Annotated in this window: 89 protein-coding genes, 2 tRNA genes, 2 rRNA genes and 3 pseudogenes (1 of these 96 only partly in view); 47 read left to right on the top strand and 49 right to left on the bottom strand. The window is 40.3% G+C overall.

The features are described 5' to 3' along the window. The 11 genes and pseudogenes from DTA23_RS16765 to DTA23_RS16715 all read right to left on the bottom strand — a co-directional run. Nucleotides 1–1,084, bottom strand: a 23S ribosomal RNA gene (locus DTA23_RS16765); the annotation flags it as partial. Nucleotides 1,085–1,311: 227 nt separating this feature from the next. After that, a tRNA-Ala gene (locus DTA23_RS16760) sits at nucleotides 1,312–1,385 on the bottom strand. An 11-nt stretch (nucleotides 1,386–1,396) separates the two neighbouring features. Further along, a tRNA-Ile gene (locus DTA23_RS16755) sits at nucleotides 1,397–1,470 on the bottom strand. A 121-nt stretch (nucleotides 1,471–1,591) separates the two neighbouring features. After that, nucleotides 1,592–3,120, bottom strand: a 16S ribosomal RNA gene (locus DTA23_RS16750). Between the two features lie 119 nt (nucleotides 3,121–3,239). Then, nucleotides 3,240–3,479: a hypothetical protein gene (locus DTA23_RS16745; protein WP_112375428.1), complete on the bottom strand. Its 240-nt coding sequence runs from the start codon at nucleotides 3,477–3,479 to the stop codon at nucleotides 3,240–3,242. A gap of 981 nt (nucleotides 3,480–4,460) precedes the next feature. Beyond that, nucleotides 4,461–5,366: pseudogene (locus DTA23_RS16740) on the bottom strand (M60 family metallopeptidase). Nucleotides 5,367–5,498: 132 nt separating this feature from the next. After that, nucleotides 5,499–7,076, bottom strand: a complete 1,578-nt coding sequence (gene lepB, locus DTA23_RS16735; RefSeq protein ID WP_112375459.1) for a signal peptidase I — start codon at nucleotides 7,074–7,076, stop codon at nucleotides 5,499–5,501. Between the two features lie 37 nt (nucleotides 7,077–7,113). Continuing rightward, nucleotides 7,114–7,848, bottom strand: a complete 735-nt coding sequence (locus DTA23_RS16730; RefSeq protein WP_146753107.1) for a hypothetical protein — start codon at nucleotides 7,846–7,848, stop codon at nucleotides 7,114–7,116. A gap of 291 nt (nucleotides 7,849–8,139) precedes the next feature. Further along, the gene (locus DTA23_RS16725) at nucleotides 8,140–8,613 is read right to left on the bottom strand and encodes an LIC11966 family surface protein (RefSeq protein WP_112375426.1); all 474 of its coding nucleotides are present in this window, start codon (nucleotides 8,611–8,613) and stop codon (nucleotides 8,140–8,142) included. Nucleotides 8,614–8,726: 113 nt separating this feature from the next. Next, nucleotides 8,727–9,116: a hypothetical protein gene (locus DTA23_RS16720; protein ID WP_112375425.1), complete on the bottom strand. Its 390-nt coding sequence runs from the start codon at nucleotides 9,114–9,116 to the stop codon at nucleotides 8,727–8,729. A gap of 151 nt (nucleotides 9,117–9,267) precedes the next feature. Further along, a complete protein-coding gene (locus tag DTA23_RS16715; protein ID WP_112375424.1) occupies nucleotides 9,268–12,333 on the bottom strand; it encodes a beta-L-arabinofuranosidase domain-containing protein in 3,066 nt (1,021 codons plus the stop codon). A gap of 454 nt (nucleotides 12,334–12,787) precedes the next feature. On the opposite strand from DTA23_RS16715, the gene DTA23_RS16710 reads away from it, so the two are divergent. The 4 genes from DTA23_RS16710 (at nucleotide 12,788) to DTA23_RS16705 (ending at nucleotide 15,158) form a co-directional block, all read left to right on the top strand. Beyond that, nucleotides 12,788–13,684 (top strand): helix-turn-helix domain-containing protein, encoded by an 897-nt coding sequence (locus tag DTA23_RS16710; protein ID WP_112375423.1) that lies wholly within the window; start codon nucleotides 12,788–12,790, stop codon nucleotides 13,682–13,684. 126 nt (nucleotides 13,685–13,810) lie between these two features. Next, the gene (locus tag DTA23_RS27185; RefSeq protein WP_172462441.1) at nucleotides 13,811–13,972 is read left to right on the top strand and encodes a hypothetical protein; all 162 of its coding nucleotides are present in this window, start codon (nucleotides 13,811–13,813) and stop codon (nucleotides 13,970–13,972) included. Continuing rightward, nucleotides 13,969–14,298 carry an amidohydrolase family protein gene (locus DTA23_RS29290; RefSeq protein WP_256604049.1) on the top strand — a complete coding sequence of 110 codons (330 nt, stop codon included), beginning with the start codon at nucleotides 13,969–13,971 and terminating at the stop codon, nucleotides 14,296–14,298. Before DTA23_RS27185 ends, DTA23_RS29290 begins: the two co-directional genes overlap by 4 nt. After that, the gene (locus DTA23_RS16705; RefSeq protein WP_256604047.1) at nucleotides 14,190–15,158 is read left to right on the top strand and encodes an amidohydrolase family protein; all 969 of its coding nucleotides are present in this window, start codon (nucleotides 14,190–14,192) and stop codon (nucleotides 15,156–15,158) included. Before DTA23_RS29290 ends, DTA23_RS16705 begins: the two co-directional genes overlap by 109 nt. 93 nt (nucleotides 15,159–15,251) lie before the next feature. On the opposite strand, the gene DTA23_RS16700 is transcribed toward DTA23_RS16705, so the two are convergent. Beyond that, a complete protein-coding gene (locus DTA23_RS16700; protein WP_112375422.1) occupies nucleotides 15,252–16,280 on the bottom strand; it encodes an acyltransferase family protein in 1,029 nt (342 codons plus the stop codon). A gap of 86 nt (nucleotides 16,281–16,366) precedes the next feature. After that, a complete protein-coding gene (locus tag DTA23_RS16695; RefSeq protein WP_112375421.1) occupies nucleotides 16,367–17,584 on the bottom strand; it encodes an OmpA family protein in 1,218 nt (405 codons plus the stop codon). A gap of 284 nt (nucleotides 17,585–17,868) precedes the next feature. Between DTA23_RS16695 and DTA23_RS27815 the strand changes: the two genes are divergently transcribed. The 4 genes and pseudogenes from DTA23_RS27815 to DTA23_RS16680 all read left to right on the top strand — a co-directional run bounded on the left by DTA23_RS27815 (nucleotide 17,869) and on the right by DTA23_RS16680 (nucleotide 20,683). Continuing rightward, nucleotides 17,869–18,348 carry a DUF4372 domain-containing protein gene (locus tag DTA23_RS27815; protein ID WP_218565401.1) on the top strand — a complete coding sequence of 160 codons (480 nt, stop codon included), beginning with the start codon at nucleotides 17,869–17,871 and terminating at the stop codon, nucleotides 18,346–18,348. 84 nt (nucleotides 18,349–18,432) lie between these two features. Next, nucleotides 18,433–19,044: pseudogene (locus tag DTA23_RS27810) on the top strand (IS4 family transposase); the annotation flags it as partial. Between the two features lie 248 nt (nucleotides 19,045–19,292). Next, the gene (locus DTA23_RS16685) at nucleotides 19,293–19,808 is read left to right on the top strand and encodes a PDZ domain-containing protein (RefSeq protein ID WP_112375420.1); all 516 of its coding nucleotides are present in this window, start codon (nucleotides 19,293–19,295) and stop codon (nucleotides 19,806–19,808) included. After that, nucleotides 19,709–20,683 (top strand): S41 family peptidase, encoded by a 975-nt coding sequence (locus tag DTA23_RS16680; protein ID WP_112375419.1) that lies wholly within the window; start codon nucleotides 19,709–19,711, stop codon nucleotides 20,681–20,683. The genes DTA23_RS16685 and DTA23_RS16680 overlap by 100 nt, the downstream gene beginning before the upstream one ends. Before the next feature lie 87 nt (nucleotides 20,684–20,770). Here the strand turns inward: DTA23_RS16680 and DTA23_RS16675 are convergent, their stop codons facing one another. Both DTA23_RS16675 and DTA23_RS27180 read right to left on the bottom strand, forming a co-directional pair. After that, entirely contained in the window at nucleotides 20,771–22,486 is a 1,716-nt protein-coding gene (locus DTA23_RS16675) for a fimbrillin family protein (RefSeq protein ID WP_112375418.1), read from the bottom strand. 35 nt (nucleotides 22,487–22,521) lie between these two features. Next, nucleotides 22,522–22,698 carry a hypothetical protein gene (locus DTA23_RS27180; RefSeq protein WP_172462440.1) on the bottom strand — a complete coding sequence of 59 codons (177 nt, stop codon included), beginning with the start codon at nucleotides 22,696–22,698 and terminating at the stop codon, nucleotides 22,522–22,524. A gap of 564 nt (nucleotides 22,699–23,262) precedes the next feature. Here DTA23_RS27180 and DTA23_RS16670 point away from each other — a divergent pair. The 26 genes from DTA23_RS16670 to DTA23_RS16545 all read left to right on the top strand — a co-directional run bounded on the left by DTA23_RS16670 (nucleotide 23,263) and on the right by DTA23_RS16545 (nucleotide 50,979). After that, a complete protein-coding gene (locus DTA23_RS16670) occupies nucleotides 23,263–24,165 on the top strand; it encodes a DUF5106 domain-containing protein (RefSeq protein WP_112375417.1) in 903 nt (300 codons plus the stop codon). Between the two features lie 175 nt (nucleotides 24,166–24,340). Beyond that, nucleotides 24,341–25,471, top strand: a complete 1,131-nt coding sequence (locus DTA23_RS16665) for an MraY family glycosyltransferase (protein ID WP_112375416.1) — start codon at nucleotides 24,341–24,343, stop codon at nucleotides 25,469–25,471. Between the two features lie 28 nt (nucleotides 25,472–25,499). Beyond that, on the top strand, nucleotides 25,500–26,459 hold the full coding sequence (locus DTA23_RS16660) for an NAD-dependent epimerase/dehydratase family protein (protein WP_112375415.1): 960 nt from the start codon (nucleotides 25,500–25,502) through the stop codon (nucleotides 26,457–26,459). Between the two features lie 14 nt (nucleotides 26,460–26,473). Further along, on the top strand, nucleotides 26,474–27,346 hold the full coding sequence (locus DTA23_RS16655; protein ID WP_112375414.1) for an ABC transporter permease: 873 nt from the start codon (nucleotides 26,474–26,476) through the stop codon (nucleotides 27,344–27,346). Between the two features lie 20 nt (nucleotides 27,347–27,366). Then, complete coding sequence (locus tag DTA23_RS27805; RefSeq protein ID WP_204990915.1) at nucleotides 27,367–28,620, top strand: ABC transporter ATP-binding protein; 1,254 nt, start codon at nucleotides 27,367–27,369, stop codon at nucleotides 28,618–28,620. Nucleotides 28,621–28,863: 243 nt separating this feature from the next. After that, nucleotides 28,864–29,658, top strand: a complete 795-nt coding sequence (locus DTA23_RS16645) for a glycosyltransferase family 2 protein (RefSeq protein WP_112375413.1) — start codon at nucleotides 28,864–28,866, stop codon at nucleotides 29,656–29,658. Continuing rightward, nucleotides 29,659–30,648: a glycosyltransferase family 2 protein gene (locus tag DTA23_RS16640; RefSeq protein ID WP_112375412.1), complete on the top strand. Its 990-nt coding sequence runs from the start codon at nucleotides 29,659–29,661 to the stop codon at nucleotides 30,646–30,648. A 6-nt stretch (nucleotides 30,649–30,654) separates the two neighbouring features. Next, complete coding sequence (locus DTA23_RS16635; RefSeq protein ID WP_146753106.1) at nucleotides 30,655–31,584, top strand: glycosyltransferase; 930 nt, start codon at nucleotides 30,655–30,657, stop codon at nucleotides 31,582–31,584. A 12-nt stretch (nucleotides 31,585–31,596) separates the two neighbouring features. After that, complete coding sequence (locus DTA23_RS16630; RefSeq protein ID WP_112375410.1) at nucleotides 31,597–32,577, top strand: glycosyltransferase family 2 protein; 981 nt, start codon at nucleotides 31,597–31,599, stop codon at nucleotides 32,575–32,577. 19 nt (nucleotides 32,578–32,596) lie between these two features. Beyond that, nucleotides 32,597–33,544 (top strand): glycosyltransferase family 2 protein, encoded by a 948-nt coding sequence (locus DTA23_RS16625; RefSeq protein ID WP_112375409.1) that lies wholly within the window; start codon nucleotides 32,597–32,599, stop codon nucleotides 33,542–33,544. 13 nt (nucleotides 33,545–33,557) lie between these two features. Continuing rightward, nucleotides 33,558–34,562: a hypothetical protein gene (locus DTA23_RS16620; RefSeq protein ID WP_112375408.1), complete on the top strand. Its 1,005-nt coding sequence runs from the start codon at nucleotides 33,558–33,560 to the stop codon at nucleotides 34,560–34,562. Nucleotides 34,563–34,590: 28 nt separating this feature from the next. Continuing rightward, nucleotides 34,591–35,412 carry a glycosyltransferase family 2 protein gene (locus tag DTA23_RS16615; RefSeq protein ID WP_112375407.1) on the top strand — a complete coding sequence of 274 codons (822 nt, stop codon included), beginning with the start codon at nucleotides 34,591–34,593 and terminating at the stop codon, nucleotides 35,410–35,412. A gap of 241 nt (nucleotides 35,413–35,653) precedes the next feature. Beyond that, nucleotides 35,654–36,661, top strand: a complete 1,008-nt coding sequence (locus DTA23_RS16610) for a glycosyltransferase family 2 protein (RefSeq protein WP_112375406.1) — start codon at nucleotides 35,654–35,656, stop codon at nucleotides 36,659–36,661. A gap of 5 nt (nucleotides 36,662–36,666) precedes the next feature. Further along, nucleotides 36,667–37,668 (top strand): hypothetical protein, encoded by a 1,002-nt coding sequence (locus DTA23_RS16605; protein ID WP_112375405.1) that lies wholly within the window; start codon nucleotides 36,667–36,669, stop codon nucleotides 37,666–37,668. Between the two features lie 35 nt (nucleotides 37,669–37,703). Then, nucleotides 37,704–38,981, top strand: a complete 1,278-nt coding sequence (locus tag DTA23_RS16600) for a hypothetical protein (protein ID WP_112375404.1) — start codon at nucleotides 37,704–37,706, stop codon at nucleotides 38,979–38,981. After that, a complete protein-coding gene (locus tag DTA23_RS16595) occupies nucleotides 38,978–40,102 on the top strand; it encodes a glycosyltransferase family 4 protein (RefSeq protein ID WP_112375403.1) in 1,125 nt (374 codons plus the stop codon). Before DTA23_RS16600 ends, DTA23_RS16595 begins: the two co-directional genes overlap by 4 nt. A gap of 8 nt (nucleotides 40,103–40,110) precedes the next feature. Then, nucleotides 40,111–41,190 carry a glycosyltransferase family 4 protein gene (locus DTA23_RS16590; RefSeq protein WP_112375402.1) on the top strand — a complete coding sequence of 360 codons (1,080 nt, stop codon included), beginning with the start codon at nucleotides 40,111–40,113 and terminating at the stop codon, nucleotides 41,188–41,190. 2 nt (nucleotides 41,191–41,192) lie between these two features. Continuing rightward, on the top strand, nucleotides 41,193–42,197 hold the full coding sequence (locus tag DTA23_RS16585; protein ID WP_112375401.1) for an acyltransferase family protein: 1,005 nt from the start codon (nucleotides 41,193–41,195) through the stop codon (nucleotides 42,195–42,197). A 12-nt stretch (nucleotides 42,198–42,209) separates the two neighbouring features. Further along, nucleotides 42,210–43,304 (top strand): glycosyltransferase, encoded by a 1,095-nt coding sequence (locus DTA23_RS16580; protein ID WP_218565398.1) that lies wholly within the window; start codon nucleotides 42,210–42,212, stop codon nucleotides 43,302–43,304. Between the two features lie 79 nt (nucleotides 43,305–43,383). Beyond that, a complete protein-coding gene (locus DTA23_RS16575; RefSeq protein WP_112375400.1) occupies nucleotides 43,384–43,854 on the top strand; it encodes a S24 family peptidase in 471 nt (156 codons plus the stop codon). Beyond that, the gene (locus DTA23_RS16570; protein WP_112375399.1) at nucleotides 43,838–44,104 is read left to right on the top strand and encodes a PqqD family protein; all 267 of its coding nucleotides are present in this window, start codon (nucleotides 43,838–43,840) and stop codon (nucleotides 44,102–44,104) included. Before DTA23_RS16575 ends, DTA23_RS16570 begins: the two co-directional genes overlap by 17 nt. Nucleotides 44,105–44,115: 11 nt before the next feature. Continuing rightward, nucleotides 44,116–45,201 (top strand): nucleotidyltransferase family protein, encoded by a 1,086-nt coding sequence (locus DTA23_RS16565; protein WP_112375398.1) that lies wholly within the window; start codon nucleotides 44,116–44,118, stop codon nucleotides 45,199–45,201. A 2-nt stretch (nucleotides 45,202–45,203) separates the two neighbouring features. Then, nucleotides 45,204–46,829: an ABC transporter ATP-binding protein gene (locus DTA23_RS16560; protein WP_112375397.1), complete on the top strand. Its 1,626-nt coding sequence runs from the start codon at nucleotides 45,204–45,206 to the stop codon at nucleotides 46,827–46,829. A 10-nt stretch (nucleotides 46,830–46,839) separates the two neighbouring features. Further along, nucleotides 46,840–47,796 (top strand): hypothetical protein, encoded by a 957-nt coding sequence (locus DTA23_RS16555; RefSeq protein ID WP_239468784.1) that lies wholly within the window; start codon nucleotides 46,840–46,842, stop codon nucleotides 47,794–47,796. Next, nucleotides 47,789–48,583 carry a polysaccharide biosynthesis/export family protein gene (locus DTA23_RS16550; protein ID WP_112375396.1) on the top strand — a complete coding sequence of 265 codons (795 nt, stop codon included), beginning with the start codon at nucleotides 47,789–47,791 and terminating at the stop codon, nucleotides 48,581–48,583. Before DTA23_RS16555 ends, DTA23_RS16550 begins: the two co-directional genes overlap by 8 nt. A 5-nt stretch (nucleotides 48,584–48,588) precedes the next feature. Beyond that, nucleotides 48,589–50,979, top strand: coding sequence for a GumC family protein (locus tag DTA23_RS16545; protein WP_112375395.1), 2,391 nt, complete (start codon nucleotides 48,589–48,591; stop codon nucleotides 50,977–50,979). 106 nt (nucleotides 50,980–51,085) lie between these two features. Here DTA23_RS16545 and DTA23_RS27800 read toward each other — a convergent pair whose 3' ends face one another. Then, nucleotides 51,086–51,499 (bottom strand): transposase, encoded by a 414-nt coding sequence (locus DTA23_RS27800; protein ID WP_256604074.1) that lies wholly within the window; start codon nucleotides 51,497–51,499, stop codon nucleotides 51,086–51,088. 344 nt (nucleotides 51,500–51,843) lie between these two features. Here DTA23_RS27800 and DTA23_RS27175 point away from each other — a divergent pair, with 344 nt between their 5' ends. Then, a complete protein-coding gene (locus tag DTA23_RS27175) occupies nucleotides 51,844–51,960 on the top strand; it encodes a winged helix-turn-helix domain-containing protein (RefSeq protein ID WP_172462439.1) in 117 nt (38 codons plus the stop codon). A 294-nt stretch (nucleotides 51,961–52,254) separates the two neighbouring features. Here the strand turns inward: DTA23_RS27175 and istB are convergent, their stop codons facing one another. The 3 genes and pseudogenes from istB to DTA23_RS16520 all read right to left on the bottom strand — a co-directional run. Next, nucleotides 52,255–53,079 carry an IS21-like element helper ATPase IstB gene (istB, locus tag DTA23_RS16530; protein ID WP_112375393.1) on the bottom strand — a complete coding sequence of 275 codons (825 nt, stop codon included), beginning with the start codon at nucleotides 53,077–53,079 and terminating at the stop codon, nucleotides 52,255–52,257. A gap of 10 nt (nucleotides 53,080–53,089) precedes the next feature. Continuing rightward, on the bottom strand, nucleotides 53,090–54,529 hold the full coding sequence (gene istA / locus DTA23_RS16525; RefSeq protein WP_112375392.1) for an IS21 family transposase: 1,440 nt from the start codon (nucleotides 54,527–54,529) through the stop codon (nucleotides 53,090–53,092). Between the two features lie 103 nt (nucleotides 54,530–54,632). After that, nucleotides 54,633–55,673: pseudogene (locus DTA23_RS16520) on the bottom strand (IS1182 family transposase); the annotation flags it as partial. A gap of 442 nt (nucleotides 55,674–56,115) precedes the next feature. Between DTA23_RS16520 and DTA23_RS16515 the strand changes: the two are divergent. Then, complete coding sequence (locus tag DTA23_RS16515) at nucleotides 56,116–57,786, top strand: FISUMP domain-containing protein (protein WP_172462438.1); 1,671 nt, start codon at nucleotides 56,116–56,118, stop codon at nucleotides 57,784–57,786. A 197-nt stretch (nucleotides 57,787–57,983) separates the two neighbouring features. Here DTA23_RS16515 and DTA23_RS16510 read toward each other — a convergent pair whose 3' ends face one another. Beyond that, nucleotides 57,984–58,583, bottom strand: a complete 600-nt coding sequence (locus DTA23_RS16510; protein WP_146753105.1) for a tyrosine-protein phosphatase — start codon at nucleotides 58,581–58,583, stop codon at nucleotides 57,984–57,986. A gap of 701 nt (nucleotides 58,584–59,284) precedes the next feature. Here DTA23_RS16510 and DTA23_RS16505 point away from each other — a divergent pair. After that, nucleotides 59,285–59,695, top strand: coding sequence for a hypothetical protein (locus tag DTA23_RS16505; protein ID WP_112375388.1), 411 nt, complete (start codon nucleotides 59,285–59,287; stop codon nucleotides 59,693–59,695). Between the two features lie 517 nt (nucleotides 59,696–60,212). On the opposite strand, the gene DTA23_RS16495 is transcribed toward DTA23_RS16505, so the two are convergent. The 10 genes from DTA23_RS16495 to DTA23_RS16455 all read right to left on the bottom strand — a co-directional run bounded on the left by DTA23_RS16495 (nucleotide 60,213) and on the right by DTA23_RS16455 (nucleotide 69,199). Further along, complete coding sequence (locus DTA23_RS16495; protein WP_112375386.1) at nucleotides 60,213–60,731, bottom strand: collagen binding domain-containing protein; 519 nt, start codon at nucleotides 60,729–60,731, stop codon at nucleotides 60,213–60,215. A 12-nt stretch (nucleotides 60,732–60,743) separates the two neighbouring features. Beyond that, nucleotides 60,744–62,942 carry a hypothetical protein gene (locus DTA23_RS16490; protein ID WP_146753104.1) on the bottom strand — a complete coding sequence of 733 codons (2,199 nt, stop codon included), beginning with the start codon at nucleotides 62,940–62,942 and terminating at the stop codon, nucleotides 60,744–60,746. A 108-nt stretch (nucleotides 62,943–63,050) separates the two neighbouring features. Beyond that, complete coding sequence (locus DTA23_RS16485; protein ID WP_112375384.1) at nucleotides 63,051–64,127, bottom strand: hypothetical protein; 1,077 nt, start codon at nucleotides 64,125–64,127, stop codon at nucleotides 63,051–63,053. Beyond that, nucleotides 64,111–64,926 (bottom strand): fimbrial biogenesis chaperone, encoded by an 816-nt coding sequence (locus DTA23_RS16480; protein ID WP_070570062.1) that lies wholly within the window; start codon nucleotides 64,924–64,926, stop codon nucleotides 64,111–64,113. The genes DTA23_RS16485 and DTA23_RS16480 overlap by 17 nt, the downstream gene beginning before the upstream one ends. Before the next feature lie 90 nt (nucleotides 64,927–65,016). Then, nucleotides 65,017–65,604 carry a hypothetical protein gene (locus DTA23_RS16475; protein ID WP_112375383.1) on the bottom strand — a complete coding sequence of 196 codons (588 nt, stop codon included), beginning with the start codon at nucleotides 65,602–65,604 and terminating at the stop codon, nucleotides 65,017–65,019. Between the two features lie 218 nt (nucleotides 65,605–65,822). Further along, entirely contained in the window at nucleotides 65,823–66,350 is a 528-nt protein-coding gene (locus DTA23_RS16470; protein ID WP_070570045.1) for a hypothetical protein, read from the bottom strand. 244 nt (nucleotides 66,351–66,594) lie between these two features. After that, entirely contained in the window at nucleotides 66,595–67,425 is an 831-nt protein-coding gene (locus DTA23_RS16465) for a helix-turn-helix domain-containing protein (RefSeq protein WP_070570043.1), read from the bottom strand. 202 nt (nucleotides 67,426–67,627) lie between these two features. Continuing rightward, nucleotides 67,628–67,780, bottom strand: a complete 153-nt coding sequence (locus DTA23_RS31100; RefSeq protein WP_491630822.1) for a hypothetical protein — start codon at nucleotides 67,778–67,780, stop codon at nucleotides 67,628–67,630. Beyond that, a complete protein-coding gene (locus DTA23_RS31095) occupies nucleotides 67,738–67,974 on the bottom strand; it encodes a hypothetical protein (protein WP_112375382.1) in 237 nt (78 codons plus the stop codon). The genes DTA23_RS31100 and DTA23_RS31095 overlap by 43 nt, the downstream gene beginning before the upstream one ends. 154 nt (nucleotides 67,975–68,128) lie before the next feature. Beyond that, a complete protein-coding gene (locus DTA23_RS16455) occupies nucleotides 68,129–69,199 on the bottom strand; it encodes an endonuclease/exonuclease/phosphatase family protein (protein WP_112375381.1) in 1,071 nt (356 codons plus the stop codon). A gap of 280 nt (nucleotides 69,200–69,479) precedes the next feature. Between DTA23_RS16455 and DTA23_RS16450 the strand changes: the two genes are divergently transcribed. Together DTA23_RS16450 and DTA23_RS16445 are read left to right on the top strand one after the other, a co-directional pair. Continuing rightward, a complete protein-coding gene (locus DTA23_RS16450; RefSeq protein ID WP_070570037.1) occupies nucleotides 69,480–69,770 on the top strand; it encodes a helix-turn-helix domain-containing protein in 291 nt (96 codons plus the stop codon). A 6-nt stretch (nucleotides 69,771–69,776) separates the two neighbouring features. Next, nucleotides 69,777–70,118 carry a HipA N-terminal domain-containing protein gene (locus DTA23_RS16445; protein ID WP_112375380.1) on the top strand — a complete coding sequence of 114 codons (342 nt, stop codon included), beginning with the start codon at nucleotides 69,777–69,779 and terminating at the stop codon, nucleotides 70,116–70,118. A gap of 124 nt (nucleotides 70,119–70,242) precedes the next feature. Here the strand turns inward: DTA23_RS16445 and DTA23_RS16440 are convergent, their stop codons facing one another. Continuing rightward, nucleotides 70,243–71,328, bottom strand: a complete 1,086-nt coding sequence (locus DTA23_RS16440) for a mechanosensitive ion channel family protein (RefSeq protein ID WP_232475655.1) — start codon at nucleotides 71,326–71,328, stop codon at nucleotides 70,243–70,245. Nucleotides 71,329–71,943: 615 nt separating this feature from the next. On the opposite strand from DTA23_RS16440, the gene porL reads away from it, so the two are divergent. Next, the gene (porL, locus tag DTA23_RS16430; RefSeq protein ID WP_394370146.1) at nucleotides 71,944–72,543 is read left to right on the top strand and encodes a type IX secretion system motor protein PorL/GldL; all 600 of its coding nucleotides are present in this window, start codon (nucleotides 71,944–71,946) and stop codon (nucleotides 72,541–72,543) included. A gap of 139 nt (nucleotides 72,544–72,682) precedes the next feature. Here porL and DTA23_RS29285 read toward each other — a convergent pair whose 3' ends face one another. The 11 genes from DTA23_RS29285 to DTA23_RS16380 all read right to left on the bottom strand — a co-directional run bounded on the left by DTA23_RS29285 (nucleotide 72,683) and on the right by DTA23_RS16380 (nucleotide 79,787). Beyond that, nucleotides 72,683–72,841, bottom strand: a complete 159-nt coding sequence (locus DTA23_RS29285; RefSeq protein ID WP_239468782.1) for a hypothetical protein — start codon at nucleotides 72,839–72,841, stop codon at nucleotides 72,683–72,685. A 51-nt stretch (nucleotides 72,842–72,892) separates the two neighbouring features. Continuing rightward, on the bottom strand, nucleotides 72,893–73,087 hold the full coding sequence (locus DTA23_RS29280) for a hypothetical protein (protein WP_239468781.1): 195 nt from the start codon (nucleotides 73,085–73,087) through the stop codon (nucleotides 72,893–72,895). A 139-nt stretch (nucleotides 73,088–73,226) separates the two neighbouring features. Next, nucleotides 73,227–73,634 (bottom strand): hypothetical protein, encoded by a 408-nt coding sequence (locus tag DTA23_RS16420; RefSeq protein ID WP_172462437.1) that lies wholly within the window; start codon nucleotides 73,632–73,634, stop codon nucleotides 73,227–73,229. A 64-nt stretch (nucleotides 73,635–73,698) separates the two neighbouring features. Next, nucleotides 73,699–74,565, bottom strand: a complete 867-nt coding sequence (locus DTA23_RS16415; protein ID WP_112375376.1) for a C40 family peptidase — start codon at nucleotides 74,563–74,565, stop codon at nucleotides 73,699–73,701. A gap of 28 nt (nucleotides 74,566–74,593) precedes the next feature. Then, the gene (locus tag DTA23_RS16410; RefSeq protein ID WP_112375375.1) at nucleotides 74,594–75,160 is read right to left on the bottom strand and encodes a DUF6266 family protein; all 567 of its coding nucleotides are present in this window, start codon (nucleotides 75,158–75,160) and stop codon (nucleotides 74,594–74,596) included. A 59-nt stretch (nucleotides 75,161–75,219) separates the two neighbouring features. Further along, on the bottom strand, nucleotides 75,220–75,864 hold the full coding sequence (locus tag DTA23_RS16405) for a DUF6266 family protein (RefSeq protein ID WP_088159904.1): 645 nt from the start codon (nucleotides 75,862–75,864) through the stop codon (nucleotides 75,220–75,222). A gap of 428 nt (nucleotides 75,865–76,292) precedes the next feature. Further along, a complete protein-coding gene (locus DTA23_RS16400; RefSeq protein ID WP_112375374.1) occupies nucleotides 76,293–76,598 on the bottom strand; it encodes a MerR family transcriptional regulator in 306 nt (101 codons plus the stop codon). A gap of 30 nt (nucleotides 76,599–76,628) precedes the next feature. After that, on the bottom strand, nucleotides 76,629–77,381 hold the full coding sequence (locus DTA23_RS16395; RefSeq protein WP_172462436.1) for a LytR/AlgR family response regulator transcription factor: 753 nt from the start codon (nucleotides 77,379–77,381) through the stop codon (nucleotides 76,629–76,631). A 27-nt stretch (nucleotides 77,382–77,408) separates the two neighbouring features. Next, nucleotides 77,409–78,467, bottom strand: coding sequence for a histidine kinase (locus tag DTA23_RS16390; protein ID WP_112375372.1), 1,059 nt, complete (start codon nucleotides 78,465–78,467; stop codon nucleotides 77,409–77,411). Between the two features lie 71 nt (nucleotides 78,468–78,538). Continuing rightward, entirely contained in the window at nucleotides 78,539–79,462 is a 924-nt protein-coding gene (locus tag DTA23_RS16385; protein ID WP_112375371.1) for a hypothetical protein, read from the bottom strand. An 82-nt stretch (nucleotides 79,463–79,544) separates the two neighbouring features. Further along, nucleotides 79,545–79,787: a hypothetical protein gene (locus tag DTA23_RS16380; protein ID WP_112375370.1), complete on the bottom strand. Its 243-nt coding sequence runs from the start codon at nucleotides 79,785–79,787 to the stop codon at nucleotides 79,545–79,547. Nucleotides 79,788–79,978: 191 nt separating this feature from the next. Here DTA23_RS16380 and DTA23_RS16375 point away from each other — a divergent pair, with 191 nt between their 5' ends. Beyond that, on the top strand, nucleotides 79,979–80,602 hold the full coding sequence (locus DTA23_RS16375) for a cyclic nucleotide-binding domain-containing protein (RefSeq protein ID WP_146753102.1): 624 nt from the start codon (nucleotides 79,979–79,981) through the stop codon (nucleotides 80,600–80,602). Nucleotides 80,603–80,710: 108 nt separating this feature from the next. After that, the gene (locus DTA23_RS16370) at nucleotides 80,711–81,100 is read left to right on the top strand and encodes a hypothetical protein (protein ID WP_112375368.1); all 390 of its coding nucleotides are present in this window, start codon (nucleotides 80,711–80,713) and stop codon (nucleotides 81,098–81,100) included. Nucleotides 81,101–81,143: 43 nt separating this feature from the next. Here DTA23_RS16370 and DTA23_RS16365 read toward each other — a convergent pair whose 3' ends face one another. From DTA23_RS16365 to DTA23_RS16350, 4 genes are read right to left on the bottom strand one after another with little or no spacing between them, the layout of a single operon-like run. Beyond that, nucleotides 81,144–82,487 carry a RagB/SusD family nutrient uptake outer membrane protein gene (locus DTA23_RS16365; RefSeq protein ID WP_172462435.1) on the bottom strand — a complete coding sequence of 448 codons (1,344 nt, stop codon included), beginning with the start codon at nucleotides 82,485–82,487 and terminating at the stop codon, nucleotides 81,144–81,146. Between the two features lie 28 nt (nucleotides 82,488–82,515). Further along, nucleotides 82,516–85,671 (bottom strand): SusC/RagA family TonB-linked outer membrane protein, encoded by a 3,156-nt coding sequence (locus DTA23_RS16360; RefSeq protein ID WP_218565397.1) that lies wholly within the window; start codon nucleotides 85,669–85,671, stop codon nucleotides 82,516–82,518. Between the two features lie 43 nt (nucleotides 85,672–85,714). Then, the gene (locus DTA23_RS16355; protein WP_172462434.1) at nucleotides 85,715–86,341 is read right to left on the bottom strand and encodes a TlpA family protein disulfide reductase; all 627 of its coding nucleotides are present in this window, start codon (nucleotides 86,339–86,341) and stop codon (nucleotides 85,715–85,717) included. A 1-nt stretch (nucleotide 86,342) separates the two neighbouring features. Next, on the bottom strand, nucleotides 86,343–86,720 hold the full coding sequence (locus DTA23_RS16350; RefSeq protein WP_112375364.1) for a hypothetical protein: 378 nt from the start codon (nucleotides 86,718–86,720) through the stop codon (nucleotides 86,343–86,345). Nucleotides 86,721–87,338: 618 nt separating this feature from the next. Between DTA23_RS16350 and DTA23_RS27795 the strand changes: the two genes are divergently transcribed. Together DTA23_RS27795 and DTA23_RS16335 are read left to right on the top strand one after the other, a co-directional pair. Next, on the top strand, nucleotides 87,339–87,485 hold the full coding sequence (locus tag DTA23_RS27795) for a hypothetical protein (protein ID WP_218565396.1): 147 nt from the start codon (nucleotides 87,339–87,341) through the stop codon (nucleotides 87,483–87,485). A gap of 840 nt (nucleotides 87,486–88,325) precedes the next feature. After that, nucleotides 88,326–88,709, top strand: coding sequence for a hypothetical protein (locus DTA23_RS16335; RefSeq protein ID WP_112375361.1), 384 nt, complete (start codon nucleotides 88,326–88,328; stop codon nucleotides 88,707–88,709). Nucleotides 88,710–89,459: 750 nt separating this feature from the next. On the opposite strand, the gene DTA23_RS29275 is transcribed toward DTA23_RS16335, so the two are convergent. Together DTA23_RS29275 and DTA23_RS29270 are read right to left on the bottom strand one after the other, a co-directional pair. Beyond that, a complete protein-coding gene (locus DTA23_RS29275) occupies nucleotides 89,460–89,966 on the bottom strand; it encodes an RpnC/YadD family protein (RefSeq protein WP_256604007.1) in 507 nt (168 codons plus the stop codon). A 13-nt stretch (nucleotides 89,967–89,979) separates the two neighbouring features. Beyond that, a complete protein-coding gene (locus DTA23_RS29270; RefSeq protein WP_256604005.1) occupies nucleotides 89,980–90,252 on the bottom strand; it encodes a hypothetical protein in 273 nt (90 codons plus the stop codon). Between the two features lie 393 nt (nucleotides 90,253–90,645). Between DTA23_RS29270 and DTA23_RS27170 the strand changes: the two genes are divergently transcribed. Then, nucleotides 90,646–90,795, top strand: coding sequence for a hypothetical protein (locus tag DTA23_RS27170; protein WP_172462433.1), 150 nt, complete (start codon nucleotides 90,646–90,648; stop codon nucleotides 90,793–90,795). 434 nt (nucleotides 90,796–91,229) lie between these two features. Here the strand turns inward: DTA23_RS27170 and DTA23_RS16325 are convergent, their stop codons facing one another. Next, nucleotides 91,230–91,502 carry an RpnC/YadD family protein gene (locus DTA23_RS16325; protein WP_239468780.1) on the bottom strand — a complete coding sequence of 91 codons (273 nt, stop codon included), beginning with the start codon at nucleotides 91,500–91,502 and terminating at the stop codon, nucleotides 91,230–91,232. A 161-nt stretch (nucleotides 91,503–91,663) separates the two neighbouring features. Here DTA23_RS16325 and DTA23_RS16320 point away from each other — a divergent pair, with 161 nt between their 5' ends. Together DTA23_RS16320 and DTA23_RS16315 are read left to right on the top strand one after the other, a co-directional pair. Then, nucleotides 91,664–92,083, top strand: a complete 420-nt coding sequence (locus DTA23_RS16320; RefSeq protein WP_112375360.1) for a DUF3347 domain-containing protein — start codon at nucleotides 91,664–91,666, stop codon at nucleotides 92,081–92,083. A gap of 87 nt (nucleotides 92,084–92,170) precedes the next feature. Further along, nucleotides 92,171–92,552, top strand: the start of a protein-coding gene (locus DTA23_RS16315; RefSeq protein ID WP_112375359.1) for a PAS domain S-box protein. 1,859 nt of this gene lie beyond the right edge of the window; only the first 382 of its 2,241 coding nucleotides appear in the window; the start codon lies at nucleotides 92,171–92,173; its stop codon lies beyond the right edge, outside the window.

Genomic DNA, 92,552 nt, shown 5'->3' with positions numbered 1-92,552 from the left:
CAACATCCTAGCTGTCTGGGCAACCGGACCTCGTTAGTTCAACTTAGAACGAATTTGGGGACCTTAGCTGATGGTCTGGGTTCTTTCCCTCTCGGCCTTGGACCTTAGCACCCAAAGCCTCACTGCCGGCTATATTTGATAGCATTCGGAGTTCGTCTGGATTTGGTAGGATTTGACTCCCCCGCACCCAATCGGTAGCTCTACCTCTATCAAACTCTACGCCGACGCTGTTCCTAAAAACATTTCGGGGAGTACGAGCTATTTCCCAGTTTGATTGGCCTTTCACCCCTACCCTCAGGTCATCCGGAAACTTTTCAACGTTTATCGGTTCGGTCCTCCATTACATGTTACTGCAACTTCAACCTGCCCAAGGGTAGATCACAAGGTTTCGCGTCTACCTCATCTGACTATGCGCCCTATTAAGACTCGCTTTCGCTTCGGCTGCGTCCCTGAAGGACTTAACCTTGCCAGACAAGAGTAACTCGTAGGCTCATTATGCAAAAGGCACGCTGTCACAGGACCTGCCTGCTCCAACCGCTTGTAAGCACACGGTTTCAGGTTCTTTTCACTCCCCTGTTCGGGGTTCTTTTCACCTTTCCCTCACGGTACTGGTTCACTATCGGTCTCTCAGGAGTATTTAGCCTTACCAGATGGTGCTGGTGGATTCCCACAGGATTTCTCCGGTCCCGCGGTACTCAGGATACCACTATGTCAACATTCTTTACCTGTACGGGGCTCTCACCCTTGTCGCGCAGTTTCCCACCTGCTTCCAGTTCATAGCGCTGTACAATGTCGTGGTCCTACAACCCCGTCTATGCCGTAACATAAACGGTTTGGGCTCTTTCCCGTTCGCTCGCCACTACTTGGGAAATCATTGTTATTTTCTTCTCCTACGCCTACTTAGATGTTTCAGTTCAGCGCGTTCGCGTTTTATACGACTATTCTTCAAATAGTCAGGTTGCCCCATTCGGAAATCTACGGATCGGTTCGCATTTGCCAATCCCCGTAGCTTATCGCAGCTTATCACGTCCTTCTTCGCCTCTGAGAGCCTAGGCATCCCCCGTGTGCCCTTATTTACTTTCTTCACCGGCATAGCCTTTTGCTACTATGCGGCTGCTTTTGATATATATACCCATATGCTACGCAGAGATTCGTTCGGCATTCACCGAGGGTCTCCTCTCTACATCAAACACATACACGTATTGTCTCTATACTGTTGTCTTCTCTTGTAATTTTTTTTCTCTTTCAATATGTCAAAGAACTCTTTTTCCGGTATCCTGAAGTATATCTTTATATACTTCACCGGAGATGTGGAGAATAACGGATTCGAACCGTTGACCCCCTGCGTGCAAGGCAGGTGCTCTAGCCAGCTGAGCTAATTCCCCTTAACTTTTCGTAGTCCCGAGCAGATTTGAACTGCTGACCCCTACATTATCAGTGTAGTGCTCTAACCAACTGAGCTACGGGACTAGCTATTTCCTGTTCATCTATCTCTCTCGGTCCTGCTCCTTTCGGGGCGGGCACTTTCTTCTGATGTTTTTCTTCTTGCAATCATATGTAACGTGACGAGCACCGATCTTCGATACTCTAGAAAGGAGGTATTCCAGCCGCACCTTCCGGTACGGCTACCTTGTTACGACTTAGCCCCAATTATCGGTTTTACCCTAACACGCTCCTTGCGGTAACATGCTTTAGGTACCCCCAACTTTCATGGCTTGACGGGCGGTGTGTACAAGGCCCGGGAACGTATTCACCGCGTCATTGCTGATACGCGATTACTAGCGAATCCAACTTCATGGGGTCGAGTTGCAGATCCCAATCCGAACTGTGAATGGCTTTTAGAGATTAGCATCATATTGCTATGTAGCTGCCCGCTGTACCATCCATTGTAGCACGTGTGTAGCCCCGGACGTAAGGGCCATGATGACTTGACGTCGTCCCCACCTTCCTCTCTGTTTGCACAGGCAGTCTGTTTAGAGTCCCCACCTTAAATGCTGGCAACTAAACATAGGGGTTGCGCTCGTTGCGGGACTTAACCCAACACCTCACGGCACGAGCTGACGACAGCCATGCAGCACCTAGTTTCGTGTCCCGAAGGACGAGTGCGTCTCTGCACTCTTCACTAACTTTCAAGCCCGGGTAAGGTTCCTCGCGTATCATCGAATTAAACCACATGCTCCTCCGCTTGTGCGGGCCCCCGTCAATTCCTTTGAGTTTCACCCTTGCGGGCGTACTCCCCAGGTGGATAACTTAACGCTTTCGCTGGGACGCTGGCTGTCTATCGCCAACATCGAGTTATCATCGTTTAGGGCGTGGACTACCAGGGTATCTAATCCTGTTCGATCCCCACGCTTTCGTGCATCAGCGTCAATACCAGCTTAGTGAGCTGCCTTCGCAATCGGAGTTCTAAGACATATCTATGCATTTCACCGCTACTTGTCTTATTCCGCCCACTTCAAATGGATTCAAGCCCATCAGTATCAAAGGCACTGCGATGGTTGAGCCACCGTATTTCACCCCTGACTTAATAGGCCGCCTACGCACCCTTTAAACCCAATAAATCCGGATAACGCTCGGATCCTCCGTATTACCGCGGCTGCTGGCACGGAGTTAGCCGATCCTTATTCTTCCAGTACATTCAGCTAAATACACGTATTTAGGTTTATTCCTGGACAAAAGCAGTTTACAACCCATAGGGCAGTCGTCCTGCACGCGGCATGGCTGGTTCAGGCTTCCGCCCATTGACCAATATTCCTTACTGCTGCCTCCCGTAGGAGTCTGGTCCGTGTCTCAGTACCAGTGTGGGGGATTCTCCTCTCAGAGCCCCTAGACATCGTCGCCTTGGTAGGCCGTTACCCTACCAACTAGCTAATGTCACGCGAGCCCATCTCTATCCTATAAATATTTAATCAACCGAACATGCGAACTGTTGATGTTATGCGGTGTTAATCTCTCTTTCGAGAGGCTATCCCCCTGATAGAGGTAGGTTGCTCACGCGTTACGCACCCGTGCGCCACTCTCACCATCTTCGAGCAAGCTCTCCGATGGATCCCGTCCGACTTGCATGTATTAGGCCTGCCGCTAGCGTTCATCCTGAGCCAGGATCAAACTCTCCATTGTAAAATGAAGTTTTTGATTCCAACTATTTATAATAATCAGAATTCTTTTTTTATATCTCTGATCTTGGATCGAATTGAACAATTACTTGAATTTGTTCATGACTTTCGACTTTCGTCTGTCTACTCGTCACGCTTACATGATTGTGTTTTCTTAAAGAACTTTGTCGCTTCAACTTCCGTATCCGCTATATTCCGAGGGCATTGCGCCGTCTTTATCTTTTTTGTTTTTCCCTTCGTTTCCGTTGGGACTGCAAAGGTAGAAATCTTTTTTGAACTTCCAAAAACTTTGTGAAGTTTTTTTTCTTTTCTCTTTTTCCGATTTCCGCGCTCAACTCTCGTTAAACCCTTCTTTTTTTTCATGGTTTCTTCCTGCGAAGTAACCGTCCCTCCCTTGCGGAGTGGTGCAAAGATAGGGAGTTTACTAACAAACTTCCAAGGCTTTTGTTCTTATTTATTTCATTTTCCCCTTAACTGCCTGTAAGGGTGCGAGATTCTTTTTGTAAAACAGGTGATCGGAAGGCTGGGAAGGCCGGATCCGGCAGCCCGGGCGGATGCGGGGAAGCCCAAGGCACCGTGAAAAAGGCTCCCCGGGGATTTCAGCACCGCCCGCAGCGGCAAACATAAGCAGCCAATACCGGGAACGAAATGCCGCGCGCAACTGATGGACGGAAGAATATCGGAAAAGCCGGAAAACTGTGCCACCGGAAAGATCGCATCGGAAAGAAACCGCAACGCAGGATATAACAGGGGACGGACGGATATCGGTAAGGTCTAAAAGGTGGCAGCACACAGGTTTTGGAATACGCTCTTTTGCAACTATACTTTCTTACCTGTTTACTTAGGTTTAGTTTAGGGTTTAGTTAGAGTTTGTTTAGGTATAGTATAGGTTAAAGCTAAACTAAACCTAACTTAATACTAAGCTAAATATAAACAAAAGCTAAACTAAAGAATAAAGCATCCTTAACTCTTCTTTATTTACTGGGGAAGCATGGCTCATTTAGGGAAAACTAGGGTTCCGCCTCGTGAAAATAACTCGGAAAAACACGCTATAAAGGCACAAAAGAATGCTAGGGCTCAGCAACGCATAAATACACACTTAGAACTCGCCTCTCCCCTAAAAGTTTATGTCCTATCATAAGGTAGGTATCAAGGTATAATTGAATCACAGCTAAAAACATCTTATTCACTTTAAAAGAGGATAGAAAGAATTTCTCACAGGAAGTTCATTCAGTTTTTAAAACGTCAAGACAATAACGAGATCCACAAGCTATACTCACTAAACACAGAAGCTCCGAATCATTCACTGCGATTCGGAGCTTCATTTGCGCCAGTTTACCTATCCTAGTCTCTTAATGCTGTAAGATCAGCCTTAGGCTTGGGTAGGTTCATGTTTTTAATTGCCAGACGACAGCCATCAACCATTTCCTGCGTCATGGCATAGGTATACTTTCCATAATCGTCGTATTCCAAGGTACCAACGAAAAAGAATCCGTATTTATCAAAGAAATCCGTCAAATCCAATTTGGCCACTTCGCAGGCTGTTTTAACAAAATTCAGCTGATGGACGGCAGGATTACGCTCACCCATCATGCGATCTGAACTCCAATCTGAACGCTGTCTTCTTGGTTTACTCATATTCTGCTGACGGAAAGCCTCAAATAGATCAGCATAAAAATCGGGGCGTTTTCCCTCACCCTCAAAATAGAGCTGTAACTGCCAAAAAGGAATCAAACGATCGAATACATCCGGATCGGACAAATAAGAAATTCGTTTTTCAATAATATTGGTCCTCGCTTTCTAAAAATTGTTCTGCTCTGAAACCCGAGTTTTATTACCAAACGAACGTGTTACATATAAGGAGAACAGGTTGTTGCTCACCTCACCCAAACCACCCCAATTAAACATTGGACGTGTCTGGTGTACGTGGCCCACCTCATGACTGAAACCCCAGCAAAGATCTCCTTTAATCACCGATTCCGGCGTTACCACCATCTTCATCGCGTAACCAACTTTATCGCCCATATAGGCAACCCCATCACCATCATGAAACATGTAATAATTATAGTTCACCCGCGCGAGAATACGATTCTTCGGTACTTTATTATACTTCTCCAATCCCATTAAGCGATGTTGTCTATACACCAGTGAATCGTAATTACGAATTAGCTCCACGCCTTTTCCATAAGCATACTGCTTCAATGCCTCTATTGGATAAGCCGTCTGAATATGCTCACCTTTTGCGTCCATAATTGGATAAATAACGTTTGCAATAAATAATCTGCGAGAGAACAACAGTCAACCGATTGCGCAAAAATAACACAATCGATTGAGTAAATTTTGTGATAGAATTCGGCTACATCTGCCAGCTGCAAAATATAGTTAATGGATACCTTTAAAAATTCTATTCCAACGTATTTTGGAAAGTCCATTACCATCTGCATTCCAGCTCATCCAGGTAAACAATGCTTTTCCGACAATATGATCTTCCGGAACAAATCCCCAGTCCCGCGCATCGAGCGAATTGTGCCTATTGTCGCCCATCATCCAATAATAATCCATTTTAAAGGTGTAGGAATCTGTTCGGTTTCCATTGATATAAATCCCATCCGATTTCTTTTCCAACTGGTTATTTTCATACACCCGGATAGCTCGTTCGTAGAGTGGAAAGGTCTGTGCATTTAGAGGAATAGTCATGCCTTTCTTAGGAATGACAAAGGGGCCAAAATTATCGTAGTTCCATTTGTATTGTGGATCGTTTGGAAAGGTGTTTGCTTGGGCAACTCCCGGTTTTTCCAAGTTCATTTGCATGGATTTGACATTGGACCAGGATTTCACCATTGCCGCCTGTTCTTGGGTTAAAAAGATGAGATAAGCGCCGGGCTGAATGGGAGAGACTTCTATTCCCATATCTTTCAAGCGCTGTTCGTCCAGACCAGTCTCATCGGTCATCACAATATAATCCATTTGACTTTCCGGAGCAACAAAACCTGGCTTGTCGTTCACAAACAATACCCCTTCTTTCATACCGATTTTATCTCCCGGCATTCCCACACATCGCTTAATCAAATGTTCACGTTTATCTACTGGGCGGGTCTGAATCGTAAATTGTTGGTGTACAGCTTCACGCCCCATGCTACGCACCAAATCATAATAGGGCAAGTCCTGATTTTCCACAGCAACGGTATCACCGGCAGGTGCATTAAAAACGATTACATCATTCCGCTTGATCTCTTGAAATCCGGGCAATCGTTTGTAAGGAATTTTAATGAGTTCAGAAAAGGCTTTCCCTCCTATTAATGGCATCGTATGATGTGCAAAAGGAAAGGCTATTGGTGTATTGGGAATGCGGGGACCATAATTTAGTTTACTCACAAAAAGATAATCGCCAATGAGTAGAGACTGCTGCATAGAACCCGATGGAATCATAAATGCTTCCAATAGAAATCCACGAATTAGCGTTGCTGCGACAGTTGCAAACACAATCGCGTCGGCCCATTCACGCACCATTGATTTTTTATAGGGATATTTCTTCTTATAATCCATATAAGATTGATGTGCGATCTCCAACTCAGCTTCCTTTGTCGCCCCGCGACCTTCGGCATGCGCTGCTTTCAGATTTTTGGCGTATAGCCCATTTAGAAATTGCACATTTTTATCTTTGCCCCAAAGCGGCAGAACGATGAAAGGGACCAGTACTGCGGCGCAGTTTTCCCAAAATCTTCTTTTACCAAAACAATGAATAAAATCGAGGTAGAGATTATAAAATACAAAAATATTGACGATCGGAACCAGCAAAAGGATCAGCTGCCAGGTCTTCTTGCCCAGGATACGTGATTGGATCCACTGACTATAGACGGGAACAACTCCCTCCCAGCCTTTGCGTCCTGCTTTTTCAAAGAGCAACCAAAAGCCGTAGGCTGCGATTATAGTCAGTACAATAAAGATTGTAAGTATCATAAATTCGTTTAATTGCAGAATCAGTAAAAAAAAAATATCAATAAATAATAAGTTTCTTTCTCTCCTCGGAAGAGGTTTTGGAAAGTTGAAGCTCATTGTAGCGCATAACGTACTTTATAAAAAGATCATAATCGTACTTCTTTTCATTTTCAAACTCAGCAAATAGCTCCGGTTCGTCATTGATCAAACGCCCCAAAGCAATTGTACGCTTCTTTTTGCTGTTGCTAAAAAGTCCATTCGTATTGCTATTTATTTCAATCACCTCACCGGTTGACTTTTTTAATGCATAGGCATATTTAGACTTACTTACTCCAATGGATAACATCGTACCTCCACCGCCTGTACCAAACATCATTCCGCCGCCACCACCGAGATTCAAATTAGACACATAATAAACCATTATTTCTCCATCAACCAGCACTTCAGCAAAAGTTGGCTCCTCTGTATAATATCGACCTATTTGAAATACTTGTGGAGAAGTTCCCTGAACAGGTTCCAAGCCATTTTCGACATAAGAGGGTGCATAGACTTTTCTTTTTGATTCCCAGTAAGCACGAAATACCTGATCTGGGGTAAAAGTTAGTTTCTCTTTCTGTTGATTTTCAAATTTGAGTTGGTGATCCTTGATGGAGGAGATTTTTCCATAAAGGGTATCTGCGTTCATAAGCACTACGTAATCCAATTTTTTCGCGGCTTCCTGGGCACTGGCTGTCATTAGTATACTGGCGCAGGAAGACAAAATCACAGCAGTTAAAATTGATATGGCTTTCATTGAAATCTGTTTTTGTCAATAGCTTTTGATCGCATAAACTCTTTGACTGTATTCACTTATACTTGGCACTCTCCGCCAAGCTTCACGTAAAACTACATAAAAATATGAAATTCAAGTTCAGCCTAAGGAGTTTTAACGTTTGTTAGCATTTTGTTTTGCTAGGTGCTTTCCTACGATACTGCGCAGAGATTTTAGGACCCCGTGTTTCTCAAGCAACAACAGTTGCACGGCAAAAAACAAAGCCACATCATTTTTGCTGATGTGGCTTACTGAACTGCGCATGCAATGATTTTAACTTTTATATTTACTTTCAAATGCTGTAGATGCTTTATTGACACCATTGCTCATATTTTCAAACGCTTTATTAATATTGTCAAGCAATGCAGACTCTTTGGTCGCATCTGGTGTTTTATTTTTTCGGAGCTCAATCAATTTGGGATAATCCTCCGTAACGATTTTCTTATACCCATTTAAGCCATCAAGCACTGCTTTTTGGAATGTCGCATCGCCTTTGAAATCTCCCAGATCTTCTACTTTCTTGATATCATCATTCAGAGATTTCTCCCAATCTGCACGTACCTTTTCGGCTTTCGTATAATCGGAACTATTCATTGCGGCATTCATCTCCGTCACATGTGTTTCACTACTGTTGATAACAGTAATGATCGAATTGTTGTATGCTGCAGGATCTTTTTCTCCCGTACTACAACTTGACATAGTCAATACCGCTACGGTCACCATGCCTGTAATAATTTGTTTAATCATTGTTGATCTATTTTTTCTTTATATTTCAGCATTAAATGCTCATTTACACAAAGATAGTCTTCAAATCATCGGGATTTCATCACGGAAATCAGGGATTTCCGGGGCCATTCAAGCTAAAGGGACATTAACTGATTTCGAAAGTTGTGATTGCCATTGCGTTGATCAAAACGGTCTGCAAGTTGATCCGCTAGTTTCCCATAATGGGTCGCCAGTTCACTTGCGGTGTAGGTATTTTTCCCTTGAAAAAGATTATGCTGATTGCCGAGCTCAAGTATAAAAGGTTCGTCGGGACCGAAGTTCTTCATGGCTTCGGCGATGTAGCAGGCCAATTGGAACATGGATCTATTTTCGGGACCATCGGCCCAAGGTAAAAAACGTTCGATCCATTCCTTGGCTTTACCACTATCGGCATAGGAAAAATAGGTTGCTAGTTTAATCGCCGAGATCAAAATTGCGGAATCCTTTTCTTTCTTAAAAACCTCCTTTTCTGCCAGCAGCGCCATTTTATCCGCTTCATCTTACCTTCTTTAACACAATGAGAACCTTTGTAAACAGCATCGATATGCCAACTCTAAATGACAATTTACACACACAATTGTTTCTGACAAAGATACCTTGAATTTGGGAAAGATTTAGGAATACACTGCTAGTCTCCTATTTTAAGCTGACATCCAGGTAAACCGAATGACGTCCGTAGGTATCATAAAACGGTTTATAAAGCACATCATCAATATAAAATTCCAATGTTTCGGGATTCCCTTTAATCGACGTAGCAATATCGTTGGCGTTTAAGGTTACTTTACGCCAGTCTTTTCTTGCTGCAGGTTCCTGGGCTGCCAATAAGATCGGCCCATAAAATAGGCTGGCAATATTGGGCTGATCCATAACTGGCTCCAGGTGAAACTGAAATGGCATTTTTAAGTTGATCACATCGCCATCTTTCCAGCTACGGTTTAAGGTCAGGTAAGTTCCGGGCTCAGCCTTGATTTTTTGATCGACACCATTGATTGCAACAAAAAATCCCTTTGTTGCCCAGCTTGGCACCCGCACATGAAGTTCAAATTTGCCATTCCCCTTTATCTTAAGCGATGTTTGATCCGCTTTCGGGAAACTTGTTTGTTGCTCGACGCTGATTCCGCGTTCCGTCCAATGTAAAGTAGAAGGAATATACAGATTGACATACAGCGCCTGATCATCCTTGCTCCTAAAATAGATCGTATTCTGCAATTTGGTACTGCTCTCAATAGCCGTACCATTACAGCAGGTAAAGCCTTTCATATCCGCATTTCCAAACTGCTTGATAGATCCCGCGCGTAAAGGCACATGATAGGTATTTGCCGGACTATTTTCTGCAACAGAAGCTAAGATGTGATTGTATAATCCACGTTCATAATAATCCATCAACTCTGCGCGCTGATCGAACATAAACAAGTCACTTGTCAATTTCAACATGTTATAGGTTGCGCAGGTTTCGTTCTGCCCACCTGCAGAAAATCCATTTTCATATAATGTCGCCGGCTCGCTAATAAAACATTCGGCATTGGCTGGATTTCTTGCCCCAGCCACACCACCGATACTATACATATAATCGTTGGTGGCCTTATACCAAAAGTTGTCCGCTATTTTATAATATTGAGGCTCATTGGACACCCGATATAGCTCCATGCTGCCCACAATTTGAGGTATATGCTGATTGGCATGTAGCCCTCTAAAAGTATCTACATTTTTGGCCAGTCCATGTGCATGCGCTGCATTGCCATAGAACATATCAATATTGTCAAATAAACGGGCGGTTTTTAAATAGTTCTCTTCACCCGTTATACGATATAACCTTGCCATCACTTCATTCATCCCACCAAATTCACCGGCGATATAGGTATTCCACATTTTGATCAGTGTGTCGGTCGGGACTTGATTTAAACGCGTATACACCCAGTTGCCCATTCCCTGAGCGATCTCTAATGCTTTTTTATTTCCACTTACCTCATAAACATCCAGCAGGCCGGCCAAGATCTTATGCAGGGTATAATAAGGAGCCCAAATTTGGTTCTTCTGTCCGCCATATTTTGCGCCATGCTCGAGCATAATAAACTGATCCGGGGGATAGGCACTGATAAAACCTAGCCCCCAGTTCCAATAATCTGTACGGATTCCTTCGTCACTCAAGTCAGAATCATAAGCCGATTTACCGGGGCCATAAGGTACCGCAGCAGGATCTGCGACATAGGCTTGCCCCGCTTCTTTCCCTTGTCTCGGTGCGCCCGACAACTTTGACAAGGCATAAAGCACGTTGACCATGGTATCCATCTTCCCCATAAATTTTGACTGGAGCGCTTTATCATACCCTGTGCTCGCATACGCCTGTGCAATTGCCGTCAGGTAATGTCCTGTAGCATGACCACGCAGTTTGATATCTTGACTGTCCCACACTTCCAAAGGCTGCGCACCTGCCGGTTGCTTCTGCCCAAACGCGTGACGAAACATATAGAGGAATGAATTAGGATCCGATTTTGCCAATGTATCAATGAATTTATTCCGATTTTCAATAAACTTCGTTTGATGATGCTTTACATCCGTATTAAGGGAAACCTGATCCAAATGAAATGCTTCCAATTTTAAGTTAGGCAAGTTGGACTTTGCCCGCCCTTTAACGGCAATGATTGCTTTGGGTTTCAGATCAGTCCCGGGAACACGCCCCGTGACGGTGTAAGCTGTTTGCTGCGCGACGGCACTATTGTCGGTTGGTGCAGGCCACAACACACGCACTTTTGGTCCCACCATACCGTCTTTATATGTACCGACGACATAACTCGGCAATCGAGGCAGCTCGCCTATCGCTGTTTCTACGGTGACATCTGCAACCCCTGTTAAGAACGCATTATAAAGCGCTGCTTTATTCATTGGAAATCGCGGTAGGTCATCCTCAGCCTTACCTTTAGAAGCAACATCTTCACGCACACCCTTCAACAAATTTCTATACACCATGCCGATCTGGTTTTGATTCAGTGGCACACGATAAATGCGAAAATCATGCAACAGTGCATTTAAACTTACATTGCCACCCGACAGGGATTTTCCGATGTATAGTGTCCTCTTGCTACCTGCCTGTCCAAAAACCTCGGTCAGCTCCTGTGGGATGTCGTTAACTTCTCCAGCGGGCATACCATCTAAATATGTTTGCATGGTCCCTGTAGCAATATCAACTACGATGGCCAAGTGCACCCATTTGTTTAAAGGCACAGCCGAAGAGACCGCATTTTTTACTTCGGCCTTCTTTTGCGCGATTATCCCTATATAGCCATTTTGTAGCGCTGTACCTGTTGGTGTCCCTGCAAAATGCCTGGTGATATCTTGTCCAAAATCGAATAAATACTGGCCAGACTGCGCTGCACGCAAATATATCCAACCTGTAATGCTGATCGACTCGAGATCAGCGAGTACTTTCGCTGGAAGTACGACAAAATCGTCCTTTCCTCCAGCGAGATAAAGCACCTTTGTAAATTGCTTATCTGATACAAATGAAGCTTTTGTGCCCTGGAATTTACCATGTAGCCCATTGCGCGACCAATCCTTAAAATCCCCATCAAAGACATAGCGGGCCACCATGCCTGTCTCCCCGATACCATCTAAGATCTGATCCCCACCCTGTGCCACAGCTACAGCGGTCATTTTGATAAAAATTGTGAGAATTGCTGCAAAATATATCGTATATCTTTTCATATCGCTATCTTTTATTCGCTAATGATTTATTGTTTAAAGATCACCCTCTAGCCCGGTGAAAGCTATTACCGTATCCTTTTCCTTGATTGTCTTCAACAGATGACGAACAAGAAGAAAAGCAATCCCTATTAATAAGCTTCCAAAATCGAAGAATATTTTCTGTATTGCTGTCTATTTGACATTTATAAAATTAATGACTCTACATCATTATACATAGGTTTATTTTAGCCAATATTCTCCAGATTTTAACTACTGTCCATCGAGTCTACTGTCGTCCACGGGCCCACAACTCCTCCTGTCCCCTAGCAGAGGTAACACCACCACTATACTATGCCCATACTAAGAGCAGGTACCAACACCACTATAACGATCCCCATACAAACCTATGGAAACTCAGCCCGCCATGACCGATTACTCCTCGGTATTTTGTATTTTAGATTCGATATGATCTACTTTGGATAAACGAAATTCAAAAATTTGGGCACCAGTGATCAGTCTGGATGGTTTCCGCAAGGAACAGACTGCAGGGCGCGACGAACTCCTATTTAATGAACTGCATGGCGAACGGCTCATCGACAAACCGCATAAACATGACTTCTTTATCATAAATCTGTTCGATAAAGCATCCGGCGTCCATACGATCGATTCGATTGACCATATCATCAAAGACCATCAGGTTCATGTGCTCTTTCCGGGGCAAATGCACAAATGGCATGTCTATGCGGGTACAATAGGCTATCAACTCATGATTGAACGATCTTTTTTTGAGCACTTCGCCCCTTTCTTTCGCTTTTCATTCACCAATTACCAAAACCATCCCGTCATTGATCTTACCGCAGATGCTTTTGCACAATTGCATTATGAATTTGAATCTATGAAGCAGGAGTTAAAAAGAGAAAATTCACTTATTCCATTGATAACTGCCCGAGCGGGAGTGATCGCAGCGATTGTAAGTCGAGAGGCCGAGTCTGCCTTCACCGAATTCAAAGTCTATCAGTCTGTTCCACGACTTGCAAAGTTCAATATGCTCATTGATGAATTTTTTAGGGAGCAAAAGCTCGTCGCCTTTTATGCCGAAAAGCTTCATATTTCGCCCAATTACCTGAATATACTGTGCAAAAAACATCTGAAAATATCAGCCACACAACTTATTCACCAACGGATCAGCATTGAAGCCAAACGTCTTTTGCAAAGCACAGAGCGATCCATTAAAGAAATTGCCTTTGAATTGGGTTTTGCAGATCAAGCTTATTTTTCAAATTTTTTTAAACAGCAAACGGGGGCAAGTCCAAGTGACTTTAGAGAAAATATTCATGTGGGGGAAACTCCAAGTCCTTTGAAAACAACTTGAAAAAAAGATAAATCACACAAAGAATGGCAGAAATCTCCCAGCAATAATAGGGTACCAGCTATGTAACTTTGTAAAAGACTGGTAGACTTTTTATTCCGGTCACAAAATAACATAATAGGAAATCAAATGAAATCAACGGCCCTTACACGCAAGGAGTTTATCAGAAACTCTGCTCTGGCTCTTGCGGGTGCAACATTTATCCCGGGAATGCTATTTGCAGAAAATCAACCTAATGTGGTTCATCAAGGACTTTTGAGCGGCTACCAAGGTAAAAAAGTTATACGTTGAAAAACGTGTTGTTGGAAACCGGATTTGAGTACGATGGTGATGGCAATGTAACCGCAACAAAGACCGGTCTTTTTTCCATTCAGATAGCAAACGGCAAAATCAAAAATATCAGTGCCAACAGCAACAGTGTTGATGCGATCGATGCAAAAGGACTTTTGATGCTGCCTTCTTTTAAAGATATGCATATCCATTTGGATAAGACCTATTATGGCGACAAATGGCAGGCAGTAAGACGTGGCCCCGGAGGTGTAAAGGGTATGATTGCTCTAGAACAGAAAATTTTGCCAGAACTGCTCAAAATTCTACCCATAAAGCAGAAAAACTAATTGAACTGTTACAATCCAAGGGAACTGCCTTTGCACGTAGCCATGTCAATATTGAACCGACATCCAAACTAGATTCTTTACATCATCTGCAACTGGCACTTGAAAACAAGAAAAATGGATTTGGAGCTGAATTGGTTGCTTTTCCACAACACGGTGTCTTCTATACCGATTCGGTTCCTTATCTCAAGGAAGCGGCTAAAACCAATATTGATTTTATCGGTGGGGTCGATCCTTTTTCCATCGATGGCGCTATTGAAAAGACAATGGATTTTACGGTTCAACTGGCATTGGATAACAACAAAGGACTTGACATTCACTTACACGAGTCTGGAGAATCCGGTTTGAAAACTGTAGAATACTTAATCAATAAAGTAAACGAGAACCCTGTTCTCAAAGGCAAAACCTACCTCAGCCATTGTTTTGTGCTTGGTCGACTGGAAAAACCCAAACAACAAGAAATGGCCGAAAAACTGGGCGCCGCACAAATCGGTATAGTTTCTACGATCCCATTTGGAGGGTTGATTATGCCTATTCCGACGCTCATGGAAAATAATGTTAAAGTCATGACGGGGAATGACAGTATTGTAGATCATTGGAATACTTTCGGAACAGGTAGCGTGCTACAAAAAGCCAATCTTGCAGCTCAGGTATACGGCCAGGCTACCGAATATGCACTATCCCGTATGCTGAAACTTGCTACTGCAGGCCCTACTCCATTGGATGACAAAGGCAATATGCAATGGCCAAAAGTCGGAGACAGTGCAGACATTGCATTCCTTGACGCAAGTTGCTCAGCGGAAGCTATTTCAAGAATATCGCCCGTAAAATCACTTATCTATCAAGGAAATCTTGTTTTTTAACCGTAAGACAAGCCAATAAACGATTCAGGCAAAAAAACATCTCCTATGAAAACCAGAAAAGTTCGGGGTAATCATTGCCTTCGGACCTTTTGTTTATGATTTAAAATACTTCATGATCCGCGGTTCAATCCGATCGCTCAGTAGATAAGCCAGGGCAAGCATAAGAATGATAACACCTGAAAGGAGCAGGTATTTATTCAGATACAGGTGATTAAAAATAATAAAGCCGATGTGTTGATGGATTAAATACAGCGGATAGGTCAACATGCCGATTTTAACAAATCCAGACGAATTGATCGCCTGCAGTTTTTTACAGGAAACCAGTAACATGAGCAGGTAAAACACAACGATGGTCGCACCAATAATATAAGGTGAAAAGTCACTGTGGAAGGTTCGTTCCAACCAATGAATACGTCCCACAGCACCATCGATGGAAATGTACAAACACCAAGGTAGGGCCACAAAATGCTGAACTTTTCCTCCATGCAAAAAGATCTGACAAAATATAATTCCAGCAATAAAGTATGCACTCCAATCGAGTAAAAAGAACTCATGGATTGCGTCATAAATTTCCGAAGGCCCAACAAAAAAGCGTAGGCTGGACAATAGCAGCCAAAAATACACCAGATAATCTAAACCTATTTTTTTAAATTGATTTAGAATTAGAAATAAAGCGATGATCAGGTAAAATTTCAACTCCACATAGAGTGACCAATAAGCGCCATCGACATCCCCCTGTCCCCATAGCTTTTGCACCATAGTCAGATTAGCTAATAGTTGGGTAAATGTGACATGATAACGCGGTGCGCCCCAAAAATAAGAAACGATAAAAGTCAACAGCAAACAAATCCAATACATCGGATACAAACGCTTGAAACGGGAATAGCAGAACTTACGCAACGAAAGATGCTTAATGGAAAAAGCGATCATAAAACCACTGATGATAAAAAATAAGTCTACGCCCAGGTAGCCATATTTAAAATATTCTCCGACTCCATCGAAACCCAATAGCGACATATTTCCGGCTGCATACCCCCGATATAAGTAATGGTATAATACAACGGCGGATGCTGCGATAAAGCGAAACAGATCAATTTGGTAAATTCTTTTGGACTCAGACATTGGCTACAAAAATAGCGGAAGTATTGAAATAAAAAAATCTCCTACAATTGCTATTGAGGAGATTTTATAGATCTGTTAAAAGGATTTTACAAGCCTTCCGCTATGGTAATTACAGCACGACTTAATCGAGGATCATCGTAGTACATATTATCCACACCACCTTTGTATATTGTTCTTAGTTGAGAAGGGTTCACATTAAATTCTTTCACCAATACATTATAGATTGCCTCTGCACGTTCTTTACTCAAACGCTCATTAGTTTTCGGAGAACCTGTACCACTATCTGCATAACCTGTAATCGTATAAACAACATTTGCATTTGTTTGCTTGATCACTTTAGCTAAAAATCCTAAGTTCACACGAGCCTCGTTGCTTACCGTGCTCTTATTAATTGGGAAGGTAAGTAATACAGGCGCAGCGATCACTCTATTTTCAACTTTGATATCAGTGATAACTTCCGTTTTAGCATTTGCCAATTGAGTTTTCAATGCTGCATTATCCGAAGCCAAAGCATTCACACGATCCACAAGTGATCTAAGTTGAGCCTCATCGTATCCGATAGTAACGGTTTCAGATTTTTTCCAGCTATTCTGTTTGAATTTATAAACCAATCCCAATGTAGCAGACAAAGGCCCTTCATTACGTCTCTCTCCCTCTTCACCATCAAATCTATCATTCACCATCGCACCACGTACGTCCAATGTAAGACCGAATGAATTGCTTAGACGAAATGTGTTATAAACCCCTATGTTTGCGCTCACTTCACGTTGTTGTGGATTTTTAGCATCAGATTTAGTCCACATCCAGCCTAAACCTGCATAAGGAATCAATTCGTAGAAACGGTTTTGCTTATAACCTCCAAAGATATTCATCAAATTAAACATCGCATCACCATGCACATGATTGTATTTAAATTCCTGGTTTGTCAACCAATACCCCTCCCAAGGAAGCTTGCTGTACGGAGTACCATCACTATGACTTCCATTTTGAGTAAGGCCTTTTACTTTAAACCCCGTATACCCCGCACGAACACCAATACCAGGCGTAAACCATTTACCAATATAAAAATTAAAGGCTGGTGTTATTCTATCACCAAATTTCATCTCGTCATTATGGTCTCCAAAATAAATTTGAGCACCGGCACCGGCACCGATAAACCAGTTACCAAAGAATTTATTTGTTTCGAATTTATAGCGATCAGTACTTTCCACAATAGTGGTATCTTTTCTCAATTGAAAAGATTGGGCTTTAGCCCCAATAAAAAGAGACACCGCGAAAATTAGTGTAAAAAATTTCTTAGTCATAGAGACGATTTAAGTTAATAAGTATTTTTTTAAAATATGACTTTTATAAAAAACGATTAATAATGATTAATAATATGATTTACTTTTCATTATCAAATTTACAAAATTCTGATTATCAATATCAATAACGCAAAAGTACTGAAATTGTTCTTAAATTGGAAAAAAATTTTTTTTAAAAAAAAATTGTAATGATACATCACTTGCGTCCTAAACGTTTAAAAAGTGGCGGTGTTTGGATATAGCAAAGTTGCTATATTTAAATTGCAAAATTATAACACACCGCCATGATAAATTTAAATGTTTTTAGTCAGATTTTATCTCTTATCGACCGCGAATTATTCAAAGATTTGGTTTCAAAGCACAAAAGTGACAAACATCAGAAAGGGATCAACAGCTGGACGCATCTAGTCAGTATGCTTTTCTGTCATTTTTCCTCGGCAGATTCGGTTCGTGATATTAGTAACGGCCTACGCAGTACCACTGGTAATCTGAACCACTTAGGTGTAGTAAGAGCTCCAAGTAAGTCTAATATATCCTATATCAACACACACCGTACCCATGAACTTTTCAAAGATCTTTACTATTCTGTTTTGGATAGGCTTTGGCAAAAGGACACCCATTTTCGCAAAGATCTTGGTCAGCTAAAGCGTAAAGTATATCTGATGGATGCAAGCATCATCCCCTTATGTCTATCTGTATTTGACTGGGCAAAGTTTCGCAGCACCAAAGGTGCCGTTAAAGCTGCACACTGTCTTGGATTATGATGGCTGCCTACCTGTTTTTATGCAGATTACCGATGGAAAAGTACATGAGACCAGCGGGCCGGTAGTTACAGTTTTTCCAAGGGAAGCGTGGTGGTAGTGGACCGTGGCTACGTGGATTACAGCTGGCTTGGGGATTTGGACAGCAGGGGGTGTTATTTCGTTACCAGGAGTAAAGTTAATATGAAGTACAAGGTTATCAAGTCCTATCAGAGTGAAGCACTCATGGAAAAGGGGATCCTTAAGGATGAGCTCATTGAGCTATCCGGTGCTGCCTGCAATAAATACAACGGCAAGCCGCTACGCCTAGTCCACTCTTGGGACAGCACCACTGGCAATGAGTACCACTTTTTGACCAATAATACGAAGTGGAAGGCTTCTTTGGTGGCAAACATCTATAAACAACGCTGGCATATCGAAGTCTTCTTCAAGCATCTAAAGCAGCGATTAAAAGTATCGACATTAATAGGGACTTCTGAAAATGCAGTGATGATCCAGATCTGGACTTCACTCATTGGCATATTACTGTTAAAATACTTACAAAAAAAGGCCAAATATGACTGGAACCTGTCCAATCTGGTCGCATTCATCAGAATGAATATCTTCGTGAAAATAAACATCTGGCAATGGATAGATGATCCCTTTCTCAGGCCGCCTATAAAAGGAAAAAAGGGACAGCTAAAGATCTTCGCAGATTGAAAAATAGGGGTCAATATCGAAATGATGAAAAAAGCTATGCCTGTACCACAGAAATCCAATCCTAAAATTTATTTAGGACACATATGATGATACATCTACAAGTCCATCTGTTATTATAGCTCCAAGAAAATGATTTCTTTTTACTATCTTAGTATTTATGTAGATTATACAATACCCACTATGTCCCGACCATATAATCGTACTATTAAATCAAGTCTTTATCTTGCCTTATTTTTAGGTTTCTATTCTTGCAAAAAAAGGAAGATATTCCGCCTTTAAAAAACCGCAATGAAGAACAGCTTTTAAAAGATAGTTTATACTATTATTATAATAAATATTCCTATTGGAGCGACGATTACATCCCAGATTATTCGGATATATCAATTTTTTCAGATCAATATAATTCCCCTCGAGAAGTTTTAGATGCTTTAAAATCAAAAACACCGTACGATCGCTATTCTTACTTTTATGACATTTCTACAAAGAGCAGTAACACTGCAAAATTAAAGGCTGATGCAAACAGCGGATATGGCATCCTTTATTGGAATTGGGGTATTCCTGACAGTAAAAATAAATATCCACTTTTATACATGGTAGAGCGAGGCTCACCAGCCTATGTGGCGGGCCTTAGACGGTCAGACCTTATCCTCGAAATCAACGGACAATCAGCAGAAGTCCCGTCAGCTTTAATAAAAGCACTCAAAGCTGGGACAGCGACCCCACCCGAAACAGTGCAGTATATAATCTTTGGCTGCAGGCGCTAAACGGATCTAATCTCGTATTAAAAGTAGCACACGAAGATGGAAATATAGAATCTGTCACAATAAACTATCAGCGTAGCTATGAAATTGACCCTCTGCTCAAAGAGCAGGTTTATGAATTTACGGACAACAATGTAGGATATTTAGCCTATAGCTCCTTTGAGGAGATTGAATCAAACAATCTGAATCAGCGACAAATTGACGCTGCATTTAACCATTTCGAAAATAAAAATATCAAATCGCTTATTGTAGATTTGCGCTACAATGGTGGAGGCTATGTGGATGCCGCAGCCTACTTAGCCGATAAGATTATCAATTCAGCTGGAGACGGCAAACTGATGTTCAAGTATGATCTAAACAAGTATCTGACTACCCAAAAGAACAATGGCAACCCAGACTTTCAAGACATCTACTACAGCAAAAGAAACAACCTCGAGCTAACATCAGTTTATTTTATTGTTTCAAAAAACACAGCCTCGGCAGCAGAGTTACTGATCAACGTATTACGTCCCTATCTAAACGTCAAATTAATTGCCGAACAAAGTGCTACTTACGGGAAACCTGTAGGTTTTTTCGAAAAGAAGATTCTGAATAAAATTTCTTTTTGGCCAGCCTCCTTTAAGCTGATCAACTCTGCCGGAATATCCGACTATTGGAATGGAATTGCCGCAGATAAAATAGGCGTAAATGACTATGGATTCAGTGATTTTGGCGATCCAACAGAATCGATGATTGCTACTGCACTGGATTATGCCGCTCCAAACAGAACACTTAAAGCTTCCGAAAAAACGGCAAAACACAAAATCAAGAAGATAACCATCCCAACAAACGAAAACAATATACCAGAACGGGGTATGATCAAATTACTAAATAAATAATTTACTGTTTGACACATTAAATAAAAAAGGGCCGCTATTACCCCAACAGCAGCCCATAATAATCACTTATTCAAACCTAACTATATATTAATTTCTTACACAGCGGACATTCATAAAATTTGATTTCACTACGTTCAGCCCTCCACCTAAGCCCGGCAACAGAGAGATATCAAGCAGAGCAGTTGTAAGACCAGCACTCGAATTTGACCCATCAAAATGAATTTGCCCCACATTTAAAAGAGGTGGAATATTCAGGAGCTTAGTACTTGTCCAATACTCCGCATTTTGCCCATAAAAACCCAGACTCAGATCAATCAATCCGGCTACGAGCGACAAACCGACAGCAGAACCATTTAAATTAAACCTCAAGTTATTTGTCGGATACGGGGCAGCTGTCCCAGTAGCCGTATACTGAATATACTGTCCATTAACGTAAGTTGGAGTTTTGGCAGTTAGGAGCAAACGCCCTACCAATCCTTCGTAATCGTTTTGTGTCGCCTGTCGCCAAACTCCAGCCGGATAAACCAACAGACAAGGATCAGCCTCAGAACCCGATGTCTGATAAATCTGTGGCCTAGTTGCACCAGCAGAGAAAAATGTATTTCCTGCCTGGGTCAATTGATTTAAGTGATGGAAGCGATAGGGATTATGATCTGAATCCCCTGCATAATACAGATTTGCACGCGCCCATCGTGTTGTAATTGGCGATCCTCCCAGAGGAGTATTGGACACGGTCGTTATCGGAGATTCCAACATATCTATCCTAAAAGTTCGACTCTGCCCCAATACCGGCGTAAAGTTCGGCGAACTAAACACCGTTGACAAGGTACCAAAGCTTCGAGTAGGTTGACCTTGCGAAACAGCGTATGCATCCAGATTGACAATCAGGCTGGTCAATGTTACATTTAAATTCGCTAATGTCGTCGGATCTGCTGTATAGAAATAAGCAACCTTCCTATCGTTAAATGCGTAACCATCTATACTATTTGTTGCAGAAGCCGTGGCCGTCGTCACAGTTGTCAATGTATTAGAAATATTCCCTGTCAACAGATCAATATTTCCTGTCTTTAGCTGGCCGGAATTGGTTAATGTGGCTTGATTCAAGTCTGCAAACATGCCCACCGTATTCACTTCTACCCCTATACGTGCCATTTTACGTTTAAATACAATCCCAAGCGGCGTAGTCTGTTGACCAGCAGGGGTAATGGTACCACTCGAATAGAGAAAATCACGATTATTACCCAAAGAAACAACAGGGGCAGCGTTATTCGCAATCGTTGGAAGATCAGCCGCACTAAAGGTATTATAAGAAAATGCAATCCATTTATATTGAACACCACCGTCGACAACGATACTTAATGGATTACCAGACGTCATATTTATACTTGTTACAAAAGAGTTATCTGATGCTTTATAGAGCAGCAAGCGATATACGATATCACTCGGAAGCGCTGCAGCACGCACAGCGGTTGATTCTTTGCTAGTACCATCATTTACCATAACCACATGCGCAGCACTTGTTTCTTCGGTTACCATTGAAAAACGAGTGTCGAAACCCGCCGATTGACTCACAATTTCAGTGGGTAATACTTTATTTTCAGCGACAATCACTCCCGGAGCCACCTTAGCCGTATTTCCTCCACCCGAATCTTCCGTTCCCAACACACTTACAACCAACTTTGTTTTTCCATCCGACTCTGTGCCCTTGTCTTTGTCTTTCGAGCAGCCGATATTCATACACACAACAAACAACAAGAAAAGAACAGCAAATATGCTATTATCCTTATAAAATAATATCTTCATAATTAATTAACATTGAAATGAACTTATAATTAGTTTTAGAAATCACCCGAAGAAGAGCCTCCAGGCAACTCAGCACCATAGGATTCGATATCGGGATTATACTGACCATTCACAGTACCACCTGTTACTAAGGCAGATCCAGCTGCGATACCTTCTTCTTTATTTACCAACTCCATTTCCAAAATGGGGGCGATATACTTTTCTCTTTTCATTTTTTTTCATTTTATAAGTGGATTAGTGAGCACCAATACTTATTAACAACTTGCAATTACGGCTTACATTTAAATACTTAGTTATAATATATTCCATTTTAACAACAATAAATGTACTATTAAAAATAATTTTTAACAAAACAACATCACTATACATTTAAAACATGTTACCACATCAGTTGCAAAAACAAATAACTAATAAGATAATAACGAAATAAAAAAAAAAACAACATAACAACTAATAATACAGCACATTATAAATACAACACAGAGCAAATAAGAGATTCCAAATTCCAAAACAAAATCGTGCAAAGGAATAATAAAGTCAAAAATTCAAAAAAAATATTTAAACTATTAGAACATTTTAAAACAAAAAAAAAATAACAGTAAAAATAAATTTCATATGCAACTACCTAAAAGTATAAATCATAAAAAAAAGTTACATTTTTTATTTAAAAAATATTTAATACAGTATAAGACACAGTTTTTACCCAACAATTCCTTATATTCGTCTATAACAAATGCGGATACCGATAGTAGCATATTAGTAATACAGATATAGAAATGACTTCTTTCAAGAAATACAGTACTATAATAACACAGCTCCTCTTATTGCTTACACTAGCTGGATGCCATCGAAAAGGTGCCAAACAAAGAGAGCATGATAAACCAGCAAACTCAACAGAATTTCAGACAAACAACACTAATCTCAATTCATACTGGAACGACTATCCTTTCACAGACACCATAGCCATTAAAAACCCCAATATTGCTGAACAACGATTTGTAAATTTTCTTGCCCAGCTTCCCAAACACCCCTTAAACGAAGTAAAAGACGGCATTGAATCGATGCTAAAGCAAGCCGAGCCGAATCAAAAAGTATTTGAGTTCTTTAAAGGTCAATATGAACACTACTTGGCAGACCCCAATTCCCCAGTACGCAACGACCAATACTACGAGTACGTCCTTTCCTATTTATCTCAGTCCAAAGCAAGTTCAGACACGGATCGGATACGCTATAAGTTACAATTGGAAATGATCAAGAAAAATCAAGTCGGCATGCAAATAACAGATTTTAGTTACCTTACTTCTCAAGGCCAAATCGAGCGATTATCCGACAAAGGAGGCAACGTAAACATGCTGCTTTTTTATGATCCGACATGTCCACACTGTAAAGAAATTCTCAATCAGCTCAATTCATCGGAGCTACTCAACAAGCTGATTTCTTCCAAGCATTTAAATGTTATTGCAATTGACCCCCTAGGGGATAAAAAACTGTGGAAGGAATATCAACGCTTTATCCCCTCCAACTGGACCAATGGTTTTGATCACGAGGATATATTGATAAAAAAACAATACTATAGCCTGCACGCGTATCCTACCATCTATTTACTGGACAAAGCGGGTAAAATCTTATTAAAAGATCCCGACTATCAGCTTGTTTTACAAATTTTAGAAAAAATGTAGCTATGACACTACAAATATATTTTTATATCTTTACTCAAACGATTGCATACATTATATTTGCATATCAATATGAGATTTAATAAATACTAGCCATATTTCATTAGAACTAAAAACAAATCAATCGGCCTATTGTTAAAATAGGGCGATGAAAAGTCAACTTACAAACTCAAATTAAATGGAATTCGATTATTTTATTAAGCTACTTATTGTATTTGTGCCGTCCTTTTTTGCCATGCTATTTAGCAATTTTGTAATTCCCTTTATCATATTTATCACCTACAAAAAGAAATTATTCGACCCTATTAATTCCCGCAAATTACACCAGCGCAGTATACCGAGACTCGGCGGCGTGGCCTTCGCCCCTATACAGGTGTTTACGCTAGCTTTGACACTTGTAATCGTATACAAATTGCGTCTTGTCGATTTTCAGATCAAAAGCTGGGAGCTTTTCCCCATGTTTTATGTACTGTTATGTGGGCTGTTAATGCTTTTTATTGTGGGTATCGCAGACGATCTTGTAGGCGTATTGGCCCGTTGGAAGCTGGTCGTACAAATTTTCGTAGGCTCCTTATTCCCACTATCTGGTCTTTGGATCAACGATTTGTACGGTGTCTTTTTTATTCAGGGGCCTTTACCCATGTGGATTGGCGCACCGCTGACCATTTTTGCCGTTGTCTTGGTTATTAATGCGATTAATCTGATTGATGGCATCGACGGATTATGTTCGGGGCTTGTCATGGTTTGCTGCATTGTACTGGGTACCTTATTTATTTACTACGGCTCTTGGCTACATGCACTATTTGCATCGATCTCCGTAGGTGTACTTGTACCATTTTTCTATTACAATGTATTTGGAACATATAAACGCAAGCGACGTATATTTATGGGCGACACAGGCAGCCTCACACTCGGTTTTACCGTTGCCTTTTTGGCGATCAGTTTTGCGATGAATAATTCAGCAATTAAGCCTTTTTCAGAAGGGGCCATTGTTGTCGCATTTTCAATACTTATCGTCCCTATTTTAGATGTTGCACGCGTCATGGCTATTCGTATCTATTCAAAAAAGCCACTATTCAGACCCGACCGCAACCATTTGCACCATAAATTTTTACGAACAGGGTTATCCCATCGGGCTACGCTGCTTTCAATCTTGGCACTCGCGTTGTTTTTCTGTTTTTTTAATATCATTGGTGTACAATATATCAGTAACAATGTCATTATTTTCTTTGACGTGCTTTTATGGATCGCGTTCCACTATATTTTTAATCAGATAGAACGAAAAAAATTAAATAAAGCACTAATTTAGTTACCGATTAACACCACACCATATTATAATGAAAATAGCAGTAATAGGTGGCTCTGGTTTTGTAGGTACAAAACTTATTCGTTTGTTACAACGATCACCAGAACTGAACCTGATCAACATAGACAAAAACCCCAGCGCCGATCATCCAACCATCAGTGTCATTGCCGACGTCATGAACGTTTCAGCATTGAAACAACATTTGGAAGGGGTAGATTTAGTCGTTCTTTTGGCTGCGGAGCATCGTGACGATGTGTCGCCAGTATCGCTCTATTACGATGTCAATGTACAAGGTATGCGTAATACGTTGGAAGCGATGGAGTCAAATGCAGTTAAACGACTTATTTTCACCAGCTCAGTAGCCGTATATGGTTTAGACAAAAACAACCCCGACGAGACCTTTCCTGCAGATCCATTCAACCACTATGGTAAGAGTAAATGGGAGGCCGAACAGGTACTCCAGCTATGGCATCAAAAACACGCTGATTGGAATATTAATATTGTACGTCCCACAGTGATTTTTGGAGAAGGCAATCGTGGTAATGTTTTCAATCTGCTCAATCAGATTGCAAATGGTAAATTTATGATGATCGGAGGTGGCAACAATCAAAAATCCATGAGCTATATCGGCAACATTATCGCCTTTATACACTATCTGATTTTGCATCAGCCTTCAGGCTATCAGGTTTTTAATTATGTAGACAAGCCCGATTTCACGACCAATGATCTCGTTTATCATACGGGAAATATTCTTGGTAAATCCATCCCCACCACCAGGATCCCCTATTGGCTGGGCATGATGGGCGGTTATTGCTTTGATGTATTAGCGTTTATAACACGCAAAAAACTAAACATCAGTTCAGTTCGTGTCAAAAAGTTTTGTGCAGTGACAAAGTATGATTCAACAAAAGCTATGAGCACAGGCTTTGTCCCACCTTTTACTTTAGAGGAGGGTTTGGGCCTCATGTTAAAAGAAGAATTTAAGAAGTAGCGTATCCTTTTCCGATGGAAGATATAAAACAAGAAGATCAAAAGATAGAACGCGGTTATTGGACCGAAATTATCGAACCTCAGAGTAGTTTGTTGAATTTAAACCTACGAGAAGTATGGCGTTACCGCGATCTGCTGATATTGCTGGTCAAGCGGGATTTTGTGACCTATTTCAAGCAAACCGTTTTGGGCCCTATTTGGTTTTTTGTTAATCCAATCTTTACCACGCTCATGTACACGTTAGTGTTTGGTAATATCGCGGGGCTCTCTACAGACGGATCACCACAGATTGCGTTTTATCTATCCGGTGTCGTACTATGGAATTACTTTTCCACTAGCCTCAATCAGACAGCGACCGTATTTACCGTCAATGCCACCATTTTCGGAAAAGTTTACTTTCCACGGTTGGTAATGCCCTTGGCCATTGTGACCTCAAACTTAATGCAATTTGGCGTACAATTCTCGTTATTTATCGCTATCGTGATCTATTACAGTTTTCTAGGTCAGCTGCATCCCAATATATGGATACTATTTACCCCAATATTAATAGTACTAATGGCATCCTTTGCCCTTGGTGTGGGTATGATTTTCTCCAGTATGACAACGAAATATAAGGATATGACCATGCTGTTAACATTTGGGGTACAATTATTTATGTATGCTACTCCCGTTATCTATCCTGTCTCCAGTATTTCAGCACAATACCGATCTTATATCGAGTTAAATCCACTTACTGCTATCGTCGAATGTTTTAGATATGCCTATTTAGGTGTAGGCGATTTCAACGGCTATATGATGCTTTATTCCGCTGTGGTTATCGCTATATTATTAGCCATTGGAACACTGGTATTCAACCGGGTACAAAAAGGATTTATGGACACCATTTAAAGAAGCTTGCTCAAAACAGAATGAAGAATATAGCACTTGAAGTAGACAATTTAGCAAAACAATACCGATTAGGGCAAGTAGGTACCGGCACCATCAGTCACGATCTCAATCGATGGTGGCACAAAGTTCGCGGCAAAGAAGATCCCTATTTAAAAATTGGCGAGTCCAATGACCGGACAAAATCGGGCGATTCCGATTACGTTTGGGCATTACGGGATATTAATTTTCAAATTGAGCAGGGAGATGCTGTAGGCATTATTGGCCGCAACGGTGCTGGCAAATCTACCTTATTGAAACTGCTATCTAAAGTCACAAAGCCCACACTTGGCGAAATTAAGGTAAAAGGTCGTATTGCTTCTTTATTGGAAGTGGGCACAGGTTTTCATCCAGAGATGACAGGTCGTGAAAACATCTATCTTAATGGTGCTATTTTAGGGATGACTAGACGGGAGATCAGGCGCAAGTTTGACGAAATTGTTGATTTTGCTGGAGTAGAGCGTTATATCGACACCCCTGTGAAGCGTTACTCGTCGGGTATGTATGTGAGGCTTGCTTTTGCAGTTGCCGCACATTTGGAGTCTGAGATTTTAATTGTGGATGAAGTACTTGCCGTTGGCGATGCCGAATTTCAGAAAAAATGCCTCGGAAAAATGGGCGATGTCTCTAAGGGTGAAGGAAGGACGGTCTTGTTTGTTAGTCATAATATGACAGCTGTGAAAAGTCTCTGCAAAACAGGTATTTTCATGGAAAATGGAACGCTTAACATGCAGGGAGATATTACCAAGGTAATCGAGCGTTACAATATCTCCAATTTATCAAATCAATCAGAAATATTCGTTTACAAACAAGACAATATAAATGGTGTCATTTTGAGAAGCATCACTTTTAACGGCTCCATTAAATCCCAGCTCGAAATTAAAGCTGGTGATTTTTTAGAAATTAAAATTGAGTTTGAAAATTTCGTTGAAAGACCTGTAGCACTCGAATTAAACCTCTTGGATCTCAACGAGAACCCTTTGGCATTTTATAGTCCTGCTCATTTAAAAGGAGAATTAAACACCTTTACTACGGGAATACAAGCGATTACGCACAACATCAAAATACCAGACAATCTCACCTCTGGACTATTTTTAGTTGAAATAGCACTAACGCATCCAAATGTTGAATACATTTATAAGTTTAGCTCAAAATTAGAATTAAATATTGCAGGCATAAACACCATAAATGGAAATCCATTAAATTACAAGGAAAGAGGATTGATTATCTTGGAATAACAACTCGAAGTTTAGAAAATTCACATATTTAACTGAAATATACTAAAAAACTTATACAAAACTAATTTAGAAAATATTATAAAGTAATATACGGAGCGTGAGATAAAGTAACCTTTTAAATTCATTATTTGTTTGAAAGAATGACCTTAAAATTTAATACTATTTAAGGATTCTAAAATTATTAAAATGCTTGCTATAGTAGCATTAAATCAACATAAAACTTACACAAGTTAATATTTTATCATGAAACCAAAGATTTCAATAATAACAATAAATTACAACAATAAAATAGGTTTGTTAGAGACAATTAAGAGTGTTATTGAACAATCTTACGACAATTATGAATTCATCATTATCGATGGTAATTCAAATGATGGTAGCAAAGATATCATAGCCGAACATAAAACTTATCTTACATATTCAGCAAGTGAACCAGACAATGGTATTTACCATGCAATGAACAAAGGCACAAGAATTTCCCAAGGTGATTTTTTACTTTTTTTAAACTCGGGAGATTCATTATTTTGTAAGGATACGCTTCAAGACGTTTCAACATACCTATCTTCTTCTTCAGATATTTTCTATGGTAATTTAAAATATATAAGTGACGACAATGAATGGGTAAGAGATTACACCAATGATATTATAGATTTCGAATATTTAATGAGAGATACACTGCCTCATCCGGCCTCTTTTATAAAAAGTACACTTTTAAAAAATAGACAATTCCCTTATGATGAGAATCTTAAAATTGTATCTGATTGGAAGTTTTTTATCAATTCTATAATAAAAGAAAATGCTAGAATAAAACATATACCTTTTGTAACAGCAAATTTTATTGAAAATGGTGTAAGTTCTAAACCCGAAAATAGAAATCTTATCACACTAGAAAGATTAAATGTACTTATACAGGACTTCACAGATCTTTTCGCAACAAGCTTCGATAAGCTACTTTCAATTGAGAGAGAGTATAGTAATATTATGAGATCTAGACCAATCAAAGCATTTCTAAAAATTAGAAGAAAATTTGAAAAATAAATGAGAAATCGTATTAGCGTCATTGTCCCTTTTTATAATGTGGAGCCTTATTTTGAGAACACAATAAAATCACTATTGTCGCAATCTATTACTAATTTTGAATTAATTCTCATCAATGACTCTTCTTCAGACAACTCTAGGGCTATAGCACATCGGCTACTAAGTGCCCAGCGTAAAATAGACTTTAAAATAATAGATAATGAGTCTAATAAAGGCATATCTTTTACCAGAAATGTTGGCATTGCCCATGCAAACGGAGAATTTATAGTATTTGTAGATGCCGATGATTTTGTGTCAGATGACTTTATTAAAAAACTATATCATCCATTCACAGATCAGAATATTGATATTTCCGTGTGCAAATTTGAAATTGTAGACCTCAAATCAAAAACCTCGCGCATTATTACAAACCAGAAAAATGCAAATTTTAACGGTAAAATTGATGCAAAAATTGCACTACAAAACCTTTTACAAGATAAAGAACGATCTTTTCTCTGTAAATGCATGTTTAAAAAGCAATTGTTTGAAAATATTCTCTTTCCGAAAGATTGTAATTTTATGGAAGACACCATTATACTTCCAAGATTATACGCAAGGGCAAATTCAATTTTCTTTATCCCATTTCCTGCACTTTATCTATACAAAATCAGAAAATCTTCCGCAACAACAGGAAAAGTTAGAACAAGTAATTTTCTAAATATGCCTAATGCAATAGCCGAAACCGTCGTCTTTATTAAAAATACACGAAAAGATATAGCAACCAAATACTTGACCAGATTTCAGTTTCTATCCACCTATAACATTGTTTCTAATGTATTACATTCAGATAATGTAGATTTTAATGCCGCAAAGCCACTTTATAAAAGCTTTAGAAATAGCCTGGCCAGAGATCAACTAATAAATATGATCTCGCAAAAAAGTATAAGGAGCCTTTTTTGGTTGTTAAAATTAAAGATCTCTCCCAAAATAATTTGGAAAAAAACTGTATAAAAGCATTTGAATCAAGAAAATATGCAAATCACTGTCGCAATTTGTACATACAATGGGGCTCAATACCTTGAAGAACAGTTATATTCTATTATGACTCAACAGCGTGCACCGGATCAAGTCGTAATAAGTGACGATAATTCCGATGATACAACCTGGTCAATTATTATGGAATTTCAAAGAAAATACCCTACGATCATTGAAGCCCATAGGCAACAAAAAAACATTGGTCTTAATAGTAACTTTGCCTTTGTATTGTCTAAAACTACAGGAGATTATATCGCTATCTGTGACCAGGACGATATTTGGTATTCAAATAAATTAGAAATAATTGAACAGTATATTACACATAACCCAACCTACAACATATTTCACCACGATGAAAATATTCTAGGGAAAAAAAAGAATGACACCATTATCAAAGAAAGGCGATTCTGGTTACCTTATCAAGAATCAGGAGTATCCATTGGATTTGTTTTCAATAGGCTCACAGGGCATAAAGTTGTACTCTCTAGAACTCTCCTACAATATATCTTGCCAATTCCTGAAGAGGTATTTTATGACTGGTGGATTTTTGTAGTTGCAGCAATAAAAGGAAAAACAAAATATATTGACATACCATTAATGGACTACCGTATGCACAGTAACAGTGCGTATTTCTCCGATGTGTCCAAACAATTAACGCATGTCACAGCGCCCATTAAAATAGCATTGAATGCATTTTCTAAAATAGATGGAATCAATGAATTAGATAAAAATAATTTAACCCAATTGATCGCATTGTATGAGAATCATACCGCTCAAAAGTTTGATTTCAAATTGTTTCTCTTCTTTCTGAGAAAAAGAAACTATCTTTTTAAAGATTTCCATACTGATGAGAAAGGATTAGTTAGACAATTATTTTTAGTTCGATTATGCCGCGCATTTTCAAAATGGTAAAATATAAACCATATGAATAAGACTCTTAGTTTAATAGTACCTGTTTATAATGTCGTAGATTACATAGAACGATGTGTAACGTCCCTGACTCAACAAACCTGCATTGATTTTGAACTCATCCTAGTTGACGATTGCGGTCAGGATGATTCAATTCAAAAAGCATTGGATATATTGGCCAACTCCACTTTGGATTATAAAGTCATTTATAGGAGTCAAAATGGTGGATTATCCGCAGCTCGAAATTCCGGCATTGAAAATGCCGTCAGCGACTATATCTTTTTTGTAGATAGTGATGACGCATTGCCCCTAGACGCCATTGAAAAAATCAAAAGTAAAATAGCAATTGATTCGTCTGATGTACTGTATTTCAATGCTTCCTACAGCGAATTCGGAAGTAAAGGTTTTAAGAGTATGCTCAACATTCAAAATCCTATTGCCAGCCGTTCATCTGATTTTTTAGCAGCACTTTATACAGGTACATATCTGGCTTATATATGGATGTATGTTTTTAAAAAAGAAATCTTTAATACAATAAAGTTCCCAAATGGAGCTGTATACGAAGACGCGCTTACGCTTCCTTATATATTAAAATCAGTTGAAAAGGTAAGTATTGATCTAAGCACTTCAATTTACCATTACTATGTGAGGGAAGGCTCAATAAGCCGATCTTTCCACCCTCAGCTTAAAGAGGTCATCCCTAACTTTAATGTAATGGAACAAAAGTTATACAGCAATTTTAAAGATTCATTATATCCCCTATTTGTGTATTTTAGAACTACATATCTGATGCGTATTAGTCGGGAAGCTTTTGTGCGATCCAAAAGTCAATATGAGGCCGTTGCATTACATCGTTATTGGAAGAAATGTATACCTGCGCGCAACATAAGCATTTTATGGCGTTATGGACACAAGCGAAGCGCTATTTTCTTAATTTTACTAAAAACAGATCCATTACTTTTAAGCCTATTCTATAAACTAAAATTATTGAAATAAAAATTTATAAACAGAGAATATGGCACCACAGATAAATTTAGAAAATTATCCATTAGTCTCAATTACAATGTCGACCTATAATGGTGAGCAGTTTTTGGAGGAACAGCTACAAACATTAATTGAGCAGGACTATCCGAATATAGAAATCATTGTCTGTGATGATCACAGTAGCGATCAGACATGGCAAATTTTACAGAAATGGCAAATAGCCTACCCTAAGCTAATCCAAATCTTTAGCAACCCTGAAAATATAGGCTGGAGTAGAAATTTTGGCGAAGCGATCTCGCATGCGAAGGGACAATTTATCGCTTGGTGTGATCAAGATGATAAATGGATGTCTGATAAGATATCCGCCATGGTCGAAACATTCAAAAAAAATCCCGACGCATCGTTGGTATATCACGATGCTATCCAATTTAGAGGAGATAACGAAACAATCGTTGAAAAAAAAGATTATTTTCACTGGGGAACATTCCAAGGTACTGATCCTGTTTCTTTATTTTGGCACTGCCGTATATTAGGACATCGGATGATGTTCAAAGGTGAACTGAAAAAATATATCCTACCAGCCATATCCACCTCTTATGACTGGTGGATACAGGTTCTTGCTGCCAGCATAGGTCGGGTATATTATATAGATAAAAAACTTGTCGCGCAAAGGAAACATGAAAATAACGCAACTGGAGCAAAAGATCCCAATATGATAGGCGATTGTTTGTTGGGTAGGCTCCAAATGTTAGAAAAATTTCAAATTTTCCGCCCCTTAATGAAAGAAAAAGATGGAATCTTATTAGATAAGATGACAGCTATCATGCGAAATCATAAGCGTGGAAAATTTGATTGGACACTCTTTTTCTTTGTACTTAAATATAGATATAGACTACACAATTTTTTAGAAGGCAGCAATGCATTAGGCCGCGAAATATTTCGCTGGCGCTTAGCGAGATCCTGGGCAAAAAATTGGTAATTTAATTATCGTTATGGATATATATATTAAATCATTCAATAGACCGTATCTGCTTGAACGCGTATTACAAAGTATTGTTCGCTACGTCAAAGGTTTTGATAAAGTCGTTATTTTGGAGGATGGCACTCCAAAGATTTACCTGGATCGTATTCAGAAAGACTTTCCATTTGTACAATTCAGGTATTCTCCCGATTACGAAAGAAAAGCGCAGGGAGAACGAGCCAAAATGGCCGCACCTACCGAATTTTGGCGGAAAGAAATTGAAAAAGCGACAGACTATTTCTTGTTAATTGAAGATGATATTTGGATATACCAGGAAATTGATTTAAAAAATGCCGAGCAACTATGCAAAGCAAATGAAATTTCTATATTAAAACTAAAATGGTGGGGAAATGAAAAACTAGTAAATGGTACCACCGTTACACTCGATGATAGCAATGAGCTACTGCTGCCAAAAATGAAGTTTGCTTCTGAAACCTTAGTTAAAAACAGGTATTTTCTCCATAGTCTGCTTATTCTACTAAAAATTATGCCCAAAAACTATTTCTTAGAGATGTATTCGATTTACGATGTTGCCGGTATCATTTTTTCAAGAGAATATTATCTTCATGTATGGCCCAAAAATCAAAATTTTATTCAAGAAATGATACAGCTGGGGAAAGCCGCCGAATGGTTCAGAACGCATAAAAACAAAAAAGTTGCCAAATCAAAAAATGAAGCATGTCTCACCACATTTGTTTCTTCGGCGACCGGCAATAAAGATAAGTTAGGCTTTGATATGGATCTTATAAATGATATATTAAACAAAGCTTGGTATGAACAAAAGCTAGATAGCATGCTGCAATTTCCAAAAGACATGCGCCTAGACTATGTTCAGTCCTTTTTGGAAGGGCATATTCATCCGCAGCAAATTGATGCTTGGCGAAATTGGAGCTATTCTTTCAGAAGAAATTTCACAAATATGGGAAGTTCCTTAATAGCCTATAACAACATGGATGAGGTTCCGCCTGAAAATTAATACGAACTAAAATACTAAAGCAGATCTTATGTTGCCCGCAATTTCAATACTCATGCCAATCTATAATGGAGAAAAATTTCTTCAAGAGACACTCGATAGCCTATGGAATCAAACATTTACTGATTTTGAGCTAGTCATTGTAGACGACGGCAGTACAGATCGCACAGCTGACATCATTCAATCACAGCAGGATGACCGTATAAGGTATTATAGAAATGAATACAACTTAAAGATTGTTGCTACATTAAACCACGGACTTAAACTATGTCGGGGAAAATACATCGCCCGTATGGATGCGGATGATATTTGTATGCCTGAAAGACTTCAAAGACAATGGGAGTATATGGAAGCAAATCCACAAATAGTGCTCTGTGGCACTAGTATCATCAAATTTTCAGAGTCATATACGTTTGAAGACAGACGCGGAGGTGATAATCTCATCACCCGTGCAAAGCTGGTATTCGATACCGCAATCAATCACCCGAGCGCCATATTTAGAAATGATATCGTCCAACAAAATCATTTGACTTATCCAAGTGAATACCCCCATGCTGAAGATTATGCCTTTTGGTATGAATTGACAAAGTATGGCGAGATTGCAAATCTCGATGAGATACTCTTAAAATATAGGATGCACGGAGATAACATATCCATGAAATTCAATACCGAACAATATAATAGTATGAATAAAATCAGAAAACTTATCCTCCAAGAATTTTGGGGAACCGAATCCCTTGAAGCAAAATCTTGGATACTAATGTTTGATAAGCTATTAGCCTTTCGGAATATTGGAATAGGCGAAATGATAGCGATGGATAAACTATTGATACAATTGGTCGAAAAAAAATAAGACAACAAAATCTTACCTCTCAAATGCCTTGTCAAAAAATGCCGCCTGGTTTTGGTATGTTGTATATGTGCACGAGAACTGTCTACGATATACGCCACTTATGTTAATAAAATTTATTTTTAATAAGAGAAGTATTGTACACTACTTGGATAAAGAGTATAAGAAAAAACTATTTATTAAGAGCTTACTTTTCTGGAAAAAAAAGTGAAATCATCTTCGAGTACTATTTTAGCAAACTGCCATGAGTTTATTAACCATCGTGATGCCTGCTTATAACGCAGCAAAATATATAAATGAAACTTTAAAGAGTTTTATTGATCAAACATTTACTGATTGGAAACTTATTATAATTAATGACGCCAGTACAGACAACACCCAGCAAATTGTTGAAGAATGGAAAAATAAAGATAGCCGCATACAACTGATCAACAATGAAATAAATCTTAGAATTACAAAAACCATGAATAAGGGAATTCAATTTGTCGAAAGCCCTTTTTTCGCTCGGGTTGATTCCGATGACATCTTACTTCCGCATCACTTTGAATATTTGATATCCTATTTAAACCAAAATGCCAATGTAGACATTTGTGGCAGCCAAGTGATTACGATTGACGGTCAAGGAAATTTTAGGCGAAAATGGAATTACGAAATTGAATCGGACTGGATCGAACAATCAGCTATATTTGCCTGCCCTTTTCTCCAATCATCTGTTGTAATGCGGACTGAAGTAATAAAAGGCTTAAACGGCTATAGGGAAGAAATGGAACTCATTGAAGATTATGAGCTATGGATTAGAAGTTTAAAGAGCTACAAAGCGGCATCACTTGATCTATATACAGTAAAGTATCGCATACATGATCATAACATTAGTGAAAATAATAAATCAAAAATGCTTCTACTACTGGAATCAATGTATCATGAAAATCAACAAAACTATCCGATCGACAAAACAAACCTTCATTTACATGCCCGCATGGAAATTGGAGAATGGTCAAATATATCGTTGAAACTTGTCAAACACCTTAGTAAATTTGAAAATAATTTGAGTGCGATCAATAGTGCTCAATCATTTTACAGCGCAAGGCAATATAAAGAAGTCTTAAGAAAATACTTCGCAAATGCCTATCTAAAAATTGCAACCCAAAATAAAGGATTTGTTCGATTTTATGCAATATCTCTTGCACTTATTAAATACCCAAAGTGGGTTGTCTTTATTATTAACCGCAAACGTGAAAATGCAAAAGCTTAAATAACATGCAAAGTTACAATGTTATATATCAAACAGAAAAAGGACCAAAAACTGAATTCGAGTTCAAGTTTAACGAATATGTATTGTTTGCTGGTTTTAATCATCAGAATATTTTCGATAATAAAACCCTGACACATGTAGGAGACAAATCTATTATTGTATATTCATCGAATAAGGCATTTATTGATAAAGATTTTGTCAATTATATCAGCAGAATAAAATATCCCGTGCTGTTACATTGCTCAAATGAAAGCCTAAATCACAATACATTCTATTATCGCCGAGCAAAGGCGGTTTTACGATCTGGCGGATGGGATCCAAATATTACAAAAACAAACGTATTTTCAGTCCCCCTTGCTTTCCAGTCCGAATTTTTTAATGCAGCAAACACCCATCCTGCATCATTCGGTGAACGGGAACTTATCTGGTGTTTTTTTGGAAGTTTAAAAGGTGACCGAAAAATCATGTACAATGAACTATCCAAACTTAAGCCCAATTTCCACTTTCAGTCCAAGGGATGGATGGATAAGGATAATAAAACACCTGCTCAAGTAATCGAATATTATAAAAACACATTATTTATACCGTCCCCAAAAGGAAATATCTATTTTGAATGTAATCGCACGATGGATGCACTCGAATGGGGCTGCATTCCCGTGTCAATTAAATTTCTGGGAGAGGACTGTTATAAATACTTATACGGTGACCATCCCTTTATTATAGCTGATACGTGGGCAGAAGTTGCTCTTCAGATACAAGAACTAATCAATGATCCGATTAAATTGAAAAACAAACAACGCGAGGTATGGAATTGGTATCAGCAATTTAAAGAAGAGCTAACACGAGATGTCCATCGAATCATTGAAGGAAAACAGCATACATTGGAAGGAAAACAATTTTTCTACCAGAAAGTGGCAAGAAAAAACTGGAAAATCAGATGGGCATTTTTCTTAAATTTTACACTCAAAGTCTATTTTAACCGCTTGACGAAGAAAACAGAATTATAACGCAAATTGATTTAACTTTGTTAAATTTAAATATTATGACCGCAATGGATTTTTCGAAAAGTAATGGCATTTCAATTTTCAGCATATTATTTCTGAGTATTATTGTTAGCTTATATTTTTTCCCTTTTGGATTTACTTTCCTACCCCAGAGTTTTAACACAAAAATTGGACTGGCTGTACTTGGTATTGCATTTGTCGGCATCCATTGTGCGATCAGACGTTCAGTCCAGATAGATGGAGAAGTGGCTATTGCCGCTTCTATTGCTTTTATTTTTGGATTGGTAGGCTTCATTGCATGTGATATAAACCATACCGCAGATTATGCCTATGCTTCTTACATCGCTTCCTTCGGAACATGGCTTAGTGCTGCTTACGCGACTTTTTGCTTCATCAGATTTTTCCACCCCAATGTCACCATAAAACTAATTATCAACTACCTGGCATTCGTTTGTGTAGTCCAATGTATACTTGCCCTCATTATAGACAACGTACCAGCTGTAAAGCAGGTTGTAGATGCCTATATTTCTCAGGATACTATCGCTGATGTCAAATTTCTCAATGATGTGAAACGGCTTTATGGCATTGGAGCTGCTTTAGACCCTGCAGGAACTCGTTTTTCAATCGTTCTTTTGGCGATGGGCTGTATTATGGGAAATAATATCAATGTCAAGAAAAGTGCGATAGAGTCTTATGGTTATTGGCTTGCCTTTATCATTATTAGTGTCGTTGGAAATATGATCTCTAGAACAACCCTAGTAGGGATGACAATGGGCTTGTTTTCTTTTTTTATACTGTCAGGCTTATTAAGAGTAGAAATCAATAAATTTTCCGTCTATATGATTGGGCGCTTCCTGTTGATGCTACTTGTTGGATCTCTGGTCGTTTATTATTTGTATCAAACCAATGACTATGTTTACAAACTTCTTCGCTATGGTTTTGAAGGATTTTTCAATTGGTACGAAACAGGTACCTTCAAGACAGACTCTACCGACAAATTAAATAACAATATGTGGGTATGGCCCGAAGATACCAAAACTTGGATTATCGGCAGGGGAAGCTGGGCTCACTTTGGCCCTGACCCGGGGTATGTACGTTTTATATTCTACAGCGGACTCGTAGGTATGGTCATCTTTTCGCTATTTTTTGTATACAACGCTATTGCCTGTACACTAAAATTCCCAAGTTATTCCTTTTTCTTCCTTATGCTGCTCTGCTTAACATTTGTGATTTGGTATAAAGTACCCACAGATTTATTCTTGATCTATGCCCTCTTTTACTGTTTAGACCCCGAGAAGAAGGAGATGCTCACATGAAAATAGTCTATTGTATCAATGGCACCTTCAACTCAGGGGGGATGGAGCGCGTCTTGGCCAACAAAGCTAATTTCTTGGTAGAGCATGGTTATGAAGTCTGTATTGTCACTTCAGACCAAATGGACAGACCACCTTTTTATCCCCTGGATCACCGTATTCAACAAATTGATCTAAAGATAAACTATCAACAAAATAACGATCAAAGCTTTATCAATAAAATAAGGCATTATCCCGCAAAACAAAGAAAACATCGTAACGCCCTCGAAGCTGTACTAATGCAGATTAAACCTGATATTACAATATCAATGTATGGCAATGATGTCTCTTTTTTATGGAAGTTAAAAGATCATAGTCGAAAGTTTCTCGAAATTCATTTTAGCCGATATAAAAGATTGCTCTATCAACGCAAAGGTCTGTTTAGACTCGCAGATCTCTGGTTAACTCACCTGGATTATAAACTTGTAAAACGCTATGATAAGTTTGTTGTTTTGACATCGGAAGATCGTGCCGACTGGGGAAATTTGCACAACATTGAGGTTATACCAAATGCCGTAACGCCTTTGCATACCTCCCCTAGCACGTTAAGTATCAAACGTGTCACTGCTATTGGTCGATATGATTTCCAAAAAGGCTTTGATCTCCTAATTTATGCCTGGCAAAAAGTCGCAGCAAAATATCCAGATTGGGAGCTCTTTATCTATGGTGATGGCGCACTCAAAGCAGCTTATCAAGCTCAGATTGATGACCTAAATCTACGGGATAAGATTAAACTCATGCCAGCCACAAAAGATATTGGTCAAGTCTATCAAAATACAACCATTTTGGCGTTGTCTTCCCGCTATGAAGGTTTACCGATGGTACTCCTGGAAGCTATGTCTATGGGGCTTCCCATTGTCGCATTTGCCTGCAAATGTGGCCCAAGAGATCTCATTGAGCATGGCAAAAATGGTTTCTTGGTAGCCCCGGGAGATGTCGACCAACTTGCTGAAAATTTACAGCTAGTAATAGCGCAGGAATCGCTACGAACGTCGATGAGTCGAGAAGCATTACACAAAGTCAAAGAATTTCAGCCTGATTTCGTAATGCATAAATGGATAAAACTTTTTGAATCAGAAAGCTAAAAAATAGAATGCAACCACAAAAAAAAGAAATTTTTATTAATGGACGATTTCTGTTGCAAGCCCCTACAGGGGTCAATCGCTTTGCTTATGAGTTATGCCAAGCATTGTTAACAGCAGGAATAGCATTTACCATAATATGCCCTAAAAAAAATATTCATAACGACTATGATATAAAAGATTGGAACATAAAATACTGGTCAAATGGGCCTTCTCATATCTGGGAACAGCTACTATTCCCCCTTTTCTTTATATTTCAAAAAAATCCTTACCTTTTAATCAACTTTACGGGAATCGGTCCTATCCTGATTTCTCAAAAAATAATGACAATTCATGATCTCGCATTCATGTACACCCCCAAATGGTACACAAAATCCTACCGTTGGCTTTACAATAGTTTAACTCCCTGGGCAGCCAAAACCTCAAAAGCAATACTCACGGTTAGTGAGTTCTCTAAAACTGAAATCCAGCGGTTATTGGGAATCGCCCCATCTCGTATCCATGTAATATACAACGCATTGCCTAGTATCTTTCTGCAATTACACAGAAATCTATACCCCAGACCACAGAGCACCCCCTATATTTTAGCGGTTTCGTCCATGGACCCTCGAAAAAATTTTGAAAAATTAATAGAAGCTTTTTTTCTCTTAAAGAATAAAAAAACAGATCTCTGCATAATAGGCGCACAGAATACAATTTATTCGTTTAAATATGTTCAAGAAACGACGAAAGGAGAAGCTCAGATTCGTTGGCTTGGAAGACTGACAGATCAGCAGCTTGCTCAATACTACCAGCATGCCGCTTGTTTTATCTATCCTTCTTTATATGAAGGCTTTGGAATTCCGCCCCTTGAAGCCATGCTTTTTGGTTGCTCTGTGATCGTATCAGATATACCTGTATTCAAAGAAATATATGCAAACACTGTATCTTATGCCAATCCCACGGATGCCTATGATATTGCCAGCAAAATCAATATAGCATTAGAAAATATTGATACAGAATTGATCGAAAAAGGTTACGATAGGGCAAATAGCTATTCATGGGAAAATAGTGGAAAAAAATTAATCCGTTTAATACAATATATCCGATAATCATGATTTCCTTTGCGCTCCTTATCATAATTCTTTATAGTCTTTCCCTGTTTACTTCGTTTTACAAAGAGGTGTACCAGCCTTTCAATAATGAAATTTCTCAAAAATTGAAAGGTATTTCCTGTCTTCTCATTATCTGCTATCACCTAAATTTTCACGTGTCAACTCCCATAGTCGCCTTTGCGAGCAATTGGGGCGCGCCTGTTGTTTCTATTTTCTTGTTTATTTCCGGATATGGTTTAATGGCTTCTTATTTAAAAAAAGGCGCCCAATACTTAAAAGGCTTTCTAAAAAAGAGACTTTGGCGGGTATGTGAGCCACTTTTTATTGTTACAATAATTTACCTCACTTTACAATATCTCGACACAGGTCGTGTGGAGACTGGCCAACTGTCCGGTCTGATCAATAAAGGCATTACGCCATTGCCATTTTCATGGTTCGCCTATTCAATTATTATCTTTTATACCTTCTTTTTTATTTCCTTTCGTTGGAAAAATCTTACGCTATCCTATAAGATACTGTTCATAAGCCTCCTCGCAATAGGTTATATGCTGATTATTTTAACAACTGATTACGAACGTGCATGGTGGGTTTCTTCTATGGCTTTTCTCTCGGGATTAATTTACCGATATAATGAACAGCACATCATTACTTTTACCCACAAAAAATGGATTCACTTTATACTTACCCCAATCGCTTGTGGTGTTATATATCTACTGGTCCAGACGAAAATTGAAATCTTATTTTCCATCGTTTACTTTATTATTCCGGCTTTAATCGTCAACCTGCTCAGTTTCTTAAATTGGAATGGGGGAAAGATCTTTACCTATCTGGGAAAAATTTCTTATGAAGTATACTTGCTCCACGGCCTTTGGATTTACTTGCTGAGAGGACAACATATTTACATAGGATCGGATTATATATACATTTTTGATATTTTCTTACTGACTATAATCAGTTCCGATCTTTTACATCGCCTTCTAAATCGTTCGCAAACCAAACTATGAAAATATTACAAATTGGAAAATTTTACCCGATCAGGGGTGGTGTCGAAAAAAGTCATGTTCGATCTGACAGTGGGCTTATCAGAACAGCACATACAGTGCGATATGCTATGCGCTTCAACAGAAAATCATCCTGCTGAAACAATTCAGTTGAATAATTTCGGCCGTGTAATCATCGTACCTACGAAAATAAAGGCTGCCGCAACAATGCTTGCACCAAGCATGATCACTAAGCTGCGCAAAATAGCCAAAAACTATGATATTATACATATTCATCATCCCGATCCTATGGCTGCACTGGCGCTCTTTCTATCGGGATACAAGGGAAAAGTTGTCTTACACTGGCATTCCGATATTGTCAAACAAAAACGATTGTTACAGCTTTATAGACCTTTGCAAAATTGGTTGATAAAACGTGCCGACAAAATTGTTGGAACAAGTCCCGTCTACGTTCAGGAATCTCCGTTCTTAACCAATGTAAACAATAAAATTGGTCATATCCCCATAGGAATAACGCCCATTGTATCTATTCCTGATAAAGTGGCAAAAATCAGACAACGCTACCCTAATAAAAAAATAATTCTTTCACAGGGACGGCTGGTCGAGTATAAAGGATATCAATATTTGATCAAAGCCATGGCACAATTAGCTGACGATTACCACCTCATCATTGGAGGCAAAGGCCCGCTTCATGATGAGCTCAGCATATTGATTACCACTTTAAAATTACAACATAAAGTATCCCTGATTGGTTATGTCGCGGACGATGATCTTCCAAACTACTTCGCGGCTTGTGATGTATTTTGTTTAAGCTCTGTGCTAAAAACTGAAGCTTTTGCAATTGTTCAGCTCGAGGCCATGTCTTGTCATAAACCTCTTATCTCCACAAAAATACCGGGGTCGGGCGTAAGCTGGGTAAATCAGCATGAAGAATCAGGTTTAACCATACCGATCACTGATGATCAAGCCATTGCAGCTGCTGTGAATAGACTCTTCAATGAAGAAGGCTTGTACGATAAATTAGCTGCGGGGAGCAAAAAACGCTTTGAGTCAAATTTTACAAGAACGATAATGGTAGATAAATGTTTACAGTTATACCATACAATTTGAAGAATACTTTTCTAATGGTTATTTTTGTCCTACGATAAGTGTTTTATTCTTTAGTTTATTGCTAAATCAAAAACTAAATATGGCCATTGATACAACAGGTTCCATACAGATTTCAAATAATCAGTTTTTTGACATCTTATTGCCATTTTTAGAAAAAGGTAAACCCATAAAGATCAATGTTGTGGGAAATAGTATGCGTCCATTTATATGTAATGGCGATCAGGTTATTCTTGCTACTTGTACAGTCGATGAGCTCAAAACAGGTCGGGTTGTTCTAGCAAATTACAGAAATAAATTTGTCCTACACCGAATAATCAGCATAAAAGGGAGAAAAATATGTTTAGCTGGGGATGGTAATACACATCAAATTGAGATCATATCTCCATCTGATGTAAAAGCAATAGCAATAGCAGCTTCACGCAATAGTAGAGATCTTCATTTAAACGCTAAAATAAATATAGGGTTAAGTATGCTATGGTATTATTTGAGACCATTGCGCAAAATATGGCGTAAATTAAACAAACAACGCAATTATGAAATTAAGAAATGATATTACGCTACGTAAAGTAGGTAAAGAATATATTATTGTAGATCCCAGTCAAGATATGGTCGATATGTCAAAAGTATTTACTTTAAATGAAACTGCAGCATTTTTATGGAATGAACTTCAGGGCATAGATTTCGAGCTTGAGGATATGATCAATTTGTTGCTTGACAACTATGAAACCGAACGTGAAGTTGCAGAAAAAGATAGTATTAAGCTGATCGAGATGCTACAAAATGGAAATCTGACGATCTAGTTACATGCTGGATTCCGAAAATTATACAAGCTTTTTTCTTTTTACTTCGAGCTGGTCTCTGGGAAAAGGAAAATGTTCCTGCATCTTTTCCCCCCTTATCAGATCAGGAATGGAAGCAGCTTTTTGATCTTTCGATTCAACAGACCGTGGATGGCATTGTATATTATGGCGTACAGAAATTACGGGATGAATGGCTACCTCCACGAAGTTTACACGTCCGCTGGACAATACGCATCAACCAGCTAGAGCAGCTTCACACAAAAATGAACAAAACGATAACCGAGCAGGCGATTTTATTTAAAGCGCATAAAATTGATGCAGTATTGCTCAAAGGGCAGGGGCTGGCGCAGTATTATCATCAGCCAACAAGTCGTTCTTGTGGCGACATCGATTGGTGTTTTAACGGAAAGCAGGACTTTGATCGTGCAAATAGCGTGATAAAAAACAGCATGATATCCCTTACAAGCCAAGCTGGAAGCAGTTGTTTTTATTTTTGGGAAGGTGTAGAAACAGAACACCATCGCCATATCTTTGACATCCATAATCCCTTAAAAAAAGCATATCTACGGAAACTGACTGATCGCTATCCGATCGAAAAGAAAGTACGCTTTAATGGAGAAGTTGTGCTAACATTATCACCGATCTTAAACATGCTACAGGTCAATAGCCATATTCTTAAGCATATGCTCTCTTTTGGAATTGGGATCAGACAATTGTGCGATGCAGCCAGGCTATATTTTAATGAGGCAAAGAATATCGACGGAACTCAGTTATTGAATATATACCGTGCACTGGGAATATTACCCTGGGTACATCTACTCCATCAACTATTACACGATTTCTTGGGCCTTCCAAAAGAAAACCTTCCAATCCAATTGGACAGATCCAATAATGCAAACTGGATGATGGAAGAAATTTTGTATGCCGGCAATTTCGGTTTTTATGACAACCGCTTCGGTACTTCTGATCAGAGCGGTTTGAAGCGGAGCAAGCGCCGTCAACGCCTGCTTAGAAACATGAAAAATTACCTTCCATACGCAACACAGGAAGTTATTTGGTTTCCAATCGTTCATTTTTTATCAGGCCTTAAAAAATAAAAATGGAAAAATCGCCAAGCCATTATTTGCACTGGTCAATAGCGCTACTCAAACCTTATCGGTTACCGCTGATGATATTTCTTTTATTGGAATTAGTAGGAATCTTCTTTTCCCTGTCTTTTGTCTATTGGTCAAAAAAGGCTGTCGATTATGCAATACACGGGACGAGATTACAGGTCGAGCAGGCCCTGATCTGGACAGGAGGAAGTATTCTATTGGGCATTATGGTACAGCTTATTTCGAATCGCACAAACGAAAAAATGCGCGCGTCAATGTTGATTAAGCTTCAGAACGGAATCATGCATAGGCAGTTATTGTCCACCTGGCAAGTAATCAAAAAATGGCACACTGGCGATATCCAGGTTAGAATTCAAAGCGATTGTAATGAAATCGTTCAAATGGTCGGTTATACTTTTTGGAATTCAATGCTCACTTGCATCAAACTTCTGGCATCTTTCACCTTTCTTTGGTTATTGGATCCTAAACTCGCTGTCCTTATTCTGGCTATTTCACCACTCGTGGCGCTCTCCAAATTATATTTCCGGAGATATCGCAAATTAACACAGGAGCTTAAGCAGGCAGATAGTGAATTTGGTCATGTCGTGCAAGAGAATTTGCGCTTTAGAATGTCAATTAAGGCATTAGGTCTACATCAGATCCGATGGCAAAAACTTGATGCGGCACAAAATAACACATACCGTCTAAAGCTACGATTATTAAACTTCTCTACCTTATCACAGGGCATTATGAAATCGACAGTGAATGCAGGCTTCTTATTTACATTTGTATGGGGGGTACTTCAATTGCAGGCACATTTGATCAGCTTTGGCACCTTAACAGCATTTCTACAACTTGTCAGCAGGATTCAGGGACCTGTATTACAACTCCTTGGATTTGTACCTGCCTTCATACGTTTTCGCACCTCAGTAGAGCGCCTACAGGTATTGGAAATTGAAGAAATAGAAGAAATAGATCATGCAGAAGTCATTTCCGCTCCGACAAGCCTGCTGCTCCAGAACATTAGTTTTAAATACGATGAGATACCGGTTTTAAATGCTTTTAACGCTATGTTCAAAAAAAATGAACCCACGGCACTCATTGGACCAAGCGGACGGGGCAAAACAACCCTTATCCGAATTCTACTCGCACTTTTGAAAACGACGGCTGGATCGGTACATATTGTTACAGAAGAAAAACAGATTCCTTTAACAGCGCGTCATCGCATCAATTTTGGTTACGTCCCACAAGGTGATAAACTTTTTTCGGGAACGATACGCGAAAACCTGCTTTCTTCAACGAAACAGTACAACGAAAAACAGTATAAATCGGCCCTAGAAACTGCCTGTGCCAATTTTGTGTATGAACTGCCATTGGGCTTGGATACCATAATAGGTGAATCAGGCTACGGCCTTTCCGAAGGACAGGCACAGCGTATTGCTATCGCTAGGGCTGTTTTATGCGACCGTAGCTGTTATCTTTTTGATGAAATCACTTCTGCTTTAGATCAAGCTACCGCAGAAAAGCTAATGGAAAATCTGATCCAGTTTGGTAAAAATAAAATATTAATTTTTGTGACCCATGATTTAAATTTGACAGAACGGTGCACACAGCGTATCTTTATTTCTTAAATTTAACCAAGTGAAAAGTCAAACTAAACATATAATAGCTTCCAAATCCAATAAAAACCAATACTATCGGATCGCGGGACATCTATTGAAAATTAATTTCCCGGACGAAATTATCTTGCAAGACTATTTGCCGAGTTTTGAACCTTTTATTTGCGATCCGACTGATGATAAAGAAAATATCTTAATTCATACGGATATCATCCTACAAAAAGCCCCACCATCGCCTTTCGAGTCAAAGTTGCTGAGTGATATTTCGATCTTATGGGAAAATCGGTTTTGCTTTGAAGAATCGGAAGAACATTATATTACGACAGTCTTGGGTGAGAAGGGCCAGATGAATTGGAAAATGTTTAGCAGCAAAGATTTTAAAAAAGCTAAAATATTTGCAAACATTGTCGACAAAGAACAACAAAATGGCATCCTGTCATGGCTTATGATGGTATCTTATGGCCAGGCTGTATTACCTTATCGCACCATCATGATCCATGGTTCTGTGATTAAACAAGGTAATAAAGCTTTTGTATTCTTAGGAAAGAGCGGTACAGGTAAAAGTACACATAGTCGTCTTTGGCTTCAGCATATCCCGGGCACGAGTCTATTGAATGATGATAATCCGGTCATCAGGATCAACGATAACAATGAGGTCGAGATTTTTGGTACGCCCTGGAGCGGAAAGACGCCCTGCTACAAAAATGAAAAATCCAATCTAACGGCTATTATCCGATTACGCCAGGCCCCAGAAAATAAACTGGCTTGGCTATCCGACACACAAGCTTTTATTGGCCTCCTGCCCAGTACCTCTTCCATTCGTTGGAATAGAAGACTTTTCGACCTGATGAACAACACCGTATCTGAAATTATCGATCAGATTCCCATTGGCCTATTGGACTGTCTTCCAGATCAAGCAGCGGCCTTACTATGTTATAAAGAAATAAAATCAAAAACTAAAACAATAAGCTATGAATAAAGTATTGCTTGGACTTTGTCTATTGGGCATGCTGGTTTTTAACTCCTGTAAAATTCGAAAAATCGTCTATGTGAAGGATATGGAGCCCAATGCGGCCTATGCAATTCCGGAAATTACCCCGTTGAAGATCCAAAAAGGTGATCGCTTAAGTATTATCATCAGCGCAAAAAAAGCCGAATTAGCGGCACCTTTTAATGATGCTTTGGGTGCATACCGCGTTAGTAACAATGGAGAAGTAATGACAGGGACTAACCAAAGTGCCTTAATCGAACGAGGTTATTTAGTTAACAATGAAGGAAATATTGAATTTCCCGTTTTTGGTAATCTGGCAGTAGAAAATAAGTCTCTGGCAGAGATCAGAACAATGATTGCCAAAAGGTTAAAAGATGAAAAATATATTGCAGATCCAATTATCAAGGTCGAACTGATGAATATGAAAATCAATATGCTTGGAGAAGTTGGAAACGGTGTTTTAAATGTCCCTGACTCACGCATTAATCTATTGGAAGCCATAGCCCAACAAGGCGGGGTCAGTAAAAATGCCGCGACTGACAGAGTTATGGTCATCCGGGAAGAAAATGGCGTCCGAAAAATGTATGTCAATGATATTGAATCCAAAGATATTTTCAACTCGCCAACTTTTCAGTTAAAACAAAATGATATCGTCTATGTACAACCCCGCGATGGTCAAGTCACAGTTAAATCGGACAATACCTGGCGGGTAATCGGTATAATGACTGGGTTTGTTTCTCTTATTGTCTCATTTGTAGCTATAGCAACTCGATAATTTTTATGGAAAATAGACCAGAAGTTGTAAATAACCAATTCTTCGGGGCAAAGAATAACAGTACATTCAATGTATTGGATATTATAAAATACCTACTTTTTCACTGGCCCTGGTTTTTACTATCCGTATGCATTTTTGGCGGCTATTACTATTATCAGTATAGCAAAACCACTTTTAGTTACAGACAGGCAAGTACCGTAATGATCAAAACTCCAGCCAATACACCAAGTTCGGCTACCCTCACTCGATCGGGAATGAGTTACAATACGGTCAATTTAGCCACTGAAATGCTGCAGCTCAAGTCTAAAGAGCTGATGCGCGAGACGGTGGAAAGCATCAAAGCCGATGTAAGCTATGTCGTTCGTCGACAGCTAAGGGACTACGAACTGTATAATGAATCGCCGGTTCTGGTCCAATTTGTCAATTACAATCCGAGTGGATCTTTCTCTTTCACCATTACGCCGCGCGATAACAAATCTGTACTCGTAGTGGAAAATGTAGGAAAAGACAAAGAAAAAGTTTACATCGCACCTTTAAATAAAGCAATTAAAACGAGCTTTGGCGGAATCCGTATTTTGGCAACACCCTATTATACCAAGGCGGCTTACGATCAGGAAATTTCGGTCAATAAGCTTTCTTCAATCGATATGGCCAATGCTTTGTTGGGTAGACTCAGTATTACACAGACGACCGATGATGCCTCACTTCTGCAGATCGCCATGGAAGACAGCAACCCACAGCGCGCAGCAGACATTATCAACAACCTGATCCGCATCTATAATATCAATTCCATCAATGACAAAAATCAAATCGCACGCAATACGGCCGATTTCATCAATAATCGGGTAGCTATACTAAGTGAGGAACTGGGTTCTGTTGAAGGAGATCTTGAAAAAATTAAGGTCAACAACAATGGTATGGATGTCGCCGAAGTGGGTGGTATGTACATTGAAGACAGTAGATCTTACCGTCTAGAAGCGACTAAAATTGACACCGACCTCAAGCTAGCCGAAATGATGAGTGATTACCTCAGCAAATCGGACAAGCAGACAGCCTTGATCCCGAACAATACAGGCCTTATTGATGGAAATATTGAAGGTCAGATCCAGGCTTATAATACCCTCCAGATACGGAAAAATAAACTGATGGAGGATGGGAATTCAGAAAACCCCATCGTTAAGGAGATCGACAAATCCTTAAATACCATGCGCTCGGGCATTGAACGCACACTTGGCAATACCATTTCCGGTCTACAGGTAAAGAAGAACAATGCGGTCAAAGAGGAAAATAGAGCCTCCGGCAAATCGCGTCAAATGCCGCAAAAGCAGAGACTTGTGCTTTCCATCGAGCGCCAACAGAAAGTGAAAGAAAGCTTATATGTTTTCTTGTTAAATAAACGCGAGGAAAATGCCATTAACCAAGCTATGACCGACGATAACATCAAGGTAATTGATCCCGCATCTGGTTCTTTCGCGCCTGTATATCCGAATAAATTTAAGAAAGTAGGCTTAGGTGTGGCTATTGGACTAGTAATTCCCTCTCTACTTTTGATTTTAATGCTTGTGGTAGATAGTGGGGTTCGCAATCGCAAAGACCTGGAGGAAGGCTTATCGGTTCCATTTTTGGGCGAAATTCCCTTAGCAAAAAAGAACAAACATACTGTTGGCAATGTATCCGTTAGTCAGACCGGAAGGGATGCCTTGACAGAGGCTTTCCGGATCCTACGAACGAACATCAACTTTATGTCCCGTGGTGGTGTGCCTCCCAAAGTGATTACATTTTCGTCGGCCCGCGTTGGCGCAGGAAAAACCTTTAGTGTCATAAATCTCGCCACAACACTATCCTTCTTAAATAAACGCGTCATCATGGTGGATCTGGATCTGCGTAAAGGGACATTGAGTTCACGTATTCCAGTTCCTGTCCGAAAGGGGATCACCCATTATTTATCGGACAAGGAACTTAACCTATCGGAAGTCATTTATAAAACAGAGGTCTCGGATAATATTGATATCATACCAATTGGCGTTATTGCACCTAACCCGGTCGAATTGCTTCATAGCGATCGCTTGGATAATTTGATTGCCGAATTAAAAAAACAATACGATTATATTATCATTGATAGCGTTCCCGTGGAAATTATTGCAGATGCCTATATCACAGATCGAGTTTCCGAACTGACCATCTTTGTCATTCGCTCAGGCAAAATGGATAAACGCGAACTTCCCGATATTGAGAAGATATACCAGTCAAAAAAATTGTCCAATATGGCTATTTTATTTAACGGTGTCAATAGTGGCAAAAGAGGCTACGGTTACGGATATGGATACGGTTATGGCTATGGCTATAGATACGGTGATGATAAGAAATCTTTTTGGAAAAAAGTATTTAACAAATAAATATTAACGCATAAAAAACATACCCAGTGCAAAAGAAGGTGTCCAAAAAGGGCGCCTTCTTTAGTTTTGTTCGTTTTTAAGACTCTATTGTTTTTAGGAGGTTAGATTATGCTGCCATTGGTTCATAGGGATAATTTACCCAATGCAGGCCATAAGTAAGCGGATTATTGTATTTGGGTTGATCATCTGGCCCTGATGAAGTTGTTTTCAGGAGCTTTTTCGACCATTTTCTGAGGTTATGTCCTATACACATGAGGGCAAACTCAATATCTACCTTTTCAAGTCCCCTCATAGTAAACCTGTTAAATTTGTTGTTGCTTTTCATCTGTCCGAAGACCACTTCCACTTCTATGGGGCGTTTACTCCGGTGGTATAATCCTGTTTCTGAGGTAAGACGTTGGCGGGCCTTAGCTTTCAGTTCGTTCAGCCGGTGGTTGACTTCGATCAGCCTGTTTCCCTGCGCTTTATGGCACTGCCCCCGCAGTGGGCACCCTTCACAACTGCATAATCCGGAGGATATGCACCCAATATCCGGCTGTTAATCCAGGCTGAAAAGGAGCTGATATCTCTGCCATTCCGGCATTTATGCACCCAAAAACAGCGTAAAGGGAGCTGTTTAGGGAGAAATTCGGAGCTGCTCCGTCGTGATTCCGGAGGATATGCACCCAGCAGGTGGATCGGGGTATAGATCCGGGACGATTCCGGAGCATGTGCACCCAGAAAAGGCACGATAACCGTTGTTTTGATCTACATAAACAGCGATTCCGGAGGATATGCACCCAGTTGGACCCTATTATTTTCTGTGCTTTTTGTTTAATTGCCAATTCCATCAAGAAAAGGCATATGGCAGGAAAAACAAAAAGAATGAGCACGATAAAACAATTACTCCGTTTACATCTCCAGGGGCTGTCCAACCGTAAGATTGCCGAGCAGATCGGTCTTTATAAGGGTACGGTGAACCGTTATGTCCAGAAGTTATAGGTCATCAGCCGCCCTGTCGGAGAACTGCTGGATATGGAAGAACCTGTTCTGGAGAGGCTTTTTACGGCAGGACCCCCGCCTACCTACAGGACCGTTTCGAAGACTTCAAGCCTCTTATACCATATCTGGAAAAAGAACTCGGCCGCAAACACGTTACCCGCAAACTGCTCTGGGAAGAGTACCGTGCGGAGCATCGGAATATGCATCACAACGCTTAGCCTGATAATAGCTCACCCTGGAACTATATCCATTGGTGCTTTTGCGTATTCCTTTACCGGCAAAGGCCATCTTCTGTCATTCATTATCCTGATCATCTGAGATTTCGTTTTCCTGCTTTCGAGGCCGTCCTCTTCTAGTCCTTGGGGTATCTTCACCAGGAAAAAGATCCTGTAGTTCGATAAGATTTTTTACGCGATAGCTGTTCCCATTAAGTTTTACAATTGTTGCATGATGGACAATCCTATCTATAATAGCAGAAGCAATTACCCTGTCACCGAAGAGGTTTCCCCAGTCTTCAAAGTTTCGGTTTGTGGTGATGATCATAGACCCGGTTTCGTACCTCCTGCGAACGATCTCAAAGAAATCTTCCAGACTGTTCTGCGGCATTTTTTTGAAGCCCAGCTCATCAAGTATCAGCAGGTCCGGCTTTAGATAACGCTGCAATACGGACTGGTAACTTCCGTCTGCCCTTGATGCGAACAGTCTTTCGACCATTTCATTTGTGTGTACAAACAGTACTTTTTTACCTCTTTTGACCGCTTCGAGCCCGATCGCATGGGCCAGGTGGGTTTTTCCGACACCGGGTTTCCCCATGAATATAGCGTTGGAGCGCTGTTCTATGAACCGGCAGGAAGCCAGGTCAAACAATAGCCTTCTGTCCAGGTCCGGCTGGTAACTCAGGTCATAACAGTCCAGGATCTTTTGCGTATCCAGACGGGATTCCTTCAGTCTGGACTGATAGCCATTGGACTGTCTTTTTACTGTTTCATCTTCGATGAGCAGCTCCAGAAATTCAAGGTAGCTGATCTGTTTTTCCAGGGCATGCCTGTTCCTCATTTCAAGGTTCTGGGCCATCGTGGCCAATTTTAGCTGGCGTAAATTTGCTAATAATGTTTCCATATTATTTATTTCAGTTTGTTAATCTGTCGTATAGCCCGAGTTCGTGTTCGTATTCGCTGGAATACACCATAGGAACCATTTCCTCGTAATTTTGCTTGTAGAGCTTGTTCTCGCAGATCCGTTTGACCTGCTGGTAGCTGAAGGCTCTGTAATGGAGCGCGCGTTTACATGACAGGTCGATCTGCACGTCGGTAAACCGCTTTTTTAAGTTAAGTATCCCGCGGGTCATCGGGCTCCAGTGGGTAGGGACTTCTGCCAGAAGATGTTCAAAGAAGAGCAGTGCAGAAGGTCCGATACTTCCCATCAGCCGCTTATATTCTTCTCTGCTGATATTCTTTTTATAATCCGGACGGTGTTCCTCCAGAGAAACGTACATGCCCATCTGTGCGCTTACCTGATGGAGTGCTATGCGTGTGCTGCCGTCAAATATTTTTAGGCAGGTACCGTTGCTTTCGAGCCTGACGGTCCTGCCCGCATAGGCAGCGGGCACCGAATAGTAATTATGGCGGTAGCTCACGTGTGCCAGCCGGGTGACTTTTCTGGATCCGACCTCCAGGATCTCATATCGCACCGGGGGCAATGCAAGCAGTGCATGCTTTTCATACTGCTCAAATACGGCAAGCGGGATACGGCGCGTGGTTCCGTGTACGCGCTTATTGCATGTCTCTTCGTTCCAGACCTTAAGACCGCACAGCAGATCTTCATAGCTATTGCCATCGAAGCCCTTTAAAAAATTGTTTTTTACATATTTGATAGATGATTCAACTTTGCCCTTATCCTGTGGACGGCGTGGCCTGCACGCAATTCCTGCACAGCTGTAGTAGGAAAGAAATTCAGCATACCTGCGCTGGAGCTCCGGTTCGTAAAGATCCGGAGTGATCACCCCAGATTTCAGGTTGTCAAGTTTGACAGTACGCGGAACACCCCCAAAATACTCGAAAGCTTTGATATGGCAGTCCAGAAATTCGTCCACCCGCTGGCTGGTCACCAGTTTATAAAAGCTGTAGCGGCTATGGGAGAGAACCATGGAAAACACCCATACTTTAACAGGGCGGCCATTCCTGCGGAAAGTACCCATATATCCGAAATCTACCTGTGCTTCTTCTCCCGGATCGCTGTGCAGCGGCACAAAAACCTCCTGCTTCTTTAATCGCTCGATACTTCTGGCAACACTGGGGTAAGATACATCTAAACCGTGCTGCTCATGCAGGCGCTGGTGGATAAGTATCGCGCTCAGCCCCATTTCCTTATATACCTGAATGTCATCGAGATAATCATCCAGCAGCTTTGGTCTTACCTGGGGCAAAGGTTCCTCTAAGCCACGCTCAAGGGCTTTCTGTATCCGGGAAACGGTCTTGCGGCACATCCCAAGTTCTGAGGCTATCTCCCGTATGGATTTCCCGTGGGACAGCAGTGTTTTTATCGTATTATACATTGCCACTTTATACATAATGTCGGACTTTAATACTCCGACAAGTTAAACCTTAATTAAAAACTTAAGGTGGGGGCATTTTAGTGAGAATATATGGGGGTATTTTAGTGAGAATTAACATGACATAACCATCTATCCCCTTTGATTCCAGCATCTCATAGTTCTCTTCACTGCCATAACCCGCATCGGCCACCACTGCCTCACTCCGGCGATGGTAGTTTTCTTCAAATCCCTCAAGGTGGTCTTTCAGCGTAGTGGTATCCCCTGCACTCTGATGGATGCTGTAATGGGTGATGAACTGTTCTTCGGTACTGATCTGGGTGTTGTAGGCTGCTTTCAGCTGCCCGTTCTGCATGTGGTCGCCTTTCAGCCGCATGAAGGTGGCATCCACATCGGTTTTGCTGTAACTGTTCCTTTCTCCCAGTACCGCCAGTTGTTTCTCATATTTTTCCAGCCTTGGAAGATGTTCTTCCCTTAGTTTTTTAAGCTGTTTGAGGGTAGACTTTCCTGCTTCCCTGAGTTTTTCGTTCAGTGCGGAAAGTCTGTCCCTGAGCGCTGTGCTGTCAATGGGAAGGGGTGTTTCATCCCTGCCAAGCTCCGACTGGTCTTCTTTGATCTGGGATTCGATATCCGAAAGGACCGATTCTATTTTCTTCTCCAGTTTGGCTTTGTTCTTTTCCACTGATCCCTTCCATACAAACATGTAACAACCGGCTGCCGATTCGATCTTCGTTCCGTCTATGTACTGGACCTTTAGGCTTACATAGCCCAATTCGGCAAGCAGACGGACTACATCGGCAAAAAGCGACTGGATATGGCCTTTGAGCCTCTTGCCACGGAAGTAGTTGATCGTACGGTAGTCCGGTGTGCTATGGCCCGACAACCACATGAAATAGATGTCCTCCTGAAGGGCTTTTTCAATCCGGCGACATGAATAGATATTGCTCAGGTAGGCGTAGAACAGTACTTTCACCAGCATCCGCGGATGAAAACTGCTCGTCCCGCCGCCTATGTATTGCCCTATGATGTGCTCAATGTTCAATTTATCAACCACTTCGTTCACCAGGCGTACCGGGTGGTTCTCTGGGATCTTTGCAAAAATATCTTCCGGAAATAAACTCGGACTATTGGACGGTAATGCTTTGAATAGTATGTTTGCCATATTGTTTGGGTGCACCTAAAATTAACTGTTTTTTTAGGACAAACAATATAAATCCCCGACACTTTTGTGTATCGGGGATTCCTTTTTTACAGTGACTTTTTAGACACCTTCTTTTCGTTTTACGTTTAGTAAAAATTTTATTTTTTTAAAACTAAAGACATTAAAAATTGTTGTAAAATAGGTATCTATAGGCGCTTTAGCTCTTTATAAATGCACCTTTACCAAAAATAATAATCAAATAATGCAATGAAAAAAACAAAAATTAAGCAAACCTATGTTGCACCACACCTTATGACCATCTGGTTAAAGATGGAGTCAGGCATCGCGGCAGGATCCATTACCATTTCCCCCACATCTACCACCGGAGAAATTAGAGAGGAATGGGATGAACAAACTGATGAACGTACAATCACCTGGTAGTCTCCTAAACCAAATTTTTATTATGAATATTTTGAAATTTAAACTTGCAACGGTTCTTTTAATATTATCTGCCACAACATTTTTTACCAGCTGTAACAAAAAAGAGAGTGCATCTGAACAAGGTTTGGTTACCCTCAATGTTGCAGTAGGGGGAGAAGAATATAATGATGAGGGCGATATCGCTATCAAAGGTTCAACAACAAAAACAACAGCCGTAGCAGATGTGCAGCAGCAAGAGTTTCCTTTTGACAAAGATTTTAAAATTGTGGCCGAATTTAGCCGTGATAAGTCGACAACGGCGCTTTCTGCTGCATCACAGAGCAGTACAGGAGGAAATAAAGCCGCTGTTGTCACAACGCCGATCAATCGGGCGATAAAATTCAGATTAGCCGTGTATAACCAGGCTGGAAATTTTCAGGAAGATAAAATTTATAGCATTAGCACAGCCGGAACCGTTACTCCGGACGATGGTGTCGCTTTATCTGTCTTTTCAGGACAATATACATTTCTTGCATTCTCACTCAACACCAATATTGCTCCGACAATGAGCCTAGCTGGTACGTCCCTTACGACAGCAATGAGCATCGACCCGAATACAGATTTTATGTTTTACAACTCTGGTTTAATCACGGTTGGGAGCTCATCAACAAGTAACTTAAATATCATTCTCAAACACCTATTGACAAGTGTAACGGTAACTGTGGATGCCTCACCTACAAATGGATATCTTGTTTCGGCTATAGGCGCAACGACGTTGGGTACATCTGGGTCTACGGCCAGCCTAAACCTCGCTACGCGCACCGTTACGCCAGGAGGAACATTTAGCAACAAAACAGTTGCATTTCCAACATTAAATACCGCTGTTGTAAACTCAACCGCATTTTTAATGAACAATAATACGCTGACCGGAGCATTTTCAATGGCCAGCTTAACGGTAGGCCCGCTGACCCGATCCACTGCGCTCACATTTAACAACATAAGTATACAGCCTGGTGTGAAATATAATTTAGTATTGAAGATTACCCCCAATACCGTTTTAGATCAAAATATTACGTTCTTAGGCGTTCCTGCAGTGCGCATCAACGGTAAAGTTTGGATGCGTCATAATTTAGGGGCTTCCACGACATTAGATCCTGATGCTCCAACAGGAGGAAATTTCCAAAATCTGTTTGGAAATTATTATCAATGGGGTAAAATAGCTGTTGTCGCTAATGCTACAACAGGAGCAACAGCACCAACTGGAACATGGGGCACTGGTGCTGCTGGAACTACAGCATGGAATACAGGTACCGAAGCTGAACCTGTAAAAACAACAACTGATCCTTGTCCTACAGGTTGGCGTGTACCTACCACAAAAGAATGGGATGACCTAATTGCCAATACGACTGCACTACAGGCACAAAATATGGGAACAGATTGGACTGCAAGCAACACGAAATACACGAGTGCTAAAGTACTTCGCAGCAAGCGTGATTACAATGTAAAATTGACATTACCAGCGGCAGGAAATTACACAGATGCTCGTGCGCTAGCCAATAGAGGTAACCTTGGTTATTATTGGAACTCCCAAGCGAGCAGCGCTGGAACTGAAGGCTATAGAACTGTAATTTCTCAACCAGACGCCGGTGCAGTAACTGGAATTGGAATTAATAATAAATCATTCGGCTTCACTATTAGATGTATCGCCCAATAAGATTTAATTATCTTTAAACAAAAACAAAAGCCATTCTTAGTGAATGGCTTTTGTTTTACAAGATTCTCATCATACCTTAATTTGTCTTACAGGAAATCATCTTGCGACCATTACCAGTACCGATGATAACAGTCTTACCATCCACCTTTTGACTAATAATAACTGTATTATTGCCTGTTGTATTCCAATTTACTGTGTTAAATTTTGGCCAGATATTTTGCCATACGCTTTTCGTGCATCCCATAGTAGCCCGTAACAGATAAAAGATTAACCTGCAATAAACAACCAATTTCACGTAACCGCCTGATTTGATTCACATTGCCATGGTAAAATTTATAGCGTTCAGGATGTGCCAAAATGGGATTATATCCCTCGATCAACAAATCAAAAATCATTCGTTCAATTTGATTATATTCCTGCGCATAGGACATTTCGATCAAAATCAAATTAGTGGGCAATGTTAACAATTTCTCCTCAGCTTTTAAAAGCTGCTCAAAGTGACTATCAACCATATATTCCGCGGCATATCCCCCAAGAAAACCGGCGAATTCTCCGATAGATAACTGAGCAAATGCTCGTTCTATATGTGAAACGGTATTGGGATACATTTCCTTGAACACATGGGGTGTAAAATATAGCTGCTTCAGATTTAAATCAGCTAGATGGCTCAATATCTTCATACTTTCCGCTGTATTGGCACAACCGTCATCCAATCCAGGCAAAATATGGGAATGCATATCAACCTCCATCCAACTGAGGTCATAAGGTTGACTCTTTCTGTTAAAAATAGACCACATGAGGATTTATATTAATTGTTAACTTATATCAAATTAAATATTTTTACTCATCTTTCTGAAATCTCCGGCCGGTCCAACCAACCGGAGCATTTCATCTACAATCACAAGCTTAACACTTGAGGCCTTTGTAATATTTCAGATAAAAGATTTGGCGACATTTTGAATCGAATATCCTACCTGAGAATAAATCATCCGCAAAAACTATCAACAGTAATAAATCAAAATTTAACACATGTTCTATCTTTTTAGATTCCAAACAACCTCAAATTTCAATTTAGATAATATATATTCTAATAAAAGCTATTTTTAAAATGAGATAATCTGTTCACCTTCCTTTTCCAATAAACTGAAAGGCTATTTTAAAAATTCAATCTTCGATTATTATAAGTTAATAGCATAAAGCTAGGCTTTTCAAACTGTAAATCATAAGCATTCCGATTTTGAAAAAACTATTGGCTTTATTCAAAAATGAAATTTATATTTTTACATATCGCAAATATAATCATATATTTCACATTTCAACATTTATTTTACATTGTTTTTTGTTAAATTGCAAAAAATATTTCAATTCTTTAATTATATTACGTAAATCCTTCTCCATTGTTAATAATTCGATACACTAAGAGTAGAATAATATTTTTCGGCCCCGATCGTATACTAGGATCTTATATTATTATTCAAGGTTATAATCATAATACAACATGAATAGATTAATCTTTTTGTTATTTCCCCTATTTTTACAGCTTGTCTTGAGCTATCCACAAAAATTGCAGGCTAGAGCATACTGCAGATTTATCCATCAGCAACAGCATATTCCTATCGAAATTGATTCCTCACAGGTGAAAGAGTACTATAACAAAGCAAAAGAAATATATCGCAGTGACCCAAAGGAGGCCCAAAATATCGTAGAAAAAGGGATTTCGCTAGCTCAACTTCATCACATGAGTGAAATGGAAGTTGACCTCCTTAATCTAAAAGGCGTCATACTACTAAAACTAAACCAATTTGATGAAAGTATAAAAACCCCATTTCAACGTACTCAAAAAACGAGAAGAACGCAACGACAAAAAAGGCATGATGCTTTCTTTTCTGAATATAGGAAATGTGTTTAATAAGAGCTACGACCCCGATCAGGCCTTAAAATATTATCAACGCGCACTAGACCTTGCAAAGGAACTGCTCGAAACGAGGAATCGAGCCAATATATCGACCAATATTGGGAATATAGATATGCCCAAAACGCATTAAATGGAGAGAAGAAATAGGATGTTGATCTTTTCAATACCTACATTTTATTGAGCTACCTCTATCTCAAGGTAGATAAACTTGAATGGAGCACCTATTATACCGACCTAGCGACTCCTGATTGATCTTCCCGGCATCAATCGCATAACGCAGATGCCGTTATTATGGTGTCGACGTCAAAGCTATCGCGATGACTTTATTGAAATCAGGTATGTATGATTTTGTGGGCACTGACCTTCACCATGAAAAACATCTTAAAACCCTTACAGATATTGCTGAAAAATATCCTATACGAGAAATGTTAAAAACATCCCCCATTTTAAACCATTCACTGTTAGATCATATCAGCGATGTCAAGTCTCAGCATATCGCCGGATAGGAAACTTATTGTCCAAAGCGCTTGACATTGACCTTTTTTGACTTCACTTTTAAAACAAAAGGCTCAAGGACCAAGTCGGCATCAAGTTTTACCGTTCCCGATTGCGCCTCTTGATCGGTAAATACGTTTACCGGGAAGCTCGCATTATCCAAATAGAAACTATAGGCACCCTCTGGCAGGCCAAACTCAAAATGTCCATCCTTATCAGTATACATTTCGATCACCCTTCCGTTCCTGTCTTTTGCCAACACTTTGTAAATATCTAAATTCAGATCAGTCTCCAAGCTAAGTCCTTGGGTATACTCGACACGAACAGCTCCCTGTACCATTCCACCGCGCTGGAGCGGAATTTGGATTTCTAGATTTGACTGCTGTATCGCGATCACCTTCGAAACCGCCATATACTGCCCCTGCTTTGGCGAAAAAAACAAGTATGATCCATATGGTAATTTTTTAAAGGAAGCATATCCTGCTTTATCCGTTACAAACAAAATCCCTTTTACCGTAAAGCTATGGTCAGCCATCGGAATATCCCCTTAATCAAATATTCCATTAAAATTTTTATCATGAAAACAGAAAAAACGTGCATTCCCTGTCTTGATTGCTGGACGATCAAGATTTGATCCTTTTAAGTTTTGCCGAACACCAATGCGTAAATTGTTAAAATCATAGTCATATCCGGTTTTCATAACACTATAATTGTACTGAAAAAGACCGGTGAGTAAGGTATTTTTCAGCACACGGTAATTTATACTCGCGTTCCCTCCAAAACTATTCCCGTAACTACTACTCAGATTCGCCCGGGCATTGGCCACCCACTGTAATCTCTCCTGCAACAAGGTACCACTTACACGGGGTCCTAAAGAAAAACGCTTTCCAAACGAACGTCCTATTAATAGTGCACTTACCAGATCTGAAATCTGAAAAGCGCCTTGCTGGTAAGAAGCTGAAAGTCCCAAACTTTTGTAGTTGTAATTTAAATCTGTCCGTACTGCGAATAGCCCCGCAGCTTCATCGCTCATTGACACAAGCCCCGTCTCAGTAGTTACATTCAAGTTGTGCTGCAGGTTACGCGACCGAACATTTACCGTTGACAACAGGCGCCATGAGGTCGACTTGAGTTCACGGGTACCTGCGGCAAACATATAGGTTCCAATCTCACGATTATAGTTTGGCAATACGGAAAGCGTTACAAATGAACTCAAGGGCATATACATACTTAAATCCCAGCGCGAAGATTGGCTTGCGTAATTGAGAAAACGTGTATTCAGGTAGCTTGGGTTATAGCGGTAAAAGGTATAACTTAGCGCCGCCGATAACTTACCCCAATTTCGATTTACACGTTCGACAAACTGCAAAGAACCACGACGATTCCCTGTATAATAAGGAGAACTATAAAAATTATCGGAGCTAAAACTCCATTTGGCAAAACGCTGGTCCATTCGCATACCCAATGCCCATGAAGGCATGGATGAGTCCCGTCCTACGTGTTGGCCATTTTGGCTTTGAAGTCCAGCGGCGACAAAACCGCGAAGCACGGTGTTGCCTGCATATTTTTGTTTCAGAAAGTCAAAAGAATTTGCCCATAGCAGGCTCGTTGTACTATCCAAACCATTGCGATCGTAAAAAAGCTGACCTTCATAACGCCGGTGCTCAGGCTTATTTTCCCCCAACACCACCTTTCCAAAAGCTGTATAGCCCGGATCCGTTGACCTATTATACTCCAATAAGTCGACTGAGCGCTGTAAAACACCAACCGTATAATTGGCGGCCCTTGCCGTATCGATATGGTCAAATTTGACACCTCTTCCAAAGGCCGAAGCCTCCATACTTTCCTGCAAATTTCCGGCCGTGTAGATATTGTTCCCCTTCTGGAAGCTAGCAAAAGTATTGCTCAGCGTAGGCCGATCCATCCCACCCGTTTTGGTCAGATAAGCACTGTATCTTAGCTGTCCACCGGCTAGACGATATTCCCCCTCCGACCTTAAATAAAATGATTTTTGTTCACTTAGCAGGTTATCGAGCTGCAAATCAAAAAAATTACGCGAATACGCGGCCAAATTACCCCGGTTGTCAAATAATTGCTGGTAATTTCGATCGGCTGCAATATTGGACAAGAGCAGCGATAGATTCCCAAATACATCGCCATTCTCGTATAAACCGGTGACATTAACCGTGTACTGCGCCCGGTTTAACATGTATTTCTCCACAGCAAAACGGAGTATGAAAAGCGTATCACGCCCGGCTGGAAGGAAAAGGTCCTGTTCCTTAAATTTGGTATTGCCGATTCGATCCGGGGAGGAAAACAAGATTTTGATCTGTTCGTCCGTTGTACCATTATTTATCACCCGTGTCCGGATAAAGATGGAGTCACCCACGTGCTTCAGATACTGCGGTTCCGAAACATCCTGCAAGATCACTGCTTTTTTGGGTGGCACATCGATAGCCATTATCTTGTTGTCAACTATATGCCCCTGTGGATCCCGAAGCTGAACAACTACTGCCTGCCCCCTGAGCTGTGCAGGTGTCTGACTTTGTAAACGTTGGGTAATAAAGCGTTTTTTTCCCGCGGGTACGGTAAACGCTAAACGATCCGAACCAAGAGCGCGTAAACCTTGAGGCAACACCAAATTGATTTCTCCAGTAAAATCCTTTTCACTCGTGTTGACCAGCTGCAGATCAATACTGTTGAGACCTGCTTCCAAACGCAGCTGATCAGGCAAAATCAGGTACACAGGTTTTTCCTGCTGTGCCCAAACGAACCTGATCAGCAGCAATAACAGCACGAAGACTGTAAATCTAATCTTATGAGAAGAGCATTTAAACACGCGATGGGGGTCAAACTATTGTGGGATCAATAAATAGAGGAGGGACACGCTATAGCTTCCAGATTTAGAAGCCGACACCTGATCAGCCGTCAGATTCGCTTTATACTCCACATTAAAGGTTTGCGCTTGCTTTTTATCCACCGAAGCCGCCGATACAGCAACTTGTTCCTGTGTCGTTAAAAATACTTTGGGGTTGGATCTTATCCTGTTTATTCCCGTTCCTGCAGTTAATTGAAGTGACAGTGTCGACAGCGGAAGTGTTCCACCACCATTGCGCACAAGCTCACTATCGACCGACTTAACACGGAGCTCGTAGTCCGTTATAGAGTTCACGCGGATTGCATTTGCCACCGACGAACTCACTCCCTGCATATAATCTTTTTGTGTCGAAAACTGCAAGGTGGCATTTGTCGCATCTGCGGCAATTTCCAAGCTGTAATCAGGCTCCATATCGACCATCCCACCGTCCGTCAGACGCGGCGGCAATTGCATTTCATAATTAATCTCCTGCGTCCCCAGCACTTTTCCGCTTTCACTATACAGGGTAAACAACAGAGGAATGCGGTACTTCAGGTACGTATATTGATCAGGACTTAGATAGTCGTCCAGGTATTTACCTTGCGCAACAGTCAGCGCACTATAAAGTTGGTATTGCTGGTAATAGTTTCCATTGGAGCTAATGGGTTGTTTCGCCCGATTAATCAGCAGCACATCGTTACTGTTTTGCAAAATAATCGGCGTACGGCTTGCGCCGATACCATCGAGACGAAAATTCGCTTCATTGTTGTCTCCGGTCCAGCGCAGACTGATCTTGTCGACGGGAAATGTATTGCCACTGCGATTCTTCCCACCGGCAATGGTCCGTATTGGAGCTAGCAGGCGCACGGCGAGCGACCAATTTTTCTCGTTTACATTGAGACCATTCAAATCAAATTGAAAAACATTGAATCGATCCGGCGTTGTTTTGCCCAAGTAGGATGTCACTTCGAAATAGTTGTCCGACCAGACTGAAAAACGCAATTGCGCAACAAGAGGTAAGGCTGAAAACAAGCCCCAAATCAAGAGTACTGCTATTTTAGTTCTTTGCCACATGTTTAAATTCCAATTCCGCGATCTTCACCACATCCTGATCGCCATAAAATGCCAATACTGAAACGAGGTAATTCCCAGATTTCAACGATTTGGGAATTGCAATATACTGTTTACGCTTATCGCCGGGCAAGCAGTAAAAATTAAGATTGTCCACCACTTCTTTTTCACCTGTTTCCTGATTTAAAAACTCGGCACGCAATCTTCCTTCCAACCAGATATTGCCGGTCACATCGTAACTGACCTCCAGAAACTGTCCAACAGAATCCACATCTTTATAAACCAGATTTGTAATTTCAAGATCCGGCGTTTCCCTCCCATTGAAACGATGATAAACTTTTACTCCCGAACGAACGGCCAAACGGATATTAGCTCCTTCCTGTTTTTCTCTTGCCCTAGGGTTCAACTGCGTTACAAAGAGCATTGCCGTATGAACGGGTACTTCGGCCGTGAATTTTGCATCCTTGGGCACCTGCATATTCAGTTGCAATCGTTTTGATTCACCGGGTTTCAGCGAGAAATAAGACTCAGATACCGACAGCCAATTTGCACAGCTCGTCGGCAAGGTTCCCTTTGGACTCAATACATTATCACCATACTCGGAATAAGACCAGTCCTCAAAAGAAACACCCAGTTCGAGCGTATAATCTTTACTAGGATTGGTCACATCAACATATTGCGTTTGTGCCTGGCCGGCATCACCCACAAAATACAAGCGCGGCGGCCCAACGGTCAATCCTGTTTGAGAAAAGGCTACTGTAGCGATAAAAAGCAAAAAAAATGAGGCAATCAGGTTCTTCATAAAAATATATTTGGGATAAAAATACATAAAAAAGCAGGTATCTTCCGATACCTGCATCTATATGATTTTCATAGCGTAGTATACGATCTACTAGTTTGCTGCAATAGTGTACACCACATCGATGGTATATTTTGCTTTTGTATCTTTACCACCATTACCCAACAATTCCTTTACTGTTGCTTCATTAAGTGGTTTACCGATATATTTTACATCCAACTCTTTGTTCAATACCGAAGCTTCTGCTGTACTTGTACTTCCAAAAGGACCGAATTCCATGTTGACATCTGTTGAAGCAGTTTTACCATCTACCTGAATTTCGATTAATTTTTTAGCATCGTACGTATTAGCACCATTTCCAGCTACTTTATTGAATTGTCCATTAGTCAATAAAGTTGCTTTTACTTTGTAACCAGAACCTACCGAAGACACTTTCAATTGTTTTGCAATCGATTTACTTACCCCGTTGGTATAGTCAGCTGCCTTTTCGTATTTCAAGGTTACTTCGTCATTATAACCCGATGTAACTGGACCATCTTGTCCTGCACCGCTACCAATTTCGATAGATTGAAAAGGATTCAATTCAACATTCACTTTTACCTTTGCTTGTGATTGAGATTGAGCGTTTGCTGCAGTTACTGAACCAACGATTGCTACTGCGAAGAAAGTAATTTTTTTCATTTTGTTTTTATAATTTAATATGACTTATTCGTTATTATTTATCCTCTTTGGACAAAACAAAAGTACAGCAGGAAATGAGGCAAAAAGTATGAATTTGAGTCCAAAAAGTATAAAAAAGGGAGCGCGTGAAATGTTGTAGCTGTACAGCTACAAAAGCTTGTAGCGTGATCACTACAGCGCGGGGTGTCTACGGCAAAAGAATTGAATTAAGGGGAATATTATCTTGTTTCGATGCTATACATAACATCGTTTGTAAAAGTAACCGTGTTATTTTTTTCTACGTATTGCATTAAGTCGTCAGCTCCGGGACCAGTGTAGGTAACATCGAACAGTCCGTTGAGGGCGGGTGAATCTGAAGAAATGATGGTTTCCTTATTGGTAGAAAGGACGCTACTAGCTGTATTTACGGCTTGCCCTATATGAGTGGCAGTAGCTCTAACGCGAATCAATGGTGCGGGAATTTTTTCTGTCTGTGCCTGACCGAGCTTTATAAAATCTTGATTGGCCATTTTGACCTTCACTTCATAGCCCGACGTGCTAAATACCGAAAGATGTGCTTTTTGGATAGACTCAACGCCATTTTGATAATCGGCTAAGGTATGGTAGGCCAAGGTAACAATCGATTGATCTGGATTAATAACAAGATGCTGCACATCGTGGAGCTCAATATTCAATCTCACGCCAGTCTGTGCGAAGGCTGTACCTCCTAAAAGAACCAATCCCAAAAACAATATTCCCTTTTTCATAGCCTACTATCTTATCCTTACAATCGCATGAACCATCCATGATATTATGATAATCTGTCCTACAGCATCATTTCTTATTGAATCTTTATCAAATTTTGACGCCAAAAGAACGTGAATGTTCACCGCGTAAATATTTCATACGCTTTCGTTGCTTTACTATAAATATACCTTTTATAAAAAAAACGAAAGAATAAGAACAATTCTTTTTAATAGGAAAACATGTAATATTTTTAATACAGAAAAGTTATTGCTGCCAGCGCTTACGGTATTCTGTTGGTGTGAGGGATGTTTCTTTCAGAAAAAAGGTACTAAAGTTATTCACGTCTTTATACCCTAATTCCCAAGCTACTTGTTTGATACTGAGTGAAGATTCCACAAGAAGCTTCTTACTGACACGGAGCAATTCTTTGGTGATAAGTTCTTTGGGTGTGGTACCCAGCGTCTCCTTGGTGAGATTGGTCAATTTTTTACTTCCTATATTTAATTGATCCGCGTAGAAAGCAACCTGTTTTTCCTTTTTTACATGTTTTTCAACAAGCTCCTGAAAACGTCGCACCAATGATACTTCCGTCCGCTGCCCCAGCAGTTCGCCCGATTGACGATCTTCTGCATATATAGCCGCCAGAAGCACAATCTGCTTCACGATATTATGTGCCAAATCCCGATAAATTGCCTTATTATAATTCTGCTTGGACAGTTTCAGCTGCATGCCTACAAATTCGTAGTAGGTCGCGTATTCTTTGGGCACGCTAAGTGTTCGATAGGTATATTCACTTTTGTTAAATGACTTGAAGTTTCGAAGGAAGGCCGTATCAACCTCGGTACGTACAAAAAAACTTTCCGAAAAATAGATAATCAAAAATGGGCGCTGTTCATTTGTATTGGCTTCGATTTGTATCCCGCGCGGAATCAAAACTAGACTATATTCCTCAATCTCAGCGATCTGTTTATTGATCTGCATGCTACAGCCGCCACTTGACACAAAAAGAACGACATAGTTCTCTTTTGCTGTTGCATCCTTAATTTCCGAAGACTCCCGTTCTACACCAATAACCCGATGAACTCCAAATTCCATAATAATTATTTACCGCATGTAATGCCTGAAAAACATTTTACGTGCTTAGGCGTGAAGCAATTTAGTAAATAAATCCCGAACACAAAAACTCGCCTCATATTGTATCACAGTTTTATCTGTCTTCATTTTCAAGGCAACCTTACGGTAAGGAAGCAGGTATTCACGTCATCAGAAGCACATTTCATACATTATTTTTCACAAATTATAATTGATAGATCAGCCTCCAAAAGCCACTAAGAGGCAATCCCACAGCCATACCGATAGCCAATTTGTTGTTAAGTCCTAACTTAATCTGGGGATGCAAAATTGTTCTTATCTCATCGGAAGAAATTTCCTGATTGACCTCAATACCGATAAAATGGTCTGTCTGTCCTTCTCCCCCTTCCGCGCGCCAAGATCCCGTACAAGATCATTATATAAAGGTTCGGCATGATGTATTTTATCGGGCAGGGATTTATTTTCTTGGGCAAGGCCAGCAATTGAAGTGGCGAGGGCACATATAAATAAACATGCGCGCAAGCACCGAGAAGTAAGTTTATTGTTTTCCATATCACAAACCTCGATGTGAAATATGGAAAGACTTGGGAATGTTCTTTTCCTGCTTCAGTAAAGAAATAGCAATGTATAATTCCTTAAGATATATTGATCATAAGCCCGACCAAACATACAATAATGCAGCGCAAAATGTTGGCACGATTAACCGTTAACACCGATTATCACTTACTTCCTCTTTTCCATCAGCAATCATCGCATTGACGTCGGCCATATCCCCAGCTTCCAAGTGTTCAATATCTTCAGCCTGCTCTTCGGAGTAGCGATCAATAAAGAATGTACAGCCCATCGGAAAATGATCGGACCCAACAGAAGGATAAATAAACAATTTGTCAATAAATACGGTCGGACTATGAAACAGCAGGTCCAAAGGCACTCTGAAAAACCAATAATTGGCTTGAAAGGTGGAAAGAATACCTCGCCCGATGCGTGCATCGATCAATCTGCTGGTTTTTTTGAACAAGAGCGAAGATTTGGCCCAGGCCACATTGTTAAAGTCTCCTGTGACAACGACTGGCATTTTATAATCGCGTACCCGCTTACCCACACTGAGCAGATCACCATCCCTTTCTTTGGAGTTTTCTTCTTCTGTCGGACTTGGTGGTGGTGGATGAACAGCAAAAAAGATAAAACGATGCCCATCGGCGGTTTCCAGCTCTGCTTCAATACTGGGAATATCATCTGCTACAAAATAATGCACTTGACATTTGTTAACCTTCAGATTGGTATAAAAATGCATACCGTAGGTATTGTCCAGGGTCACCTTCTCAAAATTGGGGTAATCGCTTTCCAATATACGTAGTGCTTTTTCCCAAGCAGCATCACTTTCCATGGTCAAAAAGATATGTGGCTTTTCTTTCTGAATCAGGTCAATAAAGCGATCATAAGCCGTATTGAATTGCAGCACATTACAGGAGATCACTTTGATACTATTAGATGCATCTTTGCCCTTTTCATATTTTTCGCGACGCCAAAATTTGGTGTAACGTATCAATATATAGGCGTGGTATACAATCAGCGCCAGCTGTCCCCCCTGCAACCACCATATCCAGGGGTCTTCAGTCACAAGATAAAAGCCCAAAGCCAATGTGGGCACCTGAAATACCAACAGCTGCAGCTTCACAAATTCAGCTACCCGAAAGATCCAATGCTGGCTTTGGGCAAAGGGTAATATACTCAGTAAAATTAATAACCCTGAGAAAACAGTATAGAAAATCAGCATATCGTTCGAGCAAACATTTTAAACAAACTTAAACAAATTACCGTTATTTCCAACAGACCATCATTTATCAAGCGCTCCTCAGCTATTAAATACCCAATTGCTCGCCCTTCATATAATCCACGCGTGTCATGGCTAATGCATTCGGGAAGTTCGTGTGGATATACGCAATCATTTGTTCCCGAATATAACAGCTTAGATAAAACAAAGCTAAAAATAAAAAATGATTGCTATTTCAATCATTTTAACTACTTTTGTTTATAATAGCGAACAAAAATAATATATGAGCTCTAAGAAACAAATCATTTTCCCTAAGTTAGCCAAACTTATGGAACAAGTAGGCGAAAATATTAAGTTAGCAAGAAAGCGTCGTAAATTAACAACTATTCAAGTTGCAGAGCGAGCTGGAATTGCGCGTTCAACCTTATACCTTATTGAAAAAGGAGATACAAGCGTCGCATTTGGCGCATATTTAAATGTGCTCCGGGTATTGGGGCTACAAAATGATGTCTTGCAATTAGCAGCAGACGATGATTTAGGAAGAAAACTACAAGATCTCGAATTATTGAAGTAGCAATCAATGGCACACAACAAGTTTGATATATACGTATATGCGCACTGGAAAGGGATGGCGGAGCCTAAACTTATAGGGACCCTCTCAGCACATTTTGCTAAAGGTAAAAAGGCATTCAGTTTTGAATACGATAAAATATGGTTGAAATCGGAGCAACTTCAAATCTTAGACCCTGAAATACAGTTTTTTTCAGGAACACAATATGCTAGCGAAAAAGGAAACTTCGGTATATTTCTAGACAGTATGCCCGACACTTGGGGGCGAACACTCATGAAAAGACGCGATGCTCAGTTGGCAAAGGGGCGGAACGAAAAGCCCCCTTCTTGTATGATATTGATTTGCAGATAAGATTGGCATATCAAGAGCAGAAAAAGAATTAATGAGTAGAGCATTTAAAACACATTTCTAGATCATCCATCACCTACCCCTACTATTTTCAAGAGACCATCATTTATCAAGCGCTCCTCAGCTATTAAATACCCAATTGCTCGCTCTCCATATAATCCACCCTTGTCCTGGCTAGCGCATTCGGGAAGTTCGTGTGGATATACGCTATCATCTCCTCGCGGATAAAACAACGCAGGTCAAAAGCTTGCCCCGAATTGCGGCAGCTCATCAGGCAGCGGATCTCCATGGTACGCTCTTTAAAGTCAGTTACCTGAAGCACATTGACTTTACCGTCCCAAAGGGGGTGTCCGGTAAGTAAGGCTGTCAATTTCTCACGCAATAGCTGCACAGGTACGGTAAAATCTGTATAGATAAATACAGTACCCAATATTTCAGAAGTCGTCCGTGTCCAATTTTGGAACGGTTTTTCGATAAAATAGGTGATGGGCAATACCAAACGGCGTTTGTCCCATATATTGACTACTACGTAAGTGAGATTGATTTCCTCCACACGCCCCCATTCCCCTTCAACAACCAAGACGTCATCCATTCGGATAGGCTGTGTAAAAGCAATCTGAAAGCCAGCAAGTAAATTTCCCAAGGACTTCTGTGCAGCAAAACCGATGATAATACCGCCAACCCCCACGCCAGTAAGCAAGCCTGCACCGATTTTCTGCATGCTATCAAAGCTTAATAGGATAATCGCCAAAGAAATTACGATGATGAGGGTGACGACCACTTTCCGGATAAAGACGATTTGCGTTCTAATCTTTCGTTCGCGCAGGTTATTCTCCTTATTGATATCAAAACGATGATAGAGATAATCTTCAAAAACCTTAATCCCCTGTATCAGCACAACAGCAAAGAAACCGACCAATAAAAGTTCATTGGTTTTGGTCACGACGCGGAGGGTCCTTTCGTTAAATTGTGCGAAAGGCAACAAACTGTTAAAGACAATTAATGGGATAAATACACTCAGCACACGGTTAAAGCGACGGATAAAGGAACGGAAAAGGGAATACGATTCCTGTTCAATGGCCTGCCTGCGCAATAAAGGAATAAATATCAGCTTAATCAAAATACCAATCAAAAATGAAAATAGAATTAATGCAATATTCCAGAGCCATGCGGGCCATTTCTGTGAAAGTTGAATTAATGTTTCGTTCATCATACTGTTCTTTCTTTGTGTTAACACTTGTCTTTATTAAAGTATAACTGCTCAGCAGGGTTAACGTTTGTTTTATTTTGAAAAAGATTGGCTAAATAAACAGCAAAGAATACGGCCATGCACTTTGCTAAGCACATGAGTGTTGATGCGCCATAATAAAAAGGCATTCACAATACCAAAAATCAAGAATTCTTCAAAATAAAAATTAAAAAAAAACAGTATTACACAATAATATAAAGTGATAAAACAAAAAAAAGCAATATTAATAAGCATAAACAGAAAAATAAAATGAAAAAAACAGCAATTATATGCTAAAACAAAAGAAATAGAGGCAAAAAGAGGTTAAAAATCAAATAAAAATAAATTTTTACCAAAAAAAAGCAAATAAAAACAGATTAAATTTTGAAAAAACAATAATACACCCTATATTTACAACACCTTAATAGGTTTATAATTGGTTATTTAAAGGTTTTCATCTCCCCGATTGAAAACCTTTTTTTTATTTTATATTTAACCATCAAAAAATATGTTCTTTGAACATTCTTTACAGCAAAATCCTATCAATCTCTAGCAAATCACCACAAATATGTCCAAGAACTTGATCCCCTTAACTTAAAGATTCTACATATCGGTGGCACCACAGCCAATTATATGATCGGAATCGGTTTGGCTGTAGAAGCCTTCCTATTCTTTCTAATGGGATTTAATCCCCCTCCTGCAGAACCAGACTGGACATGTGTCTATCCTAAATTGGACGATAATTTCACTGGGCTGCGTGATTTCAGCGAAAAAGTATCTGTTATGAATAAGCTCTCAGATGTTTCACTTGCGACAGGAGAATTCACCAATAGGCTCCGAACAGCAACGTCTAAGTTTGATAACCTGAGCCTAGCGTTTGAAAAAGCTTCGCAAAACCTAGTCGCCATGTCGAATACCTCTGGCGATACGTCCAATTACCACGAACAGGTAAAAAGTCTACCAACCAACCTAAGTCAATTGAATGCAATGTACGAGCGTGAACTACGCGATTCGGCCTCACATTTACAATCGATGAACAAGTTTTATGAGAACCTACGCTTTACTATGCAAAACTTCAACGAATCGCTGGATGATTCCAAAGCATTTAAAGATGAAGTGGGCAAGCTTGCGAAAAACCTCAATGCCTTGAATGCCATTTATGGCAACATGTTGAGCGCGATGAATCAGCCGCGTGTGTAATTAATTCTTGTATCACTTAAATCAAAAACAATGGCATTAAGAAGAGAAACTCCAAGACGAAGGATGATCGCATTCCAGACCCTATTGCCAAGTTTGCTGGTAAAACAGCCGGTTCGATGGCTACTGTGCGGAAAACTGGCTAACGATGCGATACATTCGAATAAAAATAATCGCGGTCAATGATTCCCCCATTGGACAGATAATGATAACCGTCCCATAATGCTTCCCTATAATTTAAAATTTCTTTAGCAGCTCCCTGTGTCTGTTCCTGCTGAGACTCACTGAATGCTTGATACAATTCATCGTCTGTCGTAAAGATATTTTCTAGCGCACTGGACGCCTTAGCCTCTTACAAACTAATGGAATTGATTAAAATACCCTGGTTTGGTATGACAATACTTCGCCCCTGTAGACGGCCTATTGCCGCTTTAGCATTTCCCAGTTGCTCATATATTTCGACAGTCTGATAGTATTCGGGAGCTATCGGCAATTCAGGAAGCCCATTCCATGGCGCTGCTCTATCAGGGTTAATCCTATATGTCATATACGAATATACAAAAAATGAACCTTAAAAACCAATACATTTTAAGGTGAACACTAATTTGAGCCTCACTCAAATATAATTTTATAACTATTGTTCACCTTAAAAACACTCATCTTTTAAGGTGAACAATAATTTGAGCCTACTTTCTCCCCCTCCACCAGATCCAATACCCTAGCACAGCTAGTAAAACTGCCCCTATCGCAAAGATTTGAGTTGATACGACTTTATTTTTCCGCTTCACATATAAATCAGAAGCCGCTGCCGCCTCGCTGTTTACACGCTGAAGCTGCAAATTCTCTTCAGTTTGTTTTATGTTCGACTGCTCTGCGAAAAGTCTTCCGCCCTTAGCCCATAATCCGCTATCCGGATGAAACAAAAATGGACTATCCGTACTAAAATACCAATAGGAAGATAAACTATCCTGCTGCTTCTGATGATAGGCCAGATCCCAATGTTCATATTGATTATAACGCTGCGTGGATTTCTCTTCCAATTGCTTTTTCCCTTGGAAAACGCTGCAACTGATGATTACAGCAGTGCTTATCATGAAGAGGAAAAAAACTAGGCTTCGAGCTACCGAAATTTTGTATTTATTCATGACCATGCCCTCCTCAATCGATCCAGTTAGCGATAGCATAAATAGTAGCAAGTGGACGCCGCCGCGATTCTACCCGGTCATGGCTATTGCCTTCTACCGAAATCAACAGGGATCCCTTTATAACTTTAACTAGGCCTACATGATGGATCCGTTTTAATTGGCTGCTATAGATCGCAAATAAATCGGCTTGCCGCACATCTCCTTTCAAGAACTGCACTTTAGTATAGCAGCGCGCTTTTGGAAAGAGCGCGGGGCTCCATGCACTGCGCGGTATGGAAAGACCAGCTTGACCATAACACCAGCTGGCAAATGCTGCACACCATTCATAACCTTCATCGAGGCCTACATAGGCCAGGTATTTGGAAATCTCCGGTCCCTTATTTTCACCCCCTGTCTCCCTTACGCCAATTTCATTCGCTGCAATTTCATCAATCTGCCGCCTAAGCAGATCAGTGTTACGTACACGAGCATAATCATTGTTACACCTTCCGTCTAAAAACAGCATTTCCAGTAGCAGCAGAAATGCAAAGAGCAATAGAAAGAAAACCGAGAAATAAAGAATGGATTGTTGCCATGAGTTTAATTGATTAAAGTGATAATAAATATCTTGTCTATAATATTTGAAGGGTCTCCAGAGATATTCCAGCAACCAGGTGCAGCAACACATAAAGACCAATCCGGCCATTAGCCCAAAATAAAGCAGGGACAGTACCCCCAGATCAAGCGCAGCTGATGCCGGGTCGAAAAATTGTAAGATACTCCCAACATATAGGAAAATAATGACCAATAATATGCTTGCCATACCGAGCAGGTACTTGGGCTCGATCGGCAGTTTTTGTGTTAGACCATACCATGGTCCTTTCATTTCTACACTGTTCATAGTGATATAATTTAATAGTAAAAAATAGTTATACGTTGCCAGCATATTGACTCCGCGAATAGCGGTTTCGATTCCGATCGCGCAGCAAGATAAAGACATCAAGCCGGACATTTTGCATATAATCAGGCAGTTCGAGTCTTAAGCCTGAACTCGAGCGCGTAACCAGGGGCTCGTTACGGATAGCGACTCCGGCTATCGGATCATAAGCCACCAACAGCAGCTCGTCATCGTGGTTCATGGCCGTGATCTCACCACCGTCAAAGTCTAACCACAATCCATTATCATCCAGCGCCATACTCTCTACGCTTATCCCTTGCACAGAACCATCGGAGAGCAGAATGAGAGCAGGATCAATATATTGATCCGGGTATTCACCTTTGACCGCATATTTGACCGCATGCGCCATTGCCAGATTTCGGGCAGAAAGATGTTTTGCTTTTTCCCGACGTACGTACTGTGCAAATCCCTCCCTAATAATCGATGCCAATGGCAAGAGATATTGGCTGGCCAGATAAAATTTTTGCTGCGTCATCAGCATACCTATTGTCTTCTTTTGTTTTCTTTTTTTCATCTGAAATGTATTAATGAATAACATCCTTTTCACGATACCGAAATATACCAAGGGCAGGTATGCCCTTGGCAATTTTCTGCTTCTTAGGCGAGCATTATTTCACCGAGATAACTGCTTCTGCTGATTTTGGTCTTTGTCCGGTCGGACATAAAATACCAGATATGTACAGCATCCCCCAGCAGATGCTCAGGTACTCCAAATGTGATCACCCCATCTTGCCTTTTCGGCAAAGTTGGCGAAGTCATGAATTCATCCTTTGCCGGATGGTAACAGATCACATAAAAGAGATCGTCTCCTTTTGTCTCGTAGACATCGTTATTGCCCGTCGACCAAGCCACTGTAATCTGATCTGCATCAAAACCAGCTTCTACTGTTCCGCCCCCGCCGTAGATCCCATCGGCAATTCTGATCTTGCTATAGTCCAAGCTCAGATCAGGATAAACACCCTGAATAGCCAGATCCTGATTTAGCTGAAAAGCATAGTTGAGCGGCGTGAGGCGGTCTGCCTTTTTCTGGCCAAAACCGATTTTTAGAAAGTTATTAATCGGCAGCAGAAAACGCATCAGCGTCTTAAATCTTGCCTGCACGATGAGCTGTGCTTCCGTATACGGCTTATTGCTCTTTTTAGCGAGCCCTCTGATATAGTTGATGCTCTTCCAGCTGGCACCGATCACTGAGCCGGCCTTACCACTAAAGCCCCCATTTGCTCCGTTTACAATTGTTCCCATTTTTAAAAAATTTTAAGGGTTAAAAAATAAATCGCCAAGATTTTTATACCGGTATTTTTGCTTGACAGAACAAACATAAAACATTCATTAACAGAAAAATACAACACAAAACAGATTGTCCGATGCTTGTCCGAAGGTTGCCTATCAATTGTCCGAATGCAGCCAATCGATAAGTAGAAAACCCTACAATGATCTGCTACCGGATTGCTTATGGCCTCCAGTTGGGATTGACTTATCAAATACCGATGATGAACCTATTTAAGACCTAGTTCGATAGGTAAACACAAGGTCTCAACTAGGAGTTAGCTAGGAAAATTGGCGAGAAAAGGGCATGAAAGGGATGAACCAAGCCTATGGCAGATGCGAACGAGCGCTTAAACAGCAGCGAAGCCCGGCCCGATGGCCAAGAACTTCGCTGCAATTTAACATCAGCTATTTAGATAACGTTTGAGCCGGAGCACGTCGTCAAGCTTAAAATACTTTTTGCCCCCTTTATCGCGCTGATACACCTGAATAAGGCCTAAGTTTTGATACCGCAACAACGTACGGTCCGATACGCCTACCGTATCTTTGACAAATACCGTGTCACGAAGTTCCACCTTGTCGTCATCAGCCTGAATGCTATCCAGCACTGCAGTTTTCAACTTTTGTATTTCTGTAAAAAGGATATGTAAGGCCTGCAAGAGATGCGCATCTGTCTTTGGACTTGGGTTGTTGTACGAATTTTTTCTCATATTTTTAGTTGTCTATAATGGCAAATGGGATTATCCACCAAGTGTATTGGAATTAATAAAGCTAAAGAATTCCGGATACAGTTTTTTGTCACCTACGGGGAGCGTTTTTTTCGTTCCTTCAGTCATCAGTACCCCGCCAACGCCATAACTGTAAAAAAAATTGATATTAATAATAATGCTCTGATGGCATTGTTTAAACCACTTCACCGGCAGTCGGCCCAATACTTCACGCATGGAACTGCTGCAGCTCAGTGTTTTACCTCCGATCATGTGAAATTTAACCTGGCCATTGGTACTTTCCACATAAACAAGTTCTTTCATACGAACCTCCGTACGTTGATAACGAACCGGCCCTTTGATCATAAAATAATAGGTATAATTTTCCAGTGAATCGTGATCAGCGAGGGGGATCAATTTAGCGAGCACTTCGTCTACCCGGCGCAATGCGGCATAGAAACGACTCTTAGACACCTCTTTGAGTAGCACATCAACGACACCAAAATCATATCCCGGGTCTTCGTATTGGCGGTGTGCTGTATAAAGAATTGTTTTTAGATTTGAGCTGGGCAGAGTTCTTAAAAAATCAAAAGCGTTGGTCTTTCCTAGTTCGACATCAAGGATCATAAAATCCACTTTGTTGGCACGCAGAAAAATCCGGGCTTCCTGCGGATCACTAAACGTTTTGGCAATCTGCACATAGCCGATCTCTTCGACCATTTCAAGCAGATGGTCTATATGCGGCTTTTGGTCATCGATGATGATTCCTATCCATATTCTATTCATATTTTCCGTCATTTTTTGTTCCTTAAATTATTTGTAGCGCTGCACACATAACGTGAGTTCATAATGCTCAGCGTCCTGCTTTTCTTCCATCGAAAAGTCCGTTCCAAAGAGGTATTCCATGCGTGTTCGTACATTTCGAAGCCCCACATCGTGACTTGGCATCATCTGAGGGCCGCTTCGTTTTTTATTTTGAACCATAATCCGATAACCGGTATTACCGACAAGAATGTCGATTTTGGCCGGGTGATCTTTATCCCAAAGGTCCGCATGCTTGAATAAGTTACCAGCGAGCGTCTGCAATAGTGTAGGTGCAGTACTAAATCGCATCAGGTTACCCGAGCAGCAAACATTTATATAAAAAGGATTCGGTTCGACTTCCTCCTGGATGGACAAGTACTGCTCCAGTGCTTTCACTTCATCTGCTAATAATATATGGGTTGCCCCTTCCACCTGATGGGCCTCCATGTAGAATTTCATTAAGCGATAAATTTCCTCAAGCTGCATGCCCAATTTACGATCATAGGGATCCACCTTATTTTTTAAATGGCTAAAAATATTCGCCATCATATGCGGATGCACCTGTGCAGATAAGGTTGTATACTGAAAAGATTTCATGCTAGATTCTGCATTCAGGCGTGCTTTCACTGCCTCAAGTTTATCAGTTGATTCGCGAAGCTTACTCTTATAGTAATAATAGCCCACCGCCATCACCGTATAATTACTATGCATGACGAGAAAGGTCTGAGAATACTTCGTCCAACTAAAGGCATGATGAACGACAACGTACTTGTTATTTATAATCTCCAGTCCAAATTTTCCATACAATTCGTAGTACACGAATATTCCGGAGAGTAAATAAAAGCCTATCATCAACACGGTAGTTCCCAGTATATGACCCCGATCGTAAACATACTTCAAAATCAGATATATCGCATAGAAGATGATCGCGCAGTAAAACACGGTGATGAAGGAAGCTCCCAGATTCAGTCTGGAATTGCCTAGTGCATTTACAACAAAAAAATAAAAACTATATCCTATCCAGAAACAGCAGTGCGACAGCCACTTTCTTTTAAAGAACCTATTCATATTATTGGTTTATATTGATAACCTAAAGATAATTACAACATTATGTTTATACAAGTATTCCAATCGATTTCTTATAAAATCGTTACAGGAAGAGGATAACTCAGGTAAGTAAACTTGTCGAGCAGCAGCTGTTTCTCTTTCATGCTAAATGAAATTATACGATTAGTTGCCGACCAGGTTGCTTCATCTGAGCTTGGAGACATGCTTTTGTGTAGGTAAAACCAAGCTTCCCAGGCCTCCGGATATTCCAATAGGATCTCTTCGAAATCCCCATAAATGATGCGGCTAAAATAGTCCGTAAACTGCCTGGCGCTCGGAAACCAGTTTTTAAACCAATGACTCAATGTGCAAATAACAATGGGCTCATTTTCTGCCGCTATTTTGGCAATTAGAACTGTTATATTTTTTTGAAGCAAAAAAGCCATATGCAGAATCCCATGCTTTATCTTAATGCTGCCATTTAGAAAAGGGATTTCGCTTAATTTTTGCGCCTGGAAATCTTTTGCAGCACTTGCCCCTCCATCGAGGTAGCAGAATATATGATAGCCAAGATCCATCTGCTGCCGTAACTTAAAGAAAAGATAAGGATCCTCGGCGTCTAGAAATACAACTTGTTTTTGCCAACGATCACCGAGCAAAGCTGCGTAATGCTGTGACTGCTGCAATATAACCTCTTTAGCCACAGGTATACAAAGTTTATAGCCACGCTGAAGCAGAAAGGCAGGAACAGCCCGATAGTAACCAAAATGAAAGCTCAGGATAACTTGTGGTCGCTCTGGCGGCGAGAGCCAAAAGATGTTGTCCGCGAACAGAAATTTAGTGGCGTCCGTTTGCGCCTGCCGCCTTGAGAAATTGATCACCTCACGGTGTAGATTTTGCTGGATATCGAGCTGATGGATACCCAAAAGATGCTGCACATTGGCCGAGAAAAAAACAAAGTTCCGCCAGTCCTTTTCGGTATAAGCCTGCATAGCGGCTCTCCAAGTAAATTGCATATAAAAATACGTTAGGGTTAATATTGGGAATATGCTATGCCCAAGGATAAGGCACAGCATACTCAGTTATTATATTATGCTTTTAAGGGAAAACGATATTGCATTTCCCTCCATCTTCCTCTTCATCAATACCTAACATCAAGTCAGTGATGGTCAGAGGATGTGGATTGTATAGACCAAATTGGGCCAAAAGTGTTGTTATTTCCACGTTGTTTCTCGTAAAAGATAAAACCATAGGCTGTTCTCGCAACAGCATTACGGCTTCAGGCACTGAAGACTGTGGATCGATCGGGAGTAAAATTTCAACTAATAATTGGATAGCCAAAGGACATCGCCTTCATCTACCATTTGGTCCCTAAACTTTCCATTTTGTAGATAATTTGGGTGGCAAAAGAGGTTTTTCTAGAGGCAAAAGGCTTTATAGGGGTAGTTTCGTCAATGATTTTCAATCGTCGTAATTTTGTTAGTGTAACATATATTACTGACAGTAAGCCATGTAAACAAAAAAACTTTATTATGTCAATTAAGCATAACGCCAAGGCGGGATTCAAACTATTATTTGATTTTTGGGGGAAATATCACACAATAGATCATTTTCACTATCAGTGGGCAAAAGACAACCTCAAAGTCAAGATCGTCAAACGAGGCGAGCAACTCAGTCCAGCTGACCGTCATTCGGAGATGACCTATTTTGTCGCGAAAGGCCTCCTGGCTCGGGTTGAAGAGAACACTGAAACCGGCAAACGCAGGATTATGAGCCTTGCTATTCCGAACATGGCTTTAATGACGACCAATCACCTATATACGCATCATCTACACAGCGGGCATATTGTGGCGCTCCGTTCGGGAATTATTATTGCGATCCCACATTCGGTACTTCGGCAATTTCAGGAACAGGAAAAATCCATCGATACGTTGATTGACGTATTGGGCAATAAAAAGAAAAGGCAGCTGGTATTGCTTAGACAGGCCACCTTGGGCTATTCTCCTTTTGAGCGTTACCTTAACTTTACCCGGCTGTTGCCCGAAATTAAAGCTGCTACCACACAGGTTGAGCAGGCTGATCTACTGGGCATCTCCCGCCACACGGTGCAGCAGGCTCAGTATTTTCTGCTCACGGGCAAATATGCCCAAAAATAGCTCCTATGGTACAGGCCTATATCAGACTTATTTTGCATGCAACTTTGTATAAGGAGCTAGCGAAAGTGCTGGCTTTAATAAACATTTTATAAACTAAACTTTAAGCTTATGCTTACAAAAAGAAACAGCTGGCTACGTGCCGGCACATTAGCCGTATTAGGATTGGGCCTTGCATACGGTACCCAAAGTTTCACCGAAAAGAAAGAAGTGAAAATTGAGAAAACAGTATCAAGATCACTTGACGATCCGACTTGGTACAATAATGAGCTGGTCAATTCAGATCCAACCAATCCAGCGAATTATGCGTTGACACCAAAATTTGAGTGTGGTGATGATGACCAGGAGATCTGTTCCATCAAAGCACCAGATAACGGTTCGGGTCAGCCCGATATGTCGCATCAAGTAACACCCGGCGTGACAGTTGAAGATCAGATTGAAGATGCAGTATCCAGTTCTAACACCAACACTACTGTGCAAGCATTTCGCTCCAACCAGTAGACAAAAAAGCAGGCTTCCCTCATCGGAAGCCTGCTTCCGTTTCTTACCTCGGATTTTGTTCAATATTACTTTGACTAATCACTTCGGCGGGGATGGGATATAGATAACGGGCATCGTTAGCCGGTAGCTCATATCGTTTCGTCTCTCCATTAGTTATGACCTCCCGTACCAGATTTACGGCATGCTTGGGTTCGAGGTTTAATCGCTTCAGATCCGACCACCTTACACCCCGAAATAACATTTCCTTACGTCGCTCATTTAGGATCAAGCGCAATAAATCTTCCGGATCAGATAATTTCAATGCGGCAAATGAGCCCTTTCGAATCCGATTTTCCAACAGTTTATTGATATCGCCCAAGGCCGTCTCAGTAGCTCCTAAACGGGCATTGCATTCTGCCCGGATCAGAAAAAGCTCATCGTTGGCAAAACCCGCAAAATAAGTAGCCGAACGTCCAGAGTAATAACCTTTGAAAGCATATTCTGTTGCATTCACTGATTTAAAATAAATGACCTTGCGGAGATCATTAGCATCAAATAGGTTATATACTTCCATAGGTATTCTGGCCCGGCTACTGTTCAGTGCAGCACTCCCGGAAATAGTCGATCCATAGTAGATCATTTCTACATTTTTTGGTGTAATGGGGTAATTAAGTTTAGCGTCAATGGTATTAAAATCCATCAAATCTGCATTTATTTTCAGGCATTCATTGGCATAATACCGTGCTTGCTCATAGTCTGCAATACTCAGATATATTCTTGCCAATGCCGCATAAGCCGCTCGTTTGCCCGGTCGATTGATCTCAGCGGCCTGGTCCCTCAAATTAGGAATTGCCCCTTTGATATCATCAATGATCTGTTTGTATGTTTCATGTACCGTAGCACGTGTAACAGGAACATTAAAATCAGAAGTCAGCCGTATCGGCAGTCCGAAAGGGCTATCCGCAGTCTTATTATAAAGCGGACAATACAACTGGGCCGCATAGAAGTGCGCCAGCCCACGGACAAATAGGGCTTCGCCCTCAATATCTTTATTTTTAATCGGTTTCAGACGCTCAGCACCTTCCAGCACAATATTGGCGATCATAATGGTATTATAACAGGCTCTCCAATAAGCAACATCCGTTGTAATCATTTCTTTATCCCATCGATAAGCCTCCTGAAAGCTGGCGAGCATATTATTGTAGTTATCATGGTTCAGATAATAATCATCTGTCCCCAGTTCAATTAGTCCCGGATAATATAGATTAATCTGAGACTCAAAATCCAATAGCGCCCTTAAGTCCTCTTCCTTGTCGGGAGTAGCCGCAGACAACTGCGGCTTTTCATCCAAAAATTTAGTACAAGACTGGCAGCAAAGGCTCCATAGGAAGATGCCTATCCACATCATATTTTTCATTATAATTTCTTCCTTTCTATTAAAAATGAATAGATAACCCCAAGCTATAATTTCGAGCAGGAGGCATATTGTTAAAATCGGGGTCTATGCCCCATTTGTTGGCTTTCCATAACAGCGCTACATTGTTGGCCGAAGCATAAGCCTGTACGGGAAACTTACGCATGAGCAGCCATTGATATTGCAAACGAATATCCTGCAAGCGTATAATATCCCCTTTACCAATATTGGCTTCCGAGTAAGCATAGAAATCATCACGGTTTGAATTGGCTGGATAAGTCATCGATGGAACGGTTGTTTGAGATTCATCTCCTGGATTCTGCCAACGTTCTGCATAATCTCCATGGGTGCGCCAACCATTAAAAAGATCCAGGTACCGGATTGTTTCCTTTTGGAAGAAATGACCAAACTTGTAGGCGATATTGACACTCAAGAGCCACGATTTCCAGCTGAAAGTCTGGTTGAGCGATCCGTAATAGGGAGGGATTCCCGAACCGTGGTACACCAAATTTTGGATAGAGTCTGCCAGGATTTTGGTATAATCCTTAGAGATAGCCCCCTGCAGCGATCCTTGCGGATCGCCATTTTCAGGATCAAGTCCCATAAAGCGGTAAGAGAATACAGGATAGAGTGCCTTACCTTCGACTGGAGAAATACTTTGCCCTGCATAAGAGGTAAAAGTCAAAGCACGCCAGGTACCGCCATAATATTTGTTCACTTTGTCCTTATTTATGGTAAACAGTACCGTCGCATTCCATTTAAAGTTACCATCCAATATTTTTGCATTGAGATCAATATCAATACCCCTTCCCGAAGTAATAGCCACATTCCGTCGCAGCGTACTAAAACCAAAAGTAGGGTCGATGGGATCCGATGCAAAAAGATCCGTCGACTTTTTAAAATAAGCATCCGCGGAAAGTACAATCCGATTATTGATCAAGGAAGCGTCCAACGCGACATTGAACATGCGGACATCTTCCCAACGGAGCGATGGATTGGGCAGCAACGAGACGATGGCACGTGGAAAAGTGCTGACATCCGTATTTAGTCCCGACATATAACTGATAATAGGCAAACTAGTTGTCATACCACCCGAATTACCACTATGCCCCAATGTAGACCGCAGCTTCAAACTATTAACCATTTTATTCTTCGGAAAAAAGGCTTCATCTGACAGCTTCCACGCCAATCCAGCCGACCACAATGGATTCCATTTGTTGTTGGCATTTACCCCAAACAAGTTAGAGGCATCTTTTCGGCCACTTACCGAAAAGATATAACGCCCCCGATAAGTGTAGGAAGCATTCCCAAATAGCGATACATATCGACGCATTCGTTTATCAAACCCGTTTGTATAGGGAATACGGCTCAATCCACTCAGACCATCATAGATCGGATAGGCAGTTATTGGATCTATCAGTTGGCTATTGTACAGATTTTCGTCAAAACCATAGGTTGTAAACAGGTTGCTTTCTTCCCTGCGTGCCGACACTTCAGCGCCCCCAAAAAAATTCAGTTCATGTAGGTCACTCCATTTGTGTGCAAAATTGAGCTGTACTCTTCCTTTATGGCTGGTGAAATCATTGTTACCATTGGTCAGTATCCCTCCCAGCGGCACAATCCGTTTTACCGCCCCATTATTGATCTGCGTAAAACGGTTGATCAGATCACGTGTGAAGAAGGATTCCTGCCCGCGTAAGGTTCGATTCGCACCCAATTGACCTTCAAAGCCGTATTGGCCTGTAATATCTAGACTATTCCACAGCTTGACCGACAGTTTAAGCCCTGCATTCCAATAATTGGTATTATTATCGGATCTGGATGTACCAAATTCGTCCAACGGTCGATAAAACCAGTCCAGCAGTCCCTCATTGCGCGTAGCTACAGTCTCCATATACCTAAAATTATATTGTGATGGAATCGTTAGGGGATTACCGGCATCATCCATCAACTGTGCGTAAGGATATAGATTTGTCCTACCTCCGCCCACACCAATTGGATAATCAATGAGGTCCGGATTATAGCTATTCTTCATATTGGAATAAAGCAGGTTGCTCTCCAGCTTAAAGCGTTTCCAGAAATTCAGCTGATAACTTCCATTGATCACCAGCCGCTGATTACTACTTTCCCTTTTGCTGAGCATATTTCTATTGTAGCCGATCCCTACTCGGTAACCACTCTGCTCATCATGACCAGACAGCGCAATATTATTTTGGCTTAATATACCATTGCGATAGACGTAGCGGAGCAGGTCTTTTCGATAATCCTGAGTCATATATTGTTCGATACGCGCATCCATTTCCCCTTGCGTGATCAATCCTTTGGAAAGATCATACAGGCCATCAACAACTGGAGATACAATACCCCTATTCGAATTAGTACCGTTCAATATGGTATTGTAAAATCCTTTATCAAAAAGCATTTTTTCCACATCTATAAACTCTGCCGAAGACATTTTAGGTAAATACATCAGGTCAGGTTTGGCGGTAATGGTTAGATTAGACGAAAAATCCACCGCTGTTCCCTCCTGTTTATTTCGATTTTTTAGTTTGATTACGATAACACCATTTCCGGCCCGTGCCCCCCAGACCGATGTTGCTGCAGCATCCTTAAGCAGCGTAACGGTCTCCACATCATTCGGATTAATCGCGTTGATATCACCCTCAAAAGGCAGATCATTGACAATAATTAACGGTCCCATGAGCGCACTGGAAAGCGTATTGATACCGCGAATATTGATCTGATTGGTACCATCGCGCCGATCCATCTGCAGAGCCGAAAAATTCCCTTCTAAGCGGTCAAGAATATTGCCCGATGATAGTCTCTGCGTTATGACCTTTTCATCTACCTGTGCAAAAGCCCCGGTAGCACGGTCTTTGGGAATGCGCTGATAGCCTGTCTCGACCATCACCTCCTCAAGCTGATTTGTTTTCTTGTTAAGAACGATCCAAAAGTTCCTATTTTTGGATTCAGCAAGCGCCAGTACACGCGTTTCATACCCCATGTAGCTGACAGATAGCCGTTCACTAAGATCAGTCGCCGATACTTGAAACTTTCCTTCGCGATCCGTCCTCGTTTGCGTCTTTGTTTTCAACAGCGTAATGCTTGCGCCAGCAATTGGGTGGGCGGACTCATCTACTACTGTTCCAGTATAGTTGTGCTGCGCTTTTAATTCCATCTGCAAGAAGCATAATGTAATGAACAGCGCGTAAGTTAACCATCTATTCATAATTACCTTGCCCCCTCAACAAGTCGATTACATTATCAATCTGTTCTTTATTTACGAATGTATGACCTGTAATTGCCAGCACGGTACCGCGTGGCGAGATCCATACATATCTCGGAATTGAAGCATGCGGAAACAAGCTTATTAGATATTCATCATTATAAACAGTAGGTAGCGCGCTCCCTCCTATCCGAGCTAAGGTTTCGCTATAGGTCTTTTTGATTTTTTGGAGATCATCCCGGCGATGTTTGGTATTGACAAGTACCATGGCTAGCGTATCTGCATACTGTTGGCTCAGCTTCTCCCCTTTTGGCATCTGAGTGAGACACATTCCGCACCATGAGGCCCAGAAGTCCAAGATGATCAGCTTACCTTTCAGATGTTTTAGATCTGTAGTGATAGCCTTACCATTCGTGTAAACTTTATACTGTCGGGTATAAAAATCTTCGGGCACCCGATCGCCTACATTGATCGGTGCAACTGCAGAAAGCCCATCCGCCCCGCTGTCCTTGCGGGGGGTCTGGGCCGATAAACTAAACATAGAAACCAAACACAGCATTATCGCTCGTGCTCGTTTGCTCTTAAAAGCCTTGTACAAATTATATAGTATTGATTTCATCATCTTAAGGTTTTGGTGGGTTAATGGATTGAAAAAAATCATTGATTTGTTTGGTCAGCTGGATTTCCTTCATATTAGCTTCCAGAGTTGACAGTTTTAATTGGGTTGTATCTAAATGGCGGCTATGCGTTAGGAAATACGCCACCAGAGCACGTAGAATATCGGCCAAAAACAGCGTTTGCTGTACAGCCTCTAATTTGCTTTCGGTAACTTCGCCGAGGGTTTTGCATTTGAGGTCCAATGCATAGAGATACTCGCGTATCGTGACTAGCGGATAATTATCCCAAAAGTTTTCGATACATTTCAATGGATCGTAACTGTCTTCATGAATCTCGTAGAATGGCCTGTCAAGATGCAGGAGATCTTCATAAATGGCTTTCATGTGTTTAGTTTTTAGCTGTGACCTTAGCGCATAGCTCTCCCTGTCCGACCGAAATCAGCTTTTTTTGCGGGAGCCTGAGCTTGCTTAGGTCAGGTAAACAATAAATTAATTGGGAAGCTAGATCGCATTTGAGTGGTTATCACAAAGGTTATCATATTGGCGTGATGCAATCCATAGCAGTGTAGGGTCAAATCATGTTTGACTTAGCTACCCGAGCTACTCGGGAGCTGAAATAAGATTTTTTGTTGTCTGTTTTTTAAGGTTCATACTCACGTTTATAATTGTGAGTCTTATTCGGGAAAATGGCTATAGCAGGCCCTATCACCGTACAGCAAGGTTCCGACGCCTTTTAGAAACGGTCTACGATAGGGCCCATGACGCTATAGCTGTACAAATGTACAAATAAAGCAATCATAGGCATTATCCTATCGTCTCGTTCTAAATCAAATTGTCGGAATTTGCTGTCGAGACTCTTTAGTTTAATACCTTATTCATCTTGGATATTGATTCAAATATAGTCATAAAATTTATAAAATAAAAATTATTATTTATGAATAATAAATTATAACACACATTTAGTCTGCAAAAAGCAACATTTAGTAAATCAAACTTCAATAAATGAATGCGTCGACTAAATCCAGCAGTGCTGATCCTGATTTCCTTGCAGTAAAGTCATTATTTGAGTCCAAGATCATCAAAATCGATGAGGTTATTGGAAAAGCAAGGTCCCACAAAGATGGCGAAAGCTTTAGGGCTTCAATATAACTCCTATCTTGATAAATTAAATAACCCACAGAAATTCACTTTTGCCCATATATTTAAGATCGCATATTTATGTGATCTAGACCCCGATCTTATTTATAAGGTCATAAAAAACCAAACTTTTAAGAATCCTTAAAATCAAGCTTTCTTATTAAAAATGGACCTTTATTATAGAATTTCTATAATAGTATTTGTCTCAAATCTTTGCTTTTGATTTCGGAAACCCTTACTTTTAAAGTGCGAAGATAAAAGAGAAGGGAGCCGTGCAATTTGGGGCATAGATCTTAAAAAAGTACCGGTCGGCAAAATCAACAGTGGCGGTGCTATCCACAGGCCTTTGCTGGCTTTTGTATGCACATTCCTCATCCGAGGTAAAGGGCCATTGCTGATTTTAAGCTTTTGAGAAGCTATTCTGGCGGGCAGTATTTGTTCTTGATGAGCAGTGATACTGCAAGCTGACGAAGCTGATCCTTTATCTGCCGTCGTTCTGTTGTGGTTAATGACTTTTTTTGTCTCATAATTTACTAGTTGGGTTATCAACAAGAGTCTCGAGGCGGGAAGTAAGAACTTACAAAAGGAAAAGCTCCTACCTTCCACCGCCAACATGGTACCAGCAAGGACCTGACACGGTTTCCAGTAGGAGCTTTTCCCAAAAATTGTACAAATATACAAAATTGGGACAATATGCTCCTAAAGGTCTCGCGTCGATAAAATTGCTGGTTTCAGTTGACGAGACAGTAATCAGCTAACTGATTATGATACAAATATAAGTTAACAGAAATTAAAAACCAAAAATAAATTGGTTTTACCCAAAATATTTTTGTCAAATCTTGAAATAATTTTATGAAAATTCATATCGGACATATAATTAAAAGAGAAGCAAAAAATCAAGGTGTGAGCAATGCGCGTTTGATGGAAGAAATTAAAGTGAAAAATTCCCAAAACATTGAATATGATTTAAAGCAAGAAACACTATCGGTACAAAAATTAGCACTCTATACCTCAGCATTAAACCACAATTTTCTCAAATATTATACTGATCTCGAACCTTTCAAATCGTTCTACGAAAATGACAATAATACTTCTTTGGAAAAAATCAATTCTCTGAAGGAGCAATTAGATCAGGCTAATCGATTAATCTCTATGCAGGATGAAACTATACACACTCAAAAGGAATTAATTTCTACACAAAAGATATTGATAGAGGCCCTATCTGATAAAAAATAGAAACACATCACTTGGTATTGAACGTGTAGGCTTAGCCAATGACGGGTACGGAAAAATTCACAAACCAATGAAAGCTTAAGTAAATTCGCTAAGGTAATTTTCGTTGCCAGCCGTAAACATAAAGATATGACACCGGAAAATTGGACCTCAAGTGTACCCAATAAGAAAAATCCGACATGAAAATGATGATACCGGTTTTTACCCCTATCAAGTGTATGCTTTAGCAAAAATATTACAAATAAAACCAAGTCAACTTTTTGACTACTTCCACGGCGATGACGAGCGACCAATAATTGGGTTAAGCTAAGCCAGCCAAAAAAAATGGAGAAGCAGACATAAAAAAATATTTTTATTTTTCCAATTCCAAAAAATTATTTCTATATTAGATCAGCCGGTTGAAATATACCAACATCTAGCGAAGCGCTTATTTATTAGGGCGCTTTATTATTAACGATAAGATTTTTCATAATTTAGATTTATAAAGTTTCTCCCCTTTTATCAGCGACGAAAGGGGAGTTTTTTTGAGCATATAACATCTTTAAAATGAAAAGCCACTCCCTTCCGGAAATGGCTCAAAATAAATATCTATAAACTTTAAAAGTATTTGATTACAGTTTTTCGATTTCTTCGATAGAAAGACCGGTTCCTTTAGCAATATCAGCAATAGGTAAACCCATTTTCTTAAACTCTAGTGCAATGGCAATAGCTTCTTCACGCTTACCTTTTTCAATACCAGTCTTAAGACCTTTTTCAATGCCTTTCTGAATTCCTTTTTTTTTCAGCTTTATCTAATAAATATTCTTGAGTGCCCATTGTATCGCTCCTTCCTATTTTTGATTTAATTTCTTGTTCAAATATACTTAAAACTTCCTCATTATCAAAACTTACGTAGTAAGTAAGGAAATCATATAGCCCCTGTCGGGTATCCTTATCCATCTTCCTTTTCATCATCTCATCATACAGATCATGTTTTATTTCTTTCAGTCCATCATCGGTCACTTTCTTGTTTACTACAGCCAAAAGTGCAGTAAGGACAATCACTGAAAATGGATTCTCATTTGCTCGCAATTCCGATTCTTCCTGATCGAGGATCTTATAGCTATTAAAATCGTAGCGTAATGAAGTTCCCATAAACTCCTGGCTATATACCACTGGTCGATAGCCTTTGTTTTCATCTGCCAAAATTGCAATAGCTGTAATTGGAACTTTGTAACGATCCCATATTCTATAAAAATAGCGAAACATGCGCTCGGCCAAATCTCCCCTGCCTTTATTGCTCTGAATCTCTACATGGCAGAGTACGAACTGTTCGCGGCCATCCTTTTAAAAATACCTTCACAAGCTTGTCTACATAACGGACTCCCCTGCCGTTGCTTTCCGGAGGAAATAAACTCTCAAACTCTTTATCGAGATAATCAAAGGGTTTGCTCAGATCAAAAACGGCATCCGCATCCGGAAAGATAAATCGTAAAAAATGCGAGAACGTTTGTTCTAAGATAGATTTCCACAAAGGGTCGTCTACACGCCTTGATTTTGGACTCATAATTATTTATCAACTGGTTAACAGTACAAAGATACGAAATAACAATATAAAAAAACTAATTTAATTAGTAAAAATTAGAAAATACAAGATTCACGAAAGTACTAAATCAAACTGCAGATGATTTTTATGCTCATGAAGTTTTTTCGATTGCGAAATCTCAAAATATGAAACTGATAGATGTATCTGAACAATTATACAAATAACTATTTACGAATTCTATACTATCTCTAAACAACGAAAAGAGCGAGACGAATAATACTGCAAACTCTTCGACTGCTGCTAAGGTGATGCCTAGCGTCCAATAATTGGGTTAGAAAAGGGCATATAGCAACACACCCTAGTCTGCATATAGATAAGTGTCTTTGAACTAGATATAAATGAAGGACCTTAAAGATGAACTACAAAATATCATTCTTAGAGATGGACCTATTGGCAGTTCAAGCAAACTCAACCAAGTCCAGCATTTCCTTAAAGAAAATGCGACGCCAAGCCAAGGAATTGAAAGACAAGAGTAATACAATTGTGAAGAAGAAAAATGCTTAATTGATTTCGTGACACAACATTCTCTATGCTATTTAAGTGAAATAGATTAGCAAGCGCCCCCTAGCCAACTTTTTCGACTACATTAACGGCACAGTAAGCGCTCAATGATTAGACTTAGCTAAGACAATTGCAAAAACCAGGAAAAACAAACTGCAAAAAGATATTTTTAATTTTTGAATTTCAGAGAAGAATTATTCCTATATTAGATTAGCCGGTTGAAATATACCAAAATCTAGCGAAGCGGCTTAATCTATTAGGACGCTTTATTATTAACGATAAGATTTTTTCATAATTTAGATTTATAAAGTTTCTCCTCTTTTATCAGCGATGAAGGGGGAGTTTTTTATTAGAGCTACTCCATCTTGAAAATGAAAAAGCCATTCCCTTTCGGAAATGGCTCACAATAAATATCTATAAACTTTAAAAGTATTTGATTACAGTTTTTCGATTTCTTCGATAGAAAGCCCGGTACCTTTAGCAATATCAGCAATAGGTAAACCCATTTTCTTAAACTCCAATGCAATGGCAATAGCTTCCTCGCGCTTACCTTCAATTTTACCTTCAATCTTACCTTCAATCTTACCTTTCTGAATTCCTTTTTTTTCAGCTTTATCTAATAAATATTCTTGAGTGCCCATAGTATCGCTCCTTCCTATTTTTGTTTTAATTTCTTCTTCAAACTTAGATAAATTGCCTACAAAAAGCAATTTATCGATCTCTCCTCTGCCATTAAGGACTAATATATTGAGGAAACATACTCAAAACTTCCTCATTTGCACTCATTATCAAAACTTACAGCGCAGCATACATACTGTCGGCTGAAAACTATTGCCCCCAATAGGAAGTATTCAGCCGAAAAGTTGTAAATTTGACAGCTGGTTACAGATTTAATCCAGACAACTTTGCCAGCGGCAAAGCACATTCCGTTCAGCTGGAAAAAGAAGTGCAGAACTTTCGGCTGAAAGGATTGCAGCTCGACGATATGATGCGTCTAAAGAAGGTAAGCCAAACCATGAAGGCCGATGCAGCCGGCCTGAAAGCCGCACAAGATCTAACGGCTATGAAAGCGTCGTTTTCTGCAGTCACACAATCCCTATTTACCATTATGGAGACGATGAAATGTACCGATGAGGCGATGTACCTGCAGTATTGCCCTATGGAAAAAGGCTATTGGCTAAGTTACGACAAGACGATAGAAAATCCGTATGCAGCGTCGATGCGCAAGTGTGGTGAGCTGGTCAAAGGAATGGCGAAAGCCGATTACCCAGAGCCCGTAGCCTGCCATTAATTTCCGCGGTTGATATAATCTATCTATTTTTTTGCTATTTTTAGATACACAACTTTTTACTGTGTATAAGTATACCCATGAATCTATATGCTTAGTGTAACTACCGAAAGATCCGATTTTGACCGGGCCATATTCGACCTAGTCCCGCTACCCATGTGGATCTATGACCTAGATACATTACGTTTTCTTGCTGTAAATAAAGAAGCCATCCATCACTACGGATATAGCGAGGAAGAGTTTAAGCAAATGACAATCAGAGATATTCGCCCGCAAGAGGATATACCGAAATTGGAGGAAGCTGTAGAAAGAACCAAAAGCCGGCTAAAAAAATTTAAGAAAAGTATTTTTCGGCATCAGAAACGTGATGGCAGTATTATGTATGTACAGATTAAAGGCAACACCATCAATTTCAACGGCATTCAAGCCGAAATCGTTACCGCCACCGAACTGACCGAGCTCTATGAGAAAG

The organism is Sphingobacterium multivorum (assembly GCF_900457465.1).
In the GTDB taxonomy this organism is placed as follows: domain Bacteria; phylum Bacteroidota; class Bacteroidia; order Sphingobacteriales; family Sphingobacteriaceae; genus Sphingobacterium; species Sphingobacterium multivorum.
This window is presented reverse-complemented; position numbering and strand designations above follow the sequence as displayed.

Coding starts and splice junctions, on each gene's coding strand:
- DTA23_RS16575 (WP_112375400.1), top strand. CDS start 43,384: ATGGCCATTGATACAACAGGTTCCATACAGATTTCAAATAATCAGTTT.
- DTA23_RS16550 (WP_112375396.1), top strand. CDS start 47,789: ATGAATAAAGTATTGCTTGGACTTTGTCTATTGGGCATGCTGGTTTTT.
- DTA23_RS27170 (WP_172462433.1), top strand. CDS start 90,646: ATGAACTACAAAATATCATTCTTAGAGATGGACCTATTGGCAGTTCAA.
- DTA23_RS16485 (WP_112375384.1), bottom strand. CDS start 64,127: ATGTGGCAAAGAACTAAAATAGCAGTACTCTTGATTTGGGGCTTGTTT.
- DTA23_RS27175 (WP_172462439.1), top strand. CDS start 51,844: ATGAGCACGATAAAACAATTACTCCGTTTACATCTCCAGGGGCTGTCC.
- DTA23_RS16465 (WP_070570043.1), bottom strand. CDS start 67,425: ATGGAATTTGGAGTTCATCGGGTTATTGGTGTAGAACGGGAGTCTTCG.
- DTA23_RS27815 (WP_218565401.1), top strand. CDS start 17,869: ATGATAAATTTAAATGTTTTTAGTCAGATTTTATCTCTTATCGACCGC.
- DTA23_RS16405 (WP_088159904.1), bottom strand. CDS start 75,864: ATGGGAACAATTGTAAACGGAGCAAATGGGGGCTTTAGTGGTAAGGCC.
- DTA23_RS16395 (WP_172462436.1), bottom strand. CDS start 77,381: ATGAATAGAATATGGATAGGAATCATCATCGATGACCAAAAGCCGCAT.
- istB (WP_112375393.1), bottom strand. CDS start 53,079: ATGGAAACATTATTAGCAAATTTACGCCAGCTAAAATTGGCCACGATG.
- DTA23_RS16715 (WP_112375424.1), bottom strand. CDS start 12,333: ATGAAAAGATATACGATATATTTTGCAGCAATTCTCACAATTTTTATC.
- DTA23_RS16670 (WP_112375417.1), top strand. CDS start 23,263: ATGACTTCTTTCAAGAAATACAGTACTATAATAACACAGCTCCTCTTA.
- DTA23_RS27805 (WP_204990915.1), top strand. CDS start 27,367: ATGAAGAATATAGCACTTGAAGTAGACAATTTAGCAAAACAATACCGA.
- DTA23_RS16610 (WP_112375406.1), top strand. CDS start 35,654: ATGAGTTTATTAACCATCGTGATGCCTGCTTATAACGCAGCAAAATAT.
- DTA23_RS16415 (WP_112375376.1), bottom strand. CDS start 74,565: ATGAACAGTGTAGAAATGAAAGGACCATGGTATGGTCTAACACAAAAA.
- DTA23_RS16455 (WP_112375381.1), bottom strand. CDS start 69,199: ATGCTGATTTTCTATACTGTTTTCTCAGGGTTATTAATTTTACTGAGT.
- DTA23_RS16585 (WP_112375401.1), top strand. CDS start 41,193: ATGATTTCCTTTGCGCTCCTTATCATAATTCTTTATAGTCTTTCCCTG.
- DTA23_RS16480 (WP_070570062.1), bottom strand. CDS start 64,926: ATGAAGAACCTGATTGCCTCATTTTTTTTGCTTTTTATCGCTACAGTA.
- DTA23_RS16360 (WP_218565397.1), bottom strand. CDS start 85,671: ATGGAATTAAAAGCGCAGCACAACTATACTGGAACAGTAGTAGATGAG.
- DTA23_RS16725 (WP_112375426.1), bottom strand. CDS start 8,613: ATGATTAAACAAATTATTACAGGCATGGTGACCGTAGCGGTATTGACT.
- DTA23_RS16695 (WP_112375421.1), bottom strand. CDS start 17,584: ATGACTAAGAAATTTTTTACACTAATTTTCGCGGTGTCTCTTTTTATT.
- DTA23_RS16440 (WP_232475655.1), bottom strand. CDS start 71,328: ATGATGAACGAAACATTAATTCAACTTTCACAGAAATGGCCCGCATGG.
- DTA23_RS16505 (WP_112375388.1), top strand. CDS start 59,285: ATGAATAGATTAATCTTTTTGTTATTTCCCCTATTTTTACAGCTTGTC.
- lepB (WP_112375459.1), bottom strand. CDS start 7,076: ATGATACTTACAATCTTTATTGTACTGACTATAATCGCAGCCTACGGC.
- DTA23_RS16645 (WP_112375413.1), top strand. CDS start 28,864: ATGAAACCAAAGATTTCAATAATAACAATAAATTACAACAATAAAATA.
- DTA23_RS16615 (WP_112375407.1), top strand. CDS start 34,591: ATGTTGCCCGCAATTTCAATACTCATGCCAATCTATAATGGAGAAAAA.
- DTA23_RS16475 (WP_112375383.1), bottom strand. CDS start 65,604: ATGAAAAAAATTACTTTCTTCGCAGTAGCAATCGTTGGTTCAGTAACT.
- DTA23_RS16420 (WP_172462437.1), bottom strand. CDS start 73,634: ATGATAAGCACTGCTGTAATCATCAGTTGCAGCGTTTTCCAAGGGAAA.
- DTA23_RS29270 (WP_256604005.1), bottom strand. CDS start 90,252: ATGAGTCCAAAATCAAGGCGTGTAGACGACCCTTTGTGGAAATCTATC.
- DTA23_RS27795 (WP_218565396.1), top strand. CDS start 87,339: ATGAATGCGTCGACTAAATCCAGCAGTGCTGATCCTGATTTCCTTGCA.
- DTA23_RS16355 (WP_172462434.1), bottom strand. CDS start 86,341: ATGATGAAATCAATACTATATAATTTGTACAAGGCTTTTAAGAGCAAA.
- DTA23_RS31095 (WP_112375382.1), bottom strand. CDS start 67,974: ATGGAAAACAATAAACTTACTTCTCGGTGCTTGCGCGCATGTTTATTT.
- DTA23_RS16450 (WP_070570037.1), top strand. CDS start 69,480: ATGAGCTCTAAGAAACAAATCATTTTCCCTAAGTTAGCCAAACTTATG.
- DTA23_RS16370 (WP_112375368.1), top strand. CDS start 80,711: ATGCTTACAAAAAGAAACAGCTGGCTACGTGCCGGCACATTAGCCGTA.
- DTA23_RS16365 (WP_172462435.1), bottom strand. CDS start 82,487: ATGATGTGGATAGGCATCTTCCTATGGAGCCTTTGCTGCCAGTCTTGT.
- DTA23_RS16630 (WP_112375410.1), top strand. CDS start 31,597: ATGAATAAGACTCTTAGTTTAATAGTACCTGTTTATAATGTCGTAGAT.
- DTA23_RS16510 (WP_146753105.1), bottom strand. CDS start 58,583: ATGTGGTCTATTTTTAACAGAAAGAGTCAACCTTATGACCTCAGTTGG.
- DTA23_RS16560 (WP_112375397.1), top strand. CDS start 45,204: ATGGAAAAATCGCCAAGCCATTATTTGCACTGGTCAATAGCGCTACTC.
- DTA23_RS16495 (WP_112375386.1), bottom strand. CDS start 60,731: ATGGCTGACCATAGCTTTACGGTAAAAGGGATTTTGTTTGTAACGGAT.
- DTA23_RS16335 (WP_112375361.1), top strand. CDS start 88,326: ATGAAAATTCATATCGGACATATAATTAAAAGAGAAGCAAAAAATCAA.
- DTA23_RS16620 (WP_112375408.1), top strand. CDS start 33,558: ATGGATATATATATTAAATCATTCAATAGACCGTATCTGCTTGAACGC.
- DTA23_RS16720 (WP_112375425.1), bottom strand. CDS start 9,116: ATGGCGCTGCTGGCAGAAAAGGAGGTTTTTAAGAAAGAAAAGGATTCC.
- DTA23_RS16675 (WP_112375418.1), bottom strand. CDS start 22,486: ATGAAGATATTATTTTATAAGGATAATAGCATATTTGCTGTTCTTTTC.
- DTA23_RS27180 (WP_172462440.1), bottom strand. CDS start 22,698: ATGAAAAGAGAAAAGTATATCGCCCCCATTTTGGAAATGGAGTTGGTA.
- DTA23_RS16625 (WP_112375409.1), top strand. CDS start 32,597: ATGGCACCACAGATAAATTTAGAAAATTATCCATTAGTCTCAATTACA.
- DTA23_RS16660 (WP_112375415.1), top strand. CDS start 25,500: ATGAAAATAGCAGTAATAGGTGGCTCTGGTTTTGTAGGTACAAAACTT.
- DTA23_RS16390 (WP_112375372.1), bottom strand. CDS start 78,467: ATGAATAGGTTCTTTAAAAGAAAGTGGCTGTCGCACTGCTGTTTCTGG.
- DTA23_RS16400 (WP_112375374.1), bottom strand. CDS start 76,598: ATGAGAAAAAATTCGTACAACAACCCAAGTCCAAAGACAGATGCGCAT.
- DTA23_RS16665 (WP_112375416.1), top strand. CDS start 24,341: ATGGAATTCGATTATTTTATTAAGCTACTTATTGTATTTGTGCCGTCC.
- DTA23_RS27185 (WP_172462441.1), top strand. CDS start 13,811: ATGAAATCAACGGCCCTTACACGCAAGGAGTTTATCAGAAACTCTGCT.
- istA (WP_112375392.1), bottom strand. CDS start 54,529: ATGTATAAAGTGGCAATGTATAATACGATAAAAACACTGCTGTCCCAC.
- DTA23_RS16705 (WP_256604047.1), top strand. CDS start 14,190: ATGGCAGGCAGTAAGACGTGGCCCCGGAGGTGTAAAGGGTATGATTGC.
- DTA23_RS16515 (WP_172462438.1), top strand. CDS start 56,116: ATGAATATTTTGAAATTTAAACTTGCAACGGTTCTTTTAATATTATCT.
- DTA23_RS16445 (WP_112375380.1), top strand. CDS start 69,777: ATGGCACACAACAAGTTTGATATATACGTATATGCGCACTGGAAAGGG.
- DTA23_RS16570 (WP_112375399.1), top strand. CDS start 43,838: ATGAAATTAAGAAATGATATTACGCTACGTAAAGTAGGTAAAGAATAT.
- DTA23_RS16385 (WP_112375371.1), bottom strand. CDS start 79,462: ATGCAATTTACTTGGAGAGCCGCTATGCAGGCTTATACCGAAAAGGAC.
- DTA23_RS16375 (WP_146753102.1), top strand. CDS start 79,979: ATGTCAATTAAGCATAACGCCAAGGCGGGATTCAAACTATTATTTGAT.
- DTA23_RS16410 (WP_112375375.1), bottom strand. CDS start 75,160: ATGTTATTCATTAATACATTTCAGATGAAAAAAAGAAAACAAAAGAAG.
- DTA23_RS16655 (WP_112375414.1), top strand. CDS start 26,474: ATGGAAGATATAAAACAAGAAGATCAAAAGATAGAACGCGGTTATTGG.
- DTA23_RS16605 (WP_112375405.1), top strand. CDS start 36,667: ATGCAAAGTTACAATGTTATATATCAAACAGAAAAAGGACCAAAAACT.
- DTA23_RS16600 (WP_112375404.1), top strand. CDS start 37,704: ATGACCGCAATGGATTTTTCGAAAAGTAATGGCATTTCAATTTTCAGC.
- DTA23_RS16595 (WP_112375403.1), top strand. CDS start 38,978: ATGAAAATAGTCTATTGTATCAATGGCACCTTCAACTCAGGGGGGATG.
- DTA23_RS29280 (WP_239468781.1), bottom strand. CDS start 73,087: ATGACATATAGGATTAACCCTGATAGAGCAGCGCCATGGAATGGGCTT.
- DTA23_RS16640 (WP_112375412.1), top strand. CDS start 29,659: ATGAGAAATCGTATTAGCGTCATTGTCCCTTTTTATAATGTGGAGCCT.
- DTA23_RS16470 (WP_070570045.1), bottom strand. CDS start 66,350: ATGAAAAAGGGAATATTGTTTTTGGGATTGGTTCTTTTAGGAGGTACA.
- DTA23_RS16590 (WP_112375402.1), top strand. CDS start 40,111: ATGCAACCACAAAAAAAAGAAATTTTTATTAATGGACGATTTCTGTTG.
- DTA23_RS16350 (WP_112375364.1), bottom strand. CDS start 86,720: ATGAAAGCCATTTATGAAGATCTCCTGCATCTTGACAGGCCATTCTAC.
- DTA23_RS16545 (WP_112375395.1), top strand. CDS start 48,589: ATGGAAAATAGACCAGAAGTTGTAAATAACCAATTCTTCGGGGCAAAG.
- DTA23_RS16700 (WP_112375422.1), bottom strand. CDS start 16,280: ATGTCTGAGTCCAAAAGAATTTACCAAATTGATCTGTTTCGCTTTATC.
- DTA23_RS16730 (WP_146753107.1), bottom strand. CDS start 7,848: ATGAAAGCCATATCAATTTTAACTGCTGTGATTTTGTCTTCCTGCGCC.
- DTA23_RS16745 (WP_112375428.1), bottom strand. CDS start 3,479: ATGAAAAAAAAGAAGGGTTTAACGAGAGTTGAGCGCGGAAATCGGAAA.